The 115,343-nt window shown below is 41.0% G+C and carries 102 protein-coding genes, 1 tRNA gene and 1 riboswitch (2 of these 104 running past the window's edge); of the genes, 45 read left to right on the top strand and 58 right to left on the bottom strand.

Annotated elements, in window-relative coordinates; genetic code table 11:
- The 4 genes in view from LVD17_RS06790 to LVD17_RS06775 are tightly spaced (at most 56 nt apart) and all read left to right on the top strand, a layout consistent with a single transcriptional unit that may run on beyond the window.
- Positions 1–44, top strand: partial view of a DNA recombination protein RmuC gene (locus LVD17_RS06790; RefSeq protein ID WP_233765641.1) — the end only. Its footprint begins 1,261 nt before the window's first position; 44 of the gene's 1,305 nt are visible here — the last part of the coding sequence; its start codon lies off the left edge, out of view; the stop codon is at positions 42–44.
- Between the two features lie 13 nt (positions 45–57).
- Positions 58–432: a co-chaperone GroES gene (locus tag LVD17_RS06785; protein WP_233765639.1), complete on the top strand. Its 375-nt coding sequence runs from the start codon at positions 58–60 to the stop codon at positions 430–432.
- Between the two features lie 5 nt (positions 433–437).
- A complete protein-coding gene (locus tag LVD17_RS06780) occupies positions 438–1,604 on the top strand; it encodes a DKNYY domain-containing protein (RefSeq protein WP_233765637.1) in 1,167 nt (388 codons plus the stop codon).
- A 56-nt stretch (positions 1,605–1,660) separates the two neighbouring features.
- Positions 1,661–1,864 carry a hypothetical protein gene (locus LVD17_RS06775; RefSeq protein WP_233765636.1) on the top strand — a complete coding sequence of 68 codons (204 nt, stop codon included), beginning with the start codon at positions 1,661–1,663 and terminating at the stop codon, positions 1,862–1,864.
- Positions 1,865–1,866: 2 nt separating this feature from the next.
- Here LVD17_RS06775 and hemB read toward each other — a convergent pair whose 3' ends face one another.
- Together hemB and rocD are read right to left on the bottom strand one after the other, a co-directional pair.
- Entirely contained in the window at positions 1,867–2,838 is a 972-nt protein-coding gene (gene hemB, locus LVD17_RS06770) for a porphobilinogen synthase (protein ID WP_233765634.1), read from the bottom strand.
- Between the two features lie 247 nt (positions 2,839–3,085).
- On the bottom strand, positions 3,086–4,333 hold the full coding sequence (gene rocD, locus LVD17_RS06765) for an ornithine--oxo-acid transaminase (RefSeq protein ID WP_233765632.1): 1,248 nt from the start codon (positions 4,331–4,333) through the stop codon (positions 3,086–3,088).
- 307 nt (positions 4,334–4,640) lie between these two features.
- Here rocD and rpmB point away from each other — a divergent pair, with 307 nt between their 5' ends.
- The 8 genes from rpmB (at position 4,641) to LVD17_RS06725 (ending at position 9,545) form a co-directional block, all read left to right on the top strand.
- Positions 4,641–4,880, top strand: coding sequence for a 50S ribosomal protein L28 (rpmB, locus tag LVD17_RS06760; RefSeq protein ID WP_233765630.1), 240 nt, complete (start codon positions 4,641–4,643; stop codon positions 4,878–4,880).
- Between the two features lie 27 nt (positions 4,881–4,907).
- Positions 4,908–5,090 (top strand): 50S ribosomal protein L33, encoded by a 183-nt coding sequence (gene rpmG / locus LVD17_RS06755; protein ID WP_233765628.1) that lies wholly within the window; start codon positions 4,908–4,910, stop codon positions 5,088–5,090.
- A gap of 2 nt (positions 5,091–5,092) precedes the next feature.
- Positions 5,093–5,248 (top strand): DUF4295 domain-containing protein, encoded by a 156-nt coding sequence (locus tag LVD17_RS06750; RefSeq protein ID WP_233765626.1) that lies wholly within the window; start codon positions 5,093–5,095, stop codon positions 5,246–5,248.
- A gap of 135 nt (positions 5,249–5,383) precedes the next feature.
- Positions 5,384–6,346 carry a signal recognition particle-docking protein FtsY gene (gene ftsY, locus LVD17_RS06745; RefSeq protein ID WP_233765624.1) on the top strand — a complete coding sequence of 321 codons (963 nt, stop codon included), beginning with the start codon at positions 5,384–5,386 and terminating at the stop codon, positions 6,344–6,346.
- 196 nt (positions 6,347–6,542) lie between these two features.
- On the top strand, positions 6,543–6,755 hold the full coding sequence (locus tag LVD17_RS06740; protein ID WP_233765622.1) for a hypothetical protein: 213 nt from the start codon (positions 6,543–6,545) through the stop codon (positions 6,753–6,755).
- A 144-nt stretch (positions 6,756–6,899) separates the two neighbouring features.
- Positions 6,900–7,808, top strand: coding sequence for a helix-turn-helix domain-containing protein (locus LVD17_RS06735; RefSeq protein WP_233765620.1), 909 nt, complete (start codon positions 6,900–6,902; stop codon positions 7,806–7,808).
- 110 nt (positions 7,809–7,918) lie between these two features.
- Entirely contained in the window at positions 7,919–8,416 is a 498-nt protein-coding gene (locus LVD17_RS06730) for an SRPBCC family protein (RefSeq protein ID WP_233765618.1), read from the top strand.
- Positions 8,417–8,537: 121 nt separating this feature from the next.
- Positions 8,538–9,545 (top strand): metal-dependent hydrolase, encoded by a 1,008-nt coding sequence (locus tag LVD17_RS06725; protein ID WP_233765617.1) that lies wholly within the window; start codon positions 8,538–8,540, stop codon positions 9,543–9,545.
- On the opposite strand, the gene LVD17_RS06720 is transcribed toward LVD17_RS06725, so the two are convergent.
- Together LVD17_RS06720 and LVD17_RS06715 are read right to left on the bottom strand one after the other, a co-directional pair.
- Complete coding sequence (locus tag LVD17_RS06720; RefSeq protein ID WP_233765616.1) at positions 9,542–10,258, bottom strand: DUF6048 family protein; 717 nt, start codon at positions 10,256–10,258, stop codon at positions 9,542–9,544. The two genes, LVD17_RS06725 and LVD17_RS06720, sit on opposite strands and share 4 nt — an antisense overlap.
- Positions 10,239–10,685, bottom strand: coding sequence for a DUF6452 family protein (locus LVD17_RS06715; protein WP_233765615.1), 447 nt, complete (start codon positions 10,683–10,685; stop codon positions 10,239–10,241). The genes LVD17_RS06720 and LVD17_RS06715 overlap by 20 nt, the downstream gene beginning before the upstream one ends.
- Positions 10,686–10,878: 193 nt before the next feature.
- On the opposite strand from LVD17_RS06715, the gene rimO reads away from it, so the two are divergent.
- The 3 genes from rimO to LVD17_RS06700 are packed head-to-tail and all read left to right on the top strand — an operon-like array spanning position 10,879 to position 14,347.
- Complete coding sequence (gene rimO, locus LVD17_RS06710; RefSeq protein ID WP_233765614.1) at positions 10,879–12,189, top strand: 30S ribosomal protein S12 methylthiotransferase RimO; 1,311 nt, start codon at positions 10,879–10,881, stop codon at positions 12,187–12,189.
- Between the two features lie 36 nt (positions 12,190–12,225).
- Entirely contained in the window at positions 12,226–13,785 is a 1,560-nt protein-coding gene (bshC, locus tag LVD17_RS06705; RefSeq protein ID WP_233765613.1) for a bacillithiol biosynthesis cysteine-adding enzyme BshC, read from the top strand.
- A complete protein-coding gene (locus LVD17_RS06700; RefSeq protein WP_255702565.1) occupies positions 13,778–14,347 on the top strand; it encodes a 5-formyltetrahydrofolate cyclo-ligase in 570 nt (189 codons plus the stop codon). Before bshC ends, LVD17_RS06700 begins: the two co-directional genes overlap by 8 nt.
- On the opposite strand, the gene LVD17_RS06695 is transcribed toward LVD17_RS06700, so the two are convergent.
- The 6 genes from LVD17_RS06695 to LVD17_RS06670 form a co-directional block, all read right to left on the bottom strand.
- Positions 14,348–14,809, bottom strand: coding sequence for a 3-oxoacyl-ACP synthase (locus tag LVD17_RS06695; protein ID WP_233765611.1), 462 nt, complete (start codon positions 14,807–14,809; stop codon positions 14,348–14,350).
- 80 nt (positions 14,810–14,889) lie between these two features.
- The gene (locus LVD17_RS06690) at positions 14,890–16,356 is read right to left on the bottom strand and encodes a glutamate synthase subunit beta (RefSeq protein WP_233765610.1); all 1,467 of its coding nucleotides are present in this window, start codon (positions 16,354–16,356) and stop codon (positions 14,890–14,892) included.
- A gap of 1 nt (position 16,357) precedes the next feature.
- Positions 16,358–20,875 (bottom strand): glutamate synthase large subunit, encoded by a 4,518-nt coding sequence (gltB, locus tag LVD17_RS06685; protein WP_233765609.1) that lies wholly within the window; start codon positions 20,873–20,875, stop codon positions 16,358–16,360.
- Between the two features lie 220 nt (positions 20,876–21,095).
- A complete protein-coding gene (gene mnmC2, locus LVD17_RS06680; protein WP_233765608.1) occupies positions 21,096–21,794 on the bottom strand; it encodes a tRNA (5-methylaminomethyl-2-thiouridine)(34)-methyltransferase MnmC2 in 699 nt (232 codons plus the stop codon).
- Positions 21,794–22,273 carry a 2-C-methyl-D-erythritol 2,4-cyclodiphosphate synthase gene (ispF, locus tag LVD17_RS06675; protein WP_233765607.1) on the bottom strand — a complete coding sequence of 160 codons (480 nt, stop codon included), beginning with the start codon at positions 22,271–22,273 and terminating at the stop codon, positions 21,794–21,796. Before ispF ends, mnmC2 begins: the two co-directional genes overlap by 1 nt.
- A gap of 5 nt (positions 22,274–22,278) precedes the next feature.
- Positions 22,279–23,529: a M16 family metallopeptidase gene (locus LVD17_RS06670; RefSeq protein ID WP_233765606.1), complete on the bottom strand. Its 1,251-nt coding sequence runs from the start codon at positions 23,527–23,529 to the stop codon at positions 22,279–22,281.
- Between the two features lie 80 nt (positions 23,530–23,609).
- Here LVD17_RS06670 and LVD17_RS06665 point away from each other — a divergent pair, with 80 nt between their 5' ends.
- The 3 genes from LVD17_RS06665 (at position 23,610) to ytxJ (ending at position 28,607) form a co-directional block, all read left to right on the top strand.
- Complete coding sequence (locus LVD17_RS06665) at positions 23,610–25,589, top strand: alpha-ketoacid dehydrogenase subunit alpha/beta (RefSeq protein ID WP_233765605.1); 1,980 nt, start codon at positions 23,610–23,612, stop codon at positions 25,587–25,589.
- 129 nt (positions 25,590–25,718) lie between these two features.
- Positions 25,719–28,157 carry a hypothetical protein gene (locus tag LVD17_RS06660; protein WP_233765604.1) on the top strand — a complete coding sequence of 813 codons (2,439 nt, stop codon included), beginning with the start codon at positions 25,719–25,721 and terminating at the stop codon, positions 28,155–28,157.
- Between the two features lie 108 nt (positions 28,158–28,265).
- Positions 28,266–28,607, top strand: a complete 342-nt coding sequence (gene ytxJ / locus LVD17_RS06655; RefSeq protein ID WP_233765603.1) for a bacillithiol system redox-active protein YtxJ — start codon at positions 28,266–28,268, stop codon at positions 28,605–28,607.
- Here ytxJ and LVD17_RS06650 read toward each other — a convergent pair.
- Positions 28,597–29,001 carry an OsmC family protein gene (locus LVD17_RS06650; RefSeq protein WP_233765601.1) on the bottom strand — a complete coding sequence of 135 codons (405 nt, stop codon included), beginning with the start codon at positions 28,999–29,001 and terminating at the stop codon, positions 28,597–28,599. The genes ytxJ and LVD17_RS06650 overlap by 11 nt on opposite strands.
- A gap of 93 nt (positions 29,002–29,094) precedes the next feature.
- On the opposite strand from LVD17_RS06650, the gene LVD17_RS06645 reads away from it, so the two are divergent.
- Together LVD17_RS06645 and lipA are read left to right on the top strand one after the other, a co-directional pair.
- Entirely contained in the window at positions 29,095–29,826 is a 732-nt protein-coding gene (locus LVD17_RS06645; protein WP_233765599.1) for a hypothetical protein, read from the top strand.
- Between the two features lie 62 nt (positions 29,827–29,888).
- The gene (lipA, locus tag LVD17_RS06640) at positions 29,889–30,776 is read left to right on the top strand and encodes a lipoyl synthase (RefSeq protein ID WP_233765597.1); all 888 of its coding nucleotides are present in this window, start codon (positions 29,889–29,891) and stop codon (positions 30,774–30,776) included.
- A 56-nt stretch (positions 30,777–30,832) separates the two neighbouring features.
- Here lipA and LVD17_RS06635 read toward each other — a convergent pair whose 3' ends face one another.
- Complete coding sequence (locus LVD17_RS06635) at positions 30,833–32,353, bottom strand: M28 family peptidase (protein ID WP_233765595.1); 1,521 nt, start codon at positions 32,351–32,353, stop codon at positions 30,833–30,835.
- A gap of 227 nt (positions 32,354–32,580) precedes the next feature.
- Here LVD17_RS06635 and gcvP point away from each other — a divergent pair, with 227 nt between their 5' ends.
- Positions 32,581–35,481: an aminomethyl-transferring glycine dehydrogenase gene (gcvP, locus tag LVD17_RS06630; protein WP_233765594.1), complete on the top strand. Its 2,901-nt coding sequence runs from the start codon at positions 32,581–32,583 to the stop codon at positions 35,479–35,481.
- A gap of 297 nt (positions 35,482–35,778) precedes the next feature.
- Positions 35,779–38,733 (top strand): M4 family metallopeptidase, encoded by a 2,955-nt coding sequence (locus LVD17_RS06625; protein ID WP_233765592.1) that lies wholly within the window; start codon positions 35,779–35,781, stop codon positions 38,731–38,733.
- A gap of 302 nt (positions 38,734–39,035) precedes the next feature.
- On the opposite strand, the gene LVD17_RS06620 is transcribed toward LVD17_RS06625, so the two are convergent.
- Positions 39,036–40,043 (bottom strand): M28 family peptidase, encoded by a 1,008-nt coding sequence (locus tag LVD17_RS06620; protein ID WP_233765590.1) that lies wholly within the window; start codon positions 40,041–40,043, stop codon positions 39,036–39,038.
- A gap of 188 nt (positions 40,044–40,231) precedes the next feature.
- Here LVD17_RS06620 and rimP point away from each other — a divergent pair, with 188 nt between their 5' ends.
- The 4 genes from rimP (at position 40,232) to LVD17_RS06600 (ending at position 45,812) form a co-directional block, all read left to right on the top strand.
- Positions 40,232–40,699 (top strand): ribosome assembly cofactor RimP, encoded by a 468-nt coding sequence (gene rimP, locus LVD17_RS06615; RefSeq protein ID WP_233765589.1) that lies wholly within the window; start codon positions 40,232–40,234, stop codon positions 40,697–40,699.
- A 7-nt stretch (positions 40,700–40,706) separates the two neighbouring features.
- On the top strand, positions 40,707–41,948 hold the full coding sequence (gene nusA, locus LVD17_RS06610) for a transcription termination factor NusA (RefSeq protein WP_233765588.1): 1,242 nt from the start codon (positions 40,707–40,709) through the stop codon (positions 41,946–41,948).
- 39 nt (positions 41,949–41,987) lie between these two features.
- Positions 41,988–44,786 carry a translation initiation factor IF-2 gene (infB, locus tag LVD17_RS06605; protein ID WP_233765587.1) on the top strand — a complete coding sequence of 933 codons (2,799 nt, stop codon included), beginning with the start codon at positions 41,988–41,990 and terminating at the stop codon, positions 44,784–44,786.
- 273 nt (positions 44,787–45,059) lie between these two features.
- Positions 45,060–45,812: a hypothetical protein gene (locus LVD17_RS06600; RefSeq protein ID WP_233765586.1), complete on the top strand. Its 753-nt coding sequence runs from the start codon at positions 45,060–45,062 to the stop codon at positions 45,810–45,812.
- A 99-nt stretch (positions 45,813–45,911) separates the two neighbouring features.
- Here the strand turns inward: LVD17_RS06600 and LVD17_RS06595 are convergent, their stop codons facing one another.
- The 3 genes from LVD17_RS06595 to LVD17_RS06585 all read right to left on the bottom strand — a co-directional run bounded on the left by LVD17_RS06595 (position 45,912) and on the right by LVD17_RS06585 (position 47,944).
- Positions 45,912–46,172 carry a hypothetical protein gene (locus LVD17_RS06595; RefSeq protein WP_233765585.1) on the bottom strand — a complete coding sequence of 87 codons (261 nt, stop codon included), beginning with the start codon at positions 46,170–46,172 and terminating at the stop codon, positions 45,912–45,914.
- Between the two features lie 287 nt (positions 46,173–46,459).
- Positions 46,460–46,535: transfer RNA gene (locus tag LVD17_RS06590), tRNA-His, on the bottom strand.
- Positions 46,536–46,606: 71 nt separating this feature from the next.
- Positions 46,607–47,944 carry a dihydroorotase gene (locus LVD17_RS06585; RefSeq protein WP_233765584.1) on the bottom strand — a complete coding sequence of 446 codons (1,338 nt, stop codon included), beginning with the start codon at positions 47,942–47,944 and terminating at the stop codon, positions 46,607–46,609.
- A gap of 183 nt (positions 47,945–48,127) precedes the next feature.
- Here LVD17_RS06585 and LVD17_RS06580 point away from each other — a divergent pair, with 183 nt between their 5' ends.
- The 3 genes from LVD17_RS06580 to LVD17_RS06570 are packed head-to-tail and all read left to right on the top strand — an operon-like array spanning position 48,128 to position 51,851.
- Positions 48,128–49,438 carry a DEAD/DEAH box helicase gene (locus LVD17_RS06580; protein WP_233765582.1) on the top strand — a complete coding sequence of 437 codons (1,311 nt, stop codon included), beginning with the start codon at positions 48,128–48,130 and terminating at the stop codon, positions 49,436–49,438.
- 54 nt (positions 49,439–49,492) lie between these two features.
- The gene (locus LVD17_RS06575; RefSeq protein ID WP_233765580.1) at positions 49,493–50,884 is read left to right on the top strand and encodes a M28 family peptidase; all 1,392 of its coding nucleotides are present in this window, start codon (positions 49,493–49,495) and stop codon (positions 50,882–50,884) included.
- Entirely contained in the window at positions 50,871–51,851 is a 981-nt protein-coding gene (locus LVD17_RS06570) for an NAD(P)H-dependent flavin oxidoreductase (protein ID WP_233765578.1), read from the top strand. The genes LVD17_RS06575 and LVD17_RS06570 overlap by 14 nt, the downstream gene beginning before the upstream one ends.
- 681 nt (positions 51,852–52,532) lie before the next feature.
- Here the strand turns inward: LVD17_RS06570 and LVD17_RS06565 are convergent.
- The gene (locus tag LVD17_RS06565; protein WP_233765576.1) at positions 52,533–55,667 is read right to left on the bottom strand and encodes a caspase family protein; all 3,135 of its coding nucleotides are present in this window, start codon (positions 55,665–55,667) and stop codon (positions 52,533–52,535) included.
- A 104-nt stretch (positions 55,668–55,771) separates the two neighbouring features.
- Between LVD17_RS06565 and LVD17_RS06560 the strand changes: the two genes are divergently transcribed.
- Positions 55,772–57,046: an NRAMP family divalent metal transporter gene (locus LVD17_RS06560; protein ID WP_233765574.1), complete on the top strand. Its 1,275-nt coding sequence runs from the start codon at positions 55,772–55,774 to the stop codon at positions 57,044–57,046.
- Here the strand turns inward: LVD17_RS06560 and LVD17_RS06555 are convergent.
- The 9 genes from LVD17_RS06555 to LVD17_RS06515 form a co-directional block, all read right to left on the bottom strand.
- Complete coding sequence (locus LVD17_RS06555) at positions 57,043–57,780, bottom strand: DUF6503 family protein (RefSeq protein WP_233765572.1); 738 nt, start codon at positions 57,778–57,780, stop codon at positions 57,043–57,045. The genes LVD17_RS06560 and LVD17_RS06555 overlap by 4 nt on opposite strands.
- Positions 57,781–57,792: 12 nt before the next feature.
- On the bottom strand, positions 57,793–58,953 hold the full coding sequence (locus tag LVD17_RS06550; protein ID WP_233765570.1) for a formimidoylglutamase: 1,161 nt from the start codon (positions 58,951–58,953) through the stop codon (positions 57,793–57,795).
- Between the two features lie 166 nt (positions 58,954–59,119).
- The gene (gene nqrF / locus LVD17_RS06545; RefSeq protein ID WP_233765568.1) at positions 59,120–60,424 is read right to left on the bottom strand and encodes an NADH:ubiquinone reductase (Na(+)-transporting) subunit F; all 1,305 of its coding nucleotides are present in this window, start codon (positions 60,422–60,424) and stop codon (positions 59,120–59,122) included.
- 337 nt (positions 60,425–60,761) lie between these two features.
- The gene (locus LVD17_RS06540) at positions 60,762–61,970 is read right to left on the bottom strand and encodes a homoserine dehydrogenase (RefSeq protein WP_233765567.1); all 1,209 of its coding nucleotides are present in this window, start codon (positions 61,968–61,970) and stop codon (positions 60,762–60,764) included.
- Position 61,971: 1 nt separating this feature from the next.
- Positions 61,972–63,033, bottom strand: a complete 1,062-nt coding sequence (locus LVD17_RS06535; RefSeq protein ID WP_306415990.1) for a homoserine O-acetyltransferase family protein — start codon at positions 63,031–63,033, stop codon at positions 61,972–61,974.
- Complete coding sequence (locus LVD17_RS06530; protein WP_233765566.1) at positions 62,996–64,327, bottom strand: O-acetylhomoserine aminocarboxypropyltransferase/cysteine synthase family protein; 1,332 nt, start codon at positions 64,325–64,327, stop codon at positions 62,996–62,998. Before LVD17_RS06530 ends, LVD17_RS06535 begins: the two co-directional genes overlap by 38 nt.
- 315 nt (positions 64,328–64,642) lie before the next feature.
- Positions 64,643–64,766: riboswitch (SAM riboswitch) on the bottom strand.
- Between the two features lie 100 nt (positions 64,767–64,866).
- Entirely contained in the window at positions 64,867–65,832 is a 966-nt protein-coding gene (locus LVD17_RS06525; protein WP_233765565.1) for a helix-turn-helix transcriptional regulator, read from the bottom strand.
- Complete coding sequence (locus LVD17_RS06520; protein WP_233765563.1) at positions 65,829–66,260, bottom strand: SRPBCC domain-containing protein; 432 nt, start codon at positions 66,258–66,260, stop codon at positions 65,829–65,831. The genes LVD17_RS06525 and LVD17_RS06520 overlap by 4 nt, the downstream gene beginning before the upstream one ends.
- Positions 66,247–67,428 carry a lipoprotein N-acyltransferase Lnb domain-containing protein gene (locus LVD17_RS06515; protein WP_233765562.1) on the bottom strand — a complete coding sequence of 394 codons (1,182 nt, stop codon included), beginning with the start codon at positions 67,426–67,428 and terminating at the stop codon, positions 66,247–66,249. Before LVD17_RS06515 ends, LVD17_RS06520 begins: the two co-directional genes overlap by 14 nt.
- A 193-nt stretch (positions 67,429–67,621) precedes the next feature.
- Here LVD17_RS06515 and LVD17_RS06510 point away from each other — a divergent pair, with 193 nt between their 5' ends.
- Entirely contained in the window at positions 67,622–68,644 is a 1,023-nt protein-coding gene (locus LVD17_RS06510) for an SPASM domain-containing protein (RefSeq protein ID WP_233765560.1), read from the top strand.
- 223 nt (positions 68,645–68,867) lie between these two features.
- Here LVD17_RS06510 and LVD17_RS06505 read toward each other — a convergent pair whose 3' ends face one another.
- From LVD17_RS06505 to LVD17_RS06450, 12 genes are all read right to left on the bottom strand, one after another.
- Positions 68,868–69,668 (bottom strand): inositol monophosphatase family protein, encoded by an 801-nt coding sequence (locus LVD17_RS06505; protein ID WP_233765559.1) that lies wholly within the window; start codon positions 69,666–69,668, stop codon positions 68,868–68,870.
- Positions 69,665–70,441, bottom strand: a complete 777-nt coding sequence (locus LVD17_RS06500; RefSeq protein ID WP_233765557.1) for a hypothetical protein — start codon at positions 70,439–70,441, stop codon at positions 69,665–69,667. The genes LVD17_RS06505 and LVD17_RS06500 overlap by 4 nt, the downstream gene beginning before the upstream one ends.
- Positions 70,428–71,108, bottom strand: a complete 681-nt coding sequence (gene rsmI / locus LVD17_RS06495; protein WP_233765556.1) for a 16S rRNA (cytidine(1402)-2'-O)-methyltransferase — start codon at positions 71,106–71,108, stop codon at positions 70,428–70,430. Before rsmI ends, LVD17_RS06500 begins: the two co-directional genes overlap by 14 nt.
- A gap of 28 nt (positions 71,109–71,136) precedes the next feature.
- Complete coding sequence (locus tag LVD17_RS06490) at positions 71,137–71,367, bottom strand: 4a-hydroxytetrahydrobiopterin dehydratase (RefSeq protein WP_233765555.1); 231 nt, start codon at positions 71,365–71,367, stop codon at positions 71,137–71,139.
- A 94-nt stretch (positions 71,368–71,461) separates the two neighbouring features.
- Entirely contained in the window at positions 71,462–72,184 is a 723-nt protein-coding gene (locus LVD17_RS06485) for a class I SAM-dependent methyltransferase (protein WP_233765554.1), read from the bottom strand.
- Positions 72,185–72,217: 33 nt separating this feature from the next.
- The gene (locus LVD17_RS06480; RefSeq protein ID WP_233765553.1) at positions 72,218–72,481 is read right to left on the bottom strand and encodes a DUF493 family protein; all 264 of its coding nucleotides are present in this window, start codon (positions 72,479–72,481) and stop codon (positions 72,218–72,220) included.
- 105 nt (positions 72,482–72,586) lie between these two features.
- Positions 72,587–74,674, bottom strand: coding sequence for a peptidylprolyl isomerase (locus tag LVD17_RS06475; protein ID WP_233765551.1), 2,088 nt, complete (start codon positions 74,672–74,674; stop codon positions 72,587–72,589).
- Between the two features lie 90 nt (positions 74,675–74,764).
- Complete coding sequence (locus tag LVD17_RS06470; RefSeq protein ID WP_233765549.1) at positions 74,765–76,048, bottom strand: hemolysin family protein; 1,284 nt, start codon at positions 76,046–76,048, stop codon at positions 74,765–74,767.
- 169 nt (positions 76,049–76,217) lie between these two features.
- Positions 76,218–76,745 carry an LPS export ABC transporter periplasmic protein LptC gene (gene lptC, locus LVD17_RS06465; RefSeq protein WP_233765547.1) on the bottom strand — a complete coding sequence of 176 codons (528 nt, stop codon included), beginning with the start codon at positions 76,743–76,745 and terminating at the stop codon, positions 76,218–76,220.
- Between the two features lie 55 nt (positions 76,746–76,800).
- Entirely contained in the window at positions 76,801–78,102 is a 1,302-nt protein-coding gene (locus tag LVD17_RS06460) for a tetratricopeptide repeat protein (protein WP_233765545.1), read from the bottom strand.
- Between the two features lie 15 nt (positions 78,103–78,117).
- The gene (bamG, locus tag LVD17_RS06455; protein ID WP_233765543.1) at positions 78,118–79,386 is read right to left on the bottom strand and encodes a BamG family beta-barrel-assembly machinery protein; all 1,269 of its coding nucleotides are present in this window, start codon (positions 79,384–79,386) and stop codon (positions 78,118–78,120) included.
- The gene (locus LVD17_RS06450) at positions 79,379–80,089 is read right to left on the bottom strand and encodes a type III pantothenate kinase (RefSeq protein ID WP_233765541.1); all 711 of its coding nucleotides are present in this window, start codon (positions 80,087–80,089) and stop codon (positions 79,379–79,381) included. Before LVD17_RS06450 ends, bamG begins: the two co-directional genes overlap by 8 nt.
- Before the next feature lie 79 nt (positions 80,090–80,168).
- On the opposite strand from LVD17_RS06450, the gene LVD17_RS06445 reads away from it, so the two are divergent.
- From LVD17_RS06445 to LVD17_RS06405, 9 genes are all read left to right on the top strand, one after another.
- The gene (locus LVD17_RS06445) at positions 80,169–81,242 is read left to right on the top strand and encodes an anhydro-N-acetylmuramic acid kinase (protein ID WP_233765540.1); all 1,074 of its coding nucleotides are present in this window, start codon (positions 80,169–80,171) and stop codon (positions 81,240–81,242) included.
- Between the two features lie 57 nt (positions 81,243–81,299).
- Complete coding sequence (locus LVD17_RS06440) at positions 81,300–81,983, top strand: DUF4274 domain-containing protein (protein WP_233765538.1); 684 nt, start codon at positions 81,300–81,302, stop codon at positions 81,981–81,983.
- Positions 81,984–82,251: 268 nt separating this feature from the next.
- Positions 82,252–83,763 carry a sodium:proton antiporter gene (locus LVD17_RS06435; RefSeq protein ID WP_233765536.1) on the top strand — a complete coding sequence of 504 codons (1,512 nt, stop codon included), beginning with the start codon at positions 82,252–82,254 and terminating at the stop codon, positions 83,761–83,763.
- Between the two features lie 10 nt (positions 83,764–83,773).
- Entirely contained in the window at positions 83,774–84,112 is a 339-nt protein-coding gene (locus LVD17_RS06430) for an avidin-fold protein (RefSeq protein ID WP_233765534.1), read from the top strand.
- Between the two features lie 212 nt (positions 84,113–84,324).
- Positions 84,325–84,957, top strand: a complete 633-nt coding sequence (locus LVD17_RS06425; RefSeq protein ID WP_233765531.1) for an ABC transporter ATP-binding protein — start codon at positions 84,325–84,327, stop codon at positions 84,955–84,957.
- Positions 84,958–84,959: 2 nt separating this feature from the next.
- Positions 84,960–85,757 carry an ABC transporter permease gene (locus LVD17_RS06420; RefSeq protein WP_233765530.1) on the top strand — a complete coding sequence of 266 codons (798 nt, stop codon included), beginning with the start codon at positions 84,960–84,962 and terminating at the stop codon, positions 85,755–85,757.
- A gap of 128 nt (positions 85,758–85,885) precedes the next feature.
- Positions 85,886–87,226, top strand: coding sequence for a YHYH protein (locus LVD17_RS06415; protein ID WP_233765529.1), 1,341 nt, complete (start codon positions 85,886–85,888; stop codon positions 87,224–87,226).
- 200 nt (positions 87,227–87,426) lie between these two features.
- Complete coding sequence (locus tag LVD17_RS06410) at positions 87,427–87,912, top strand: DUF6702 family protein (RefSeq protein ID WP_233765527.1); 486 nt, start codon at positions 87,427–87,429, stop codon at positions 87,910–87,912.
- Positions 87,913–88,277: 365 nt separating this feature from the next.
- A complete protein-coding gene (locus LVD17_RS06405) occupies positions 88,278–88,865 on the top strand; it encodes a hypothetical protein (RefSeq protein WP_233765526.1) in 588 nt (195 codons plus the stop codon).
- A 5-nt stretch (positions 88,866–88,870) separates the two neighbouring features.
- On the opposite strand, the gene LVD17_RS06400 is transcribed toward LVD17_RS06405, so the two are convergent.
- From LVD17_RS06400 to LVD17_RS06365, 8 genes are all read right to left on the bottom strand, one after another.
- On the bottom strand, positions 88,871–91,417 hold the full coding sequence (locus LVD17_RS06400; protein WP_233765525.1) for a TonB-dependent receptor plug domain-containing protein: 2,547 nt from the start codon (positions 91,415–91,417) through the stop codon (positions 88,871–88,873).
- Between the two features lie 12 nt (positions 91,418–91,429).
- Complete coding sequence (locus LVD17_RS06395; RefSeq protein ID WP_233765524.1) at positions 91,430–92,341, bottom strand: FecR family protein; 912 nt, start codon at positions 92,339–92,341, stop codon at positions 91,430–91,432.
- Positions 92,342–92,395: 54 nt separating this feature from the next.
- Entirely contained in the window at positions 92,396–92,914 is a 519-nt protein-coding gene (locus tag LVD17_RS06390; RefSeq protein WP_233765523.1) for an RNA polymerase sigma factor, read from the bottom strand.
- 107 nt (positions 92,915–93,021) lie between these two features.
- Positions 93,022–94,338: an aspartate kinase gene (locus LVD17_RS06385; protein ID WP_233765521.1), complete on the bottom strand. Its 1,317-nt coding sequence runs from the start codon at positions 94,336–94,338 to the stop codon at positions 93,022–93,024.
- Positions 94,339–94,444: 106 nt separating this feature from the next.
- Positions 94,445–95,356: a DUF4382 domain-containing protein gene (locus LVD17_RS06380; protein WP_233765520.1), complete on the bottom strand. Its 912-nt coding sequence runs from the start codon at positions 95,354–95,356 to the stop codon at positions 94,445–94,447.
- Positions 95,357–95,840: 484 nt separating this feature from the next.
- Entirely contained in the window at positions 95,841–96,758 is a 918-nt protein-coding gene (locus tag LVD17_RS06375) for a DUF4382 domain-containing protein (RefSeq protein ID WP_233765518.1), read from the bottom strand.
- Positions 96,759–96,975: 217 nt separating this feature from the next.
- Complete coding sequence (gene dnaK, locus LVD17_RS06370) at positions 96,976–98,901, bottom strand: molecular chaperone DnaK (RefSeq protein ID WP_233765517.1); 1,926 nt, start codon at positions 98,899–98,901, stop codon at positions 96,976–96,978.
- A gap of 140 nt (positions 98,902–99,041) precedes the next feature.
- Complete coding sequence (locus LVD17_RS06365; RefSeq protein WP_233765516.1) at positions 99,042–99,539, bottom strand: hypothetical protein; 498 nt, start codon at positions 99,537–99,539, stop codon at positions 99,042–99,044.
- A gap of 231 nt (positions 99,540–99,770) precedes the next feature.
- On the opposite strand from LVD17_RS06365, the gene LVD17_RS06360 reads away from it, so the two are divergent.
- Genes LVD17_RS06360 through LVD17_RS06350 form a run of 3 tightly spaced genes read left to right on the top strand, consistent with a single transcriptional unit; the run spans position 99,771 to position 102,351 of the window.
- Positions 99,771–101,351, top strand: coding sequence for a peptide chain release factor 3 (locus LVD17_RS06360; protein WP_233765503.1), 1,581 nt, complete (start codon positions 99,771–99,773; stop codon positions 101,349–101,351).
- Positions 101,352–101,371: 20 nt separating this feature from the next.
- Positions 101,372–102,052, top strand: a complete 681-nt coding sequence (locus tag LVD17_RS06355; protein WP_233765502.1) for an RluA family pseudouridine synthase — start codon at positions 101,372–101,374, stop codon at positions 102,050–102,052.
- Positions 102,052–102,351 carry a DUF6787 family protein gene (locus LVD17_RS06350; protein ID WP_233765501.1) on the top strand — a complete coding sequence of 100 codons (300 nt, stop codon included), beginning with the start codon at positions 102,052–102,054 and terminating at the stop codon, positions 102,349–102,351. Before LVD17_RS06355 ends, LVD17_RS06350 begins: the two co-directional genes overlap by 1 nt.
- A 450-nt stretch (positions 102,352–102,801) precedes the next feature.
- Here LVD17_RS06350 and atpC read toward each other — a convergent pair whose 3' ends face one another.
- The 12 genes from atpC to LVD17_RS06290 all read right to left on the bottom strand — a co-directional run bounded on the left by atpC (position 102,802) and on the right by LVD17_RS06290 (position 114,525).
- The gene (gene atpC, locus LVD17_RS06345) at positions 102,802–103,050 is read right to left on the bottom strand and encodes an ATP synthase F1 subunit epsilon (RefSeq protein WP_233765500.1); all 249 of its coding nucleotides are present in this window, start codon (positions 103,048–103,050) and stop codon (positions 102,802–102,804) included.
- A gap of 80 nt (positions 103,051–103,130) precedes the next feature.
- Positions 103,131–104,639, bottom strand: coding sequence for a F0F1 ATP synthase subunit beta (atpD, locus tag LVD17_RS06340; RefSeq protein ID WP_233765499.1), 1,509 nt, complete (start codon positions 104,637–104,639; stop codon positions 103,131–103,133).
- 129 nt (positions 104,640–104,768) lie between these two features.
- The gene (locus tag LVD17_RS06335; protein ID WP_233765498.1) at positions 104,769–105,983 is read right to left on the bottom strand and encodes a sensor histidine kinase; all 1,215 of its coding nucleotides are present in this window, start codon (positions 105,981–105,983) and stop codon (positions 104,769–104,771) included.
- 135 nt (positions 105,984–106,118) lie between these two features.
- Positions 106,119–107,396 (bottom strand): ABC transporter permease, encoded by a 1,278-nt coding sequence (locus LVD17_RS06330; RefSeq protein ID WP_233765497.1) that lies wholly within the window; start codon positions 107,394–107,396, stop codon positions 106,119–106,121.
- On the bottom strand, positions 107,393–108,304 hold the full coding sequence (locus LVD17_RS06325; RefSeq protein WP_233765496.1) for an ABC transporter ATP-binding protein: 912 nt from the start codon (positions 108,302–108,304) through the stop codon (positions 107,393–107,395). The genes LVD17_RS06330 and LVD17_RS06325 overlap by 4 nt, the downstream gene beginning before the upstream one ends.
- Before the next feature lie 171 nt (positions 108,305–108,475).
- The gene (locus tag LVD17_RS06320; protein ID WP_233765495.1) at positions 108,476–109,369 is read right to left on the bottom strand and encodes a toast rack family protein; all 894 of its coding nucleotides are present in this window, start codon (positions 109,367–109,369) and stop codon (positions 108,476–108,478) included.
- 112 nt (positions 109,370–109,481) lie between these two features.
- Positions 109,482–110,594 carry a molecular chaperone DnaJ gene (gene dnaJ / locus LVD17_RS06315; protein WP_233765494.1) on the bottom strand — a complete coding sequence of 371 codons (1,113 nt, stop codon included), beginning with the start codon at positions 110,592–110,594 and terminating at the stop codon, positions 109,482–109,484.
- 20 nt (positions 110,595–110,614) lie between these two features.
- The gene (locus LVD17_RS06310; protein ID WP_233765493.1) at positions 110,615–111,238 is read right to left on the bottom strand and encodes a nucleotide exchange factor GrpE; all 624 of its coding nucleotides are present in this window, start codon (positions 111,236–111,238) and stop codon (positions 110,615–110,617) included.
- Positions 111,239–111,350: 112 nt separating this feature from the next.
- Positions 111,351–112,343, bottom strand: coding sequence for a GTPase ObgE (gene obgE, locus LVD17_RS06305; protein WP_233765492.1), 993 nt, complete (start codon positions 112,341–112,343; stop codon positions 111,351–111,353).
- 8 nt (positions 112,344–112,351) lie between these two features.
- Positions 112,352–112,936 (bottom strand): adenylate kinase, encoded by a 585-nt coding sequence (locus LVD17_RS06300; protein ID WP_233765491.1) that lies wholly within the window; start codon positions 112,934–112,936, stop codon positions 112,352–112,354.
- Positions 112,937–112,982: 46 nt separating this feature from the next.
- The gene (gene hpt, locus LVD17_RS06295; RefSeq protein ID WP_233765490.1) at positions 112,983–113,510 is read right to left on the bottom strand and encodes a hypoxanthine phosphoribosyltransferase; all 528 of its coding nucleotides are present in this window, start codon (positions 113,508–113,510) and stop codon (positions 112,983–112,985) included.
- An 82-nt stretch (positions 113,511–113,592) separates the two neighbouring features.
- Positions 113,593–114,525 carry a zinc-binding metallopeptidase family protein gene (locus tag LVD17_RS06290; RefSeq protein ID WP_233765489.1) on the bottom strand — a complete coding sequence of 311 codons (933 nt, stop codon included), beginning with the start codon at positions 114,523–114,525 and terminating at the stop codon, positions 113,593–113,595.
- A gap of 112 nt (positions 114,526–114,637) precedes the next feature.
- Between LVD17_RS06290 and upp the strand changes: the two genes are divergently transcribed.
- Together upp and LVD17_RS06280 are read left to right on the top strand one after the other, a co-directional pair.
- Positions 114,638–115,282 carry a uracil phosphoribosyltransferase gene (gene upp, locus LVD17_RS06285; protein WP_233765488.1) on the top strand — a complete coding sequence of 215 codons (645 nt, stop codon included), beginning with the start codon at positions 114,638–114,640 and terminating at the stop codon, positions 115,280–115,282.
- An 8-nt stretch (positions 115,283–115,290) separates the two neighbouring features.
- Positions 115,291–115,343, top strand: partial view of a calcium/sodium antiporter gene (locus tag LVD17_RS06280; RefSeq protein ID WP_233765487.1) — the beginning only. Its footprint extends 901 nt past the window's final position; 53 of the gene's 954 nt are visible here — the first part of the coding sequence; it begins with the start codon at positions 115,291–115,293; its stop codon lies off the right edge, out of view.

The raw sequence follows: 115,343 nt of genomic DNA, 5'->3' as shown, positions 1-115,343 counted from the left end.
TCCTGGATCAAAAACTTATCGACAGGGCAAGTGATTCTGAATAAAGTTCTTAAAAAAATGCAGAAGCTGACAGCGGATAATAAGTGGAAGAAACTGATTGTCGTAGGAGACAGAGTATTGATCAAGCCCAAAAAAGAGGCAGAGAAAACCAATAGTGGTTTATTTTTGCCTCCTGGTGTGCAGGAGAAAGAAAAGATCCAGAGCGGCTATGTGATTAAAACCGGCCCGGGATACCCAATACCCACTACCGAGGAGGACGATCTATGGAAAGGCAAGGAGAGCCAGGTGAGGTATTTGCCGCTGCAGGCAGAAGAGGGTGACCTTGCCATATTTTTACAGAAAGGCGCTGTGGAGATCATGTATGAAAATGAAAGATACTTCATTGTGCCACAGGCTTCCATTCTTATGCTGGAGCGGGAAGAAAACCTGTAATCCCTATGTATTATTTAACTACTTACCCATATCTGTCAGCCATTATATTGGCCCTGGTGGTTAATTTGATTTTTAAAAAAGTGTTTATGCTCAAAAACTCTCCACTTTCATATCTCCTGATTTTTATTTTTTCGGCCATCGGTCAGGCCTGTAGCCCATTTGCAGGGCCGGTTGATAAGGAAAAGTCTGATTCTTATTACTACTCAAAATTGAAAAGAGAGATTCGGTATAGTCCTATGGGGAATTGGTTTGCGCTAGGAAATTCCAAGGTTGATTCTGCCGATGTTTCTTCCTTTGAGGTAATTGACAGGGATTTTGGAAAGGACAAGGATCATATCTTTTATCAAGACCACATTATAGATGGTGAGGTGGACCGGGAAACTTTTAAGGTTAAGGAATTTTTGTGTTTTGATAAAAATGGCGTTTATCTTCCGGTGCGCTACATTGCCGATGATTTAAGAGAGAAGGTGCCAGACGGCCGTTATATGTTTGCAATAGTGGAGGCAAACCCTAAAACCTTTGTCAAATTAGACCAGGATTGGTCAAAGGATGATGCTAGCTACTTTTACAATTATCAAAAGGTCGATGTAGACTATCAAACTTTCGAAGTTATTAATGGGCATTTTGCTAAAGACAAAAACAAAGTTTACCTCCTTAAAAGTTTTTCCATTAGGGAATCTGCCATAGATCCTGCAACAGCTCAAAAAGTGGATGAACGCTACATCGTAGATAAAGACAGCATATACGACTTTCAGCAATACCTTAATGGCGTGGAGGTCGACTCGCTGGTGTCATTCAAGTGTTACGATAGTAATAGCATCAATTTTTTAGGGGAGAATTTCCTGCTGTTTGATGATAAGGTGGTTTATGATGGTGTTGAATTGCCCGGTGTGGATTCACGTTCTTTCAGGGTGGTAAAGAATTATTACAGTAAAGATAAAAACCGGGTATATTGTGGAAACAGAGTTATAGATGGCGCTGACCCGGAGAGTTTCGAGGTATTTGAGCATATGTTTTATTCTAAGGACAAATACAATGTTTATGGAGATGGCATTGTGATCAAAGAAGCTGACGCAGAAACATTTGAACCGGTTAATACAGATAAAAGTGTACTCTACAAGGATAAGAACCATACTTATCAATGGGGCAAGATAACGGATGAAAAAATATAAACAACTTATCCGTGGAGGGTGTTGAGTATTACTGACACTTTATTACTTTCACACTTATGCAAGGACTATCAATTAATGCCATGCGGGTGGGCTGGAAGTATAGGCTCAGAAACTTTGACGAAACCTTTGAGTTTGAAACACTCAAAAAGTTGAACTCTGAGAACTTCCTTCTTAAAGATCTGCATACCCTTGAAAAGTACGAACTCCATGACCTCGTCAAGTTTGGAAGAGGAGGAGATTTCGAGATCAGCGAGTTGTAACCTTATCTCTTGTTTTTAGCAAACTCTTTGGCAAAGTACGTCAGGATAATGTCCGCACCGGCCCTTTTTATGCTGAGCAGACTCTCATTCATGGCAGAAGTTTTATCGAGCCACCCTTTTTCTGCAGCAGCAGCTACCATGGCATATTCACCACTAACATTATAAGCTGCAATAGGAAGTTCGTAGTTGTCCTTTAACAATTTAATTACATCCAGGTAAGCCAATGCTGGTTTCACCATGAGAAAATCAGCCCCTTCTTCCACATCCAGGTCGGCTTCAATCAACGCTTCTCGCTGGTTTGCAGGGTTCATCTGATAGGTCTTTTTGTCACCACTTTTTGGAGCCGAGTCCAATGCATCTCTGAACGGACCATAGAAAGCACTGGCATATTTAGCACTGTACGACATGATGGAAGTTTCGGCAAAACCATTTTCATCCAGGATGTCACGGATATAGCCCACCCGTCCGTCCATCATGTCAGACGGCCCTATGATGTCGATACCAGCCTCGGCCTGGGTGAGTGCCATTTTGCCCAGCACTTCAAGGGTTTCATCATTCAGTATTTTACCATTTTTATCCACAATACCATCGTGCCCGTCAGAGCTGTATGGGTCCATGGCAACATCAGTCATGATGCAAGCCTCTGGAAATCTCTTTTTAACCTCTTTGAGCGCAGTGATGTAGAAGAAACCTGGATCATGGCTCTTGGTAGCCATTTTGTCTTTATGGGCCTCGTTTACTACGGGGAAAATGTCAAATGCAGCAACACCAAGTTTGAGGCATTCTTCAATTTCTTTGAGCATGTGATCAATCCCAAGCCGGTATATGCCAGGCATAGAATTTACCTCTATTTTACCCTTTGGATCCTCCAGTAAAAACAAAGGGAATATCAGGTCGTCAGTAGTAACTTTTGTCTCTTCTACCATGGCTCTGATCACGGCAGATTTACGGTTTCTTCTTGGTCTGATCATCATGTGGCAAATATAGCAAACCTCATCTTTATGCGCGAAGCAGGAAGTCCTCGAATTTGCAATATCCCCCCAGGTGAATATGGGATATTCTCTTTGTAGTATCTGGAGGGGCGAGCTGAAAGTGCCGAAAGCACTACTTGTGCCTGGTTTTGGTGTTATTTTTTGGGTTGGATCTAAATATATGGAGCCAAAAAATAACCCGGTGATTCAAAATCGCCGGGTTATGAAGTTCATGTATTGAGAAATATTGTTATTTCTTAAAATCTGTAATGGTTTTTTCAATGATATCGCAGCATTCGTGCAGTTGCTCTTCAGTCATAACCAGAGGAGGCGCAAACCTGATAATATTTCCGTGAGTAGGTTTTGCCAGCAGGCCATTTTCTTTTAAAGCAACGCAAATATCCCATGCGGTAGAACTTTCAGGGGTGTCGTTGATCACTATTGCGTTAAGAAGTCCTTTGCCCCTAACCAGTTTTACCAGGTCAGAGCCCTCAATAAATTTGTTTATCCTCTCTCTGAAAATAACCCCCAGTCGCTCGGCATTTTCCGCAAGGTTTTCTTCTTGGACTACCTCAAGTGCAGCAATAGCCACCTTAGAGCCAAGAGGATTTCCTCCAAAAGTACTTCCATGCTGTCCTGGTTTGATCACATTCATTACCTCATTGCTGGTGAGTACAGCGGATACAGGGTACACCCCTCCTGAAAGTGCTTTGCCAAGGATCAACATATCAGGTTTAACATTTTCATGATCACATGCCAGTAATTTTCCTGTTCTTGCAATACCGGTCTGGATTTCGTCAGCTATAAACAAGGCTCCGTATTTCTTGCACAAAGCCGCGGCTTCTGAAAGGTATCCTTCATCGGGCACAAACACACCGGCCTCTCCCTGAATGGGTTCCACTAAAAATCCGGCCACATTTTCTTCCTTCAATTGAGCTTCAAGAGCATCAAGGTCGTTGTAAGGCACACGAACAAACCCGGGAGTATACGGCCCGAAATTTTTTCTGGCATCCTCGTCATTTGAGAATGAAATGATAGTAGTTGTTCTTCCGTGGAAGTTATTTTCACATACAATGATCTTTGCTTCGTTTTCAGCAATGCCTCGTTTTTCGTAAGCATACTTCCTGCAGATCTTTATGGCAGTCTCAACTCCTTCTGCACCGGTATTCATGGGCAGAACTTTATCAAATTTAAAATACTCGGTTATAAACTTTTCGTAAACCCCAAGCACATCATTAAAAAACGCCCGTGATGTAAGCGTAAGGGTTTCTGCCTGCTCCTTTAATGTGTTGATGATTTTAGGGTGGCAGTGGCCCTGGTTTACCGCACTGTAAGCGGAAAGAAAGTCGTAGTACTTCTTGCCCTCAACATCCCAGACGAATACCCCTTCTCCTTTAGCTAATACTACCGGAAGAGGGTGGTAATTATGCGCTCCGTGTTTATCCTCGAGTTGTATTGTTTCCTGAGAGGTTAATTTTGATTTTGTGAGTGTTACCATAACAGTATGATTTAATAATTAGAAAATGTACCACTCATCACGGAGAGTAGTCATCCTTTCCTCGTTTTAGAAGGAGAGAAATCATCCTGAACTACAAAAGTAGTAAAATTAAGTGTATATTTGTCAGCCAGTCGGAGGCATATTGCCCTAACTTTTCAGAGTTTACCGATTGTTTGAATTTCATTTCCCGAAATTGAAGCAGATGGGTGTGGATTAAAATATTCAATAGTCTTTTGAATATTAATAATCTTTTTCCGATATTTGCAGACCCAATTGAAAAAGGTACAAATTTTAATTTTTTATAAAGATGTCAAAAGTTTGCCAGATCACCGGAAAGAGGCCTCAAGTAGGAAACAATGTTTCTCACGCAAACAATAAAACCAAAAGGAGATTTAATCCAAATCTTCAGAAGAAGAGATTCTATCTTCCAGAGGAAGATAAGTGGATAACTTTGAAAGTTTCTACTTCAGCTTTAAGGACCATTAACAAGAATGGTATTGCAGCCGTTTTGAAGAAAGCCAGGGCAAACGGCAACACATTAGTTTAGTAATAAAGCATTTAATAATATTTTATCATGGCTAAGAAAGGTAATAGAGTACAAGTGATCATGGAATGTACTGAGCATAAAAATAGCGGTATGCCTGGTACTTCAAGATATATCACTACTAAGAATAGAAAGAACACTACCGAGAGGTTGGAGTTGAAAAAGTATAACCCTATTCTTAAGAAATATACTGTTCACAAAGAAATTAAATAATTATGGCTAAGAAGGTAGTTGCAACCCTCCAGAAGAAAGAAGGTAAAAACTTCGCTAAAGTGATCAGAGCTGTAAAGTCTGAGAAGACTGGTGCTTACACTTTCAAGGAAGAAATGGTTCCTGTTGATCAGGTAAAAGATACTTTAGCTAAAAGCTAAGAGTTTCGTTAAAATATTAAATGATTAGAAAAAGTCCCTTTCTGATAACCTTCAGGAGGGACTTTTTCGTTATCTTCAAATGGAGTATTGCGAAGGTAGCTGTCACTCTTCTTAATCATTAGAATCAATAAGAATATGTCGATCTTTAGTGGGTTATTTTCAAAAGAAAAGAAGGAGTCCCTGGATAAGGGACTGGAAAAAACTAAAGAAAATTTTTTCACCAAACTGGGTAAAGCCGTTGTAGGGAAATCCAAGGTAGATGAAGAGGTACTTGATGAACTTGAAGAAGTGCTTATAACATCTGATGTTGGAGTAAATACCACTATTAAGATCATTGATAGGATTGAAGACCGTGTAGCACGGGATAAATATCTGGGCGTGGAGGAGCTCGATAAGATACTTCGCGAAGAAATAGCAGGCCTTTTAGCAGAGAACAATACTCAGGACCTGAGTGATTTTTCACTTCCGGAGGGTAAAAAGCCCTACGTGATCATGGTCGTTGGTGTAAATGGTGTCGGTAAGACTACGACTATCGGTAAATTATCCGCACAGTTTAAGAAGAAGGGGCATAAAGTGGTTCTTGGAGCAGCTGACACCTTTAGAGCCGCTGCTGTAGATCAGATTAAACTGTGGGGAGAGCGTGTAGGAGTACCTGTAATAGCACGGGGCATGAATACCGACCCTTCAGCAGTGGCCTTTGATGCAGTTAAACAAGGTGTGGAAGACAATGCGGATGTTGTTATTATTGATACGGCCGGAAGGTTACATACCAAAGTTAACCTCATGAACGAGCTTTCCAAGATCAAGAGGGTAATGCAGAAATTTATACCTGATGCCCCACATGAAGTGCTGTTGGTTCTCGATGGCAGCACCGGTCAGAATGCTGCAATTCAGGCCCGGGAATTCACTAAAGCGACCGATGTTACATCTCTGGCTATTACCAAATTAGACGGAACGGCTAAGGGAGGGGTGGTTATTGGCATATCAGATGAATTTAAAATACCTGTGAAGTATATAGGGGTTGGAGAGAAAGTGGATGACCTTCAGGTATTTAATAAGATGGAGTTCGTTGATTCCTTCTTTAAGAAGTCTGTTTAATTACTATTATTTCCTCTTTTCACTTATATTTCCGCAATATGTTATTCCTAATGTGAATTTACAGACCAAATGTACTTCATGCGGAGCGTTCATTTGTTTTAAAGAGAACGTGGCGGATAGGTTTGCATTGGCAAAAAAGCGTGGGGTAAAGATTGGTTTATATTGTACCCAGTGTAATTCTGCCAAAACTTATTCAGTGAACGAGATAAAAGCCATGCAAAATAAATACCGGAGATTTATTGGTGTGTTTATCTTTGTAATTGGTACTGTCTCTGTTTTGTTTATGCTCATAGGTCTGAGTATCAGACTGAATAGTGTACATGCTATTGAGGCACTTGCCGGATTTGTAGCCGTGCCGTATTTGATTTATGAGGGTATAAAATCACATCAGGGACAGTGCGTTAACTAGTTCAACGCTAAGCAGTATGGTTAACAGGTTTGTCTGCTTGTTCGATTTCATCTTTGACTTGAAGGTGGGCAGAATTTTCTGACAGCTTTATATCATTGTCAAGACCGGGAAGATTCACTATTTTCCAACAGGAAACCCTTATAAATGATACTTAAACAGTTGCCTAAAATACACCCTCTTATAATCAGTGAAGACATACCGCATTTTTCTGACCATTGCCTTTATGTGCAGTCTTTTGATAAGGGGTATAGCTATCCCAGGCATACAGCGGGTTTAGGACTCGTGGCGGTGCAGGAGGGTAAAGCCGTTTTTGAAGTTAATGAAGAGTACCTGCACCTGGATAGCGATTCATTTGTATTTCTCAATAAGGGCAGCCAGTTGTCCATTAAGGGAGAAAAAAAAGGAGTTTTTATTATTCTGTACTTCAACAACGTTTTGTCGGAACTTATCACGGATTCTTTATTTCAACGCAATCCAAAGCCAGGTAAAAATATTAAAGATTACCATGACTATTCACTTATTGAGCACGTTCACTATGCGAATGCCTCATTAAAGAATTTCCTGCCCCTACTGATTGATTTGGGGACTAGTTGTGCTTCTTTCCATGCACTGAAAGCCGATATGCTCATCCGAACCATACTTGATAATGTTATTTTGGAAAACTTTGAGGCTATTCAGGTGTCTTCAAAACTGGGAGTAGTTAAAAATTCTACCCGGGTAAGTCTGTATAAACGATTGTCAATGGTCAGGGCTTGGGTTGAGCAAAATCATGCATCCTCTGTTACCGTCGAGAAAATGGCTGATGTCGCTATGTTAAATCCGTACCATTTTTTACGAGTATTCAAAAAGACCTATGGACTGACCCCACACCAATATTTAATCGAGGTACGGTTAGATCAAGCGCAGGTCCTGCTTTCTGCGAGAGGTCAGTCGGTATCTTCTGTTTGCCATGCAGTGGGCTTTGATAGCCTGTCATCTTTTAGCAGGCTTTTTAAGGCCAGGGTTGGTGTTTCACCTAAATTCTATCGTGAAACAAACATTGATACTCCGTAGTGATGGACTATTGTTTAACTGTGGCGTGGCATTAATTATAAATTGTCAATTTTCGATAAATGATCTTTTATACCAAGTGATAGATTTGAGCAAAACAAAAAAGACATATTATGGAAAATCAATGGAGCAAATTTCGACTAAGAGTCAATGTCAAGACGGACGTGGCAGCTACTTATAAAGCCTGGACTTCGCGGGAGGCGTTGGAGGCGTGGTTTCTGAGAAAGGCTGTTTTTAAAGACGCTGAAGGAAACATAAAAGAAGCAAAAGCCCCGATAGTTGAAGGAGACACCTATGAGTGGTATTGGCACGGATACCCTGATAGTGTAGTGGAAAAAGGCAAGGTGTTAAAAGCCAATGGAGAGAATGTTTTTAGTTTTACATTCTCCATGGGGTGCCCAGTTACAATTACGATTTATGAAGAGTCCGGGGAGACTATAGTTGAACTTGTAGAGAGTGACTTACCCACTGATGCAGAAACTGCGCTAAAGTATTTTGTAGGGGACTCTCGCGGCTGGATATTTTACATGGCAAATCTGAAATCTGTTCTTGAAGGAGGGCTTGACCTTCGCAACAGGAAAATGGAGATTACCAATGTAATAACATCCTGAGGGTCACGGTTAATACCTGGGGGCCAGAGATAATTTTGCTTTCAGAAGCAGCCTACTTACGTATCCGTTTTTACAATAGAATTTATCGGGTATCTTAGCCGCTTATCAAGTTTATGCAATTTTGGATTCTGTAACTCAGGTATTACTTGGTGCAGCAGTTGGGGAGGTTGTTGCGGGTAAAAAAGCAGGAAATAAAGCCGTAATGTGGGGAGCCATTTGTGGTACTATTCCTGATTTGGATGTTATTGGCCGCCATTTCCTCTCTACTGTTGAGGCCCTGGACTTTCATCGGGGGATTTCACACTCACTGCTGTTTGCTGTGATTATATCCCCGGTGCTTGGATTTGGCATAAGACGCCTGTACCGGCAAAGTAATGCTACCTGGCGGGACTGGACGATACTGGTATTTCTGAGCCTGTTTACCCATGCACTATTGGACTGTTTTACTACCTGGGGCACTCAGTTGTTCTGGCCGGCAAGTTACCGGGTGGCTTTCAAAAGCGTGTTTGTTATTGATCCGCTTTATACACTGCCACTACTGATAAGCCTGGTATGGCTGGTGTTTTTACCGCAAAATAGCGGCAAGAGAAGAAAGCTGAACCATGCAGGGTTGATACTAAGCTCGGGATATCTTGTAATTACGCTGGTGGCCAAGTATCAGGCCAATCAGGTATTTGAAAATTCGTTTGATGTTCAGGGGATTGAAGTTGAGCGTTACGATAGCAGACCAGCCCCTTTGAATATTGTTTTGTGGACCGTAAATGTGGAAACTGACAAGGGGTATTACATTGGATATTACTCCTTTCTGGATGAGGATCGTAAAATAAAGTATGATTTTTTCCCTGGTAACCACGAACTCCTGGGTGAATATGGAGCATATAAAGAAGTTAAAAAGCTTACTGAGATAACCGAAAACTGGTATACCGTGGAAGTTGCAGATCACGGGATAATCCTTAATGACTTGCGATTCGGACAAAGCAGTGGATGGGAGGCAGGTGAGGGCAATTTTGTCTTCGCGTACCATATTTACCCAACTGTATCCGGTATACAGGTGGATGAGGTGGAAAAAAATTTTAAAGATGGGCGAAAAATGTTGAAGCAATTGTGGAGGCGTATAACGGGGAATTAACGCTGGTTGCTTATTTCATCGGCTGAAGGAAGTTCAATCGTCTGGGCTCCTTTTCTTAAAGGAATCCTAAATATCAGGTAATAATTAAATCCCCAGCTTACAGTTTTGTCAGCTCGTCCGTACCCGGGTATTTCATTGGGAATAAGCTCGTTGCGTTCAAATGTATCTACACCAAACATAAATCTTGCAGTATAGCCCAACCATATAAATTTCCACATTTTTACCTTCATGCCGGTAACCATCTCAAACCAGTCAGCTTTTAGGTCGTTATTGGAAATTTCTGAATTTCCATCTCCAAAAGTATCATTTGTATAGCTGAAGCTGAGGTTGTCAGAAAACGTGGTGGAGGCATACCTTAGCCCGAAGAATAAGGCACTCTGATCAGGATCCCTGTGCAAAAAATTAATGTCTGGTCCGATTTTGAAATAGCTACCTTCTACCTTGTAGGTAGCTGTAGCGTTTTCGAGAGTTCGCTCCATTTGTCCGTACTCGACATTAAGGAAGTAGCGGTAGAAATCTATGTCTGCCTGAAAGTCATACTGCATGTAATCATCCTTGCGGAGTGTTTTTCCAAAGCCAATGAGATCACCGCCAACCCTGATGCCGGTAGGTATAAATCGCCTGCTGGTGGTATCAAGCTGCACCTTTACCTTTTGGGCGTAAGTGAGGGTAGTAATGGTAAGCAGGAAAATACTAATTAAATATCTTAACATCTTCAGTGACTTGTTCCACAAGTATTTTGTTCACTACTTCAATAGACTCGAAATCGCTCCTGGTATAATCTAACTCCGAGAAGACCATTTCTATACCGCAATCCTCAGAGACTAAACGAGTACCAATATTATATTTTAAAATCAATGTGTCAATGCCCAGCTCCGAATCAAAAATAAATGTAGTCTGAACAGTATCAGGCCGGAGAGGAAGCTTAATGTATGATGCATCTGTCTCTTCCAGAAACACACTGTCAGTGCCTGATATAGTGATTTCGTTAATATTTAATGTATCAACCTCATTATTATCACTATTGTAAAACTTTATGTTTACAAAATTGGTTGTTTGGCTATTGCAATCAGGGTCATCAAGACAGCCGGTTAAAACAATGGCTGCTGAGAGAATTAATATCGGTATAACTATTTTCATGAATAGGGCACAAATATAAGTATTGCAACAAGAACTGAAGGTGAAATGATCATAAACTTTAGGTAATCAAAGGCGTGCCATAGTTGATTATCTGAGAGCAGCAGGCCTATGTATTTTTGTGGTACAATACAATTACTTTCGCATTACCATTCACTTTTGCTAATTTTGCAGTCACTTTTAAATATTAAGTAATTTGAAAACCAAGGGAAGAAAGAAGGATAAGGTAAATATAGTAACACTCGGGTGCTCCAAAAATCTGGTAGACTCTGAAGTGATGCTTACCCAACTTCGCGGGAATAAGGTAAATGCCAGTCATGAAGCGGAAAACGATGATGCTAATGTTATTATTGTAAACACCTGTGGCTTCATAGACAATGCTAAGCAGGAATCTATTGATACCATACTGCGATATGCCGATGCCAAAGAGGAAGGATTGATTGATAAGTTGTATGTAACAGGTTGCTTATCACAAAGGTATAAGGATGACCTTGAAAAGGAGATTCCTTTAGTTGATGCTTTCTTTGGTACTATGGAGCTGCCTATGCTCCTGAAGAAATTTAAAGCAGATTATAAGCATGAATTGGTGGGAGAAAGGATACTTACTACCTCCAATCATTATGCTTATGTAAAAATAGCTGAAGGGTGCGACAGACCATGTTCATTCTGTGCAATACCTATCATGCGGGGGAAGCATGTTTCCAAAACTATCGAACAGCTGGTTACCGAAGCTAAAAACCTTGCTAAAAATGGAACTAAGGAATTGTTGTTGATTGCTCAGGATTCAACATATTACGGGCTCGATATCTATGGAAAAAGAAACCTTGCAGATTTGCTCCGTCACTTATCGGATGTTGAAGGCATTGAATGGATCAGGCTGCATTATGCCTTTCCTACGGGTTTCCCTTTGGATGTGCTTGATGTTATGGCAGAGCGTGATAATATCTGCAACTATCTGGATATGCCTTTGCAACATGGCTCAACTCGCATATTAAAACATATGCGTAGAGGCACAACCCGTGAGAAGCAGGAAGAGTTGATACAAACCATAAGAGAAAAGGTGCCGGAAATAGCCCTGAGAACCACTCTAATAGCTGGATATCCGGGAGAAACTCAGGAAGATTTTGACGAAATGCTGGGATTCGTGGAAAGGTCTCGGTTTGACCGGCTCGGTATCTTTACCTATTCGCACGAAGAAAATACCCACGCATATAATTTTACAGACGATGTTCCTCAACAAGTGAAACAAGAAAGGGCAAATGCCGTAATGGAAGTACAGGAAAAGATTTCTTATGAGCTGAATGAGGAGAAAATAGGTAAGACTTTCAAAGTACTTATTGACAGAAAAGAAGGAGGACAGTTCATAGGAAGAACGGAATTCGACTCACCTGAAGTGGATAACGAAGTTATTATTGAGGAACAGTCAAAACATTTAAGGCTGGGAGATTTTGTAAATGTTAAGATCAATGATGCTACAGAATTCGATTTGTATGGTGAAGTCATTTGACCGTTACTGTAAAAAGTGACCTCTTAACTTACCGATATGAACCTGACTAAAGTTGATTACAAGGATACCCATCAATTTTCATCACTATTCCTCGATTATATCCATGGAAAAGATCAGCTTAGGGAATTTTATGGACAGCGGCCGGCAATAGACTCGTTTAAAGAGCAGATTGCAACAAAAAATTTTTCTCCTGAAAGCAGAAAGATCCTTTGTCAGGTTTTGGAGGATCAATATCAGGGTATAGAGCTCTCCGGAGCAACACGCCAGAGTCTGGACTTGCTTACAGACCCCAATACATTCACTATTACCACAGGTCATCAACTCAATATTTTTACAGGTCCGCTTTACTTCATCTACAAAATTGTAACAGTTATTAATATTTGTAAGCAGTTGAAGGCTGTTTATCCTGAAAAAAACTTTGTACCTGTATACTGGATGGCTTCTGAAGATCATGACTTTGATGAGATCAGCTATTTCCGGTTAAACGGCAAGAAACATCATTGGGAAACAGATCAGACCGGTGCTGTAGGGCGGTTTAACCCGGGAGAGTTGAAGGAGATTGTTAATGCAGTTCCAGGAATGCCTGAATTTTTCAGAGAAGCTTACCTAGGACACAAAACCTTGGCAGACGCAGTCCGGTACTATGTGAATGAACTCTTTGGACAATACGGCCTCATTGCCATCGACGGTGACAATCATGCTTTAAAGAAGTTGTTCCAGCCGGTGATTGAGGAGGACATTTTCAGAAATTCAACTAACGAATTGGTTGAAAGTCAGTCGAAAAAGCTTGATGAACTAGGCTACAAAACGCAGATTTACCCACGATCCATTAACTTTTTTTATCTGGAGGATGGGCTGAGAAATCGAATAGTAAAAGAAGAAGGAAAATTTAGGGTTTTGGACTCTGAGTTGGAATTTACAGAGGAGGAAATGAGGGCTCTTATCGATAGTCACCCCGAACGTTTCAGTCCAAATGTGGTTTTGAGGCCAGTTTATGAAGAATGTGTTTTACCAAACCTTGCCTATATAGGAGGCCCTGCAGAGGTGATCTATTGGCTGCAGCTCAAACCTGTTTTTGATCTCCATAAAATAGTATTCCCTATAGTGATGCCCCGAAGCTTTGCTTTGATAATGCCCAAAAATATTTCCGATAAATGGGAAAAGACTCATTTGGCTATAGAAGACTTGTTTTTAGATAAAGATGACCTCTATAAAAAGGCGGTAAAGGAACACTCTTCGCGTGACATTCATCTTAATGGGCAAATGGAGGAAATTCTTTCGCAATTTGAAAAAATAAAGGCCCAGGCAGCAGAAATAGACCCAACTTTAGCCCCTCATGTAGAGGCTCAGCAGGTTAAGACAAAAAGGAAGCTTGAAAATATTGAGAAAAAATTTGTAAGAGCTGAAAAAAGACACCAATCTGACAGGTTGAGACAGGTGGAAGCCGTGCTTGATGAGCTTTTCCCTAATGGTAGCCCCCAGGAGCGAGTAGATAATTTTCTTAATTTTTATCAGTCCGATCCCTCTTTTATTGAGCGATTAATTACTTATTTTGAGCCTTTCGATTACAGGTTCAATGTATTAGTTGATGGTTGATAAAAATACCTTAAGACAAGTGTATCTAGCGAAGAGGCTTACCCTAAGCCCTCCGGAGTATAATAAAAGAAACAGATTGCTTGCTGATAAGTTGATTGAGTACATAGATTTTGTTCAGGTCAGGTTTATGCATATTTTCCTTTCCATGACAGATAAATATGAAGTAGATACTTTCACCATAATAAGGATAGTGCGAGAGCTCAATCCGGATATAAAAATTGCTATCTGTAAAACTTTGCCTAAGGGGGAATTATCACATTACATTCTTAATGACAGAACCCGTATCGAGAAAAACAAATGGGGTATACCTGAACCTGTAGAAGGGGAGGCGGCAGATATAGAAGAGATAGACCTTGTGTTGGTTCCTCTGATTAGTTTTGATAAGCTGGGACATAGAATTGGTTACGGCAAGGGGTTTTATGACAGGTTTTTGAAAAAAGTGCCTCACGCAAAAAAAGTAGGACTTGCACTGACACCACCGCTGGATACCATAGAGTATTCGGATGAAATGGATGTGAAACTGGATGCCTGTGTAAGCCCTTTTGAAATCTACGAATTTTGATTACATCACTTTTTCAATGACGAATTTTCGTCCATTCAACTCAATACTTTCCTGAGCCTTCCTGTCCATTAATAATGTGCCGAGTGGTGATGAAGGCGCTATGGCAAAATAATCATTTCCGTCCAAGGTAATCTTACCCAGACCAATAGAAATATAGAAGTTACCATTATTGGTAAGTACGAGGCTGCCTGTCTGCACGGTGTCATAGCTTTTCCCCGGAATTATCCTGTCAATAATTTCCTTAAGTTTCCTGGCTTCAGACAACTGTACAGCATTATTTTCCATTTCCTGCTGCATCATTTCCCTTCCCGTTTCATATTTATCGCCTGCCGAACTTTTTGTCTCATCGTTGGCTGCCTCCTGCGCGGAATCCATGGCGTCTTTAGCGTTTTTTATTCGCTGGTCCACGAGTTCGTGGCACTTGTCATATAGTTGTTGTTTTAAACCTGTTTGAGGATTCATGTTTATTTGGTATCAATAATTTAAGATACCAAATAAACACAATTACAAGAAATTATTGTTTGCAGAGATCTCTATTTATTTCAATATGACATTACATTTAAAAAAGAGTCATCTTTTGAAGGCAGCCGGCTTTCACCCATGAGGTACTTATCCACAGCAATAGCAGCTTCTCTGCCTTCGGAAATGGCCCATACTACCAATGACTGACCTCTCCTGGCATCACCGGCAGCAAAGATATGTCCTACATTAGTTTGGTAATCTTTTGTATCTGCATTGCCCCGCGGATCTGTATTGATGCCAAAGGCTGTGAGCAATTTGTTTTCAGGAGCAAGAAAACCAATCGCCAGCAAGGCAAGTTGGCACGGTACTTCTCTTTCGGAGCCCGGTACCTCTTTGAAACCCTGTTTTCCGTTGTTATCTATACTCCACTCAATATCTATAAGCCTGGCCTTTTCTAATTGGCCTTGGCTGTTTCCAATAAATTCTTTCGTTAAAATGGCCCACTGTCTCTGGCCCCCTTCTTCGTGAGAAGAAGAGGTGCGCAGAGTCATTGGCCATAATGGCCAGGGGTCGTTTTCTGTTCTATTAGGAAACGGTTTACTTAAAAGTTCAATTTGTGTAACAGACCGGGCTCCCTGACGGTGAGAGGTCCCGATGCAGTCAGATCCTGTATCTCCACCACCAATGACCAACACGTCCTTATCTTTGGCAGAGATTTTCTTGTCGCAGAGCTCGTCACCAGCAACTTCCTTATTCTGCTGAGTGAGAAAATCCATGGCAAAATGTACCCCATCCAGTTCTCGTCCTGGAATAGGCAGGTCTCTCGGAAGAGTGGATCCCGCACAGATTACAACTGCATCATAATTTTCATTAATCTCTTCAGCAGGAATAGTGATACCTACATTGGCATTTACTTCAAACTTGATACCCTCGGCCTTCATAATCTCCAGCCTGCGATCGATCACCCACTTTTCAAGCTTAAAGTCAGGTATACCGTACCTTAGCAATCCACCAATTCGGTTTTCGCGCTCATAGACGGTTACCCAGTGCCCTGCTTTGTTGAGCTGGGCAGCTGCGGCCAGGCCCGCAGGGCCTGAGCCTATGACAGCTACTTTCTTGCCTGTCCGGCTTTTAGGGACATGGGGGGTGATATACCCTAATTCATAAGCCTTCTCGACAATGGTCTTTTCGATATGTTCTATAGCTACTGGAGGCTTATTGATGCCAAGCACGCAGCTGGCCTCACAGGGCGCCGGGCATATTCTGCCCGTGAACTCGGGGAAATTGTTGGTAGAAGAAAGAATTTGTATGGCTTCTTCCCATTGTTCACGGTAAACGGCATCATTAAATTCAGGAATGACATTGCCTAAAGGGCAACCATTATGACAAAACGGTACTCCGCAGTCCATACATCTGGCAGCCTGCTCATTGGTTTTCTTTTCAGGGAATTCATCATAGATCTCCTTGAAATCCTTGATCCGCTCCTGTGGAGGCCTCGATTGAGGCAATTCTCTGTTATATTGTAAAAATCCGTCCTTCTGTCCCATATTAAACTGCTACTTTTATCGAGTCCTTGTTTTTCATTAAAATGGCTTTGTAATCGTTAGGGATGACCTTCACAAACTGCCTGGAGGTCAATGGCCATTGCTTTAAAATATCAGCGGCAACATTACTTTCTGTATATTCTTTATGCTTTTTGAGCATATCTTTTACTTTTTCTTCATCTTCATTGTCAAGGGATTCCAAAGAAACCATCCCTTTGTTGCATAGTTCCTCAAATTGAGCGGTCGGGTCGAAAATATAAGCAATGCCACCACTCATACCCGCGGCGAAATTCTTTCCGGTTGGCCCAAGTATTACTACTCTACCTCCGGTCATATATTCGCAGGCATGGTCACCTACACCCTCAACTACGACCTCCACACCAGAATTTCTGACGCAAAAGCGTTCACCGGCCATACCTCTTATGTAGGCTTCCCCTTTGGTAGCTCCGTAAAAGGCAACGTTCCCGATAATAATATTTTCTTCCGCTTCAAATTTTGACTCCTTATCAGGATAGACGATTAATTTACCTCCACACATACCTTTGCCAAAATAATCGTTGGCCTCTCCTTCAAGCTCAAAAGTAGTGCCCGCAGTAAGGAATGCTCCAAAGCTTTGTCCGGCAGAACCTTTGAAGTTAAAATGTATCGTGTCCTCAGGTAAGCCTTCTCCTTTGTGTTTTTTACTTATTTCGTTGCTGAGCATGGCTCCCACTGAGCGGTTAGTGTTTTTTATGTCAAAGTTCTTAAAGATTTTCCTGCCATTTCCAATTGCCGGGCCTGCCGCATTTATAAGCTTCCAGTCGAGTACCTCATTCAGGTTGTGATCTTGCTCAAGCTGCTTGTAAGTGCCTACATGCTCTCCAATGGGCTCTTTATATAATATAGGTTTAAGATCCAGGTCTTTAAATTTCCAATGGTTAATCTCAGGCCTTATCCTCAAAACCTCCGTTTTCCCGACCATTTCGTCGATGGTTCGGAAGCCGAGCTGAGCCATAACCTGACGCAGGTCTTCGGCCAGAAAATTAAAGAAATTGACGACATGATCAGGGTCACCGGTGAATAGCTTCCTTAATTCAGGATCTTGAGTGGCAATGCCTACCGGACAAGTGTTAAGGTGGCATTTTCGCATCATGATACAGCCCTCTACCACCAGGGCCGCAGTGGATATGCCCCATTCCTCAGCGCCAAGTAAAGTGGCTATAGCCAAATCTTTACCTGTTCTGATCTGCCCGTCTGTCTGAACAACAATTCTGCTTCTCAGGTCATTCTTAACCAAAGTTTGGTGCACTTCAGCTAACCCCAACTCCCAGGGTAGTCCTGCATGGCGTATCGAGCTAAGTGGTGATGCTCCTGTCCCTCCGTCCGCTCCGGATATGAGTACCACATCGGCATTTGCCTTGGATACACCGGCGGCTACTGTACCAACTCCTGCTTCTGAAACCAGCTTCACATTAATGCGGGCCTCTCTGTTGGCATTTTTAAGGTCATAAATAAGTTGAGCCAGATCTTCTATCGAATAAATGTCATGGTGTGGTGGAGGTGAAATCAAGCCTACTCCGGGAGTAGAGTGCCGGACTCTTCCTATCCATTCGTCTACTTTATGGCCAGGAAGCTGTCCACCTTCGCCAGGCTTCGCACCCTGGGCCATTTTTATTTGAAGTTCATCCGCATTCGTAAGATAATAACTGGTAACTCCGAATCTTCCTGACGCTACCTGCTTAATAGCGGATCTTTCCCAATCTCCATTGGCTTTTCTTTCAAACCTCACCTCATCTTCACCGCCTTCTCCACTGTTACTTTTAGCGCCTATACGGTTCATAGCTATAGCCAGAGTGGAGTGGGCTTCATGGGAGATTGAGCCAAATGACATGGCGCCAGTGGCGAATCTCTTAAATATATTTTCTTTTGATTCTACCTCTTCAATAGGTACGGGAGTGGTGCTTTTAAACTCCAGCAGTCCACGAAGAGTGAGGGCGTGTCTGGTCTGGTCATTAATTTTTTCGGCATATTTTTTATAAAGCTCAAAGTTGTTGGTTCGGGTAGAGCGCTGTAACAGATGAATGGTTTCAGGGTTAAGCAAATGCTTCTCACCACGTCTTTTCCATTGATATATCCCGCCGGTTTCAAGCCGCATTCTTGTTTCGTCCAGCTTTCCAAAAGCTGCACTATGTCTTATAAGTACTTCTTTGGCCAAACCATCAAAATTGAGCCCCTCTATACGTGAAATGGTTCCTTTAAAGCATCTATCCACAACTTTTTTGCTGATGCCCAATGCCTCAAAAATTTGAGAAGACTGGTAAGATTGTAAGGTGCTGATTCCCATTTTGGAAAGTACCTTTAGTAATCCATATCCAATTGCCTTTTGATAGTTGACATAGGCCTGGTCCACATCAGTTTCTTTTTCAGGCAGGCCTTTTTGACAGAGCTCTTTTATAGACTCCAATGCCAGGTAAGGGTTTACAGCACTGGCTCCGTAGCCGATTGCAGTAGCAAAATGATGCGTTTCCCTGATGTCACCGGCTTCTAATATTAACCCTGCCTTGGTTCTGATCTTTTTCTCCACAAGGTCATGATGTACTGCACCTACAGCCATAAGGGAAGGTATGGGAGCATGGTTTTTGTCAATATTTCTGTCAGATATGATAATTACTTTTTTCCCGTCAGCAACGGCTTTTTCAGCTGCCATACAGATATTGTCCAGGCCTTCTTCGAGCCGGCCTGGCTTACCATCTGCAATAAATACCGAGTTTATTACCGCATAACTGAACCCAATGTTTTCAAGGTTTTTAAATTTTTGCAGGTCAGAGTTAAGCAAAACAGGCTGGGAAATGTGAATTTGCTTTGTATGCTCCGGCGTTTCCTCCAGAATGTTTAAGCTTTCTCCGACTCGTGTAAAGAGAGACATAACCATTCTCTCGCGAATAGGGTCAATCGGAGGATTACTTACCTGGGCAAAAAGCTGCTTGAAATAATTTGAAATATGCTGGCTTTGATCGGAAAGTACGGCCAGGGGCGTATCAGCTCCCATTGAGCCTACGGGTTCTGTTCCCGAGATAGCCATAGCGCCCAGAACAATTTTTAGCTCTTCTGAGGTGTATCCGAAGGCCTGCTGTTTAAGCAGGAGTTTTTCTTCATCATCGTGAGGTTCTATATTTGTTGGGGTTGGGATAAGCCTGAGCTTAACCCGATGTTCTTTAATCCAGTCTACATAAGGTTTGCGGCTCGTCACCCTGGCCTTTACCTCCTCATCGTATTCCACTTTCTTTTTGGTCAGATCGGCAATAAGCATTTTACCGGGCTGCATTCGCCCTTTGCTTATAATATCGGCTGGTGGTACGGGGAGTGCGCCAGCTTCTGAAGCTACTATGAGCCTGTCATCCCTGGTGATGTAATAGCGGGAAGGTCTTAGACCATTACGGTCTAAAGTAGCACCTATTACATTTCCATCTGTAAATACCAAGGCGGCGGGACCATCCCATGGCTCCATTAGCGAAGCATGATATTTATAAAAGGCTTTTCTTTCAGTGTCCATGAGGGTGTTATCTTCCCACGCTTCAGGAACCAGCATCATCATTACATGCGGTAGAGACCTGCCGCTAAGTACCAACATCTCGACCAGCGAATCAAAGTTGGCAGAGTCGCTATGAGTAGGGTCAGTTACGGGGAGAAGCATTTTCAACTCCTGATCGGTGAACAGATCGGACTTCATCATGGCTTCTTTCGATTTCATTTTGGTCACATTACCACGGATGGTATTGATCTCACCATTATGTGCTATATACCTGAAAGGCTGAGCCAGTTTCCAGTTTGGGAAGGTATTGGTTGAGAATCTTGAATGTACTATAGCCAATGCTGATGTTACGGATACATCCTGTAAATCCAGGTAATATGGCCTGAGTTGTTGAGTGGTAAGCTGGCCTTTATAAACTATTACTTTATGGGAAAGGCTGGCGACATAAAATTCGCTGTTGTTGCCTTTTACATTATGACCTATATAATGTGTGGTGTAGTTTCTTAGTACAAATAGTTTTCTCTCCAGCTGCTCTCCGGTTAAGCCTTCCTTATGCCTGACAAAGACCTGTTCAATTACAGGTTCTACTTTTTTCGATCCGGCGCCGGGTATGCTACGATCTACAGGTACAGGTCTGTATCCAAGAATTTCCAGCCCAAGAATATCAGTGTGACGTTCCAGCACTTCACGACAGTCTTCACGGACAGCTTTTCGGGAAGGAAAAAATATCATGCCCACACCATATGAACCAGGGGCAGGAATATTAAACCCAAGTTCACTACATTTTACCTCAAGGTATTCATGTGGGATTTGAATTAAAATACCAGCACCATCACCTGTATCAGGGTCACATCCGGTTCCTCCCCGGTGTTCCATGTTTTCAAGCATGTTAATGGCATCCTGAACGATCCTGTAATCCTTAGTGCCATTGATGTTTGCGATACATCCGATTCCACATGAGTCATGTTCAAGCTCGGGGGTATACAACCCACGCTTTAGTTGATTCTTCATTAGCATAAATTGGTTTGAAAAGTTCTTTCAGGTAGGGCACAATACCAGAATTGAAATCAATATAATGAAAAATGTTTAATGTAATGAAGAATTAACTATGAAATATGGCAATTTTAGAGTCTTATTATTGTGATATTTTTAACAATTTCCGGCTTTTCATTGAAAATACAGAAATAGGAATCGTTTGCAGAAGCTGATCCAACGAAAAATTAAAATTTTATTATTTGGTGGCGCGTACCATTTCCTTCTTACCAGGAGGGCCTTTCAGAGTTTCAACTTTTAAATAAAGCGACTGTAGGTCTCTTTTTAACTGACCTTTAGCGCAATAAGTAACAAAAACGCCCAGAGGTTCCATAGATTGGGCTATAAGAGACAAGATCTTTAAGTCCCAAAGTTCTGCTTGTTTATTAGGAGCAAAGGCATCAAAGTAAATAACATCAAAGGTGCTAACAGGTATTTCATGTTCTTCGAGCTTACTCTGTATCTTGTGAAGAGTAAAAAAGGGGTGGATGGCAATGTCATTATGCCATGGGGCATTGTGAATGGCCTCAAACCATGACCTGGCCTCGGGTGCCTCGAGATAGCTAGTGTAGTTAAGTTGTTTGACCAAATCATAATCAACAGGGAAAGCTTCAATAGACGTAAAATGGATATGGACCTGGTATTTAATGGCAAACTCGGCAGTTAACAATGCATTTAATCCTGTACCAAGCCCTACCTCAAAAATATGGATAGCTTTAAGTCCCTGACTCATTCGGTGTTTTAACCCCATTTCAATGAAAACATGCCGGGACTCTTGTACGGCTCCGTGAAAGGAGTGATAGGTCTCATTGAGTTTAGGAACATACAAAGAATGGGATCCATCATCAGTGGTAATGAGCCTTATTTTGTTCTCATTATTTTCGGCTTCCATTGCCATCAGACTTTGGTAATAAGTACTGTGGCAAAAGCAGCTACTCCTTCTTCCTTCCCTACAAATCCAAGTTTTTCAGTGGTTGTAGCTTTTATGGAAAGATCTTCCTCGTCAATTTCCATAACAGCACCCAGGCATTTTTTCATTTCCGGAATGTAAGGATTGACCTTTGGTTGCTGAAGACATATAGTTGAATCAATGTTTCCAACTTCCCATCCTTTGTTACGGATCAGTTGTATCACCTCTTTAAGAAGGATTTTGCTGTCTATGCCCTTAAATTTCGGGTCGGTATCTGAAAAGTGAAATCCGATATCACGCATATTGGCAGCCCCCAATAGGGCATCACAGATAACATGGATGAGTACATCTGCATCTGAGTGTCCAACTGCTCCTTTAATATGCGCTATTTTAATACCTCCCAACCAAAATTCTGATCCTTCCTTTAGTTGGTGAACGTCATATCCAAACCCAGTCCTTATTTTCATGCGCTTTATATCTTTTCTTTTTGCTTTGATTTATAATGAAGTACAGAGCAGTTTGTAGATGCAAGTATTTCCTTTGCTCTTTTATTAATTTGCTCCACACTGACTTGTTGGATTTTCAAAGTTTCTTCATTCACCAGACTGGTATCACCAGAGAGAGTAGCTATGGCAAGGTTCATGGCCCTGTTCAAGACCTCAACCTCAGACATCACGTGGCTGGCTTCCGCCTGGTTTTTGACTTTTTCAAGCTCTTTTTCCGTAGTGCCGGAAGCTACGAATTCGTCTATAATAGCTTGGACTTCCTCTTCCGCCCTTTCAATATTAATGCCCGAAGAGACTTTTCCATTTATAATGAGAAGACCAGGATCGAGTGAGCCAGTAATAGATGCACCAATTGAACTGAAAATCTCATTTTCTTTAACCAGTCTTTCATAAAGGCGCGATGATGATCCTCTGCCAAGAATGTCGCTGATAAGGTCAGCAGTGTGGTAGCCGTCCTCAAACTTGCCTGGAATGTGAAATGCCATATGAAGGGCATCGGTGGGAACTTCAGCTATAATTTCCATAAAGCGCTTTTCCTGTTGCAGTGGCTCCCGGGGTAAGTCTCTTCTGTAATCGTAACCCCGCGGAATAGGGCCAAACCATTTTTCAGATAAGCGCTTCACCTCGTCAAAATCTACTTTTCCGGCAACAACCAGAATAGCTTGGTTAGGTACATAGTGCTTGTTGAAGAAAGCCTTAACATCATCCATTGTGGCATTTTCAATATGGCTTATCTCTTTTCCGATAGTAGGCCACCGGTAGGGATGCTTTTTGTATACCAAAGGCCTGAATTTCAACCATAAATCGCCATAGGGCTGGTTAAGGTATCGCTGTTTAAACTCTTCAATAACTACTTTGCGTTGAACCTCCAGTACTCTAGGCTCAAAGGACAGGCTCAGCATGCGGTCCGATTCCAGCCAAAACCCTGTTTCCAGATTTTGGGCAGGCAATGTCATATAATAGTTAGTGATATCAGTACTTGTAAAGGCGTTATTTTCACCACCGGCAAGCTGCAGCGCTTCGTCATAGTTTGCGATATTTTGAGAGCCTCCGAACATAAGGTGCTCAAAGAGATGAGCAAATCCGGTTTTCTCAGGATGTTCGTCTCTCGAGCCCACATCATAGAGAATGTTTAAAACAGCTACCTGAACAGCGGGGTCTTCATGAACAATAACCCTTAGGCCATTTTCGAGTGTAAAGCTTTTGAATTCTATCATTGTGCAAGACAAAAATAAAAATATCGCATCATTTTGCAGATATTACCAATGCTTTAATTTTGTTGACTAAATTTTAAAATATGCACTTTGACAGGAAGAATTATTCTGATAAAATTTTAAAAGAGCTTTATGAAGCTTTATTGAGGCCTCGAATGATAGAAGAAAAGATGCTGATCCTTCTCAGACAGGGCAAAATTAGCAAATGGTTTTCGGGAATTGGACAGGAAGCCATTTCGATAGGCGCTGCCAAAGCTCTTGCAAATGATGAATACATTCTCCCTATGCACCGTAACCTGGGCGTTTTTACTTCAAGAGATGTTCCATATAACCGTCTTTTTGCCCAGTTTCAAGGGAAGCTGTCCGGATTTACCAATGGCCGGGATCGCTCTTTTCATTTTGGAACCAATGATTATCATATCGTAGGAATGATCTCTCATTTAGGCCCGCAACTGGCGGTTGCTGATGGCATTGCCCTGGCAAACCAACTTACAAAACAGAAAAAAGCAACCTTGGTTTTTACCGGAGATGGAGGGGCGAGTGAAGGCGATTTTCATGAGGCACTTAACGTAGCCGCTGTTTGGGACCTGCCTGTTATTTTTGTTATAGAAAATAATGGATACGGATTGTCGACACCCAGCAACGAGCAGTTCAGGTTTAAGAGCTTTATAGATAAAGGGCCAGGGTATGGCATTGATGCCGTAAAGGTTGATGGCAATAATGTGTTAGAGGTTTATGATACCATCAAACAATTAGCTGAGAATTTACGAAGAAATCCCCATCCCGTAATTGTAGAAGCTATGACCTTTAGAATGAGAGGACATGAGGAGGCCTCCGGAACAAAATATGTTCCTAAAGAATTGATGGATAAGTGGGCCAAGAAAGACCCTCTTGATAATTATGAGCAGTATCTCCTCAAAGAAAAGGTGATCACTGAAGCTGACATCAAAAAGTACAGGAAAGCCATACAAAAAAATATCGATAGCGGGCTGGAAATGGCTTACGCCGAAGATACTCCGGTGGCCACTACTGAGCGGGAGCTTTCAGACATGTATGCCCCTTTCACCCAGGAAGTAATACTACCATTAGCTGAGGCAAAAAGCACAAAGCGATATGTTGATGCTATTTCTGATGGCCTCAGGCAGAGTCTGGAGAAATATCCTGAGCTGATTGTTATGGGGCAGGATATAGCTGAATATGGAGGTGTATTTAAAATAACAGAGGGTTTTGTAGACACATTTGGAAAGGAAAGAATCCGGAATACACCGCTATGCGAGTCCGCTATAATAGGCATTGGCCTGGGTATGTCCATTAAAAAGCAAAAATCTGTTGTAGAGATGCAGTTTGCTGATTTTGTTACTTGCGGCTTTAACCAAATTGTTAATAATCTTGCTAAATCGCATTACCGCTGGGGGCAGAATGCTGATGTTGTGGTGCGCATGCCTACTGGTGCCGGTGTTGCTGCAGGGCCTTTTCACAGCCAGTCTAATGAAGCCTGGTTTTTCCATACTCCGGGACTGAAAATAGTTTACCCTTCAAACCCGGCAGATGCCAAGGGCTTGCTATGTGCCGCTATTGAAGACCCTAACCCCGTTATCTACTTTGAGCATAAGCTTTTGTACAGGTCTCTTAGCGAAGATATTCATGATGACTACTATACAATTGAAATTGGTAAGGCCAATCTGGTAGAGGAGGGTACGGACCTTTCTATCATTACCTATGGTATGGGCGTACACTGGGCAAAAGAGGTAATGCAAACTTTGCCTGAGCTTTCTGCTGATATTCTGGATCTGAGGTCGCTATTGCCATGGGATAAAGCAGCGGTAGAGGCTACTGTAAAGAAAACCAACCGTGTGCTAATCTTGCATGAGGACTGCATGACCGGAGGAATTGGTGGTGAAATTAGTGCATGGATAAGTGAAAATTGTTTCCGTTATCTTGATGCCCCTGTTTTAAGAGAAGCTAGCTTAGATACGGCAGTTCCGTTTTCTCCGACCCTCGAACAAAATTTTTTACCAAAGGGCAGGCTAAAGCAAAAAATTAAGGATTTGGTGGAATTTTAATTAAATTAGTGCGTTTTAAAGGCTGGCTAATTTATTTTTTAACAGATTTCGCCTGATTTGAGTATCCTGAGTCAATTTTCAACTTTCAATTTTAGCACTGGTTTCCGGCTTCTGCTTGCTGGTACATTGATGATATTTATCATTAGTGTAAATGCTCCTGAAGCCCGGGCTCAGGAAAAATCCCGCTATGAGAAGATGCAGGAAAAGCGGAATAAGAGCAATCGCCGCCTGAAACGAAGAGGAGATAAAGGGAAATCAAATAGAGGAAAGCTTAGAGCCACCAAGTTTAAGGTTCGCTCAAAGCAGGGAGAGAGAGCTTTTAGAGGAGACATCACTGGCAGGAAATTCCAGACAAAGAGATCCACCCGACCTAAATGGGGAGCTCGAATAGCCAAACCAAATCCGTATGCTGGTAGAAAAAGAACCAGTGAGGCCAGCAGGGCCAAAGCGTCAAAACAAACCCCAAGGTACTCTTCAAGAGAACGGGAAAAAGCCTGGAAAGGTCGTGCAGGACGAGCCAGTACAGGCTCTATACGTACCACCTTTACGGGGAAACGGTCTTATCAGCAGGTCAAAGGTTCGGGACGCTCCATTACACGTGATCCTGAAAGACCCAGGAGGGTGACCAGGGTAACTCCAAGATCTTCTTCCGGTGCATACCGGGTAAGAAAAAGAGCAAAGCCATATGCAATTAGAGAAAGATCTAAGTGGGAAAAAGCCTTCCAGGGAGATATTACAGGGCGAAGGTTCCGGAGCAAGCGGACTACAGACAGACCGGTTATTCAAAAACCCAGAGATGTTAAATATTCCAGCAAGGGTAGAAGAGGGGATAAAGCTTATCGCGGTCAGATACAGGCAGGCTATAAATCTATAAGCCGTACCAAGGAAAAAGCATGGAAGAAAGATATATCCGGCAATAAACTTAGAATAAGAACTTCAGGACAGCCAAAATTCAATGATTCTCATTTTCAGACCTATCCCAAAGGTAAGAGACGGGGAGACAAAGCTTTTAGGGGGAAACTAAAGGGAGGTGGCTATAAATCTGTAAGCTCAAGAAAGGAGAGAGCAGGAAGGAGATCACCGTCTTCAAGACCTCCAGGGGAGGGAACTCAACGGGCCTGGAAGTTTCAGGGTAACATCAAATCCGGTAAGCCGCTAAAAGGAGGGGGAAGCATTAGTGGTAAGAGATGGAACAACAATGGCAGAGCGGTGCAAGGCCGAGGCCCAAAAGAACAGGATAACCGCACCGCAAGGTTTCAGGGCAATATAAAAGGAGGAAAACCTCTGAAGGGTGGTGGTAGCATCAGTGGAAAGCGCTGGAATAACAACGGCAGGTCGATACAGGGGAGGGGCCCGAGAGAGCAGGATAATCGCGTAGCTAAATTTCAGGGTAATATCAAAGGAGGGAAACCACTAAAAGGCGGAGGTAGTATAAGTGGCAGGAGATGGAATAATAGAGGAAGAGCAATTCAGGGCAGAGGGCCAAGGGAGCAAGATAACCGTGTAGCAAGGTTTCAGGGCAATATCAAAGGAGGCAAGCCTCTTAAAGGTGGAGGCAGTATAAGCAGGGTAGGCTGGAACAATAAGGGCAAGGCCGTTCAAGGTAGAGGCCCAAGGGAGCAGGATAATCGTGTTGCCAGGTTCCAGGGTAATATCAAGCGGGGAAGACCTCTAAAAGGAGGAGGCAGCATCAGCGGGAAAGGATGGAATAATAAAGGTAAGGCCATACAAGGTCGCGGCCCAAGGGACCAGGATAACCGCGTAGCTAAATTTCAGGGTAATATTAAGGGAGGCAAGCCCCTTAAAGGTGGAGGCAGTATAAGCAGGGCCGGGTGGAACAATAAAGAAAAGCCCGTACAGGGCAGAGAGCCAAGGACCCAAGACAATCGAATTGCGAGATTTCAGGGCAATATGAAGGCCGACAAAGGTGATAAAGCAAAAGAAGCATCAAAAAGAGCTGCACGACGTACGGGTAATATAAGGAAATACATGTTGCTCAGGGGACCGGATGATGACCATAAATATCGTGGTAATATAAAACAGTTCCATTATAAAAAGAATCCTAACTCGGCTGAAGAAGCCTTGAAGATTAAACCACCTGATGAAATCTATTTTAGAAAAAAGCCCTATCAGGGTAATATAAAAGTTACTTCAAAAAGAAAACAGAGCAAGTCTGCAGCTGAAGAAGCTTTGGCTACCAAGCCTCCGGGTAAGGGCACTGCCAGGGGTATGGAGTATCAGGGGCGCTTGAAAATGCCAAACTATAAGAAAAACCCGAAAGGCGCTGAAGAAGCCCTCAAGGGTATTGGTCCTTCCCGTGCATCGATACAGGCGGGCAATTATCAGGGAAACATCAAAATGCGCAAAAAAAGAGTTGAAGACAGGCATCCTGACTTTAAATACCTAAGCAGCAAATCAAACGGCAAAGCTGAGAAAGACAAGGCGTTTAGCTTTAAACTGTTATGGGCAAAATTCTTCAAGAAAAATGAAAATCAGCCTGATAACCTGAAGCAGAAGGAAAGAAAACCTCGTTATGATAAAAGGGAGGAGGACATTTGGTATGATTAATTTTTGTAATGAAGAAACTTTTGCAAGCCCATTTGCTTTATAGAGAATAAAGTTTGCAAGGTAAAATAAGAACCCATTATCAGGGTTATACTTAGAATTAAGTTATATATGAATTGGATACAATTGAACAGCAGTGACGATCTTGAAAGGATCAAAGAAGAGTCTCGTGTGAATCCTGTTATGATATTTAAGCACAGTACCCGCTGTTCCATCAGCGATATGGCACTAAATCGACTTGAAAGATCATGGTCGGATCAGGATATGGCCAATGTTAAACCTTACTACCTCGACCTTATCAGAAATAGAAACGTTTCCAATGAAGTAGCCGAGGTTTTTGACGTAAGGCATGAATCACCTCAAGTGCTTATTATCAAGAATGGTGAAGTTGTCTATAATGATTCCCATATGGGGATTAACTACAATGCAATTAAAGATCTTGCTAAAAGTTAAAAGTGACATTTTGCCTGATGCTTTCCGAGAGGCTAAGGGCTACGGGGCATGTTAATGCAGCGCGTTTAAGCTTTTCCTTTTGAATATCAGTAGCATTTAAATTGTCTATGCTGAAGTCAACTTTGATTTCAGCAATTTTTCTGGGGTTAGCACCCATTACCTTGGTAACATTGGCCCTGAGGCCGGTAAGATCTACGCCTTCCCTGCTTGCAGTTATTCCCATGAGCGTCATCATACAACTGCTCAAAGCCGAACTTACCAGGTCAGTGGGCGAAAATGCTTCACCTTTGCCGTTATTATCAACAGGTGCATCAGTTATAATTTTATTATTTGATTTTAAATGTACGGCAGTTGTGCGTAGGTCTCCCAGATATTCGGTGGTCATCGAGTGCATAATTGTGTTCGGTTTTAAACTATAATTTAGTAATTTGCGTTACAGCATATAATCGCTAAATTTAAAGAATCTTTTATTCCCAATTATTTTAATATGCGCAAAAAAGCGTACTTCTTTTTACTCTTTTTTCTTCCTTTACTCAGTTCAGCACAGGATCATGATGTGGAAAGCTATGATAAGGAATTTGTGTGGGGGATCAATAAAAATACCGCTGGTGGATTGATCGGTGGCTTTATGATACGCAGTTCGAAGCGCATTGGCGATAAGCTATACCAGAGTCTTGGCATTGAGGTAGTGAATGTAAAGCATCCCCTGGAGGTAAGGCGAAACTCAAATATTACAGGCAATCTTTTTATATATGGCAAAACAAATTATCTCTATGCCATAAGAGCGCAATATGGCAGGGAATTAATCTTATTCAGAAAGGCTCCTCAACAAGGAGTTGAACTAAAGTTAATAACCGCTATCGGTCCTTCTATAGGAATTGTAGCCCCTTATTATATTGACTATGATGCTGACGGTCGAAACAACCCTTCAGTATCTTCACGCAAAGAGCAATACGATCCGTACAAGCATAATGCTGACTTTATATTAGGTACGGGACACATTCTACAAGGCATTCAGGAATCTAAAATTCAACTGGGAGCCAATGTTAAAGCGGCGTTAAGTTTTGAATTGGGAACTTCCAAAACCAGTGTGACAGGTTTCGAGGCAGGATTTTTACTGGATGCATATACTAAGGAAGTCCCCCTCATAGAAACCGCTGATAATAAAGCTATATTTCCCACAGCTTTCATTACCCTGTTCTACGGAAAGCGTAGATAATCGACTTTAGTTTGTGGTAATGAAATCGTTAATTCATAATTTTGTGGCTAAACATAGATGCTATGATAGAACTTCCGGTAATTTCAGAAGGAGAAGAAAAGAAAAAGCGTAAGCCAGATTGGTTAAGGGTAAAACTGCCAATAGGTAAGGAGTATGCTAAGGTTAGAAAGCTGGTTGATAACCATAAGCTCCACACTATCTGTGAGAGTGGGAATTGTCCTAATATGGGTGAATGCTGGGGAGCGGGTACTGCCACATTTATGATACTCGGCAATGTTTGCACACGAAGCTGTACTTTCTGTGCTGTTGCCACCGGTCGTCCGCCAGAGTATGATACCGAAGAACCAAAAAGGGTTGCTGAAGCTATCAAACTCATGGGGGTAAAACACGCTGTTATAACTTCCGTGAATCGGGATGAACTTAAGGATCGGGGTGCTGAAATTTGGTATCAGACTGTAATCGAAACCAAAAAGCTAAGTCCGGAAACCACTATAGAAACGCTCATTCCTGATGTCAAAGGCAATTGGGATGCTCTTTACCGCATGATTGAAGGAGGACAAGAGGTTGTGTCGCACAACGTTGAAACCGTAGAACGTTTATATCGTAGAGTTAGGCCTCAGGCGAAGTATCATAGAAGTCTTGAACAAATAAAATTGACAAATGAAGCCGGCAAACGTACCAAGTCAGGCATAATGTTGGGTGTAGGTGAAACCACAGATGAAGTACATAAAGCTATGGATGACCTTGCAGAACACGGGTTGCACATTCTAACACTAGGGCAATATTTGCAGCCGACTAAAAGGCACCTTGAAGTTGCTGAATTTATCCACCCGGATCAGTTTGACGCCTATCGTGAAGAAGGATTGAAGAGAGGTTTGAAATATGTTGAGTCCGGTCCGTTGGTTAGATCTTCCTATCATGCAGAACGTCACGTAAACGTTCCTATATAAAAAATAAAGATGTTCTCAACTTAGCAAATTAGTAAGTTGAGAACATTTTCACTTCTTTAGTCTTTCTTCAGATTTTGATTTTGTAATTTGTCTACTACCGGCCTTTCACTACGGTTGGCCAATACCCATGCGGTGTAATAAACCAGCTTGGATCTTTTTGTTAACATCTCAAAGTTTATCTTATCTATGGTGTCTGAAGGTTGATGATAATCCTCGTGCACACCGTTAAAATAGAAAATGATAGGCACATTGTTTTTTGCAAAATTCCAGTGATCAGAACGGTAGTAAATACGATCAGGATGATTCTCGTCATTATAAGTGTAGTCCAAATCGAACTGAGTATAAGTTTCGTTTACCTTTTCGCTGATTTCATGGAGCTCTGTAGATAGACGATTGGAACCCACAAGATAAACATAATTAGGGTTATCCTTATGTTCAGGGTCTATGCGGCCGATCATATCAATGTTTAAATCAACAATTGTGTTTTCTAGCGGGAACACGGGATGAGCGGCATAGTACGCGGAGCCTAGAAGACCTTTCTCCTCTCCGGTTACCAACATGAACAACATGCTTCTCCTGGGGCCATTGCCCTCTTCTTTTGCTTTCACAAACGCTTCAGCTAACTCCATTACGGCGGAAGTACCAGATCCATCATCGTCTGCCCCGTTGTTGATCTTGTCTCCCTGACGCCCTATATGGTCATAGTGAGCCGTTATTACGACCAACTCATCTTTTTTATCCGTCCCCTCCAGATATCCCAACACATTTTCAGTGTTGACCATTTCAGTTTTTTGTTCAGTTTTGAAAGCGGCTTTTGAGGTTTTTACTTTCTTTAGCTTATCAGGGTTTTCAGCTATTTCTTTAAGCTTTGACAAAGGGGTGTTAAAAATATCGTTTATTACGGTGGGGGATACAAAGAACACACCCGAACCCATGCCATCGTTCTTTGGTTTTTCAAGGGTCAAACTACCTCCTGATAACCAGCCTTTAAATTGACTGGCCAATCCGGCAAACTCTTCATCAGTAGTAGCGCTGGCTATAAATACGGTTGTGGCGCCGTTTTTGGTAGCCGCTTCTATTGCTCCCTGAGATGCCTGTATGTTATTAACCAATACCAATACTGCCTTATCTTTTACATCTACCTGTTCGTAGTCTGAAGGAGTGCCGTTACCTGCAAACACAATTTCAGTGCTAACCTCTTTTCCCGTGTCGGCTGATCCGTAGAACACCACCTGTTTAAAGTTGTCATACCTGTTGTTTTTTACCTTCACATATATTTCACCCGGAGTGTTTTTATAAAGCTCTACAGGCTGGTAATAGCTCATTTTTTCTCCCTCTTTAACTGGTGGTTGCAGCCCTATTTCTTCAAAGTGATCACGTATGAAGGCGGCAGCCATTTTTTGACCTCTTTCGCCCGTTTCACGGCCTTCAAGCGCATCTGAGGCGAGTATAGAAAGATAATCGTAGAGGTCATCTTTGGTAATTGTCTCGGCATATTTTTGAGCTTTTGTGTCCGTCTGAGCATTCACACTCAGAAAGGCACAAGCCATGAATATACCTGGTAGAATCTTTTTCATAAGTATGTAAAAAATTTATGTTTATACATCTTCAAAAATAATCAAAATGTATACCGCAGAAGCCATTACATTTAAATTTGTTATGAGCGGTAAAGTATAGCTGCTAACGATTGCAATCACCCGTTTTAATTGTTTGCTACATCAGCTTTTGTCCTAAATATATCCTACATTTGTACCCCCAAACTGGGGCTGTTAGAACATACTTAAAGGAACTTATTTTACCATTCATGAAACTAAATGTCAATAACTTGGAGCGGTTTGACACTCGGCATAACGGGCCGGATGAGCAGCAGATTCAGGAGATGTTAAAAGCTATAAATGCGGGATCTCTGGATGAGCTAATTGATCAAACTATTCCGAAGTCGATTCAGCTAAAAAAAGAGCTTAATTTACCTGTTGCCAAAACAGAGTACAAGTTTCTTAATGATTTTAAAAAACTGGCGCAAAAGAATAAGATATTCAGGTCTTATATTGGCACAGGATACTACAATTGTGTAGTTCCGGGAGTTATTTTAAGAAATATAATGGAGAATCCCGGATGGTACACAGCCTATACACCATACCAGGCGGAGATTGCACAGGGCAGGTTAGAGGCTTTGATTAATTTCCAGACGATGGTGATTGACCTTACCGGTATGGAAATAGCCAATGCCTCACTATTGGATGAAGGTACGGCGGCCGCAGAGGCGATGGCGATGCTCGCTGGTGCAAGAAAGAGCGGCAAAAAGAATGCTTCCAGGTTCTTTGTTGATCAAAATACATTTCCTCAAACTATTGATGTCTTAAAAACACGGTCGTTACCAATAGGTATTGACCTTGTAATAGGTGACCTTGATAAAGTAGATCTTACAGACCCCGAACTTTATGGCATTCTGGTTCAGAATCCAAATAATGATGGCTCTATCCGTGACTATTCCGATTTTATAGCAAAAGCCAAGGAAAATGACGTATATGTTGCCATGGCAGCAGATTTGATGAGCTTACTTCTCGTTAAGTCTCCGGGAGAGATGGGGGCTGATGTAGTAGTCGGTACCAGTCAGCGTTTTGGGGTGCCCATGGGCTATGGTGGGCCTCACGCAGCTTTCTTTGCTACCCAGGATGCCTTTAAAAGGCAAATACCAGGAAGAATTATAGGGGCATCACTCGATGCACAGGGTAACAGCGGCTATCGAATGGCGCTACAAACCAGGGAACAGCACATCAGAAGAGAAAAAGCAACATCTAACATCTGTACAGCACAGGTGCTCTTAGCTGTAATGTCCGGTATGTTTGCTGTTTACCATGGACCGAAGGGACTCAAGAATATTGCAGGTAGAATTCACGGACTTGCCCAGTTATTGGACAAAGGCCTGGATAGCCTGGGATACAAGCAAATGAATGAAAACTATTTTGATACATTAAAGATCAATGTAGGGGATACGTCAAAACTCAGGGAGCTTGCCCTCCGGAAAGAAATGAACTTCAGGTACTTCGAAGATGGATCTGTAGGTATATCACTTGACGAAACAACAAGAGTACGTGATATAGCAGATATACTGGAAGTCTTTGCCGGAGCTACCTCGAAAACATTATCTTTTGATCTTGAGAAAGAAGGAGAAAACCTTGAAATTAAATGGTCTTCGGGGCTGCAAAGACAATCTGAATATCTGACGCACCCTATTTTCAACATTCACCACTCAGAGCATGAAATGTTGAGGTATATTAAGAAATTAGAAAATAAAGACCTTTCGCTGGTACACTCAATGATCTCGCTGGGTTCATGCACCATGAAACTGAATGCAACTTCAGAGATGATCCCTGTTACCTGGCCGGAGTTTGGGAGCATACACCCGTTTGCCCCTGAAGATCAGGCAGGCGGGTATCATGAGATGTTCAAAGACCTTAGCAATTGGCTGAGCGAAATCACAGGCTTTGCGGCGGTATCTTTACAGCCTAATAGTGGTGCCCAGGGCGAATATGCAGGTCTTATGGTGATAAGGGCATACCATGAAAGCAGAGGAGAGACACACCGCGATGTAACCCTGATACCTTCATCAGCACATGGTACTAATCCCGCCAGTGCTGTAATGGCCGGCATGAAGGTGGTTATAGTAAAGTGTGATGAAAAAGGAAATATTGACGTAGATGATCTTAGGGCAAAGGCTCAGGAAAATAAGGATAATCTATCGGCTCTTATGGTTACTTACCCTTCTACTCATGGGGTATTTGAAGAGAGCATTATAGAAATATGCGACATCATACACCAAAATGGTGGCCAGGTGTATATGGATGGAGCAAACATGAATGCCCAGGTAGGATTGACCAGTCCGGCTAATATTGGAGCAGATGTTTGTCACCTGAACCTGCACAAAACCTTCTGTATACCACACGGTGGAGGCGGACCGGGTATGGGTCCAATAGGTGTCGCAGAGCAATTAGTACCATTCCTTCCCGGTAATCCCCTGGTAAAAACAGGAGGTGACAATGCCATAACAGCTGTTTCAGCAGCTCCCTGGGGAAGTGCAAGCATCCTGACAATATCATACGCTTATATAGCTATGATGGGGAGAATGGGCCTTAAATCTGCAACGCAGTTGGCTATTCTCAATGCCAACTATATAAAGGAAAGACTGACTGAGCATTACCCTGTATTGTACATTGGTAAAAATGGCAGGTGTGCACATGAGATGATTGTGGATTGTCGTGGTTTCAAAAAAGCTGGCATAGAGGTTGAAGATATTGCCAAGCGTTTGATGGATTATGGTTTCCATGCGCCTACAGTTTCCTTCCCTGTTGCAGGCACACTTATGATTGAGCCTACCGAAAGTGAAGCAAAAGAAGAGCTGGATCGTTTTTGCGAAGCAATGATTGAAATCAGGAAGGAAATTAAGGAAGTAGAAGATGGTATTGCGGACCGCGAGAATAATGTATTGAAAAACGCCCCCCATACTGCATCTGTGATTATAAATGATGATTGGGACAGACCTTATAGCCGTGAAAAGGCTGCTTATCCTTTAAATTACATCAGAGATGATAAATTCTGGCCTGCAGTGGGAAGGGTTGACAATGCCTATGGTGACAGAAATCTGGTTTGCAGTTGCCTTCCTCTGGAAGAATATGAAAATGATACAGAGGCTGTTGAGGCTTAGGAGTGAGAGAATAAAAAAATGTAAAAGAGGGGTTCCTGATTCAGGAACCCCTCTTTTGTTTTTTGCAACAGGAATAGGTTTAAAATATTGTGTGAAGCAAAAAAAATTTAGAACATCATGTACTATCTGACTCTTATGCCGAATTAATCAGTGCCCGATAGCAAATTAATTACTTAATAGGGCGTTTTGTCAGGAGTTTTTTTATGTAAGTTTTGGGGTGTAACTGAATTGAAAAGCCAAATAATATTTTGGATATTTGGTTGGAAATAAAATTTTTCAACCTAAACCAACTTTATTATGTTCAACAATTACCGCTGGCGGTACATGGTATCGCTATTCCTCATGGCTTCTGCATGCAGTGTCTATGCACAGGATGGAAAGCCTCACAAACCAATTAAAAAGGGAATCGACAAGCAAGTCCGGTTTGAAGCAAACCAAGCCCGTATGTCTGAAATTGATCAGATATTCAAGACACATCTTAATACTCGAGATCAGGATGAGTTGAGATTTAAGCAGGCTATGGTAGATAAACTGGGCTTTGAGCACACCCGGTATCAGCAATTCTATAAAGGTATTAAAGTAGAATTTGGAACTTATATCATACATTCAAAAGATGGTATAGTGAGCTCAATGAATGGAGACTTCAAGGAAGTTAAGGACCTAAGTATTTCTCCTTCACTTTCTAATGATGCAGCTTTGAACAGGGCAATGAAACATGTAGGGGCTACTGAGTACTTGTGGCAGGATAGTCAGAACGCAAGGGTGATTGACTACAATAAGCCCACAGGAGAACTGGTGATTCTGGATAACAGATTGGCTTATAAGTTTGATGTTTATGCCACCAAGCCATTGTACCGGGCGGATGTTTACATAGATGCTCATTCTGGGGAGTTCATTCTTGAAAATAAGAAGATCCATCATGCCAATACTCCTGCAACAGGAACAAGCCTTTACAACGGTTCTGTTTCATTCACAGCTGATAGCTATTCAGGGGGCTACCGTTTGCGGCAGACTGCCGATGGCGGAGGTATCCAGACCTATGATCTGAATAATGGAACAAACTACAATAATGCGTCAGATGTGACCAGTAGTACAACTAATTTTACTGGTAATGCCACCGGTGTGCAGGCACATTATGGCGCGGAACAAACATATAAGTACTTCTTCCAGACACATAACAGAAACTCTTATAATGGAAACGGAGCCGTTATCAGGTCCTATGTGAGCTATTCAACCAACTATGTTAATGCATTTTGGGATGGTAGCAGAATGACGTACGGTGATGGCGACGGTGTTAACTACGGTCCGTTGGTCTCCTTGGACATTTGCGGGCACGAGGTAACCCACGGTGTTACAGAGTACACTTCAAATCTTGTGTATAGCTATGAGTCCGGCGCTATGAATGAGTCTCTTTCTGACATTTTTGGTGAGTCGATCGAAAGCTTTGCTTCTGGAAGCAATGACTGGTTGATGGGAGATGATATTGGTGCAGGAGGTAGCGGTGGAGCTATTCGCTCATTGAGCAATCCCAATGCCTTCAGCGATCCTGATACTTACAAGGGATCGTACTGGTACAGTGGTTCCGGAGATAACGGAGGTGTGCATACAAATAGTGGTGTTATGAACCATTGGTTCTATATCCTATCTGTAGGTAAGTCTGGTACTAATGACAATGGTGACGCATATAGTGTGACAGGAATCGGGATGGCGAAAGCTCAGCAAATTGCTTATAGAATGAATGCTGTTTATTTTACATCCAATTCTGACTATGCTGATGCCAGAGAATATGGAATACAGGCTGCGGAAGACCTGTATGGTGCTGATTCTCCGGAAGCTATAGCTACACAAAACGCCTGGTATGCGGTCGGGCTAGGTGATGAATACGGTGACGGCACACCTCCCACATGTGCCACTGGTACTGTTACGCTGACCCTGGTTCTTGATAACTACCCCGAAGAAACCAGCTGGACCCTGGAAAATAGCTCAGGTACGGTTATAGCATCTGGAGGAACTTATGGGTCTCTGCCAGACGGTTCTACAGTGACAGAGACATTCAACCTGGCTGCTGGAGAGTATACTTTTACAATAAATGACACCTATGGTGATGGTATTTGCTGTTCTTATGGCAATGGCTCTTATACGCTTACTGATAATGGTAGCGGGGAAACATTGGCCAGTGGTGGAAGCTTTGGGTCTTCAGATGATGCTGACATATGTGTTGACGGTGGAGGAAGTGATACTCAGGCACCTACTGCTCCGGGGGCACTCGCAGCTTCAGGAATAACCAGCACAAGCGCAACCTTAAGCTGGACTGCTTCTACTGATAATGTTGGTGTAACAGGATATGATATTTACCTGGGAGGATCTTTGGTAAATTCAACCTCTGGCACGTCGTATAATCTGACAGGTCTAACAGCCTCAACCTCATATACAGCTTCTGTACGTGCGAAAGATGCTGCCGGTAATACTTCGAGTCCCAGCACTGTTTCATTCACTACGGATGAAGATGGGACACCAGTTGAATACTGCGCTTCGCAAGGTAACAATGTGAATTATGAATGGATAGACCTTGTTAATATAGGCTCTATAAACAATGTTACCGGTAAAAATGGCGGATATGGTGACTTTACTAATCTTAGCACCAATCTGACGCGCGGTAACAGCTATCCTATAAATTTCAGTGCTGGCTTCGGAAGTGGAAGTTATACTGAGTATTGGTCAATTTGGGTTGACTTTAATCAGGATGGTGATTTTGGTGATTCGGGTGAACAAGTCGTTACCGGATCATCCAGTAGTAGCGGAACGTTATCAGGAACAGTCGCTGTTCCTTCTTCGGCAGCTCTTGGTTCTACAAGAATGCGGGTTTCTATGAGGTACAACTCCGCACCATCTTCTTGTGGAAGCTATACTTATGGAGAGGTTGAGGATTACACTGTAAACATTACCAGCTCTTATTCCGGAGTAGCTGCCCTTGGAGGTAACAGCAATGGCGAACCTCTTGGCAATGAAGTGGCTAAACCATATTTTGTGGCACACCCTAATCCTGCCAGCGAGATGGTTGAAATAGCAATCTCTGAGGATGCAAGAGGGTACGACTTAAAGATGATGACTCTCAACGGTGTTGTAGTTAAGGAGATTGAATCTACCGAAGCCAATGTGAGAATCAACATGGCAAATCTGCCTCAGGGAGTCTATATTCTTTCGATGAAAACAGCAAGAGAGGTAATAAATACCAAAATTATTAAAGAGTAATTGGTTTTTTATAATTAACGGAAAGGGGGAGCATTGATATGCTCCCTTTTTCTTTTACTCGTTTCCATATGATTGCTCCTTTTTTTGAGTTTGAAAAAACTCTTTTTCATAAAAGGCTTAATATTAAATGATGTGACAAATATCGAGTTTTCAGAAGTTTAATATAGGAATCAATATGCCAGACCTTCCCGGATGTTTATATTATAACCATTATTACGTTGAGATAAGTAACAAACACTAATATTATTAAAGAGTAATTTAATTAAATACTTATTCAGGACTAGTCAAAAGAAAAACATAATCTACTCGTGATAGATAACAGCCACGGTTGTCTGTCCTACGGCTTCTAAAGTTTCCTTGCTGATAATGTCCATGTCATCCTTGTGAGAGTGATGAAAATCCCCAAAATATCCATTTACCGGGTCAAAATGCACAATATCAACCATAGGGATCTTAGCGTATTCATTCACAAATACATGGTCATCTGTGATACCTCCGGGCTGTTTCCTAATGAAGTAGTTGGAGAAACCAAGCTTTTCAGCTCTGCTCCATATTTTTTCCACTATTGATCTCGCATAATACAAGGACGTTTCTTCCATAGGAAATTGTGCATTCTTCGCGCCTACCATATCGAAAAGTATTCCATAATAGGCAGAGTAACCTTTATCGTGCTTGTTTTTTGACCAGTGTTGAGAGCCCAGACACCACCAGCTGTCCAGGCCGGCGGGAGGTTCGGTATTCTGTCCATTGTGTAGTTCTCCCCAATCCTCACCATCAAAAAGTATAATATCCACACCAACATCGGGAGGGTTATTCTTGCTCAGTACACGGGCCACTTCCAGCAATACACCCACCCCGCTTGCTCCATCATTTGCCCCGGCTATAGGTTCATTCGGACGCTGCAGATCCTTATCTGCAAAAGGTCTGGAATCCCAATGAGCGGCCAGTAAGATCCTCTTGCTTTTCTCCGGGAAAAACGAGGCTATTATGTTTCTCAGGTTTAGGGTATGATTATCAAAGGTTGTTGCCTCAAAGTCTTGTGTCTGGACTTTAGCTCCATATGCCTTAAACCTCTCTATAAAATATTCGCCTGCCTGTTTATGGGCTGGAGTATTTGGTACTCGGGGCCCAAACCCGATCTGATGTTTAACAAAATAATAGGCAGAATCAGGATTGAAATTGGGGACCTGAACAGTCTTTTCCTCTTCCATTGGGGTTTCTTTTTTCTTGTCACTATTACAGGCAAATAAACCCATCGCAAAGGTAAATAAGAGGCTCAGACTATATTTGGGCATGTTTTTTATAATCATTAATAATTCACTTTTTATATAATGGGGCTAAAATAATGATATAATTTCTTAACAACGGAAAAGCTTTGTCATTAGTTTGTTTAAGAGATAGTTTGTAAAGCAAATAAATTGCTGTAAATTTGCATTTGAAAATAGAAAATTAGTTCTGAGGGGACATAAGTCCCCTCTTTTTATATTCTTTTTTCACTATGGATTTGAAGGAACAAGTAACAAAAATTGCGGAAGATAATTTGTCTGACGAGAATCATTTTCTTGTGGACGTGGTTATTTCTTCTTCGAAAGGACCTAAAAAGATATTGGTTTTGTTAGATGGAGATCAGGGCGTAACTATTGATGATTGCGCAGACCTAAGCAGAGCCATTGGAAATGAACTGGAAGAAAAAGGTTTGATCGAGGAGGCCTTTCGGTTAGAAGTTTCTTCTCCGGGTGTTGATTATCCCCTACAATCAATCAGGCAATACAAGAAGAATATTGATAGAAGTGTGAAGGTAATCCCAAAGGAGGGGAAAGATGTCAAAGGTATTTTGAGGTCTGCTGATGAAACCAAGATAGTGGTTGATCAGGAAGTGAAAAAAGGGAAAAAAACAGAATATAAGGAGGTAGAGATACCAATGTCGGAAATTAACAAAACTATAGTTCAGATTTCATTTAAATAAAAGAAAAATGGATACCGCTGTATTAATTGAGTCGTTTGCAGATTTTGCAAAGCAGAAAAACATAGATAGACCTACGATGATTCGTATCCTGGAGGATGTTTTCAGGACTATGATCAGAAAGAAGTTTGAAACAGATGAGAACTTTGATATAATTATTAATGCTGATAAGGGTGACTTGGAAATCTGGCGATTCAGAGAAATTGTGGATGATGACTCTGAGGATATTTGGGATCATGACAAGATTAGTTTAAGTGAGGCTCGAAAAATTGAGCCTGATTTCGAAATAGGAGAGGAAGTAGCGGAAGAAATTACCTTAATTGATTTTGGGCGAAGGGCAGTTATGACGGCCAGGCAAACTCTTATCCAAAAGGTAAAGGACCTTGAAAAAGATATCCTGTTCCAAAAGTATAAGGATCTTGTTGGAGAGATTATTTCTGGCGAGGTATATCAGATTTTAAGTAGAGAGGTATTGTTGATCGATGCGGAGGGAAATGAAATCTCCATTCCTAAAAATGAACAAATACCAAAGGACAGATTTAGAAAGGGGGATCAGGTGCGTGCCATTGTAGATCGTGTTGAGATGATCAACGGAAACCCTAAAATTATACTTTCAAGAACAAGCCCGGTATTCCTGGAAAGACTTTTTGAAAGTGAGGTTCCTGAGGTGTATGACGGTCTGATCACAATTAAGAAAGTAGTTAGAGAACCAGGGGAAAGAGCAAAGGTAGCTGTTGAATCTTACGATGACCGAATAGATCCTGTAGGAGCATGCGTGGGAATGAAAGGGTCAAGAATTCACAGTATTGTGCGTGAATTACAAAATGAGAACATTGATGTGATCAACTATACAGAAAATCTTGATCTGTATATCACAAGAGCATTGAGCCCGGCTAAGATCACCAGTATCAAAATTAACGAAGAAGAGAAGCGTGTGTCAGTTTATTTAAAGCCGGATCAGGTTTCTTTGGCCATTGGTAAAGGAGGTCAGAATATTAAGCTTGCAAGTAAACTTGTAGGTCTGGAAATAGATGTGTTCAGAGAGCTTGGAGATTTTGAAGAAGAAGATGTGGATCTGGACGAATTCGTAGATGAAATTGAAGATTGGGTTCTTGATGAACTCAAACGCGTAGGGTTGGATACTGCAAAAAGTGTATTGGCATTAACCAACGAAGAACTTGGCAGAAGAACCGATTTGGAAGAAGAGACCATAGAAAATGTGAAGAAAGTTCTTAAGCAAGAGTTCGAATAACAAATTTTTTATAATCACAAAAAAAAGGGATATTTGAGTATGTCAGAAGAAAAAACCATGAGGCTTAGTCAAGTCGCTAGAAAGCTTAATGTAGGTAGAACTACAATTATAGATTTTCTTGCCGACAAGGGCTTTGAAGTAGATACCAGCCCCAATTCTAAGGTGACAGGTGAGCAATTTGCCATGTTATCTAAGGAGTTTGCTGCGTCTGCTTCTGAGAAAGAGGAGGCTTCCGGGCTGACTATCGGGACTAAGCATAATGAACATGTGGTTATTGACAGTGAAAGCGATACGTCGAAAAAATCGGACGACGAAGAAAATATACTTATAAAGAACCTTTCTGCTGGCAAAAATCCTGAAACAAAAGCAGAGAAGAAAGAGGAACCGGCTGAAGAGAAGAAGCCAGAAAAGATTGAGCACGAAAAGCCTAAATTACAAGGTATCAAAGTCGTGGGTAAAATTGATCTGGATAAGAAGAAAGAGGAGCCTAAGAAGGAAGAGCCCAAAAAAGAGGAGCCTAAGAAAGAGGAACCCAAAAAAGAAGAACCTAAAGCTGAAGAACCTAAAAAAGAGGAGCCTAAGAAGGAGGAACCCGTGAAGGTTTCAGAACCTGAGGTCACTAAAGAAAAACGGGAAGAGAAACCCAAAGAGGTGGAGAAACAACCTGTCACAAAGAGCGAGCAAAAAGAAGAGCCTAAAGCTGAGCCTGAAAGATCACAGGTTATAGAAGCCAAGGCGGATAAGTTAAAAGGACTTAAAGTAGTAGGCAAGATTGAATTGCCTGTCGAAAAAGATAAAAAGAAGGATAAGCCTGTTGCTTCCTCTGATGACAGAAAAGAGCAAAAGAAGAAGAAAAGGCCAAGAAAGAGGATCCCCAGACAAGATACTCAGGATCGTGGTAAACCCAGAAGAGCGCGAGCCGAGAAAGAGGAGCCGTCAGATAAGGAGATCCAGGATAAAATCAAAGCCACGCTTGCCAAGCTAAGTGGTACTAAAAAGAAAAGCTCAGGCTCCAAATACAGAAGAGAGAAAAGGTCTGCCATAGCTGAGGCGAAGGAAGAGCAGATGCTCCAGGAAGAACAGGAATCAAAAACATTAAAGGTAACGGAGTTTATCTCTGCAAATGACCTGGCTTCTTTGATGAATGTTTCTGTAAATGACGTTATATCAACATGTATGAGCCTGGGAATGTTCGTATCCATCAATCAACGACTGGATGCGGAATCAATCACGGTTATTGCAGATGAATTTGGTTTTAATGTAGAATTTACATCAACTGATGATGAAGTGGAGGTGGCCGTTGATGAAGACTCAGAAGAAGATCTGGAACCTCGTGCGCCCATTGTTACTATCATGGGACACGTTGACCACGGCAAGACTTCATTGCTTGACTTTATCAGAAGCTCCAAAGTAACAGCAGGTGAAGCAGGTGGTATTACCCAGCACATTGGTGCTTACGATGTAATGACTTCCAGCGGACAAAAAATTGCGTTTTTAGATACTCCTGGTCACGAAGCTTTTACTGCAATGCGTGCCCGTGGTGCTAAAGTTACGGATATAGTTATCATTGTAGTGGCAGCGGACGATGATGTAATGCCACAAACAAAAGAAGCTATAAATCACGCTCAGGTGGCTGGTGTACCAATTGTTATTGCTATCAATAAAGTGGATAAGCCCAATGCAAACCCTGACAAAATCAAGGAAGCATTATCCAATATTAATATTCTTGTTGAAGATTGGGGAGGTAAATACCAGTGTCAGGAGATTTCTGCAAAAACAGGCCAGGGAGTTGATGAATTGCTTGAAAAAGTACTACTTGAAGCTGAGCTACTTGAACTGAAAGCTAACCCTAATAAAAATGCTGTAGGTACTGTTATTGAAGCTTCTTTGGATAAAGGACGTGGTTATGTGGCAACATTGCTGGTGCAGAGTGGAGTGATGAAGGTCGGGGATGTAATCCTTGCCGGAGCATATCATGGCAGAGTTAAGGCAATGTTTGATCATACCGGTAAAAAAATGGATAAGGTTGGCCCTTCCACTCCGGTGCTAATGTTAGGTCTGGATGGTGCCCCTCAGGCAGGTGATAAATTCAATGTCATGGAAAGTGACAGGGAAGCAAGAGAGATTGCAGCAAAGCGCGAACAGATACTTAGAGAACAGAGCATTAGAACTAAGAAACATATTACCCTCGACGAAATCGGACGACGACTGGCAATAGGATCGTTTAAAGAATTGAATGTTATCGTGAAAGGTGACGTGGATGGTTCGGTTGAAGCACTTTCCGATTCATTATTGAAGTTGAGCACCGAAGAAATTCAGGTGAATATCATACACAAAGGTGTAGGACAGATCTCTGAATCTGATGTATTGCTGGCCTCTGCTTCTGATGCGGTAATCGTTGGTTTCCAGGTTAGGCCATCTGCTTCAGCCCGTAGACTGGCAGAAAATGAAGAAATTGAAATCAGGCTTTACTCAGTGATCTATGATGCTATCAATGATGTTAAAGATGCCATGGAAGGTATGCTTGACCCTGAAGTTGAGGAGGTGATTGTAGGTAACGTGGAAGTCAGAGACGTATTTAAAATATCCAAAGTGGGTACCGTAGCAGGATGTATGGTTACAGAAGGCTACATCAAGAGAAATAACCCTATTCGATTGATTCGTGATGGTATCGTGGTTTATTCCGGTGAAATGGGGCAGTTGAAGCGCTTTAAAGATGATGTGGGAGAGGTCAAGAACGGATATGAATGCGGTATCAGCATAAAGAATTTTAATGACATCAAAGAAGGTGATGTGATTGAAAGTTACGAAGAGAGAGAAACGAAAAGAACCTTATAATATTTTATACATGGCAATAAAAAAAGGGTCCTAAAGCCCTTTTTTTATTGCGAGAAGTTTTATTTTTAATAATAGCTATAAATAATATTATTATAAAAGCTATTTTTGTTCTTATAATTGAGGAGATATTTCAACACACTCTCGTTATTGTATATTATTTGTTCTTTTTTTCCTCAAAGAATATTAAAATTGGAGAGTTATTTTTAAATTGTCCTTTAAATAAATTTTATTTGTTTAACATAACCTTACAATACCTTTAAAAAACAATAGGCCATGGAAGAAACCCCGATACAATCTTTTGATACCTGGAATACGTGGGCGCAGTATCTTGCTTACGGTTTGACGGGCTTAGCAGTTCTTATTTTATTGGGCCACCTTATCAAACTAGCAGCTACAAGCGATTCTAAAACCAAGTACGACTACATTAACCGGAGTGAGATAAATATTCTAATGGTTTGCAGTGTGCTGGTTATTATCGCAGGAGGTCTCTATGCCAACTCTTTTATCGCTGAGTTGGGGGTATTGTGGCTGTTCGTGAGAGTATTCGTTACAATCTCTATGGGCTTGATCATAGGTGTAATCATACAGAACTTACTTAAGTTCTACTATCCTTTCTATATTGAGAAGCGTTTGAAGAAGCTGAGATATAAACCAAGGATATCTCCTAAGACTGGTAAACCTATGAAACTGTTGAGTGAAGAGGAAGAAGATGTTTATCTGGATGAGGGAATGCAAGCAGAAGAGGAAATTTACTCAATTGATTATGACGTTTGGGTAGATGAAGAAACAGGATACACTAAAATTGAAAAATATGCAGGACACCTTCATGCTTTGCAATGCCCTGAGTGTAACTACCAGACATTTAGAGTTTCGCGAGAGGAGATACTAAAAGCTCCATCTTCAACGGAAGAAGGTGAATTAATGAAGCACTTTGAGTGTGGTTATTGTGGTTACAAGGCGAAAAAGAACTATAAAATTGCCATGCTGCATGATACTGCACAGTCTGAAGAAACGGCAACCGTTTAAATTTAGAAAGAATATTAACTGCAAGGCTGTCCTAATGGGGCGGCCTTTTTTGTTGTGTGAAGGTGTGGGGTTGGGGTTGAATTTATATTGGAGAGCAGGCTACAGGCACATTAAATCTCCGGGAAGCTTGATCTGATCAGAATAGAATTTCATACGGGTATGATTCTTTTCAAGAGGTTGAACTTTCTCAATAAGGTCGTGTTTGTGGTTATAAAAAACTTCTACGTAAAAATTGTTGAGGAGATAAAGGTTGATCTTATAGCCATAGTACCGGATAGAAACAATGAAGCTCCCCTCTAAAAACAATGTTTTAAGTTGGTCCTTTAGCTCTAATGAGTTGAATTTATGCGATGGAATCATCTTCCGAACATAGCCAATATATGGATAATAAAAAAGATAATGCTGTTGAAAATATGTATGCAGCCCGGAACAAATAAGAATTTCCGGGGATACAGTGACATTTTCGAATCCCGTGTTTGACGAACACGCGTTAATTACAAGCATTAATAGGCGTGGGGTACTGGTTTCACGTGTTTTAAGCTTATTTTCTAACGATTTGACATTTGATCCTCCTTAAATCCAGGGGTAGCCAGAGAGGGCAAACAAAAAAGCCTTTCTTTTTTTAAGAAAGGCTTTTAAACTTTAGAGGGTGGAAGATGGGACTCGAACCCACGACCTCCTGAACCACAATCAGGCGTTCTAACCAACTGAACTACAACCACCATTTTCCCTATTGGGAGTGCAAATGTAGATAGTAGTTATGAATTTACAAATATTTATAGAAATAAAAATTTTTATCTTTCAAACAGTAGTCTTTTACCCTTAATACTTTCATCGAACCTGCCGTGTTTGTATGCAAGATGCCCCGATACAAAGGTATGGGTAATGGAAGACTTGAAAGTTTGACCTTCAAAAGGAGACCATCCACATTTCGCAATAATATTACTTTTCTCTACTGTCCAGGGCAGATTTGTGTTAACTATGGCAATATCCGCATAATAACCTTCGCGAAGAAAACCTCTTTTTTCTATATTAAACAGAATAGCCGGATTATGACACATCTTTTCAACGACCTGCTCAAGAGTAATTTTTCCCCGGTGATAAAACTCCAGCATAGCCGGTAAACTATGCTGGATTAATGGTCCTCCTGAGGGTGCTTTAAAGTATGCATTTTTCTTTTCTTCCAAAGTATGAGGAGCGTGGTCTGTTGCCACAACGTCAATGCGCCCGTCAATTACAGCCTTAAGGATGGCCTCCTGGTCAGTTTTCGTTTTTACGGCAGGATTCCATTTAATAAATGTTCCTTTTTGTGCATAGTCCGTATCATTAAACCACATATGATGCACACAAGCTTCTGCAGTTATCTTCTTGTCTTTAAGAGGTATAGTATTGTCAAAAAGAGACAATTCCTTAGCTGTTGAAATGTGTAGAATATGAAGTTGGCTGCCATATTTTTTGGCCAATGCTACGGCCATAGATGAAGACTTGTAACAGGCTTCTTCACTACGTATCAACGGGTGACAATGGATGGGAACATCCTCTCCATACTTTTCTCTGTATATTTCAGTATTTTTTCTGATTGTAGCCTCGTCTTCGCAATGTGTTGCTATCAGCATGTCTACTTTCGAGAAAATATTTTCCAGTGTCTTTTCATTATCCACCAGCATATTACCTGTGGATGAGCCCATAAATACTTTTACGCCGCAGACTTTGTTGACAGGTGTTTTTAGAACCTCATCAATGTTGTCATTGCTGGCTCCCATAAAGAAAGAATAGTTGGCCAGAGAAGTGTTTTTACCTATCTCATATTTTTCTTCAAGCAGCTCTTGTGTGAGGGCATTAGGTACGGTATTTGGCATTTCCATAAAGGATGTTACACCACCTGCAACGGCGGCACGCGCCTCGGTGTATATGTTTGCTTTATGGGTAAGGCCAGGTTCTCTGAAGTGTACCTGATCGTCTATCACGCCAGGTAAAACATACGCGCCTTTCGCATCAATGATCTGGTCCGCCTCGGTGCCACTTATCTCACCGGCAATCTTGTGTATAAATTCTCCTTTGATAAGAATATCAGAAGAAAAGATCTTACCTTCATTGATTATTTGGGCATTTGTAATTAATATCGATTTCATGCGCGTCTGTTTGTTTTCAATGGATTGTGCCTTGATGTTGAGAAATGTAACAAACAAGCTATAAAATTATTTGTAACTCGCATGTTTGCTATATTTTTATATCCGAAATGTTAGCTCACCCTAACATTATAATTTACAAATTACAGGCTTTCGCAATCAAGCAGCAAATAAACTTTGTGTTTTATGGGTAAGGAAATAGAGACATTTGAAGATTTTAAATTAAACCGACAGCTTTTAAATGCGATTGAAGAGCTAGGCTTTACAGAACCTACCCCAATTCAAAAAAGTGCGATACCCCTGGTGCTGGCCGGACATGATGTAATGGGGATTGCCCAAACCGGTACGGGAAAAACTGCGGCATTTGTGCTTCCCATTCTTATGAAAATAAAGTACGCTCAGGGGGCAGATCCACGTGCACTCATTCTGGCTCCAACCAGGGAGCTGGTTTTGCAAATAGAGGAAAATATCAGGATGTATTCTACTTACCTTGATATTCGCTATACTACTTTATATGGTGGTGTAGGAGCGAAGACTCAGATTGAGGCGGTCCAGCAGGGCGTAGATATTGTTTTGGCAACGCCTGGCAGGTTTATGGATGTTTACCTTAAAGGGGAACTCAATACAAAATTTATTAAGACTTTCGTGCTTGATGAGGCTGACAAAATGATGGATATGGGCTTTATGCCTCAGATTAGAAAAATATTGGAAGTCATTCCTGTAAAACGGCAAAACTTGCTTTTTTCAGCCACTATGGCGGACAGGGTTTTGAAACTTTCTGAAGAGTTTCTGGAATTTCCGGAGATTGTTGAAGTAGCGCCGCAAGCCACCACTACGGATACTGTTGAGCAGCAGCTTTACCAGGTGCCTAACATGAGAACTAAAATAAATTTTCTAGAGTATCTGCTAAGGAAAGAGGAATTTAAAAGAGTGCTGGTCTTTACAAGAACCAAGTCCACTGCTGATAATGTGTTTAAATATCTGGATAGAAAAGGTCTGGGGCCCGTGCGGGTTATCCATTCCAATAAAGGGCAAAACAGCCGGATCAATGCTATAAACGAGTTTAAAGAGGGTGAATTAAAGGTATTGGTTTCTACCGATGTTTCAGCGCGGGGGATTGATGTCAGCATGGTTTCTCATGTTATTAATTTTGATGTGCCGATTATCTATGAAGACTATGTGCATAGAATAGGCCGAACCGGAAGGGCAAGAAATGAGGGAGTAGCCCTGACGTTCGCCAATAAGGCAGAAATGCTTCACATTGGAAAAATACAGGAGTTGATAAGAGCGGAGATACCTCAAAAGCCACTTCCCGAAGAGATTGAAGTTACAGAGACACCCCGTCAGGAAAAAATCGACATTGAGATGGATATAGATGTCTTTAAAAGGCGGGAAAATCCTGATTTTAAGGGGGCATTTCACGAGAAGAAGAAACACTATAGCCAAAGACCAAACAAGAAGTCGGGTACAAAAGGGAAAAAATCACGCAGAAAATAAGCATTACAAACGCAACGTTATTTTTGATAAAATTTGATAAAAGAAATACTACTTATGAAAAAATTGCACTCATTGTATCTTTTTGCAGTTATAATTTCATTCCCATTTAATGCTCTTTGTCAATCTGACGAAGATATGCTGAAAATTATCTTCGATGAGACCCTGAAGAATGGCCATTCGTATGAGATGCTTGACTATCTGAGCAATGAAATTGGCGGCCGCCTTAGCGGATCACCTGAAGCTGCAGCGGCGGTAGAGTGGAGCCGTCAGGAAATGATAAAGTTAGGGTTTGATACAGTGTTTTTACAGGAGGTAATGGTGCCTCATTGGGTAAGGGGGAAAAAAGAAATTGTCAGAATTGTTAATTCAGACAGAATGGGGACAATTGATCTTGCAGCTTGCGCTTTAGGTAATTCAGTAGGCACGGGAGATCAGGGCTTAGCAGCAAATATTATCGAAGTAGATGGTATTGAATCGCTTAAAAAGCTTGATAAGAAGAAAATTGAGGGGAAAATCGTGTTTTTTAACAGACGAATGGATCCAACCCGTGTAAACACTTTTGCTGCCTATGGTGAAGCTGTGGATCAGCGGGTATACGGAGCTTCCGAAGCGGCTGCTTTAGGCGCCGTGGCGGTTGTGGTGAGGTCGATGGCATCCAATGATGACGACATACCTCATACAGGAACCTTGATATATAAAGAGGGTGTAAAGCAGATTCCTGCATTTGCTTTAAGCACTAATTCAGCCAATTTACTTAGTAAAAGCCTGAAGGCTCAACAGGGATTAAAGCTTTATTTAGAAGCACACTGTAAGATGTTGCCCGATGTGCTTTCATATAATGTAGTGGGAGAAATAAAAGGTTCAGCCAAACCAAATGAGTATATTATAGTCGGTGGACATTTGGATTCATGGGATTTGGGTGATGGAGCCCATGATGACGGTGCGGGGTGTGTTCAATCCATTGAAGCTGTTCGTGTTTTGAAAAATGTAGGATACAAACCCTACCACTCTATAAGAGCGGTGATGTTTATGAATGAAGAGAATGGTCTAAGGGGAGGTGTCAGGTATGCCGAATTAGCGAAGCAAAATAATGAGAAGCACCTAGTAGCTATTGAGTCTGATCGTGGAGGCTTTACACCTAAAGGTTTTACTCTGACTGGAAGTGAAACAGCACGGGCTAAACTAATTAGCTGGAAGCCATTATTTGAGCCATACGGGATATACGATTTTAACAAACCCGGAGGTGGGGCTGATATAAGCCCTTTAGAAGAACAGGGGACGGCGCTGATAGGCTTTCTGCCAGATTCTCAGCGTTACTTTAACCTTCATCATACTACGGCAGATACTTTTGATAAGATAGATAAAAGAGAGCTTGAGCTCGGGGCAGCCAGTATGGCAGCGTTGGTTTATTTAATTGATAAATACGGAATAGATGGAAAGAATTGATACGGAGCTAACCCGGATGCTTAACATAAAGTATCCTGTTATAATGGCTCCAATGTTTTTAGTTTCCAATGCCGCGATGACAGTTGAGGCTGTAAGGGCAGGGATTACTGGTGCCATTCCGGCACTTAATTATCGCACAGATCGTGAATTCAGGGCGGCACTTGCTGAAATAAAGAAGGCAGTGGGCGGACCATTTGGCATAAACCTGATTGTGAATAAGTCCAATTACAGGCTCGAAGAACAGCTTAGGACATGTGTGGATTATGAGGTGGATTTTATTATCACATCATTAGGTAGTCCACGAAAGGTAATAGAAGCCTGTAGTAAAAAGGGTATTAAGGTTTTCTGTGATGTTACCGAAGAGCAATATGCCAGAAAGGTAGAAGAGCTTGGAGCCGATGCGTTAATAGCTGTTAACTCCGGAGCGGGAGGGCATGCAGGGCCTATGCCGGCCAGCAAGCTTATTCCCCTTTTGAAGGCAAACTGTAAAATACCCGTAATATCTGCGGGAGGTGTAGCTACAGGATCTGAGTTGCGTGACGTGCTGACCCTTGGAGCGTGTGGAGTGTCTATGGGCAGCCCTTTTATCGCTTCTGATGAAGCGGAAGTATCGCAGGAGTATAAACAGGCTGTAGTGGATTATGGAGCTGATGATATAGTAATGACTAACAGGTTATCAGGGACACCATGTACAATAATAAATACTCCATATGTTCAGAAAATAGGAACAAGGCAAAATTGGCTAGAGTCGCTGCTAAACAGAAATAAAACTCTTAAGAAATATGCTAAGATGCTTACTTTCTACAAAGGGATGAAATCCCTGGAGAAAGCAGCTTTTAGCGCTACGTATAAGACGCTTTGGTGTGCGGGACCTTCAATTGAGCATGTGCATGCCATTCGTCCTGTAAAAGAGATTGTGGGTACGCTCATTGATGAATATAGCAAACAATCTGAGGAAGTTTCCTGAATGCTAATTTTAACTGAACAAACGAAAAGGGAGCAATGCTCCCTTTTCTGGTTTACAGGTCAAGCATGATCAGTTGATCAGTTGATCCTTGGGGTTTAGGTTGAAGAAGAATATACAGCTTGCGATATTCTTTCAACTGCGCAATATCTAAAATTTAATTCTAAAAATAAAATATTTTCCCATACTAAACTTACGTCACAAACTATAGTGCAAAACATTATTTTATGATGAATATTAAGAAAACAAATGTGTTGAGACTTTTATGTTTTTAAGCATAATTTTAACGGAAGATTGATAATTTAATAAAATATTACGCTCACGAACGATGATGTAAACCAAAAACAATTCCCGCTTTTTTACCTTAATGGCTGTAGCAGGTATAAGCGCAAAGGTAACTGCCTCAGACCGTGAAAAGTGGTAACCACAATAGGTGTTTGACCAAGTACATTATCTCACCATTTAAAGACATATTTTCGGAAAAATATTACATGAAAAATTGATACTATTTTTCGTTTTCAAATATTATTTCTCATATGTGTGTTTCGACATATTTTCCAAGGTCAATAAATGAAAGTTCGTATTTTATTAGACCTAATTTGAGACCCTGATTGAAGAGCTATATATAAAGACGGGTATGGGTGTGAAAGGAACACTAAATAATTTGTAGCATGCTATGGCATTCTATTTTTGGTCTTCCATATGTTCCTTGTATAAGAGGGTAATGGGGAAGTCATTGCCATGTACGAAGCCGGTAGGATACTGGGCCTGGCCACCATATTTGTCGCTTAGTTCAGGAACTCTCTCTTCCATAAATATCTTGAGTTCATTGACAGTAATTTTGTTATCACCAGAGTCAGCTTTGCCATCAAGGCCTTCCAGCAGGGCATAAGTGAATACGCCATGTTCAAGTACTTCGAATTCAGAGGCAAACTGCTGTGTTCCACTGGATGCGATCATTACCACGCCAGATGACCTGGCCAACTGAACAATAGCCTTCTCTTCAGACGCCGCAGCCCTCACATTTATTGATTTTACGGCTCCTCCGGAATGACAGGCATCCATTAATATTAGCTGCTTTTGAGACTTTACCTTTGAGAGGTGATTTTTTAAATCAGTTGCTGATATTCCCTTTTCCTTGAGTTGAGCAGGGTCGCCATATAGCTTGGTAATATCGGTCGGCACCAGGTAATACTCATTATCGCTATCCATGTCAAGGGTACCGTGTCCCGCATAATAAAAAACGAATACATCTTCCGGTTGCGCCTGAGAAATGATTGATTCAAAGCCTTTAATAATATTTTCTTTAGTGGCTTCAGTGTCGTAAATCTCCGTTTTTCTTATTGATTTAAACATTTTGCTGCTATTCTCAATTATTTTTTTTGTAAATGCCTTGGCATCAGGTTGCGCGTAGTTGAGATTATAGCTCGCATTTTTATACTTATTAATACCCACAGACAGCATGTACAAACTGGAGGTGGCTATTATTTCTCCGTTATATTCAACTTTCAGGTAGTCAGGACGGGATTCGATCTTTTGGAAGTTCTTAACGATTACTTTAAAGTCATTTCGTCCGTTTACGAGGTTTACTTTATATTTTTTAGCTACCCTTTGTTCTTCACCTATAGATTCTAGCTGGTCATCAATAATGATGAGCTTTTCATTTTGATAAATATTAACCTCTTTTATACCACCGCCGCCATCGTAGATATCAACATCAAGCTCCAGTGATTTACTTTGGGTTAGATATTTACCATCCTCATAATCTAACTGCTTTTCTTTGCCCAATGTAAGGGCATTTGTATTAAAAAATGCTGCCGACGGTCTGTTTAGCTTGGTTAGGTCGAAAATTCGCTCCCCATCTTCGAGTAATATTTCTACAACACGCCGGGCTTGCCTGATACTCTTGTTTAAGGTCTCCGGCCGGTAGAGTATATCAAAATATTGTTCTGCAGTGTAAAAGTCAGCCAACTTGTGGATGCCCTGGTTAATGTGCCACCCAAAATATTCCGCCCCGGATGAGCTACAGCTAAAATAACCTTCAGGAGTCCAGCAAATCCATTCTCCATCATCAGAAACAAAAAAATGAGCAAACGGACTAACTGTCTCACCGAGCGTGCCATATATATCTTCAATGTCTTTCCAGGTTTTGTCACCTCTGTTTTTCAGGTGACTGATCACATCCTTCCAAGCCTTTGAAGATGATAAATAAGTTAATGAATCAACCTCAAGAGCTGAGAAGTACTGTCCCCAAACAGGATCCGTAAAAACTTCTCTCATACTTGGAGCCTCTCCTTTCTCTGCCAGTTTCCAGAGCTTAATGGTCTGGTCCTCGCTTCCTGAAGCCATATACCTGCCATCCCGACTTACTGTAACGGATCTTATGCCTCCGCTATGACCAAGGAACTCCTTTATCATTTGTCCCTCACGACCGTACATTTTTAAGGAAAAGTCACTACCAACTATAATGTTCCCCTCAGGTGTAACCTGAAAATCAAGTATACGGCCATCCTCATATTCATTATTTTGAATTATACCACCACGATTAACTTCAAGTGTATAAACACCGGTTTGTCTTACATCTTTCTTTGCATTGGCCAAAAAGCCTTCAGATGGCTTGTCAGGATTACTTTTTAATGTGAATGAGTTGAAATCGAATGCAAATGGATAGATGGGCTTATCGGTTCCCTTTGGTTGCTCGCGGGAAATAAATAATTCCATACCACTACCAAAAGTAAGTCCCCAGATTGTGCCTCCTTTCCCCTTAATAGTTTGCTGTATTCTGCCATTTATAGGATTCCATATTTGAATTATATTATTGTTTCCTCCTGCAGAGGCTACGATGTAATTTCCACTGACAGAGGCAGGTGAGAAATCCGCACTGAAAACTGTATTGTCATGACCATAGAACTCGGTCCATTTATTACCCTCTGGCACGGAATAACTGGCTCCATGCCCTGCAGCATCCATAGCAACCAGAATTTTAGAATCATGTGAAAAAGTAATGGCGTTGATAATGTTGTCAGACTTATCGAATTCCTTTACAAAGGAACCATCAGCCCTCCACAATACCAATTCTTTTTCCAGGCTGCTGGAAGCAATATAGCTGCCGTCCGGAGAAATGTTGATTTTGTTTACTATACCTTTATGTTTTTTCAACTCGGTTAATGGAAACTTTTTGATACCATCATCAAGCCCTTTCAGGTCATAGAGTAGTACATTTTTGCTATCTGAAGCCACTGCCAGAGCTTGAGTTTTATTGTTGAAAGCTAAACCGGTTATCCTTTTACCTATCTCAATGGTGGCAACTGTTCTCAGGCGTTCGGAACTATCGGCTTTCCAGATTCTAATTGTTCCATCGTCGCTTCCACTTGCCAGGTATTTTCCATCACCCGTAAAATCAAGGCTATTGATTACATTAGTATGACCTATAGCAGCAGATACCTGCTTGCCTTTTTCAAGATCGATGATAATAATGTAATTTTCTTTTTCCGTGTTGACAGGATAGCCGCCCACCGCAAGGGTTTTTCCGTCAGGAGAAATCGCAGACGCATACAGCATACCTTCAGGGCCGTTCCCTATTTCGCTTTCGAACTTGTTGATCAGCTCGGCAGTCCTTGAATTCCAAACGCGTATTGTTTTATCTTCAGATACTGAAATTACTTTTTCACCATCGGGTGAGAACAAGATGTTATATATCTTTCCGGAATGCCCCTGCGCATTAATGACTATCCGCGGGACGCCGGTTTGAGCGATAGCTTCAGCCACGGTAAGGATCAGTATAGCTGCCAGGAATGTTTGTCTGACAAGTACATTCATAAATATGTAATTTAATGCATGGTTGGCCCAGCCTAACAAGTAAAAGTAGTTAAATTTTAGTACTTTAAAAAGATGAACCGTAACCTACAAGATGCATGTCCCGAATGACATCAGCGAAATCACGATTGCTTAGTATTTTATTTTGGTCTGTAATATCAGCGGCTTTTATAGGGCCGGGGACGTTAACTACAGCTTCATCCGCAGGTGCATTGTTTGGATTCCAACTGATATGGGCGCTGGTTTTTGCTACTATAGCCTGTATTGTGCTTCAGGAGATGGCGGCCAGAATTACTATTACTTCAGGCCAGGAGATAGGACAGGCCATGAAGCAGGTAAGCGGAAGTTCTCAACCATTTGTTTACTTTGTCACTTTTGGAGTTATACTGGGGTGTGCTGCATATGAGGCTGGCAATATCCTTGGTGCTATTGAGGGCATACGGCTGATCGCAAATGTAAATAAGCTATTTTTAACAATATTGATAGGCCTAATATGCGGCATCTTGCTGTGGTGGGGCACAGTGAGAATAATAGCCAGTACGTTGGGAGTGGTCGTGGCAGTCATGGGTGTAGCATTTATATGTGTAGCTATTAAAGCAGATGTCGATAATGCGGCCATGGCTAAGGGGTTGGTTCCTTATATCCCCAATCGATCCGAATGGCTTGTTTTAGGGCTAATAGGCACTACAATTGTACCTTATAATCTCTTTTTAGGCTCAGGGCTAAGCAAAGGGCAAAGTGTTGGGCAGATGCGGTTCGGACTTACCATATCAATTCTTCTCGGAGGTCTGGTATCGGTTGCGATACTTATCGCAGGTACCCAGGTCAATGGTGACCTGTCTTTTCATAACCTTGCGTTGGTAATGGGAGAGAAGCTAGGAGCCTGGGCTAAAGTAATGTTGGCTTTTGGTCTATTTGCTGCTGGCTTTACTTCTTCGATTACAGCTCCTTTGGCTGCCGGTGTATTAGCAAGAAGCATTATGCCTGATAACAGAAATAGGGTTTATAAAGCGGCATGGATGGCAGTATTATTAACAGGTTTGATCTTTGGCGTGGCAGAGATAAAGCCTATTCCTATCATTATTGCAGCCCAGGCCATGAATGGAATGATTTTGCCCTTAGCAGTATTGCTTCTGATTATTCAGGCCAACCATATAAAATTAATGAAAGGTCATATAAACAGTGTTGGATTAAATATACTGGCATTTTTTATATTAGACTTCGTGCTGATCATCGGGATAAATAATATTTTCAAAGCAACGTACAATGCCTTGGATATACAACTGTCGAATGATCTATCACATCTGTGGATCATGCAGTTGATCGCTTCACCGGTAATACTTTATGCCCTTTTAAAGGTCATTAAGCTACGACGGCACTAAAGTTTATTGACCCTAACACTTTCTAATTCAACTCTTGATAGTTCTTCAAGCTGACCGGTTGTAAACGCAATGCCCAACTTCTCCAGTTCTGCAGGTACATCTGGTTTTGGCTTATAGTTGATGTAATCTACAAATCGAATGCCTTCCACGATTCGTTCATTATAAGCTTCTCTGAACCGAAAACCACCTCCGTCAGTATAGTATTGATATGCCAGATAGTCTATTTTGTGGTCAGATTTATTGATCCAGTAAATAAACCGGTCTTCAAAATCCTTTCCTCCGCCATTTTTATCAAAAGTGACCTTTATTTTGTGGTACTCCTTCCCTTTGATCTCTTCAAACCCCAAATAAGTTTTGTTCACCGCCGGGTCGTTGAGCCCTTTAGGGAGAAATGCAAAATATATTACTGAATTAACAGAATTTGAATATTTAACAGCCATAGAATCCGGAATATCTGTTTTCTCTCCATTGATTTCCCTGTAGAACCCATCATTAGAAAGTACGTCTCTGTACAAGTCCGAGGAATCTTTGAACAAGCGAACATATTCATATTTACCGTCCGTCATTTTGGCTCCATATTCTTTTCCTCTGAAGGTAAACTCTATTTCAACCCCGTTGTAATTGCTGCCACCCGCCTGTTCAATCGTTTTATCAACTATAAGGCTGGCATCTTCCTTTGTTGGAGTGCAGTTAATAAAAAACAGGCCAATAGCCAAAAGAATCAAATTTTTCATAGTTGTAATCTCTTAAATAAGTTTAGCGTGTGTATTGATATATCTTTCTGGCAGCTCTCCTTTGGTGGCTGCCTGATAATCCGAATACGAACATGGAATAATACAGTTACGGGCATACTTCTCCTTTCCATGAGGGTAGGGTACCTCCATCCACCATTTTTCACTTAGTTTACTTTTATAAAAGCTTAGGGTTTCCGGCTCTGAGGGCATCGAAACTACAAATTTGAGATAGTCATTATTCTTGAAATTTTGATCATTTTTACGATGGTAGTACCCTTCTATGAAGTACCAGATCATAGTTGCTACTACAGAGGCTGTTTTTTTCAGGTCATCGTCATGTTCAGGGTTGTACTCATAAAAACCGGCAGAGCTTAGTTTTTCATTCAGGCCGGCATACCAGCAGATCTGACAAGCCTCTTCGCCAGTAAGGCCAAATGGCTGAGCATTGGCAGTACCCGGTGCATCACTTGACTTGATAGAGGTTATATCAAAAGACAGCATATCGGCATTCCGTATGATGGGTTCCATCTCTTTGATGTTCGACCTCAGATGCCCAATACGGTAAGCTTCAAAATAAAGCTTTTCCAGGATATTAATTGCGTTCTGGTCAATTAGATAGCTTTGATAGGCCAGGTGGCTATAGTTAAAAAGGTAGTTAGGTTCGTGCAATAGTATTTTATGAATATGCTGCAAATGAGGAGGTTGGCTTACTCCTTCCTCCATGTCAAGGAATGCATCTACATTAAGCAGACTAATTAATTTGTCCATACCCTCATAAGCCTGAAACTGACCATAGTCCAGGTCATGCGAGCCCCCGACGATCAGGGGCAGCACGTTGTTTTCTATTAAAATCTGGCAGACTTCTTTAATACGTCCATAGGTTTCGTCAAGATCAACTCCGTTGCGGAGCGTGCCCATATCGATAATTTTATATGCACCATATCCCTTTTTGAGATTATAAAGTTTTTTTCTTATTTCCAGGGCTGCAGATGCAGTGCCTTTGTTTACTACAGTACCCCGCTCTTCATTTATTCCAATGATAGCTATGTCTGCGTCCCGGTAATCAGGCATACGTTCCGAATTGACTTTGATGTTTTTATAGAAACTGTTAGAATGTCTGATATGTGAAAAATGCTCTTCGTCCAGCGGGGAGAAAAATATTTTAAGGTCCATAGGGTCTGTATATTTTAAATAAAAATACGCTTTTGCAGCTATAATAAAAAAAGGCAGATTGAGATTTTAGATTAAGTGTTCAATCCTGAAAATGGGATGTGTTAAGAACTGAAATAAAAAAGCCCTAAAGATATTCTTTAGGGCTTTATGCATTTTTTAGTTCGGTTTAACCTCCAAAATCGTCAAACCTGATGTTTTCAGGGGGAATTCCCATTTCGTCTAGCATCTTTAATACTGCTGCGTTCATCAAAGGAGGTCCGCATAAGTAATATTCTACTTCTTCAGGCTCCGGATGCTCTTTCAGGTAATTGTCATAAAGTGCCTGGTGGATAAATCCAAGATACCCATCAGCCTCTCTGTCATCGAGGCTCTTCTTTACTTTCCAGTTATCCGTATCAAGTGGTTCTGAAAGTGCTATGTTGAACTGGAAGTTTGGAAATTCATCTTCAATCTTCCTGAAGTGATTGGTGTAGAAAAGCTCTTTTTTAGAACGCCCACCATACCAGTAAGAAACTTTTCTGTCGGTTTTCATGGTATGGAAAAGGTGGAAGATCTGAGCTCTCAGAGGAGCCATACCTGCTCCACCACCGATGTATATCATTTCGCGATCTGTGTAGTTGATTGCAAACTCTCCATAAGGACCAGAAATGGTTACTTTATCTCCCGGCTTTCTTGAGAACACATAAGATGAACATATTCCAGGATTTACATCCATAAATTTACCAGCGTCTCTATCCCATGGTGGAGTAGCAATCCTGATATTCAACATTACGATGTTTCCTTCCGCAGGGTGGTTGGCCATGGAGTAAGCTCTGAAGATCTCTTCATCATTTTTCATTACAAGATCCCACATCTTGAAATTGTCCCAGTCTTTTTTAAATACATCTTCAGGGTGTCCCAGCTCAGGTTTGGGAGTAATGTCCATGTCAGAGAATTTCACTTCAATAACAGGTACGTCGATTTGTACATATCCACCTGCTTCAAATTCCAAAGTCTCACCTTCAGGGAGTTTCATAACGAATTCTTTAATAAAGGTAGAAACGTTATAGTTGGATACTACTTCACAATCCCACTTCTTGATACCAAAAATCTCTTCCGGTATCCTGATTTGCATATCTTGTTTTACTTTTACCTGACAAGACAATCTCACATTTTCCTTCTGCTCACTTCTGCTCAGGTGACCAACTTCTGTCGGCAATACGTCCCCTCCACCATCTTCTACTACACATTTGCACATGGCACAAGTACCACCACCACCACAGGCAGAAGGCAAGAATATCTTCTGAGCAGACAAGGTGGAAAGCAACGTTGAACCGGCCGTGGTAACAATAGGGTTATCCGAGTCACCATTAATAGTGATTTTGACAGGTCCCGACTGCACCAGTTTCGACTGTGCGAAAAGCAATATAAAAACCAGTATGAGGATGATTATTGTAAATGCTACAATAGATGTTAGAATAACTGTACTCATTGAAATTGAATAGTTTCTTCAATAAAATTTAGACCCTTGAAAAGGGACTACAAATATATTTAGGAAATGTTTAAAACTATAATCTATAGGATTAAATTTTGGTTCAATTTAACACTGATGGAAATCATTATTTTTTACCAGGAATATGAAATGAACAGGAGTTTTGACAAATGCAGGTATACTTTTATCTGCAAAACCTTCCTGCTTCAGGTTCGCCCATGCCAGGTGTTTTGAATAAAGTGGGAAATAAACACTTCTTTTATAATCAATAAGATTGTAATTACCCCACTTGATGTTTAAAAAAACTCCACAGGTTGCTTATCCTTAACATGTTTATCTAGCTGGCATACGAATAGGTCAGGTTGGGTATTTCAATCTCTGCCTGTTTGCCGGAGGTGAAAACCGCATTAACTCCATTGGCGTTTGCCAAAAGCTCTTGCAAGGCCTTAAGGTCTATTTTGCCAATGATATATCCGTAATCCGATCCAACATAGCTTTCCGAAATGCTGGTAAACACATTTTTATCAATATCCTCAATATTGTTAAAGCTTAAATATACTTCTACGGATAGAGAGCTACCGGAGGTGAAGTCGGCTGACTTGTATCGGTAGGTGTACCCCTGAGTGAGTGCTATTACATCGGATAGTACTGCCAGGCCTGTTGGCAAACTGCCGGCACCTTTTCCGATCAATGTCTGATCACTGGCATATTTCCCGTTGATCAATACACAGTTAAACTCGTTTTCCACATGGTACAAAGGATTTTGCTCATCAATAAAATGTGGCGCAACCAGGGTTGAGAGTACTTTACCGTCAAAATGGCCTTTCGCCAGGAGCTTTATTTTTAGGTTCCGCTCCTTTGCAAAAGCAATATCCTTTTCTGTAATGCTTTGTATTCCCCAGTTGAATATATTTTCGGGATGTTGTCGTATACCGAATGCATGCTGAAGTATGATGCTCAATTTGAATTTAGGGTCGAAACCACCAACATCCAGTGTTGGGTCAGTTTCTGCAAAACCGTTTGCCTGAGCTTCGCCAAGTGCTTCTTCGTATGATTTTCCTTCCTGAAAAAGTTTGGTGAGTATATAGTTAGAAGATCCGTTGAAAATACCTTTGATCTCTTCGATACGTTCAGAGGCATAATAGTCTTCCAGATTACGAATTATGGGTATACTACCGCAAACAGCACCTTCATAGAGTAGAGGTGTTTTATATTCCTCCTGTAGTGCAATGAGCTCATCAAGGTTTTCAGCAACCATCTTTTTATTAGCCGAAACCACAGCTTTGCCTTTTTTTAAAGCAGCCCTTACAATTTCAAGTGCTGCTTTGGGGTCGTCAATGAGCTCTACAATTATATTTATATCTTTATTACCCAGTACTTCAGCAGCATCATAAGTAATTTTCTCAGCTTCTATGCTTCTTTCCTTTTCCTTGTTTTTAACACATACTTTAACTATTTCGGCATCGGCATTATTTTCCGATAGAGTTTTATATAATCCCTGTCCTACACATCCGAAACCAAAAAGACCTATTTTATATTTACTCATTTTACTTTTTATTTAATAGTGCTTGAATTTGTTTTGTAATGGCTTTTGCCTCGATAAGAAAGCCATCATGTCCGTAAAGAGAATCTATAAGGCCAAATTCAGCGTCCTTGATATTTTTGGCGATAAATTTTTGTTCGGCGTATGGAAATAGTATGTCTGTCCTTATCCCCAATACCAATGTTTTTGCCTTAATAGATTTGAGTGCATGCCGCACAGATTTTTTTCCTCTTCCTATATTATGGCTGTCCATAGCTTTGCTCAGGTACCAATAGGAAAGTACAGTGAACCGATCGCTTAACTTCTGCCCCTGGTAATACTGATAACTACTGGCTTTGAAATCATCAACCTTATCCTCAAAGTCTGTCTGAGTCTTCCTGTAGGTATTTTGATTTCTGTATGACAGCATGGCTATGGCTCGTGCAGCCTGAAGTCCTTTTTCTCCGGCACCTTCATAGTTATATCGGTATGTAGGATCGGCCTCAATGGCCATTCTCTGAGCAGTATTGAAGGCTATACCCCACGCAGAGTGCCGGGCATTGGTTGCTATTACACATATGGATTCAAATAAATCCACATCAGAGGATGCCCACTCAAGTAGCTGCTGTCCTCCCATGGAACCTCCTATTCCCAGAAGAATTTTGCTTATGCCAAGGTGTTCTTGCAAGACCCTGTGCGCATTTACCATATCCTTCACAGTGATCAAAGGAAAGTTAGGGCCGTATTTTTCGCCAGTTTTGGGGTCGATACTATCAGGGCCTGTAGTGCCATAGCAGGAACCCAGTATATTGGCGCATACAATAAAATGCTTATCCGGGTTGATTATACATCCCTTTCCAACTACTCCAGGCCACCATTCCACAGGATCAGCATTGGCAGTAAGCGCGTGAAATACCCAAACAACATTGTCCCTTTCCGGGGATAATGAGCCATGGGTGGTATAGCTTATCTCAAGTTCAGGGAGTGTGTTGCCACACTCCAAACTGAACTCTTGATTAAATTTGAGGGATTTCAAATTATCTTGCTGATCAGGCTTCGGCTGATACTGCGGTGTTAATTTTGTCAAAGGCATTTTTTAAGTCTTCTTTTATGTCATCTATATGTTCTATTCCCAGTGATATTCTAAGGAGATTAGGCAATACACCCGAGGCACGTTGTTCCTCATCACTAAGTTGTTGGTGAGTAGTAGCTGATGGTTGTATAATCAGCGTTTTGGCGTCACCAACATTAGCCAAATGGCTTACCAGTTTTAAGTTATCGACAAAGGCGGTTGCCTCTTCTTTACCTCCTTTAATCACAAAGGTGAGCACTCCGCCAAAACCATTATTCAGATATTTTTTTGCTAAGGAATGATAGCTGCTACTTTGTAAGCCAGGATAATTTACAGACTCGACCTGCGGATGATTCTCCAACCATTGTGCAAGCTCAAGGGCATTGTCAGCGGTTCGTTGCACCCTAAGAGATAAGGTTTCAAGGCCTTGTAAGAGCAAGAAGGAGTTAAATGGACTTAACGCCGGGCCAAAATCACGCAGGCCTTCTACCCGGGCTCTGATGGCAAAGGCAATATTTGGCAATCCCAATGGATTATTGAAACCGAAAGTCTCCCAGAAATTGAGTCCATGGTATCCTTCAGAGGGTTCTGTAAACTGAGGGAACTTACCATTGCCCCAATTATAATTTCCGCTATCAATAATTACACCCCCGATAGAGGTACCATGTCCACCGATCCATTTAGTGGCAGATGCGGTTACAATGGCGGCGCCATGCTCTACAGGTCGGAACAAATAACCTGCCGCGCCAAAGGTGTTATCAACGATTAAAGGAATATCATATTTTTTTGCAAGTGTCGCAATGGCATCGAAGTCAGGGATGTTAAAGCCCGGATTACCAATAGTTTCCAGGTAGATTGCTTTGGTTTTATCATCAATCAATTTTTCAAGATGCTCCACCTGATCACTTTCAGCAAAACGGGCCTCTATACCGATTCGCTTAAAGGCCACCTTGAACTGGTTGTAGGACCCTCCATACAGGTATGGTGATGAAACAAAATTGTCACCAACCGTAAGTATATTATTTAATGCTATAAATTGTGCAGCCTGCCCAGAACCAACTGCCAGAGCGGCAACTCCACCTTCAAGTGCAGCAATACGCTTCTCAAATACATCCGTAGTAGGGTTCATGATACGGGTATATATATTTCCAAACTCTTTTAATGCAAACAGGTTAGCACCATGTTCGGAGTTTTTAAAAGTGTAAGAGGTAGTTTGATATAAAGGTACAGCCCGTGAGCGTGTAGACGCCTCAACATCTTCGTATCCGGCATGTAGCTGTAGAGTTTCAAATTTTAATGACTTAGACATAATTATATTGTTTTCAATGTTATAGATCTTGAGAAAATTTAGGGGAGCTGCGCTGAGAGGATTGGTTCCTTTTGCCAAAATCAGACCAGTGCCGGATATAATGAATCAATGATATATAAGATTCCCTATCCCGGTTTATCTCAGGGCAGGTGTTGTTGTTTTGTGAAAGGCGGCAAGCCTACTAACAACAACAGCAGCAACAGCACATGTCGCTGCTAAATAAGGAAATAATGTAATTGGTCAGCGATTTGATTGATCGTTGAAAAACCGCTAGAAGACCTGTTTGATGTTGGATTGATCTTTTCATTTTTCATCAATTTATATTCTCCCGAATCCGCCACCTGACGGACATTCCTGGGATCAGGATGTAGCACCTTGGTTTGGTTACCAGGTTGCTAGCGTTTCTCAGAGCCTGTCTCTCCACGCTTCTTTATAAATCGATTTCTCAAGAGAGAGTATCGAATTGATCTTACAAACGTAGTGAGCGTTTGCAACGTTTCCAAATCATTTTCCGAAATTTTTATCTAAACAGGTTAGTTTCAGGCAATTTTACTTCCATAATGGTGCTCAAAAGTTTCTTTGGCCAGCTTTTGAACATCCTCTTTTAAGGTGTCAGGGCTAATGATAGATACTTCAGAACCAAACATCAACAACCATCGGGACAAGCCTCTGAAGCTTGATGTCATGAATTTAAGCTCAACACCATCGTTTACTTCTTTTTCTTCTGCAAGTCCGAAATAGTACTTCTGTTCTCCAAGGTGGCGGGAGACTCTTTTGGATACAATTATCCTTGATTCCCGCAGATCCGTTCCTCGCATAAATGTTTTGAGGTATTCCTGGTAAGATTGATGCTTGCCCGGGTCGTAATGCTCATCTAGCACACGAAGCTTTGTAATTCTGTCAGTACGGAAGTCCCTGAGATCTTGCCGCATTCTGCAAAAGCCAATCATGTGCCAGTGTGATCCGTAGTAGCAGAGCCCCAGCGGTTCGGCTTGTCGGGTGTTATACTGACCGTTATAATTGGAAAAATACTCAAAGGAAAGCACTTTCTTATGTGCCAGAGCCGATTGAATATCCGCCAGAAAGTGATCAGGAAATTGCTCAGCAGTTATGTTAGGCCTTTGCAGAACCTCAATGTTTTGCTCCAGATTTTCGAGGTAGTCCTTTTCCTGCATTTTAAGCACTGCCTTTATTTTGTACATCGCTTCCTCGAAATGTTGCTGAATGGATTTGTCAGTATGTTTTTCTGCCAGCTTAGATGCCATCAGTATTGCCCCTGCCTCTTCTTTGGTAAAGCTCACCGGGGGCAGATTATAACCTTCCATGAGGAAGTAGCCTTTGCCTGCTTCCGCTCCGATGGGTACCCCTGCTTCTTCCAAAGCCCGAATATCCCGGTACACCGTCCTTAGGCTTATTTCGAACCGATCTGCAATGTGCTGAGCAGTAACTACTTTCTTACTTTGTAGCTGAATGAGAATAGCCGATAATCTGTCTATACGGTTCATTTTTCGGCAAGGTCCTTTATTTTATTATTCATCGCCATAAAGCCGGCCCGTGTTTTTGTGTCAATACTTTTCCATAACAGAGGCACAAGTATGCCACTAAAATCTTCCCGCTGTATAAAGATACACTTATCATCAGTGATTGCCTCTATTTCAAAAACATGATGTCCGTCAAAAAGTCCGCGCATAAACAGGCTTCCCAGCCATCCAAACTGTTTTGCTTTTTTTAAGAGTGTAACCTGCGGCTTGAAAACCATCGGTTTGGATCCGGCCGGTTGTAGTGTAACTCTGAGGCGTTCTCTAATTTTTGGTTTGCCTATAATACTTATAATGAAAGGATTCCAGTCCGGATAAAGGTTAAAATCCATTAGTATATTCCAGACTTTCTCGGGTGATGCTGCTATTTCTATTGATGTTTTAAGCTGTTTCATTCCTAGAAAGATATCTTTGAATATAATAAGCTCTTAAACTAATTAGCATAACAAAAGGGATAAGGGCATAATGCAACTGTTGAGGGAGAAATGCCCAACTTATAAGGAGGAGAATACTTAGTATCCATATAACATTGAAATACCTCTTTAGAAATAAGGGTCTTTTGCGAATTATCAGTAAAAGTGCAACTGGAAAATGCAATGGAATAGCCCACAAAAGGTTAAGATTACCTGCTGCTGCACGATGATCTGTCGCCAGCCATAAGAGCAGCAGTAGCCAACCTATAAGGCCGGTGACTGAAAACAGTATTGCATCGAAACCAGCATATAATTTACCCTTCCTAAAGCCAAAATAGGTAACCATGCTCCCTATAACCAACAGTATGATGAATAAGGTGAATGGTGTAACCACTGAGGCCTGATCTTCTTCAAGTGTTGAATCATACGTAACGATAGTTTTTTTCACAAGTGGTACTCTTTTACCAGCGCGAACAATGGTGGCCTGGTTGAAGCCTTTTTCGATATAGTCAGGTAGAAACATATATTCGTATGGTGCAGCAACCTTATCCATAGGCAGGCCGAGACAGATGTCTATACCCAGATCTCCCCAAGGTTGTTGTTTCAGGTAAAGATCGGTAAGTCCCCGGATGGTATAGTTGGTGTTTATATAGGAGCCGTCAAATTGTACACTATCTCCAAACGCCATTACCAGAGCATCCCTTACCCTGGTGGCACAATTATCATAGAAATAATCGTACAGGTAGTATTGGTTTTCAGGAAGGGCATTCCACTGAAGAAAGTCAAAAAGTTCTTGCTTTTGTTGGTGCGAGAGGTTCAGCACCTGTTCATGGATATAACGGTTATAGTAAATGTAGTAATCCCTGAAATTGCGGTACTCTGTTACACCTAGCTTATAGTTCAGATGACCGCGGGCAAAATTGAGATAAAAATTGGGTTGATCGAAATCAAAAACTCCATAATTGTATAATATGTCGTAGCCTTTTCGCGGGTCCTTTACCCTGATAGCACTGTGTCCAAACGCAGAGTACAACTCACCTTGATATGGACCACAGGTGAGGATGTGAATGTCCGCTTTTTCTGAAAGCTTAAGGTTTTGAGAGTTACTGATTAAAGGGAAGAGTATAAATAATAACCAGATATTTTTCATTTTGTGGCGTATGTCATCAATTGGCACTAAGTTAACTCAGATATCCTGTTTTATATTGTGAATATACTACGAAAGAAACAAGTGAGGGTTAAGGATATATAATTTTATTGATTTTAACGACGAGGAAAATCATTTAAAAGTTAGAACGATAATCTAAAAACCCATTGATTTACTTTTGCCTATCTTTAACCCTATGAACAGAAGTGTCACCGACGGTCTTAATTTTGCATCTAAACTTACCCCTAAAAGGGTATGGAACGCTGGTCGTGTGGTATTTAGTTATCTATATTCCAGGCTTACGGGGAATCCGGGAATTGCCGGTTTACCTATCAGTATTTCATTTGAACCTACTACCTCATGTAATCTGCGATGTCCCGAATGCCCGAGTGGCCTCAGGTCGTTTAGCCGACCAACAGGTATGCTTCAGGAAAAGCTCTTTAAAAAGACAATGGATGAGCTGGAGGGAACCTTGATGTATTTGCTGTTTTATTTTCAGGGAGAGCCTTTTTTGCATACAAGATTCCTGGATATGGTTAAGTATGCGTCAAAGAAAAAAATTTATACTGCAACATCAACCAATGCGCATTATCTTTCTGATGAAGTGGCCAGGAAAACCGTTGAATCAGGGCTGGACAGACTAATTATTTCTATTGACGGAACTACGCAGGAAACCTACCAGGCATATAGGGTAGGAGGTAAGCTTGAAAAGGTAATAGAAGGCACGAAAAACATTATCAGGTGGAAGAGAGCACTTAAGTCCCGAACGCCACATATAGTTTTCCAGTTTTTGGTAGTTAAGCCGAACGAGCACCAGATAGAGGAGGTAAAAGCACTGGCCAAAAATTTGGGGGTAAATGAAGTTGGGTTGAAGACGGCCCAGATATATAACTATGAGCATGGCTCTGAACTTATTCCCTCAATAGACAAATATTCGAGGTATAAAAGGAAAACGGATGGCTCTTATGCTATAAAGAGTAAGCTATTAAATCATTGCTGGAAAATGTGGCACTCATGTGTTATCACATGGGATGGAAAAGTAGTGCCTTGTTGCTTTGATAAAGATGCATATCATGAAATGGGACAATTGCAAACCACGGGTTTTTCCGAGCTCTGGAATAGCCGTGCTTACAATACTTTCAGACAAACATTGATCAGGTCCAGAAGCAAAATTGAAATGTGCCGGAATTGTACCGAAGGTACAAAAGTATGGGCTTAGTGATTTTTGGCTTTCTTAAGATTGTTTACAGGCGAATCGCATCCACAGTTTTTAGAACATCCCGAATCAGCCTTGGTTTGCTTGTAAACTATGTTACTCAAATAACCAAGGGCTGCTAAAAATAATATGATTATAATGGCTTCCTGCATACTGCTAAGATTAACGGCAAAGTTACCGATTTCGTTCTTGCTTACCCAAATTAAACCGCATCTGTTAATTTGGGTTAAGATTCTACATGCCAGTGATTGGTTATCACCTGTAGCATATCCTGATGCGGATGGCCTGAGGCAATAATTTCACCTCCAAAAAGAAAATCCTCACCACCTTTGAAATCCGTAACCTTACCACCCGCTTCCTGTACTATGATAATGCCTGCGGCAACATCCCACGGCTTAAGGTTATACTCAAAAAAACCTTCAAAGCGACCACATGCTGTATAGGCAAGATCGACAGCGGCACTTCCAAGTCGTCTGAGACCATGTGTTTTTTGCATAAAACTATTCAGAATATCAAGGTATCGGGACATTTGACCGAAATCGTAGTAAGGAAAGCCAGTGGCAATAAGACTTTGCCCTAGCTCTGTTACTTCTGATATCCGGATTTGTTCGTCATTGCAATAGGCCTTACCATCCTTGATCGCATAGAAGCACTCGTCTTTATTAATTTCGTAGATAATACCCAGTACAATTTTATCATATTGCATAAGGGCAAGGCTTATGGCAAATACAGGGAGACCATGAGTGAAGTTAGTAGTTCCATCAAGAGGATCAATGATCCAGTTAAATTCTTCCTTTCTGTTTGAAGCTGTGCCTTCCTCTGTAATAAAACCAGCTTCAGGGAGTATATTCCTGCATCCCTCTACAAGTTTTTCTTCTGCTTGCTTGTCTACATATGATACAAGGTCATTAAACCCCTTATGCTCTATGTCTGATTTTTTGAAATTCCTGCTCTCCGCCCTTATGAATTGACCGACTTCGAGAGTTAATTTTTTTGAAGATTCCAGTATTTGTTTTAGATCGCTCATTTGCTTACTTCCTTTTTAACAAGACTATACAATATCAGTAGTATTGAGACCCAAACCGCAGTTTTCCCAATATATTCGCCACTTCCTGATATTTGCTTGGCGGCACGGACTTTCTCATCTAGAAGATCGGGTTGTATTATAGCAACAGTTTCATTGCTTGACAATGTAGGGATAACAATGATTGCAATCGCAAGGATAAGTAATGGCCAGCGTATGTTTCCATGAGTTGGAGCCTTGTCTTTGAGCAGTGCATTAAATAATGTTATATTACTAAGTAGCACCCATAAGCTGACACCCATAAATCCGGTGTGTACATTCCATGAAATAAAAGCCGCCTGGCTGCTAAATACACTGCCGGGCATAAATCTGGAGAATTGAGGATGCGCCTGATAAAGTAAAAACTCTATGGCGAGCCAGTAAATAGGGATGGTATAAAATCCCAGTCTGTTTTTGGCGTATTTGTCAGTAAAGTTGAAAACAATAAATGAACAAGAGATTGCTGAGCTATAGATCAATGGAAGCAGCCACTGCGTAAATGTCTCGTTGGTAAAGGTGCTGTTCCATATTAAAAATACTGCCAGTAAGCTGATAAATACCATCATCACTGCCCTTATTTTGGACGATGACTCTTTTTGATGATAATGAAATAAAGCAAAAAGAGGCGCCAGTCCGATAAAAGCCAGAAAAGATAGTGCCGGTGCAATTTTGGATAGTCCCAGTAGGGTAATTGCAGAAATAGTGAACAGAATGTCTCTAAGGTTATTTTTTTCCATCGACCACAATAACAATTTCGCCTTTAACAGCGCCTTTTTCGAAATATTCTTTCAATTCAAGTAGTGTGCCGTTTGCAGTCTCTTCATGGAGCTTGGTGAGCTCTCTTGAAACCGAAGCCTGCCTGTCAGAACCAAGGTGCTCAGCCAGCTGATCCAGGGCTTTTACAAGGCGATGAGGTGATTCATATAAAATTATAGTACGCTCTTCGGCAGACAGGGCCTCCAGCCTGGTTTTCCTTCCTTTTTTGTGAGGGAGAAACCCTTCAAATACAAATTTGTCTGATGGCAGCCCCGACTTTACTAACGCCGGCACAAAAGCGGTGGCTCCCGGAAGGCACTCCAGCTTTATGCCTGCTTTGAGACACTCTCTTACCAATAAAAAGCCAGGATCGGAAATAGATGGAGTTCCCGCATCAGTAATAAGCGCCATTTTTTCTCCTTTATTAAACCTGTCTACAAGTTGGGCTACGGCCTTATGCTCATTAAAGATATGATAGCTCTGCAGTGGACGGGCTATTTCATATCTTTTTAATAATTTACCCGAAGTGCGTGTGTCCTCGGCCAGGATCGTATCTACACCTTTAAGGATATTAATGGCTCTTATAGTAATATCTTCAAGATTGCCTATTGGTGTCGGGACCAGGTATAGCTGTGTTTCTTGTTCCAACGTATGATAATTTATACCTTTTTAAATGTCAGGCTAATTTATCAATTTCTTTGGCCAATTGATGATCTTTTTCTGTCACTTTATCACCGGCATCGTGCGTGTTAAGCTCAAAGCTGACCTTATTATACACATTTGACCAATTGGGGTGATGATTTAATTTTTCTGCAACAATGGCTACCTTTGTCATAAACCCAAAGGCTTCCTTAAAGTCTTTGAATTCAAATGTTTTCTTTAGTGTATTGTTCTCTTCTTTCCACATAGCTAATTAACTTTTTGACTTTATTAACAATCAAAGATCACATCAAGTTAACTCTTAATTTGGACATGTGTTTGAAAACACAGTGGTTAAGGGGTTAGTTTTTCTGAGCAGAAATAATATACTGGAATTCCAGGCTGTTTTTATCTGTTTCAATTGAGCTAAATCCAGCTTCAGTTAACTCTTTAATTACCTGCGGGCTTGTTACTTTCATGCTTTCCTGCGGGCCTACCGGCATTTGACCTAACTTATAATCTACAATAACTATACGTCCGTTTTTTTTCAGTCCTTGTTTAATTTTTTTAAGGTAGTCTACCCTGTCTGAAAGAAAATGATAAGTATTAACCAGAATGGCCATATGAGTCTCTTCTTTTAGCAATAAAGGATCGTTTTCCCGGGATAGGCGGGTTTCCACCCTTTCATCAGGAATAATATGCTGTAATTCTGGCTTTCTGTCTTCTATGTAGTTTAAAAATCTCTCATCAATATCAATAGCAATAACACGCGCTCCTTGCTCTGCCAACCTGAATGTAAAGTAGCCTGTGCCCGCCCCAATATCAGCTATAACTTTGCCCTTTACATCTCCAAGTTTATCTATGATCAGGGCAGGGTTTTGCCATTCACTTCTTTCCGGGTCTTCATAAACCTCAACCAGATTTTGAAAATTGCTGATATCAAATGAAGAGTCTTCGTTGACATTTGCAGCTACTGTTGAAGTGGAGTCCTTCAAAGCTTCTGCCTTGACATTACTTTTACTTTCCCTCTCAGGCTTGCAGGAAAATAAAATGCAAAGTGCGATAAAAAGAATTAAGCTTTTCAATGTGAAGGGATAGTCAGGTGTATAGTATTTGATTTACAAGGCAATGATTCCTTCAACCTTGTTTGCCTCAAGGTAATATTCAATTACCTTATCGCTGGATTGTACCATTACCTCGGCCGTTACACTGATGTAGTTTCCGTTACTTGATGATTTTTCTTTAGTATTATGGTTACTAAAGAGATTTCTAACTTCATCAGCTTTGCCTTTAGGCACTATAAATTTGAAAGTATAAAGAGAGGGCCAGTCGTATTCCTTATCCAGCTTTTCTTTAAATGAGTTGATTGAGCTATCTTCCATAATTCCGTTCCTCTTAGTCTCTTCGCTTGCGGTATTCCACTTGCTCTAAAATAACAAAAGCGGGGATGAAAGTTCCCCGCTTTTGAAGTAATCTCTTAAAAGAAATTAATAAAATTTATATCTCTGATCTTCAATCTCAGCGTATTCTTTAATAGCCTCGGTGATACCAAAACTGGTTCGGTTTCTCACGTTTTGTTGAAGTTGGTTTTTGTAAGCAGAGTAGTCAGCCACTTCCGGAGCATTCGTTTTGTTCTGCATTTCAATGATCAGCACACCATTTTCTGATGAGAACGGTTCAGTTTTCTGACCTGCATCCAGAGAGAATGCCCTTCCTACAGCCTTAGGGTCATAGCCTACATTTGGAAGAGAGTTTACGTTCAGCTTAAGGTCGCTCGAAGAGTAAACATTCGCATCTGCACCGTATTTAGAAGCCATTTCCTCCAATGAACCTGAAAGTTCCTTTAACTTGTTGATAATTTGCTCACCTTTTAGCTGGTTTTTAACACGAGCCGTAACTTCTGTCTTTACATTTTCCAGAGGTTGGTATCCTTTTTCTGTTTCATCAGTCATCACTGCCACTGTATATTGATCGTCTAACTCGAATACCTCAGACACATCTCCTTTAGAGGCATCTCTGAACAACCATTGAATAACCTGACGTGCTTCACCCAAAACGCCAATCCTTCGGTCATTTTTCTTAAGCTTGTCAGCTGTCATCACATTCAGAGTATCTTCTTTTGCCAATTGTGTAAACGATTCAAGGTCTTCACTGTTTGACGAGAACAGGTCTGCTTTCCTAAATGCTTCATTTCTTGTTTCGTCGCTGGCTATGATGTTTCTTTCTATAGTAGCTACCTTATATGCAGTATTTGTTTTAGGCTCATCAACCCTGATAATGTGGTAACCAAATTCTGTTTTTACCAGGTTGTTTAGCAAGCCGGCCTCGTTGGCATTGAACACAGCATTCTCAAACTCTTCTACCATTCTTCCCGATTGGAACCATCCGAGGTCACCACCTCTTGATGCAGTAGCATCAGTTCCGTGCTCTCTTGCCATAGCTTCAAAGCTGGCGCCGCCTTTAATTTCATCAAGTATCTTTTGAGCTTCTTCCTTAGCCTCGTCATCCTCTCCTTTAATAAGAATGTGACTAGCCTTTGCATAAGAGATAGTATCTTGAAAAATTTCAGATATTTTGTATAACACATAGCCGTTTGAAGTCATGTATGGTCCTCTAACATCTCCCTTACTCAGGTTACCGGCGTTGGCCTTCAGTTGAGCGGGAAGTGTTCCAATGTGATATTTATCAAAGAACGTTAATGCATCCGTATTGGCACCTGCATATACGGAATCTCGCTCGGTTGTGGCAAACTCCTTTTTAAGTTCCGACATCTCTTCTTTTACGTATGCGGTGTCAGCCTTTGAAGGAATAATGGGGAACGTTACATATTTCAGGCTTCTTGTATGCTCTACTTTATACTCCTCTTTATGCTTATTATAGTAATCTTTCAGCTGGCTTTCTGTAACGCTGACAGCAGAATCCCCGATAGCATAGAAAGGCACATATAAATATTTAACCTCAGCTACATCGTTTTGAGCATTGTATTCTCTTTGGGCCTCCGCAGAAGTTATATAACCTGTGCTAAGCAATAAGTTTTCATACTTTAGTCTTTCCCTGGCTGGTTTCAGGTTACTCTTGATCATGAACCAGTAGTTCTGATAAACTGGAGCCTGATTTTCATAGTTATTCAGGAAGTTCAGAAATAATTGTCTGTCAAACTCACCAGTTTCTGGGTTTGTAAAAAAACCTTTCACACTAGGGTCCTGGTTTTTGCCCTGCATCATATCCCAAACTTCGTTGCTGGTTACTTCAACGCCTACTTCATCATATTGCTTATTGAAGGCATACTTGGTCACCAACAGTTCCCATGCCTGCTGTCTGATGGTTGGTCTTTCACTTTCTGAAGGCTGCCTGTTATATTGAAGTTGGTAAAAGCCTTCACGCTCCTGGACAAAATTCTGGAATTCCTGTAACGAAATATCTTCTCCTGCGATTTCTCCTACCTGATTGTCATTGTTAAAAAGTCCTGATCCGCTTCCTAGAAGATCAGCCAGAATAAAGGCGAAAATGGCTACGGCTACGAAAGCCACCACTACCTTGCCCATCTTATTTCTTAGAGTGTTGATTAATGCCATGTCTTATATATACTCAAATTGCTTAGGTTCAAAGAGGCGCAAATTTAAACAGTATCCGACTAAAAACAAATTACCTGTCAAATTGCCGCTTTATTTATTTTCTTTTGTATTGTTTTTTAGCGTAAGTTTTACAATGTCGATACGTATATCGTTGGTTGATTGGATCGTAAATGAAAAAGGAGGCAGGGAAATAGTGTCTCCCGGCTCAGGCAGATCCTCTGTTACTGACAAAATAAGCCCGCCCAGTGTTTCATAGTCTCCGGTTGGCAGATCCCATTCATATTTATCGTTCAGATAGTCTATTTCATGTCTGGCGCTAAGCAGGTAGTTATGCTCATCCAGTTTTTGCTCTACCCAGTCTTCCACATCATGCTCGTCCTGGATTTCTCCAAATATTTCTTCTATAATATCTTCAATACTTACCACTCCTGATGTACCACCGTATTCATCCACAACCAAAGCCAGACTCTTGCGTTCACTGATAAACTGAATCATAAGTTCATTGGCCAGCATTGTTTCGGGTACAATTATTATAGGGGTGAGAATATCCTGTATGGTTTTTGGTTTTTTAAAGAGCTCCAGGGAATGACAGTAGCCAATTACGTCATCAATAGACTCTTTATATACAATGATTTTTGAGTGCCCGCTCTCAATAAAGGCCTGTTTCAAGTCTTCTATCTTATCTTCAATATCCACTGCCACAATTTCAGTTCTGGGAATCATACATTCCCGTATCCGGATGGTTTTAAATTCAAGGGCATTATTGAATATTTTTGTGTCAACCTCAACGTTGGTTTCTTCATCCGACATCAGGGTGTTTTTAATATAATTGTTGAGATCTGTCAGCCCAAAGGCAGGCCGGTCTTCGGAATATTGGTAACCAATAACTTTGGTGATGATCAGCTTTGACGCTGAAACTACGGCCCATACCACCGGTCCCATTAATTTATATATTAAGAACATTGGGATGGCCAGAATGGACAGCATCCAGTTCGGGTTAATAAGGAAGATGCTTTTGGGTAAAAACTCTGCTGTAAGAAGCACAACAAGTGTAGACAGCACTGTTTGTATAATTAATACCGAAACCTCATTGTATAAAGCTGCCGGAAGGGATTCTCTTATAATAGGGTCTAAAAGCTTGGCCATAAAAACACCGTAAATAACCAGCGCAATCGTATTGCCTATCAGAGTTGTTCCAATAAATCTGGAGGGATTATTGATGAAGGAAGCTAAAATTTTACCTGTTCGAAAACCTTTTTTCTTCTGAAGCTCTATATGAAGACGATCTGCGGAGACAAAAGCTATTTCTATTCCGGAAAAGAATGCCGAAAAAAGCAGGGTAAGTAAAATCGGAGGAAGCAGCGTCAGATCCATCAATTGGAAGGTTTTTCTTTATCCTTCATTATTTTATATAAAAATAGGAGACTTATACATAACATAAAAATCCAATAGGAATATGCCAGCCCTACAGTCATTAATTGATGAATGCCAATGACAAATAATCCTACACATGCGGAAAAAATAAGTGTCGGTACTAATTTATTCATTCTTCCAGGTAAAATACACCTTCAGGTTTTGTTATTTCATAAGATGAGAAATCCTGCTTGGCAACCAGGCCATGACCGTATAGTATCTGATCCGGTAAAGTTATAGTTACAAATTCATCCGTATACATTTGTTCCTTGTCTGGCTTCCAGAATAGTTCCTCGGTCTTCAACTCCTGGTTGTTTTCAATACTTTTAATAACGACATCTCCCCGGCCCCGGTATTTGTCCTCTTCTTTAAAGTAGTAGGCTTCATTGGCTTTTAGTGTGGAGGTTTTTTTACCGGTCTCATCATAAAATTCCATGTAAAGTCCTTCAGGAAATTCCATATCCCCATTAGCATATTCCCAAAGTTTCTTGGTTTCCAGTTTTACTTTGACTGTTGCAGATTCGCTATAGTAGAGATCAAGGTTTTCTGCTTCCTGCAAGGGGCCTGTATATGGTTCTGACACAGCAGCTTTTTCGTCCAGGCTTTCGCAGGAGATGAAAAATAGTAGAGGTAGCAGAAGTAAATATAGTTTTGTCATTAACCAAAAAAGGCCACAGGGATAACCCTATGGCCCTTGTTTATTTTAACTCTTCTTAGTCCCGGCTTCTGATCGTAGTCGTTTCATTGATCCAGCAATCTACAGTTATCTGATTACCCTTGGTATAATTGTAGGTAAAAATTTCTTCTGTTGAAGGAAATTGCTCCTTGGCTGATTGCATGGCTCTTGTATTTCCAGCTTTTTGGAACATATCGTAAGCAACCAGGAAAACGGCTCTATCTTTTACAATATCCTTCTCGCCTTTACATGTGTTGAAGCTGTTGAAATACAAGTTACCAATTGCAGAATAAGCATCCTTACTTGTAGGGTCAACTGAAAGTGCCTTTCTGTACATTTCACGAGCGGCAGCCCCACCTTTAATGGCACCCATTTGGATATACATTTCGGCTTTTTGGGTGGGATCTTCCGTTAGGGCAAGTGCCATTTCGAAGTAGCTAACAGCCTTTTGCGTGTCACCACTGGCTTTGAATTTAAGGCCAAGGTTTTTAGCCAGACCATAGCTGGGCTCTTTTTCCTGGATAACTCTACCTGCCTCTAACCAGAGTGGGTCATCAGTACACTTACCGTTAAGCATGAAAGCAAAGATCTTTTTAGCCAATTTAAGATCATCAGGATTTTCTTTGAATTTTGGCGCAAGGTTTTCTCTAACGAAATCACAGTCAACATCAATCACACTTACCAATAGCCCGTCGATTGTACCTCTATAGTCAGTAAGTTTATCCACGTATTTACCGCCTTTCTGGATTTGATTGTCTACGGTCTCCATGATCTTGTCATACCTGTTAAGTATTTCATTATCAGATAAGTTGTCAAGATATTTTTTGTTATATACTACTACACTCATATAAGGTACGTGCATATAGTAATCAACATTTTCTCCTCCTAATTCGTATGCCTGGTCGAAAAGTTTAAGCACATTAGCCAGTTCGCCTTTCTTCTTTACATTGTAGCGGTAAGCTGAATAGGCTTTTCTGGCCATTACATCGGCTTTTTCGTCACAATATTGTATTCTCATATCATAGATCAACATGAGGGAATCGATGTAGATATCTTTCTGTGCTTCATCTTTAGTCTCCTCAATTAAGCCTTTGTATATTTTTTCTCCGTTGATATAAATAGATGTATTTAAGTTAGGAGCGTTTTGAAGCAACCATTGGTGAGGTCCTTTGGCCGCTTTAAAGTTATCATTCCTTAATGCATCTGTATATAGTACATTTTTTTCTTCAGCTTTAGCCTTATCTTCAGGCCAGTTCCAACCTTCGCATTGCGCCTGAGCGAAGTAAGGCAGTACGATTGCTGCTAACAATAAGATGCGCTTCATCATTTTACTTTTCATAACTTATTTAATTACTTAATCATATTTTCTTTTAATAAACCACTGGTCGTTGAAGTTGAAACCCAGGTAAACCTTAAAGTAATCTTCACTGATCAGGTTGTCCTGGACGTCACCTCGCTGCCCATATTTAAAAGCCATATCAAGACTTGAGAAACGACCGACTGGTAAAGACCAGCCAAAATTAATGCCAAAGTCTTTAACCTGATTGCCGTTAATGGTATATGGGGTCTCTTCATAGCCAAATCCGAGCCTGTAAGTTACCCTTTTGAGATATGAAGTAACAGATCCGTAGTCAGGAGTAAACTCTCCTCCAAGGGTTATTTTCAATGAGTTTTTAAGGTTGTCGCTATTTTCACCATTGAAATCTTTATAATCAGACCATTGCTGCATTTTCACGTCAACACCGGCCATCCACTTGAATCCGTTGCTAAGAGATATTCCTGCCCCGATAGCCTGAGGTATTGTGATGCCCCCACGGATGGTGTCATTCTTGGCATTTAAAATAGGTCTGTTAACCTGCTCAAGCCCAAAGCTTTGGGCTCTTTTGGTTTTCACATCTGCGTTGAAATCATAGGTTAGGCCTGCCTTAAGCTTTATTTTATTGTTGAAGATAGAATCCTGATTGAAGGCCAGACCTGCGGAGAAAAGAAAATCAGATGCAGAAAACAATTCTTTATTTACTGCTGAATACGCGGCGAGATTTTCATCCACGAGAATATCTGAATACTTAGTTTCAATAGAGCTGAAGAGGTACGTTGCCTTAACTCCAACAAAAACCCTTTTATTTAGTGCTACTCCATTAGACCAGTAAAACTGATTGAATCCACCGGAGCCCTCTTCTGTGAACTGCACTTCGGTATCTGTGCCCGGTACAACATCCGTGTAGCTGAACTTATAGTCTACATTGCTATAGGGCATAAGACCCAATGATGTAGTCCATATTCCTGGTTTTACAGGAAATGCCATAGCCAGAAAGTTCAAATTTCCGCCGGAGTTTGTTTCTGAAGTGGTGCTGTTCTCAAGAGTTCTTCTTTCACCAATGAAGCCGGCAGTGAAGATAGTTAGCGAGTTGTAGGGAAGAAGTGCCGGGTTAACATTGTTAAGGTGCCAATAGCTACCGTTGCTGATCCCCAAGCCACCCATGCCCTGGTTATGAGCGAGACTCATATCATATATATCCCCCAGGCCTCTGGATGTAAATGGTGAATTGGCAGCCTGCCCCCACACACTGACAGTGGTGACTGTCAATGCTACTCCTAACAAAACACTTTTAATTTTATACATTATAAAGTAAAATCCTGTTTAAACCCCTGAGAACCAATTCCGGGGCTACAAATATGCTAGCTTTCAGTTTGTTTTCAAAGAATTTGGCGTCTCCACCGCAGATAATAATCTGCAAATGTCCGAATTTGTCACTATACATCCGAATAATTTCTTGTATTTCCGCAATTGCACCATTAACCACACCGCTTAGTATTGATTCTTTAGTCGACTGACCCACAAGCGGAACGTCTTTTTCAAACTCTATCAACGGCAGATTGGCGGTAAAATTATGCAATGCTCTAAAGCGTAGTGATATTCCCGGAGAAATTCCCCCGCCATGATAGGTACTTTTGTTGTCGATGATGTCATAGGTGAAACAAGTGCCTGTATCTATGACAAGACAATTCGTATCAGGGAAAATTCCCTGCGCACCTGCAACGGCAGCAATTCTGTCCAGACCCAGAGTTTGAGGGGTCTTATAATTAATTTTAAATGGCAGTGGCAGATCCGGACTCAATATAGTGACCGCAACATCGTTCAGCCTGGATTGAATATCTTCAATGCTCTGGTTGACAGAACTTACAATAACATGTTCAGGATTAAAATCCGTAATAATTTTATCAATCTCCACCTGGTCAGTCAACCGGATGACCTCGACGAGTTCGTTCTCTTTAAATAATCCTGCTTTGGTAAATGTATTACCAAAATCGAGAGCTAAGTTCATTTTTTAATTTCGAAAGTGATAAAATTCTTGGGAGATTAGCTATTTTTCAATGTGGTGGTTAAGGTTGAGTATCAAAATTATGAAAAATAAGGAGAAGTATAAAGCAATTGGGCTAATGTCAGGAACATCATTGGATGGTCTGGATTTGGCTTTTTGTGAATTTGAAATTGAGGATGGGCTATGGTCCTATCAAATTCATGGAACAGAAACCCGTAGTTACCCGGAAGAGTTGTATAACTTTTTGAAAACCGCTGTTGAATTTTCCGGTCTTGAACTAACAAAGCTTGATGTAGAATTGGGCCAATGGATGGGAAAAGTGGTGAAGTCATTCATAGACAGTAACCAATTTGAGGTTGATTTCATTGCGTCTCATGGACATACAGTTTTCCATCAACCAGAATCAGGAATAACCATGCAGATCGGAAATGGTAATTCTATTGCCGCTATTAGCCAATTACCAGTAGTATATGATTTTCGCTCGCTTGATGTGGCCCTTGGCGGGCAGGGTGCGCCCTTGGTCCCTATTGGTGATGCATTGCTTTTTCACGGTTATGATTATTGTCTGAACCTAGGTGGAATTGCCAATATCTCATTCCACAAAGACGGGCGACGTTTGGCGTACGACATTTGTCCGTGCAATATGGCTCTTAACTATATTGCAAATAAAAAGGGACATAATTATGACAAGGGAGGTGCAATAGCACGAGAAGGAAAGTTATTGCCAGGTTTGCTTGAAGTTCTTGATAATCTTGCGTTCTATAAGCAGCCATATCCGAAATCGTTGGGGTATGAATGGGTAAGTGAAAATGTCTTAAACGTAATCAACGGTTGCCCCGACTCTCTGGCAGATATTATGAGAACCCTGGCGGAGCATATAGCAAATCAAATTGCCCAGGCTCTAATGAAAGAGGAGAGTGGACAAAAATTATTGGTTACAGGTGGTGGTGCATTCAACCATTTTCTTATAGAATTGCTTCGGGAACGTTTAAAAGAAAAGGTTGAAGTCTGCATCCCTGACGATACTACAATTAATTTTAAAGAGGCGTTGATATTTGCTTTTTTAGGAGTATTGAGAATAAGAGGGGAAGTAAATTGCCTGAGTAGTGTCACCGGGTCGTCTCAGGATAGTTGCGGAGGAGTTTTGACACATTAGCAAACCTCTGTGTTGAGGTTCCTTAATTATGAAGTTTACTATAGATCAATAATGTATATGAATAATTTTTCACCTGAAACTAACTTATGGTTCGACAATATTAGAAAACATTTAAAGAGCCGGATAAAGAGCTTCAACAATTTAAAACCGGAGGTGAAAAGTAAATACAGGGATATTAGAGATTATTTTATTTGGACCGAGGAGAAACAGCAGATGTTCGGTTATCCGGGTCCAATTGAATGTGATATTGATAGAATATGGGCTGAAACAAATCGTAAAGTAAAAAAAGAACTTGGAGGGAAAAGCGAAGCCGCAAATATTGCGGCACGGATTCTCCGCGATGAATTCAGTATAGATATCACACAGGAGGTTATGCGGCATTCGCAGCCATGTTATGTTTTACATGATCAGCTCAATGAGATTGACTGGGACATTGAAGAGGAGCGTGATTTCAGTACAGTTGTCAAACTTATAAAAAATAAAAATTTGGACCGTGGTAGTGCTCTTCAGATATATTGGGAGCTGTCTCCTGAATATTACACCCAGTTTGCAGCAGAAGGCAATATAAAATATGATTACCAGAAAAAGGTATTCAGGTTGATCAGGCATATTGAAAAGCGCCTTCTGGCTAATGACCTACTTACCAACCTGATTCCTTACAAGCCAATGCCGGAAAATAGGCGCGCGGAAGTGAAAACTGTATGGCAGATTCCCGAGGAGTTGAAAAAGCCTAATTTTTAGGCCTTTCCTGATTTGCTTTTTGATATTATTCTTCACATTAAGTCGACATTATCTCAGGAATGAGAAACATTATAGCAAAGCATCAATTTCAGCCTTATTTTGAAACAATTCAGACAACCATCCGTAAATTTTAACTTCTTATTAACCGTCGGAGATATTAGAAATTGATTGATATTCTATACCTTTGGGCGCGGAGAAGAGGTTGAGAGTGATAAATTTACCGCAATAAACCTTGTAGGAATTAGTTTTTATTTAAAGAAAAGTCTTGGTGAGAAAAGCGCTTTACAACATTTTATTGATCTTCATTTTTTCTTTTACTATTTCCCCATTACTTGGCGCTTCAAGCACAACCTTATCAACAGAGAATGTTGAAGGAAAGGAAGTTGTGGCCCAGGATCACCAGCAACATGGAGATAATCAGCAGGAACATACTGAAGAAGAGGCCCATCATGCCCCTCCCGGATGGACAGTCATCCCTTTTGTTGTCCTTCTGTTAATGATCGCCACCGGTCCTCTTTTCTATGAGCACTTCTGGCATAAAAATTATCCTAAAGTGGCGGTAGCTCTTGCAGCTATGGTTGTATTATATTATTTGTTCGTTCTCCATAACACACATGGCCCTGTTCATGCTTTGGCCGAATATGTGCAGTTTATTGCGCTTCTGGCCTCCCTTTACATAGCTTCGGGGGGCATCATGATCGATATTGATAAGAAATCTACTCCTATAGCTAATGTGATATTGCTTCTGGTAGGTGCTGTTATCTCAAACCTGGTAGGAACTACCGGAGCATCTATGCTTTTGATAAGGCCATTCATAAGATTAAATAAAACCCGGATAAAAGCCTATCATATTATTTTCTTCATTTTTATAGTGAGCAACGTCGGAGGTTCTTTAACTCCAATTGGTGATCCACCTCTGTTCCTTGGCTTTTTAAAAGGAGTTCCATTCTTTTGGACGTTGGAGCATAACCTCTTTCCCTGGATATTTGCGCTGATACTTCTTCTGGTTACTTTTTATGTTTTTGATAAGCGAAATAAGGCTAATTATGGACTTTCAGATGAAGAAATCACATATACCAATAAAATTAAACTGATCGGGCTCAGGAATTTCTTCTGGCTAGCTGTTGTGATAGGCTCAGTTTTTCTGGACCCTAACGTACTTGACTGGGTACCTGCTATTGAATATGACGGGCAAAAGTTCTCATTCTTAAGAGAGATAATCATGTTTTCAGTGGCATTTTGCTCATTCAAATTTGCTAATAAAAATGCCATTGCTGGCAATGAATTCAGCTTTGAGCCAATACGTGAGGTAGCATTTATCTTCATTGGTATTTTCGGTACCATGATGCCGGCTTTAGAGTTGGTTGGAGGTTTTGCTGCTTCTCCTGAAGGCTCTAAGCTCATTAGTCACAATACTCTTTACTGGGGTACAGGTATGCTTTCAGGTTTTCTTGATAATGCGCCCACTTATATTAACTTCCTCACTGCCGCACTAGCCTCTCAGGGTGCCAGTATAAACAATATTACTGATGTTATTGCTTTTGCAAGGGGTGGTACCTTCTTCGATAGCGTTCTTGACCTTAAAGCTATTTCTATTGCCGCTGTATTTTTCGGAGCATTAACCTATATTGGTAATGGACCAAATTTTATGGTAAAGTCTATTGCGGAGCAAATAGGTATTAAAATGCCATCTTTCTTTGGCTACATTATCAGGTTCTCAATACCTTTCCTACTACCACTTCTTCTTTTGGTTTGGTTGGTGTTTTTTGCGTTTGTTTAAAAAACGTCGAATGATTGACTATAATGACAGGAAGTTCAAACCGGTAATCAATTCTGAAAATGGTGAAGTTGACAGTGAAATGATTTTTCACTACAGGCAGACAGGCAACATTGTAACGTGCCGATATTCAGGCAGTAATATTACGGAGGGACATTTAATAGCACTTGTTGATGAGCAGGGCGTGTTGAATATGAGATACCATCAGATTAACAACAAGGGTGAAATAATGACGGGTACATGCAAATCAACACCTGAAGTGATGCATAATGGTAAAATCCGCCTTCATGAAAACTGGCAATGGACGTCCGGAGACATGAGCAAAGGATTATCCCTTTTGGAAGAGCTATAAATCCTTAAAAATTTTAAAACAGGTATTACCCGATCCGGGTCAACTTCACTTTTGATTAGGCATAATATCGGAGCAGACCGATTGGCCTATACTTCTTCTTCCTTTATCTTTTGCTTATAACCAAGCCGGCAAAGACTTCTTAAATAGGAATAACGTCAGGTTTTAGTTAAAATACATGAACAATTGTTCAACAAGTGTATTTACCATAATATATGAATGTCATTGAATTACAGAATATCGTTGTAAAGTTTAATTCAAAGAACGTTTTTAATGGATTCAGCCTTGATATCCAAAAAGGTGAAAAAGTAAGGATAAAAGGGAAGTCAGGTGCAGGAAAAACAACCCTATTTAAACTGATACTGGGCTTTTTGCCACCGGATAAAGGTGGGGTATATTTTGATGGTCAAAAACTCGATGGAGGTGCTGCATGGAAAGCCCGAAAATCGATGGCATATGTTAGTCAGGATATGAATATTGGGGAAGGGCAGGTAAAAGATTTTTTTGAAGAAATATTTTCTTATGATACTAACAGAGATCTGAAGGTTGACAGAGAAGATATCATGAAATTATTCAGGGAATTTTCCCTGAATGAGGAATTATATGAAGGACAGATACCGGAGCTTTCAGGCGGTGAAAAACAGCGGTTAGCTATTATTGTATCTATTCTCCTGGCCAGACCTGTTTATTTGCTTGACGAGATTACATCGGCACTGGATGAAGCATTGAAAGAAAAAGTTGCTCAATATTTTTTAGGGTTAAAAGGGAAGACGATTCTTATCGTTTCACATGACTGGGTTTGGGAAAGAAATGATGTTAGATTGATTGACCTTGATCAATTAAATTAATTATGGAAGGTTCTCAGGATATATCAACTCTGGCATTGGTCTTAGCTTACTTATTGTTGCTTATACCCGTGCTGTTGGCTTATTATTTTAAAATCCGGATTGTGAAAAAATTAATTGTCTCAGCCATACGAATGACCGGGCAATTGTTTGTGGTGGGTATTGTTCTTATATATTTTTTCGAGCTGGATAATAATTGGCTCAATGCCGCTTGGGTTATTGGTATGATTGTGTTCGCAGCAGTATCCACGGTCAATAATAGTGAATTAAATTACAGAATATTTTTGCCCCCTATTTTTCTGGCATTTCTGATATCCACCAGCCTTGTTCTATGGTTTTTTAATGCGGTTTTGGTAGATCTCGATAATATCTTTGATGCCAGGTATCTGATCGTCATTGGTGGTATGCTTTTGGGAAATTCGTTGAAAGGAGATATTATCGGCATCTCTAAATTTTATGAAGATCTTAAAAAAGATGAAAAGAGATACCTGTATCATTTGGCGGTGGGAGCAAGCCAGCGCGAAGCAATTGTCCCTTTTTTCAGAGATAGTATGGGAGCTGCCCTAAAACCTTTTATTGCCAGTATGGCAACCATGGGTCTTGTGTTTTTACCTGGCATGATGACTGGCCAGATTATAGGGGGTGAAGACCCCGCCACCGCCATTAAGTATCAAATTGCTATTATGCTGGCCGTTTTCGTTGCTACTACTTTGAGTGTATCTTTAACTATTTTTATTACTTACCACCGGGCTTTTGATAGCTGTGGTATTTTGAAAAAAACGATTTTCAGAAAGAATAGATAACCATCTTAAAACCTCCAGGATTTTTGAACCTGGGAGGTTTTTAATCCTTCAAAAAAAAATTAAGTGAGGGGGTGGTATTAATGACAGGTTGCCTGTCTTACCATTACCGTTAACTTAATTTTTTACACATGAAAATACTATTAGCTGAAAAATTTTTGCGCCTGGCCTGTGCCGGGGCTTTCGTGTTCTCTCTATCTGGCTGTGGAGGTGATGATGACCCAACCACGACTATTGATGACCAAACTTATGAGGTATCCGTAAATGGTGCTACAACTGCATCGGAAAACGACCCGGGTACCGGATTCAAAATATCGTTAGATAAAGCAAATCAGACAGGCAGCAGTGTTAGTATTAAGTATACGCTGACAGGCACGGCAACTTCTGACAGTGATTATACGGCAACTTCCGGCACGGCCACCATTGCAGACGGCGATTCCGAGATTACTGTAGATATTCCTTTAATTGATGATGCGGATGTGGAAGGTGACGAAACTATCATTGTTACTTTATCAAATAGCGGTTTTGATAGTAATATGTCGTTGTCTTCATCTTCAACCCTAACTATAACAATAACCGACAATGATACAGATGGTGGAGGAGATACCTGCTCAAACGACAATTCTACTGACCAGGACGACCGTGGTTGTACCGAAACACCGGTAGCGAACCAGTATGATGATAATACGGTCAATTTTTCTGGCAACAGAGAGGTGGTGACTAATGGAATACCCACTCATGATTTCAGAAATCAAATTCCTGAAATAGTTTCTTCGCTGGATAATAGTACCAAAACTTACGAGTTTGACAATACACCAGTGAAAGCAGCGAGTGCAACAAACATCGCCGGTAATGATGGAAGGCCACAATGGAAATTCGGTGTAGCCAAAAACGGAGTGGCTATTGATCCTGCACCGGCGGAACCCTTTATATTTGAAAATCCAAATACCGGAGAGTACAATTGGGATTGGGTGATGGAACCTAACAACAATATGAATGAAGTCGGACTGGATTGTGCAATCGCACATGTGCAGCCTGATGGATTGTATCACTATCACGGCAACATGGGTATTTATGCAGAGCAACTGTCTGCGGGAATTAGCGCAGGAACAATACCTGCAAGCCCGGTACAAATAGGCTGGGCAGCAGATGGCTTCCCCATTCTTTACATGTATGGGCCGAATGCTTCAGGTACTGCTGTAGTTGAACTCACTTCCAGCTATCAGTTGAAATCAGGGGACAGGCCTGGTGACGGGATGACTGAACCTTGCGGTGAATACAATGGAAAATATACCAATGATTATAAATATGTAAACGGAGCGGGAGACCTTGATGAATGCAATGGGATCGGCAGAAGTGTAACGTTGGCCACCGGAACGTACGATTATTTCTATGTGATTACAGAGGAATTTCCGGTTATTTCAAGATGCCTTGTTGGTACACCTAATTCATCATTTAAGATAGGGCCATGATCAATAAAGGGTCTGTGTGGAGTGGCATTAATTGCGACCTCACCGCTTTGTTTACAGTAGGTACAAAGGTAAAACACTTTTTCATGTGTTGGTGATAACGGGGGTAAGCGTTTCGCCTTTTGCGCTTAACCCCCGGTTTTCACACATCAGTCCCGATTTTTTGAATCATTGATATTTATAAAAATGGAGTTTAACTGATTATGAAATACTTACTATCAATATTGTTTGTTTTGTTTAGTTGTGTTGGATATGGCCATGATATTAGAATGGCCATATTTGAAATTTCAGAAGACAATAAAAACTATACACTGGACATAAGCTTTGACAAAAAAGATCTGGAAAGGTCGCTGATTACGGCTTATCCAGAACTGCTTACAGTTAAGGATAATATGACCAGGGAAAGCTATATAAAGGATTACCTTGAAAGTAATTTTCAATTGGCTATTAATAATAAATGTATCGCTCCCAATATAGAAGCGGTAACATATGAGGATGAATATGTCAGAATTCACGCCACACTTCCCATTAAATGGCAAAGCGTTGAAACAATCAATGTATTTAACACTTGTCTTTTGGACTATAATGAAGGACACTCAAACATTATCAAGGTCAGGTTAAATAAACGGACCAGAACTTTTCGCTTGTCAGCAGAAAGAATAACCACCGTTGTGGATTATCGGGAGTAAATACTACTCCTCCCACACCTGCTGGTGTTAGATCTGATAAATTTCCATTGATAGAATATCCCGGAGACTTATTCTGAGGTTAATAACCTATAGTGATAAGTGACTTCACCAGTCATGTAAAGCGCACCTCTCAACCTCATGACCAGAGGTGATTCTTCACCAACAGAAGAAAGCTTTGCGGTTAATGCAGACAACCATTTCTCTTATCTCGTCGTCATCGTCTTGGGAATCAGTAAATTGTACTACTGTTTGGTAGCTTTTGCCCCCGAATAAAGGTAGAAGCTGGCGGCCACGATTATTTTTTTAAAGGTGGTATAAGATACGTAAGGACAACTGTTTTAATAATGAAACGAACACCAGTTTATATGAAAAATTTTCTGTTTTTGAATTACGCTGAAATTAAAGGTTATAGATTTAATTTGGTTACCAACAATCAGCCCGTCAATCTAAAAGCATTTGTAAGCCCTGAACACCATCAGGAAGAGAACCTGATATTTGCCAATTATAGAGGTAAAATGATAGGAGCCTTGAGGTTCAAGACGGCCGTTTTGCCTTCCAATATTTTTATACAGGCGGATGAATCTGACCTTGGCGTTGAAAGATCAAAGGAGTCGATTGTTGTTGATCTGCTAATTTTAAATGGTGATGGGCTTCACAATGATATTATAATAGCCGGGCTTTTAATCACGCTACAGAAGTATGCCAGGAAAAATGGATATGATTATTGTGTAGGCTGTTCTCACGGAGATCTTTCCGAAATGATACGGCCAAATAAATTCATTAGCCGCGAGCCGTTTATGGAATGCACCAACAGCTCCGCCCATGTGATTGTCAATTCCGACAAACCTTTCCTACTTGACTTTCAGAGACCCTTTATAAACTTTGGCTTTGTTACCATCAGGAAGTCTAAGACAAACCAGGGCAACGTCAGACAGCTTGAAAATGCAGCCTGATCGCATCACCACCGAATATTTAGCATAATGTTAGGGGCAAACCCAATGGCGTATTGCTGCTCCAGAGAAGTATTTGGGCCGAAAGTAAGGTAATTTTCTGCAACAAAATTTTCCCTGTCGTAAGCATTAAGCAGCGAAAGGCCAATTGAGCCATTCCACGATTTGACCCTCTTAGGAAATTTATATACAACCGCGAGGTCTAGTTGGTGTTGAACAGGAAATCTTCCTTCATTTTTTTGAGCAGTTACCGGTTGGTCAGGCTGCTGATTACCACCTTCTCCCGGAACAGGGAAAAAAGTATTGTTGGTATAAAAAGGAACACCTGATTGATATTGCCAGCCTATGGAGAAGCTCCAGTTTTTGTATGGCAGTGTGGCATTTATATTTAGCGTATGCGGTTGGTCATAATAAGTTTCAAAAGAAAGAAGGTTCAGATCCTGAAAGTACATATCAGTGTAAGCATAACTGTAGCTGATCCACGTATCTAACTTATTCCACTTTTTCTTTAATAGCACATCCACGCCATAAACTTCAAGATCTCCTATGGCAGATCGGTCAGGATCCGTGGGTCTCTTGTCTGATTTGAGAGTAGATAAATCAAATATATTCTTATGATAGAACTCGAAATCCAGCACGAAATTTCCCGGCCTCCAGATAGAGCCAAGCATCCATTGCGTACTTTTAATTACGGGTCTCTCATTGGAGGCCAATTCCCATGTTAAATTTTCAATTTTGCTGTCTTCAAAGTCGAAATAGACATATTGGGTAATGTATTGGCTATACAGACCATAACTTGATTTAACAGAAAAGTTGTTTTTCAATTTCCAGTTTAAAAACAATCTTGGCTCCACCCTGAAGTATTCCAGTGGAGTGTAGTAGTTATTTCTAATACCACTATTTACAGTTAGTTTCCTAAAAAGAGTAGTTTGATGATTGATAAAGAATGAGTGCAGGTAGGCTTCATTATGTGTATCGATGGATACTTCAGGACGGTTGGGCCTGTTGGAGTAAACAAAACCATCGATAGCATGCCGGTTCACCTGATAACCCAGGTTAAGGTTGCTGTTTCTTTCCTGATTCAGCAGTATATTTCCTTCTGCATTTACATAAAAATCCTTTATACGCTGCTCAAATAAGTTTGGAATATATGCAGGGTTGTTTGCCGGGTTTTGCGTTATTAGTAATCTCACCTCATAGTCTGAGTATGTGGCGGATACGGTGGTATTAAACTTTGGGCTCCAATACTGTGACCAATCGGTGTTTACCCCATTATTTTTTAATGAGTTATCAAGACCTTGTACTGAGTTACGCGTTTTGTTTAATACACTTCCCTCCTGTAAATTGTCAATAGCCAGAAAACTCATGGATATATTACCTTCTTTCAACTTATAGTTAGAACTGAAATTCAGATCATAAAAAGTGAAACTGCTGTTAAGTACTTCCATGTCTATATTTTCTTCCGCACGGTTCATAATGGAATTTTGTAAGGCAAGCTCATTAAGTGCTTCAAGTTTAGGTGATTGCCATTCTCCATTATAGGTAGACCTGACTGATCCGGAAACTCCAAGTTTTTTGCTCACGGGTACTTCAAAAAAGGCAGAGCCATAGTAAGTGTTGATGCCCACACCAAATCGCGCAGAGTCTGGTACGGATTTGCGGCTTTCCAACTTTATAGCCCCTCCAACCCTGCCACCAAGATCCGGGCCATAACCGCTTCTGTATACCTCTACCTGGTCGACGGCAATTGGGTTGTAAGGAGAGATAGTACCAAAGTAGTGACCTTTATGGTAGATAGGAATATTGTCAAAAAGCACCAGTGTCTGATCCGTAGTGCTTCCCCGTGTATGCAGATTGCCCGCTTTTCCATTCGGGGAAGATATCCCTGGCAGGGTTTTAATAGCCAGTAATATATCACCGTCTGTTTCGCCGGGAAGCAAAGAAAGGTCATTAGTATTAATAATAAAGCTGTGGTCTTCATTGGAAAAGTCAATCCCGGAAGTGATATAGCTGGTAATTACTATTTCCCGGAGTGTGGTTTCTCCAAAGGTCAGCTCTACCCTTGGGCATTTATCACCTAGCAAGCTTCCGGCGGTTATTTTCTTAGTGTCAAAACCAAAGTATTGAATACTGACTGTGTCCTGAAAAGTTAGCTTTCCGTCAAATTTTGCATAACCATTTTCATCGGATATAATGTTGGTCAGGTTATTGTTCAATATGATCTGCGCACCCTCCATAGGCATAGCAGTTCCGCTGTTCACTATTTGGGCACAAAAGTGATGGGAGGCTAGGGTTATCAGATAGGCGCCTTTGCCGGCTTCGCTGAAAGCCAGTCCGGTTTGATTTGAAATGTCTGCCAACTGCTCTTTAAGAGATGCATCTGCTTCAAAGGAAACCTGAAGCCTTTCTGCCAGGTCATCGGCATAGGAAAATGTTACGCTATGCTTTTTCTCCAGTTGACCAATAGCGGTTTTTAGGGATACACTGCTGTGTTGGCAGATTGCTTTCAGAGCTACTGAAAATAGGAAAAAGAGTAGTACATATTTTTTAGCCATAGAAATTGAAAATTACTGCAAAGTAACAGTATTTCCATTTTTCTCATAGCTAATGTTCATCGGATTACATACAGCTTTCAACGCAAGATCAACATCTTGTAATGAATAACTGCCTGTAAATGTCCTTGTTATATCTATTTCATCAGCTTTGATCCGGATGTCAAACTGTGCCTCCATTGTAGTGAAAACGGCAGATAGTGGGGCGCTATCAAACCTTGTTATAGTTTGTGACCAATTATGGTTTTGAAATTCGAAACCTCTTAATCCTCGTCCTCTTACTCTTGCTCCTCGTCCTCGGATAAGGGTTATTGTGCTATCGCTTGCATTAACTTTAACCTTACCATCGTAGCACATCACTGATGCAAAATCTTCAAAACTTTTGACCTCAAAGGCAGTTCCCAATACCTCTGCAGTTCCCAACTTGAAGTGGACCTTAAATGGGGCGCCGTCTTTATGCATTACATCAAAATGGCTGGTTCCTTTAAGGTGTATTTCTCTCGTCTCTTCCCAGGTATCTTTATTATATGACAGTTGTGATGAGGCACCCAGATGTATAACCGATCCGTCAGGTAAAGTGATTTCTTCCATCTCTGCAACCCCGGTTTCATAAGTAACAACAGAATTGCCGGAAACAATAAAATAAGTTAACGCGGTTGCCAGTAGCAGGAGTACGGCAGCCATTCTAAATACATTGGTCTGATACCAGTTAATAGTTTTTGCAGGGGTTTTGGTCTTTTTATTCTTTAACCTGTCATAGCTTGCTGCAATATCTAACTCTGGCAGCTTCCAGCTGTCTACTTCATTAAGTATAGCCTTGTACTTTTGGAAATCCGGGTCAGCACTAAGCTTATGCAGCTCATCATCGCCTAATTCATTATTAATTAAGCGGAGTAATTTTTCTTTATCGTATCCGGAATTGCTCATACACTTATAAAACAGGTATAAACGATATTATACCACCCCCTCATGATATTATTTTTAAATTTTTCTGTTTTTTAATATGTCAACCTGCTCCTTAAGCTTATCCATGGCTTTGTACATCTTTTTATGTACTGCACTAAGGCTTACCCCTTGTATATCAGCTATTTCCTGGAAAGACATTTTGTCAACACGACTCATGAGAAATACCTCTCGCTGAGATGCCGGCAGATCAGATATGGCCTTTTCAAGTAATTGCTTAAATTCCTTTTCCTCCAAAATATACTCGGGGTTTTGGTGGTTTTCCTTGTGCTTATAGTCCTTGGCAAAGGATAATACTACCTTATTGTGTTCAACTTCATTTAAGAACATGCGATTGGCAATTGTAAACAGAAAGGCCTTGGCCTTCTCCAAAACTACCTTTTTACAGTTCTCCCAAAGCTTTATAAAAGCTTCGTGCATAAGATCTTCAGCCTTATCTATATCACCGCAACGATAATAAAGGAAGTTTCTTAACTTATTAGCATTAGAACGGTAAATATTTTGATAGTTGCTTTCACGGCAAATTGAATCACTCACTTAAATACATGTTATAACCAGTAGATTTCAAAGTTGCAAATTTTTATCAATTGTTAAAGCTGCCCAGGCGGTTTTCATAACCACCTGAGGCAGCCTGCGAGATATTGCTATTCAAAAAGCCCCTTGTTTAATGCCTTTAATATTTCAGAAGTATACCCTGAATCTATAAGCATAGATATATTATTTTTACTTCCTCCATAAGAAACCATTCTTACGGGAATATCCGAAACAGAAGTGAATATTCTTTTTAAAACTCCTTTTTTTGCGGATACCATACTACCCACTATGCAGATAATGGTTTGGTTTTGGTCTATCTCTACTACACCAAAATGATTTAACTCCTCAACAATCTGATCAAGGAATCTTGGCTGATCAATAGTAACTGATACCGCAACCTCTGAAGTCGTGATCATGTCAATTGAAGTTTTGTACTTCTCAAAAATTTCAAATATCCTTCTCAGGAAACCATGAGCCAGTAGCATTCTGGTCGATTTTATTTTAATAGCAGTTATACCTCCTTTTGCGGCTATGGCTTTTACATCAACATCCCCACTGATATTGCTGATGACAGTACCAGGTGCTTCGTGGTCTATAGTGCTCTTTAACCTTACGGGAATACCGTACTTTTGGGCAGGTAATATTGAGGAAGGATGCAATATTTTCGCTCCGAAGTATGCCAACTCAGCTGCCTCATCAAATGTCAGCTCACGAATGGGAAAAGTATTTTCTACTATTCGCGGATCATTGTTGTGCATGCCATCAATATCGGTCCAGATCTGTACTTCATCGGCATGAATAGCGGCGCCTATAATCGAAGCTGTATAGTCACTTCCTCCACGCTGTAGGTTATCTGTCTTACCTTCATGGTTTCTGCAAATAAAGCCCTGAGTGATATAAAGTTCACCTGGGCTATCGGATAATATCTTCTTTAGCTTTTTCGATATCTCTTCAATTTCAGGTTCACCGTCCTGATCAATGGTCATGAAATCCAGTGCTGGCAAGAGTATATTCGAAATACCAGACTCCAGCAGGTATTGATGAAACAGGTTGGTGGATAATATTTCGCCATAAGCTAGTATAGTCTTATTGTTTCCCTGGTTGAAATCAGGGATAAGCGCTAACGCATTTATTTCGGCAAAGTATTTTTCGATGATCTCTACACCTTTTTGTTTGCCTTCAACTGTGCTAAACAGACCTTCGATAAAATCCTTATAATGTTTCTTTAAGCTTGCTACCTTAGATTTGGCCTCATCCTGCTTTCGCGATAATAACAATTCTCCGATCTCTACCAGTGAATTGGTAGTGCCGGAAACCGCGGATAATACAACGATTTTCGATTCCTTATCAGCCGTGATAAGGCCAGACACTTTGTGCATGCGCTCTGGCATGCCTACTGAAGTTCCTCCAAATTTGTAGATAAACATTATTTATAGATTTTAAAATTAGCCGGTAAATTTAAAACTGATATTCAATAAAAAAGCCCCAAACGGGGCTTTTTTATTGTTTTTTCAAAAAACAGACTTCTTACTGCTAATTTAATAAATCAAGCCCCAGATCGAGCTCCAATTTAGCGCCGGCTTCAAGGGTCACATCTTCATAAAACCCGATCAATTCAACAAATTCACCATTTTCATCATAAGCGGCAAAATAGAGGTCATAGGTACCCGAATTTATAAAGGCCAGTGTGAAATCACCATCAACCACTACACTACTGGTTACAGCATTGGCAAACCTCACTTCACCTTCTTCCGGCTCGTCCATTTCAGACTCTACGAAAGTGTCATTTTCATAAGCAAAGGCTATAACTTTATCATACCCGGCACTATCCAGGCTGTCTATGTTAAAGTGCCCGTTGATCATCGCAGCATCCTGATTGGCAACCAGTCTAATAGTGGGTTTTAATATGAAATTACCACTGTTACCTGCCTTTACCACAGCCTTACGTACGTCAAAATCCAGTGTAATACCTACTACACCACCTTCGGGAATAGTAAACTCTCCTTTAGCTTTATAACCTGACTGAGCGCCACTTGGTACAAAAAGTGGCTCTTTGCTTCCGTCAATATATTCGATGTATGAACCTTCGTTTTGAAGCTGATCGTCCACTTTCTTTTTAATATTTAATATAAGTCGTACTTCGCTGTACGTTCCGGCATCCATCTCGTTTTCTGTTAGTAGGAAAGCCTCACCGTTTTGATAGCTGAGCAGGTCTATTGAAACTGGTTCTTCAAACTCTTCAATGGTTTCCCATCCTTCCGGGCCGTTGGCTTCCACTCTGTTCACTGATATTACTACTGCCGATACGTTGGCGTCGTCAATAGGAGCATCTGTGATATAGATACTTGCCTTTCCTTTTCCATTGGTGGTACTATCATCATCGTTGCAGGCAGTAAATACCAATGCAGATAAAAATACCACACTTAACATTCTAAGCATTTTCATAGTTTTAGTTTGTTGGGTTTGTATCAAATTAAACGTTTAAACAAGTAAGTTGATTTCCCTAAACCTACGAATGTTGTTCTGCTACAGATAAATGGATGTATAAATCGATGAAATGTAAGTGTCTGAATAATAGATTTTTAGCTTAAAATATCATCTTAATCAGCACCAGGCTTTAAACCTGTGGAGTAAATGAATTGGAAAGTAAAGCAAGTAATGTGCGACTTTCCATTGAAAATCAGTAAACCGAGCATATTGTTTATATTATGCAAGTTTGCCTACCGCTTTTGCCGATTGCCATTAACAACTGTCAGTCTGCAAACAGGTGAAAATTTAGGGCCTCACCAGAAAACATTCAGCTTGATCCCTTGATCCTCCAAAATGGGTTTTCCGGCTATGCGCTATTAGTTGGTACGAACAATACATACAATAAAAAAGCTACCTGTAAAAGGTAGCTTCTAAAATTGATTAATGGCCAATTGGCAGTTTAAAGAAGTTCGTTCAGTTTGATTGAAATGTTAGCTTTAGTCTGTGCCCCTACTTTAACATTGCTATAGCTGCCCAAAAGGTTTAAAAACTCTCCCTGTTCATCAAACATGGCAAAATATACATCGTAAGTTCCTGTATTGAGGTAGGCCAGGGTGAATTCCTGGTTCTGATCCACCATACTGCTGGAAATGGCATTGGCAAACCTTACATTGCCCTGTGTTGGTGCGTCCATTTCACTTTCGCTAAATGCGCCATTCTGATATACAAAAGCCACAACACGGTTGAAAGCTTCCGTTCCGGATAATTTTCCTTCAATAGTACCGGCATCCCCATTGGCGACTAATCGTATCGCAGGTTTCAGCAAGTATTTATCTTCTTTGCCTGCGGCAACCAGCGCCTTGCGAACATCAAAATCCAGAGTAATTGAAGCACTTCCGTTTTCAGGTACTGTAAAACCTCCAATGGCTTTGTATCCGGTCTGTTCACCACCTGGAGTATAGAGCACTTTTTTGCTTCCGTCTTTAAATTGGATATATGATCCCTGAGCATCTGTGGTTCCTCCGTTTTCCTGAATGTTCAGGTTGAGGCGCACCTCGGTATAGGTACCGGCGGCAATTTGTTCTTCGGTTAGTAAAAACGATTCACCGTTTTGATAACTCAAAAGATCAATGGAAACAGGCTCATCAAAGTTACTTAAGTTGATCCATCCTTCCGGACCTTTGGCTTCCACACCTGTTATAGATATAAAGACTGCAGATATCTCCTGATTATCAACAGGAGCATCAGTCAGGTAAATGCTTGCTTTCCCTGTCCCTTCTGCTTCCCGGGTATTTACCGGCTCCTCGTCGTCTTCATTACACGCAGTGAATATCAATAATGATAATAACACTGCAGCCCACGCATTTAATACTTTCATAGCTTCTGATTAGTTGTAAATGTTGTATTCAAAAATTAATTACCCTCAGAGAACGAGTGTATATGAGGAATATGTATGAGACAAACCATGAAGCCGGTTATTGGCAGGTGAAATGCGGTATGCATCGTTGAGTACCGGAATTTGGGAAACCCGGTACCTTGAAACAAAAAAGAGGCTGCCGAACCGGCAGCCTCTTCACCTTAATTAAATGAGCAGATTACTTTTTATTATTGTCATCTACTTCTTCAAATTCTACATCAGATACATCACTGTCTGATCCGGCTTCGGCCTGACCTCCAGCTTCAGCTCCTGCAGCACCACCAGCCTGGTCAGCACCAGAGGCAGCGTACATTTCCTGAGCTGCCCCTTCCCAGGCTTTGTTAAGGCTTTCCATAGCTTTGTCTATGGCAGCTACATCCTGAGACTGATGTGCTTTCTTCAACTCCTCAAGGGCCTCGTTGATCTTGGTCTTGTTACCCTCAGAAAGTTTTTCACCATACTCTTTCAACTGCTTTTCAGTCTGGAAGATAAGTGAATCGGCAGAGTTGATCTTGTCAATCTTCTCTTTCGCATTTTTATCAGCTTCAGCATTAGCCTGAGCTTCCTGCTTCATTTTTTCGATTTCTTCATCAGTTAAACCTGAAGAAGCCTCGATTCTGATCTTTTGCTCTTTCCCTGTACCTTTATCCTTGGCAGAAACGTTCATGATACCGTTGGCATCAATATCGAATGTTACTTCAATTTGAGGTACTCCTCTTGGAGCAGGTGGAATTCCATCAAGGTGGAACCTTCCGATCGTTCTGTTATCTTTGGCCATTGATCGCTCACCTTGCAATACGTGGATCTCCACGGAAGGCTGGTTATCAGCAGCAGTTGAGAACACTTCAGATTTCTTTGAAGGAATTGTAGTGTTGGACTCAATTAATTTTGTGAAGACACCACCCATAGTTTCAATACCCAAAGAAAGTGGAGTAACGTCAAGTAGAAGTACATCTTTAACTTCTCCTGTAAGTACACCGCCCTGGATTGCAGCACCTATAGCCACTACTTCGTCAGGGTTTACACCTTTTGAAGGTTTTCTTCCGAAGAATTTTTCAACTTCTTCCTGAATCTTAGGGATTCTTGTAGAACCTCCCACCAGGATCACTTCATCGATGTCAGAAGCACTAAGTCCGGCATCTTTAAGAGCAGTCTTGCAAGGATCCATCGACCTTCTAACCAGGTCATCAGAAAGTTGCTCAAATTTTGCTCTTGTAAGTTTTCTTACCAAGTGTTTAGGCACGCCATCTACAGGCATGATGTATGGTAAGTTGATTTCAGTTTCAGTAGAGCTTGATAGCTCTATTTTAGCTTTCTCAGCAGCTTCTTTCAACCTTTGAAGAGCCATAGGATCTTTTCTAAGATCTACGTTCTCATCATTCTTAAATTCATCTGCAAGCCAGTTGATAATTACCTGGTCAAAATCATCACCTCCCAGGTGAACATCACCGTTGGTAGATTTTACTTCAAATACTCCGTCTCCAAGCTCAAGGATTGAGATATCAAATGTACCACCACCAAGGTCATACACTGCGATTTTCATATCCTTATCTTTTTTATCAAGACCATAAGCCAAAGCCGCAGCTGTAGGCTCGTTAATGATCCTTTTTACTTCAAGCCCGGCAATCTGACCAGCTTCTTTAGTAGCATGACGCTCTGCATCGTTGAAATAAGCCGGTACGGTAATTACCGCTTCCTTAATTTCAGTGCCCAGATAGTCCTCAGCCGTAGACTTCATTTTCTGAAGGATCATAGCTGATATCTCCTGAGGTGTATAATGTCTGTCTCCGATTTTAACCCTTACGGTATCATTGTTACCTTTTTCAAGAGTATACGAAACGGTCTTACGCTCCTCACTTACCTCACTGTACTTTTTACCCATAAACCTCTTTACGGAGCTGATAGTATTGTGAGGATTGGTTATAGCTTGCCTTTTCGCAGGATCTCCCACCTTTCGCTCGCCTTTTCCATCTTCGAGAAAAGCGACAATCGAAGGCGTTGTTCGTCTACCTTCGCTATTTGGGATTACCACAGGCTCATTCCCCTCCATCACGGCAACACAAGAGTTGGTTGTTCCTAAGTCAATTCCAATAATTTTTCCCATGATAAATTCTTATTTATTAATATTCAGTTTCAAAAGATTTTCTTCGTTATCAATAGTTTATCAATGGTTATGCCAAATGGATTAATGTGACAGATTGGCAGGAAAGGCAATTTGGTGAATTGGAAAAATGATTCGCACATTTACTCCTTTTCTTTTAAGTAAGTAAAATGTTTAAGTATTTTTATGAGGTCTTCTACTTTTATAAAGCTCAACCCTTGCTGCTTGATATACTTTTTCATGGGCTCCTTTAAGTTTCCGAAAAAAGAGTACACTTCTTTTTTAGTACGTATGCCCCTGTTGGAGATAACTCCGCGATATAAGCGATTAATTAGAGTAGCCTTATTACTCTTTGGTGATAAAAGGTATCGTTCCTGAACAGGTAATGTGTTGCTCTGAATTTTATTGTGAGAAGTAGAAAAAATGTCATCTATTTCTTTGAATTCCCTGGATAATAAAGCTATATAAGGACTTTCATATTGCACTTCTATAAATTGCTTACGGGCATACCCTCCTTCTGATGAAGCAATATGCAAAGAATAAAATTTTCTTGTCGTTTTTAATTTTTTGTCATAAAAGGAAAAAGAGGCCACATTTAAAGGAGTGAGAGTAATAATTTGATTGTTATTTCTAATCAACAAAATATTTTCGTTAAAGAAAGGATCAAAAGCTATTTCATTTTCAGTGGCTGTTCCATCCCTTAATTCTATAATACCCGGCCGCCAGTCATGTTTGTGTTTTTTTGAGAATGCGAATAATTAAAACTAAGGAGTAAGATGAAAATAAATAGAAAACGTGTATGCATAAAGTTTTTCGAACTTATTAATTCATAATTAAAACTGTAAATTTGCACCTTATTTTCAGATTAACCTATGGCATTGAAAGAAGAAATTGCAAAGAGAAGGACATTTGGAATCATCAGTCACCCGGATGCAGGAAAAACTACACTGACAGAAAAGCTCCTGCTTTTTGGCGGTGCGATACAAACTGCCGGGGCTGTAAAATCGAATAAGATAAAAATGCATGCCCGCTCTGACTGGATGGAGATAGAGAAACAAAGAGGTATATCAGTGGCCACCTCCGTCATGGGGTTTAATTATAATGGGAAGAAAATAAACCTGCTGGATACCCCTGGTCACCAGGATTTTGCTGAGGACACCTACCGTACGCTCACAGCTGTAGATAGTGTGATCATGGTGATAGATTGTGTTAAAGGTGTGGAGATTCAGACCGAGAAGCTAATGGAAGTATGTCGCATGCGGAAAACGCCGGTGATATGCTTTATTAATAAACTAGACAGAGAAGGCCGTGATCCATACGATCTGCTTGATGAAATTGAAGAGAAGCTGAATATTAAAGTCAGACCTTTAAGCTGGCCCATAAGTATGGGTAAGACATTCAAAGGTGTTTATAGCCTGTATAATAAAACCCTGCACCTTTTCCAACCTAGCAAAACCAAAGTCGAAAAGGATGGAGAAACCATTGAGGATATTAATGACCCGGTTATTGACAAGGAAGTGGGTGAAAGCTATGCCAACCAGCTCCGCGAAGATGTAGAGCTAATTGAAGGGGTGTATCCTGAGTTTGATGTTAATGAATATCTGGCGGGAAATGTTGCTCCCGTATTTTTTGGAAGTGCAGTTAACAATTTTGGAGTAAAGGAGCTTTTGGATTGCTTTATTGAGCTGGCTCCGGCCCCATTATCGAGAGAGACAGAAGAAAGGATTATTGCGCCTGACGAAAACAAATTTTCAGGATTTATCTTCAAGATACATGCAAATATGGATCCTAATCACAGAAACAGGATCGCTTTTATACGTGTGTGCGCCGGAAAGTTTGAAAGAGGTGCTAATTATTACCATGTGCGTTCCGATAAAAAGATCCGTTTTTCTAATGTCACAGCTTTTATGGCTCAGGAGAAGGAACTGGTGGATGAAGCCTGGCCAGGAGATATTGTTGGCCTGTATGACACCGGTAACTTAAAAATAGGAGATACCATTACTGAGGGTGAAAAAGGAATCTATAAAGGTATACCCAGCTTCTCACCTGAGATATTCAAAGAAGTGGTAAACAAAGATGCTATGAAGACCAAGCAATTGGAGAAAGGCCTCAACCAGTTGATGGAAGAAGGTGTGGCCCAATTGTTCTCTTATCAGCTTGGCTCAAGAAAAGTAGTAGGTACTGTTGGTGCACTTCAGTTTGAGGTAATCCAGCATCGTTTAAAGCATGAGTACGGAGCTTCGTGCGATTTCATGCCCATGAACCTGTATAAGGCCTGTTGGATAAGTAGCAATGACAAGAAGAAGCTTAATGCCTTTGTAGATTCAAAATATAGACATATAGCTAAGGATAAAGATGGTAAACTTGTCTTTATGGCAGAGTCGCGTGCATGGCTTACCATGGTACAGGATAATTTCCCTGACATAGAGTTTCACTTTACATCAGAGTTTTAAACAAATTAGCCCACAGTTGCATGCTTACAAAAAAGGACATTTTATATGAAGACAATCACCTGCTGATAGTTAATAAACCGGCAGGACTGCTCGTTCAGGGAGATAAAACAGGTGATGTAACCCTGGCAGAAGAGGGCAAGGCTTATATAAAAAAGGAGTATAATAAACCGGGCGCTGTTTTTCTTGGCGTCGTCCACCGGCTCGATCGTCCGGTAAGTGGGGCTGTAGTGATGGCGCGTACTTCCAAGGCACTCGAAAGAATGAACACGGCTTTCAAGGAGCGCGAAATTGAAAAGACTTACTGGGCTATAACGACACACCGCCCGCCTAATACTCAAGGGGAGCTGGTTCATTGGTTGAAGAAGAATACGAAAATTAACAAGGCCGTGGCTTCAAACAAACAGGTGAGTGGCTCACAGAAGGCTATATTGAATTATAAATTAATTGGTCGTATTGCTGAATATTACTTACTTGAGGTCAAGCTTATGACAGGACGTCCGCATCAGATCCGGGTACAATTGGCAAAAATCGGTTGTACTATTATGGGAGATGTAAAGTATGGCGCAGACAAGCCTGCCAAAGATGGTAACATTTATTTACATTCCCGGTCTGTGTCTTTTGAACACCCTGTTAAAAAGGAAAGGATGACTTTTACAGCTCCGGTGCCTAATGACCAGATCTGGAAACTATTTGATAGCTAATGAAGAAACCCGGCTGGTTAGATAAGTTAGAAAAACGATGGAAGGTAACGACAGTCCAGGCGATTGTTATTTTGATTGTTTTTGCCTGCACGGGCTTTACGGTTTTGTTTTTAAAAGAGCCTATCTTGTCCCTGATTGCTGACGAGGAAGACCGGAACTGGGTGTTTACCGTATGTTACTACCTGCTGATCCTGCCCGTTTACAATATTATTTTATTGATTTACGGTTTTCTTTTCGGGCAGTTCAATTTTTTCTGGGAGTTTGAAAAGCGTATGTTCCAAAGAATATTTAGGAGGTAACTAGGCTGTCGATTCACCAACCTGTAAAATAGTCGCACTTATCATCTTCCGGTATTTCGGACAAGGTAAGGTATACCAATTATCAAAGTAATTTTCAGGATAGTAATACGAGGAGCGATGGATGGCTTCGCCAGTGGTTTAGGGGAAGTCAGGCATAGGTAGCCGTCAGCCGTTCTGCAGCAAGCCGAACTTCTAAGAAGACACTAACATCTGACATTTCGAAGGTGAGTCCGATATGCACCTCTGTTAATAGTGGGTCTGCAAAAGCCGTTGACTACCAGGATAAAATAGCAATAGGCGAGGGTTGCTGATTTCAGTGGTAACTTCATGTTGCAAGCTTTATTTCCAGTCTGCATAATCCACTTTCTAAAAGTAAGGAGGTAAAAGAAAAAGGCTGCTTAAAAGCATGTTAACTTTTAAAGCAGCCTTCAAAAATTTTATATCTGAAACTTACTCTCCAACCAATCCGTCGGCCAGTAAGACAATTTTATTGTTCAGCACCTCTACAACACCACCTGATATTTCTACCTGATGTTTCCCATCCTTATTTTGGTAAATTACCACACCTTCGCCTAAGCTGCTTACCAAAGGAGCATGGTCATTTAATACCTGAAATGAGCCGTCAACACCCGGAAAAGTAACAGCACTTACTTCTCCTCCATATACTTTTTTAGCTGGTGTAACTATTTCTAAAAACATATGACAAAATTTGGTTTAGTGACCTGCGGGGCAGGTCTAATAGAAAAGTGTGAGGCTGTTTACCTCACACTTACCAGAATTTATTTTTTAGTTTCAGCAAGCATTTTCTCACCTTTCTTAATAGCATCTTCTATTGAACCTACCAGGTTAAATGCCATTTCAGGAAGGTGGTCAAGTTCTCCATCCATAATCATGTTGAAGCCTTTGATAGTATCTTTGATGTCAACAAGAACACCAGGGATACCTGTAAATTGTTCGGCAACGTGGAATGGCTGAGAAAGGAATCTTTGTACCCTTCTTGCTCTGTGTACAACTTCTTTATCCTCATCAGAAAGTTCGTCCATACCAAGGATGGCGATGATATCCTGAAGCTCTTTATATCTTTGAAGAATCTCTTTTACTCTTTGCGCACAACCATAGTGCTCATCACCAAGTACATCTGCACTCAAAATTCTTGAAGTAGAATCCAAAGGATCCACTGCAGGGTAAATACCAAGCTCAGAGATCTTTCTTGAAAGTACAGTAGTAGCATCAAGGTGGGCGAAAGTAGTAGCAGGAGCAGGGTCAGTCAAGTCATCCGCAGGTACGTAAACGGCCTGTACAGATGTAATTGATCCCTTTTTAGTTGAAGTAATCCTTTCCTGCATGGCACCCATTTCGGTAGCCAGTGTAGGCTGATAACCCACGGCAGAAGGCATACGACCAAGAAGGGCTGATACCTCAGAACCTGCCTGTGTGAAACGGAAAATGTTATCAACGAAGAAAAGGATATCTTTTCCTTGTCCTTCTCCATCACCATCACGGAAGTATTCTGCAAGGGTAAGACCAGACAAAGCCACGCGTGCACGAGCACCTGGAGGCTCATTCATCTGACCGAATACGAATGTTGCTTTTGATTCTTTAAGTTTATCCTGATCAACCAGGCTAAGATCCCATCCACCTTCTTCCATAGATTTGGTGAAAGCCTCGCCATATGTAACAATACCAGACTCGATCATCTCACGAAGAAGGTCATTACCTTCGCGGGTTCTTTCACCCACACCGGCAAATACTGACAGACCGGAATATGCTTTTGCAATGTTGTTGATCAGCTCCTGGATAAGTACGGTTTTACCTACACCGGCACCACCAAAAAGACCAATTTTACCACCTTTTGAGTAAGGTTCGATAAGGTCAATTACTTTAATACCAGTGTAAAGTACCTCGGTTGAAGTAGATAGATCTTCAAATTTAGGAGCTGGCCTGTGTATCGGTAGACTTGTTTTTCCGGAAGGTTGCGAAATACCATCAATGGCTTCACCAATTACGTTGAATAGTCGGCCCTTGATATCATCACCGGTAGGCATGTTGATAGGGGCTCCGGTGTCAGTAACTTCCATTCCTCTAACCAAACCTTCGGTACTTTCCATGGAGATAGTTCTTACTCTGTCTTCTCCAAGGTGCTGCTGGCATTCCAATACCACCTTTTGTCCGTTTGCTTTGGTTACCTCTAATGAATCAAGGATATTAGGTAATTTAGCACCCTCAGCATCAAAGCTAACGTCTACTACGGGGCCGATTACCTGGGTAATTTTACCAATATTTGCCATCTTTTGTTATTTTATAGAAATGATTTAGTGCCTCGATAATTTCAGTCCGCAAAACTACGTGTAAATTATCCATAAAGCAAAACCAAGGTATGATTTTTAAGTCTAAAAGTTGATCTAATGGCTTTTGATTCAGGTGTGTAATATTATTCGGAATGTTGTGCCCTGATTTTCCTCCGAAGACTTAACAAAAATCTTACCCTGATGGTAAATTTCTATGATCCTTTTGGCCAATGTTAAACCCAGTCCCCAGCCTCTCTTTTTTGTTGTAAATCCCGGACTGAAGACCTGCCTTATTTTAGATTTCGGAATACCTTTTCCGGTATCCGTGATATCTACGAATACGCGATGGTCGCTACCTTTCAAAATGTAAATATTAATTGAACCGGATCCGCTCATGGCGTCAACAGCATTCTTGCAGAGGTTTTCGATTACCCATTCGAAAAGCGGAGGGTTGATCATTGCCGTGATTTGCGGCGTTAGAGAGTCCACCGTCATGTTAACTTTTGGGGAGATCCTTGGCTTCAGGTAATCAATGATATTTTTGATTAAGACTTCTACATTTTCCTCGGAAAGCACCGGAGTAGAGCCAATGTTGGAAAACCGCTCCGTAATTACCTGCAACTTTTTAATGTCCTTGTCCAGCTCGTCAAACAGATTTTTATCCTCTATCTGTGCCTGATCCTTAAAATATTCCACCCAGGCCATTAATGATGAAATGGGTGTCCCAAGCTGGTGGGCAGTTTCTTTGGCCAGCCCTACCCAAACACGATTTTGTTCTGCAGCCTTAGAGTAGTTGAATATTAAATAAACAATAAATGCAAATAATGAGATTACCGATAGCTGAATGTACGGATAGTATATCAACTGGGTGAGCAGAAATGAGTTTTTATAGTAGACATGCTGGACTTCGTATAACTCATTGGTATTGGGATCTTTTAACCTCACTTCAATCGGATCGTATGTGTTCCTCATTTCCTCAAGCTCTTCATATAACTGCTGATTCATTTGAACCTGAGAGGCAGAGGAATCAATTTCAATGTTACGGTGTCCGGTAATTTCTCCGTTTTCAGTAATAAGAATAGTGGGAATAGAATTGTTTTCAAACAATATCTGATCGGTAATAAAGTAGACATTATTATCAAGGCTTTCGTTAGCAGTATGTTCCAGCGCCTTGGCAAAAAGCTCTATCTGCTTACGTTCTCTTTCCTTCAACTGGTCAACAAGCCTGTCGGTATAATAAATAGAGGCAACACTAATAAACACGGACACTACTAAAACAATCCATTTGATCTTGGATTTATTGTAATAGATATCGATACCTGTTGCTTTACTTGTTTTCGCCATAGATGACCTTAAAGTTGATCAAAATAAAATAAAAAAACCGGATAATAAACATTATCCGGTAACGACATTGCCGTCTTTGCCGTTGTTTCGAATGCTGGTTTTCGGATTATAACACCTCGGGAACCTGCAGTCTTACTAATTCTTCATCATAAACCACTTTGCCAGGGTTTTATAATTCACCTTAACACCGTGCATAAGTATGCCAACCCGGTAAATTCTGCCGGCAAGCCATGTGGTAAATACAAATCCAAGTACCAGTAACACCATGGACAGTGCCAGTTCCCAGGCAGGCACACCAAACCCTATGCGGCCCATCATAGCAATAGGAGAGGTGAAAGGAATTATGGACAGCCAGAAACTAACGTTGCCGTCGGGATTGTTAACGATACTTCCCATACCAATTATCCCGGCGATCAAGGGGATCATGATCGGAAACATAAATTGCTGGGCCTCTGAGGGAGAATCAACTGCAGAGCCGGCTGCAGCAAACAATGCACCATAAAGCAGATAACCCCCGATAAAATAGAAAATAAAGGTAAGTATAATCTTCGTAAACGGGATATTGGCAAGCAAGCGGACAAACTTTTCTGATGTTTCCACATCAGCTCCCTGAATAGTAGCTTCCTGGGGTATTTCCATACCTAAAAGCCCAAGTACGATGGTGGAAAGTACCGCTATAAGTACAACCCATATGAGTACCTGAAAGAGGCCTACGGAAGCTACTCCAAGTATCTTTCCTAGCATCAACTGGAATGGTTTGACCGTAGAAATTATTACTTCTACAATCTTACTGCTTTTTTCTTCTATAACGCCTTGCATTACCTGACCTCCATAGGCAAACATAAAGATGTAGATGAGGAACCCTGTAAAGTACCCTATACCAAATGATATTCCTGCATCACTTTCTTTTTCCTCACCTTCACTAATGTTTACTGAACGCAGGTCTATTTTGGTTTTCAGCTTGGCAAGTACCTCTTTGTCGATATTGTAAATCTGGAGTTTACTGTCTTTGATAACATCCTCAATCTCATTTTCAATATCTCCTATTGTAGAAAAATTGGGGTTGCTTTTGGTATAAAGCACCAATCCCTCAGGTGTTTCAATATTGAAATCGGGGATATATAATAAACCATAATCATCGGATTCTGAAAGGGTAGTTTTGGCAGCTTCCAAATCCCCTGAGGCCTTAATAAACTTGTATTTTTCAGTGTTTTCGAAGTCGAATGAGCCCTGCTCATCCAAAACATGGATCACCTGAGCGCTGGCATTTTCAGATTCCTTTTTCATTACATAGCCTATACCTCCTATTAATGCCGGAAATATCAGGGGAACCAGAATAGTCGCGATCAGAAAAGATTTTTTCTTGACCCTGCTCAAAAACTCTCTTTGTATTATTAATAATGTCTTGTTCATTTGGCACCTCCTACTTTAGAAATGAATATTTCACTGATACTTGGAATTTTCTCAACAAACGAATGTACTTCAGTTATGGTCAGCAGACTCTTGAGTAATTCATTAGGGCTTGTTTCCTCAGTCATTTTTACCGTACTCTGATAGAAATTATCATGTAATGGATTATTGGCCAATACTGAAAACCGGTCAGGTAGTGATCCGTTAAGTGATCCCTGATGCTCGACTATATATGTGTTTGACCGGTAGGAGTGTTTAATGTCTTTTTTAGAGCCTTCGAGAATCAGCTTTGAGTTATTTATCAGTGCAATATGGTCACAAAGCTCTTCAACTGACTCCATCCGGTGAGTTGAGAATATAATGGTGCTACCCTTTTCCCGAAGCTCAAAAATTTCATCTTTTATCAGATTGGCGTTGACAGGATCAAAGCCTGAAAACGGTTCATCCAGTATAATAAGTCTGGGTTCATGTAGCACTGTTGATATAAATTGTATCTTTTGTGCCATACCCTTTGAGAGATCCTCTACCTTCTTGTCCCACCATTCGTAAATTCCCAGTTTTTTAGTCCAGGCTTTACTCCTCATAATAGACTCCTTTCTGGAGAGGTTTCTGAGTTGACCCAGGTATACAAGTTGCTCGCCAACTTTCATTTTTTTGTACAGGCCTCTTTCTTCAGGCAAATAGCCAATAATCGAGATGTGGTCAGGGTTGAGCTTTTCCCCATCGATGAGTATCTCCCCTTCGTCGGCATCTATGATCTGATTGATAATTCGGATCATTGTGGTTTTTCCGGCGCCATTAGGCCCCAAAAGCCCAAAAATGCTCTGTGAGGGAATACTCAGGCTTACATTATCAAGAGCAGTATGATTGGAATACCGCTTTGTAATATTTTTTGCAATAAGTGCTTCCAAAATATTTAAGGTTTAGTTTCTGTTTCAGGATCAATGCATTACACAACGAATATATTCATAGTGGACAGGAATCCAATGACCAATCTATTACAAATTTGAAGGGAATAATAGCAAACTATAGGGAGCGGTTATATAATCTGCTAAGAAATAAAATAAAGGAGATGAAAGATTTTATTTCTTTTCTTTAAAAACAATACTACCCATGCTTACATCAAGGTTAAATGATAAGAGGTTGTCAGCGTCTTCTTTATAGGCATCATTTACAAAGGTATTGTCCGAAAGTTTCTTGAAAGATTTGGTGAGTTTCACTTTACAAAGCCAGGAATCATTTACGGTTACTATTACGGGGATCTCATCTTCCGGAAGCATTATCATCAGATTACCGGCGCCAACACTTCCTTTTATTTCGCTTCTTACCTGTGGCTTATCGCTGAAATCAAGCAGAAGGTTACCAAAGCCTATATCAGCTACGACATGCTTGGATCTGGAGAGGTTAAGTTTCTTTACATTTACGGAGCCAAGGTCAACCTTTACATAAAAGGTGTCCATTACTACCTGATTATTTTTGCCGGATAAGTATCCAATATTAATGTCAGCACTTCCCGTATGTATTTTTAGCTTTCCTATAGAAAGACCGGAAAGATCAATATCGGCTTCACCGATTCCATACTTGAGATTCAGATTGTAATTTTTATTATCGGTGAGGTAGACTTTCCATAGTTTTTTGGCGGATTCGTTAGATGAACCGAACATGCGGTAGGAGATTGATTGACTTAAGCCCTCTGATTTATCATCTTCAAGAGCCAGCTTTATCGTACAGGTCTTGTTTTTGATGGATTTATCAAAAGAGTGAGAGTAATTATCGTAGTCCTGATCGCTATATACGTTAAGGAGTTCAGTGCTTTGGCTGGGTTTTAGCAAACACGACCCGCTGTTGACACTGAAATGAAGGTCAACACGTTCCACCGCCTTATTGTCCTCCACTGAGAACTGTTTTTTTATTTGTGAAAATGAAAGGGTAGTACTGATGATCCCTGCACCCAGTAAAAAAATTCTTCTCCGCATAGTGTGAGTAAATACGGTATTTGTTTTTGTTGAGTTACAAGACATTAGAAAATTATCAACAAAAAAAGCGACAAACAGTAAATTTGTCGCTTTCCTTCTATTTCATCTTATTTTATTCAAAAAACTCTCTCATTTTTCCGAAAATACTCTTTTCACTTTTCCCTGGATTGGGGTGAAAATTAGTAGAATCACGCATGCTTTCAAGCTTTGCTTTTTCATCAGAAGAAAGATGTTTCGGAGTCCACACATTAACGTGAATGAGCTGATCACCCTTTCCATACCCATTAAGGTCTTTAATACCTTTACCTCTGAGCCTGAGTATTTTTCCGCTTTGCGTACCTGGATCTATTTTAATACGTGCTTTACCTGAGATGGTAGGTACTTCTACCGACGTGCCCAATGCAGCGTCGATAAAACTAACGTAAAGATCATAAACTACATTGTTACCTTCTCTGATCAATTGATCATCCTCTTTCTCCTCCACTACAATCAGAAGGTCACCTGCCAGGCCTCCGCCCGGAGCTTCGTTACCCTTGCCTGACATGGAAAGCTGTATTCCATCGCTTACTCCACCAGGTATCTTTACGCTGATAACTTCTTCTTTGGGTACCAGCCCTGAACTATCAACACCGGGAGGCCTGTGATCTATGATCTGTCCTGATCCGTTACAGGTCGGACATGTACTGGTAGATACCATCTGGCCCAGCATAGTGTTTACGGCCTTTCGTATCTGGCCACTTCCATGACAGGTAGAGCAATTTTTAAAAGTAACTCCATCGGCCCTAACCAGTCGGTTTACCTTGATCTTCTTCTCAACGCCTTCGGCAATTTCCTCCAGAGTAAGTTTAAGTTTAATGCGAAGGTTTGACCCCCTTCTTTGCCTTCTGCGGCCACCACCGCCACCAAAGAAGCTTTCAAACGGACTGCCTCCTCCTCCAAAGATATCCCCGAACTGAGAGAAAATGTCGTCCATGTTCATGCCACCGCCGAAGCCGCCGCCATTCATGCCTGCATGTCCGAACTGATCATATCTTTGTCGTTTCTCAGGGTTACTTAGTATCTCATAGGCTTCTGCGGCTTCCTTAAATTTGTCCTCAGCCTCGGCATCATCCGGGTTCTTGTCCGGGTGATACTTAATAGCCACTTTTCTGTAAGCCTTTTTGATCTCTTCCTGAGAAGCAGATTTATCCACTCCTAAAATCTCGTAAAAATCTCTTTTCGCCATAAACTTGAATTTTCTCGCTCTTAGTTTCCGATAACTACTTTGGCGTATCTTATAACTTTGTCTTTTAACATGTAGCCTTTCTCCACAACATCAACCACTTTACCCTTCAGGCTCTTTTTGGGTGCGGGTATTTGAGTAATGGCTTCGTGGTATTCCGAATCGAAATCCATGCCCTCTTTACCCTCCATTGCTTTCAGGCCTTTTTGCTCTAAAACTTTCTTAAATTTATTATGTATGAGTTGTACGCCTTCTTTAACGGCGTTAAGGTCAGTGCTTTTGTCCTCAAATGATTTTTCTGCTCTTTCGAAATCGTCGATTACAGGTATCAAAGCAGCCATCAGATCTTCATTGGCTGTTTGTACCATGTCCAGCTTTTCTTTGGCTGTTCTTCTTCTGAAGTTTTCAAATTCAGAGTAAAGGCGTAGGTATTTGTCTTTGCTCTCTGCCAATTCGTCTTTCAGACGCTCCACTTCATCTTTTGCATTGACTTCCTCCTTCTCCCTTTCTTCAGATTTACTTTCGACTTCTTCCTTTATTTCATCAACATTTTCAGGCTTTTCGCCCATTTCGGCAGCATTTGCGTCCGCTTTTGTTGATTCTTTGGTATCTTTCACTTCGTTTTCTTCTATATTCTCCTTGTTCATAGCTAGTTATATACCTTTACCTTATACATTATTCAAATTGTTTGACAATTACTCTGCCAAAACACAAAATTATGTCAAAATGACATCCTGTTGAAGGAGTATTGAGGATTAGTTACTTATTCAAAAACTTCCAAAGGAGGTCTTTTAATTCCAAAAGCCCGGTTTGTGTAACGGATGAGATAAAAACGTGAGGAAGCTCTTCAGGCAATTCCTGCTTCATTTCTTTGATCAGTTCCTCATCCAGAAGGTCTGATTTGGAAATAGCCAGTATCCTATCCTTATCCAGCAGTTCCGGGTTATATTTTTTTAACTCCCCAAGGAGTATCTGATATTCTTTGTTGATGTCTTCGGCGTCAGTTGGTATTAAGAAAAGGAGGATGGAGTTGCGTTCAATATGGCGCAGGAACCTGATGCCCAGACCTTTTCCTTCCGCTGCACCTTCAATGATACCAGGTATGTCAGCCATGACAAACGATTTGTAATCCCTGTAGCTTACCACACCCAGGTTAGGGGTTAATGTGGTAAAAGGATAATCGGCTATCTCAGGCTTGGCTGCTGATAGTACTGAGAGCAAAGTTGATTTTCCTGCATTTGGAAAGCCTACCAAGCCAACATCTGCCAGAAGTTTAAGTTCCAGTACTATCCACTCTTCTTTTCCTGTCTCACCTGGTTGCGCGAATCGGGGGGTTTGGTTTATAGCTGTTTTAAAGTTTTCGTTACCTAAACCTCCTCGACCTCCTTCGGTGAGGATAACCTCCTCACCGTCTTCAGTGATCTCGAACAGCTTTTTGCCACTTTCAAAATCTTTGGCAACAGTACCTAAAGGTACTTCCAGAATTATATCTTCTCCTTGCGCACCGCTGCGGCGCCCACCTTCCCCGGGCTTGCCGTTACCAGCGATAACATGTTTCTGGTACTTGAGATGTAGTAGTGTCCATAGCTGGGAATTGCCTTTAAGGATGATATGACCGCCCCGGCCGCCATTGCCACCATCCGGACCACCCTTTGGAACGTGTTTTTCCCGCCTGAAATGGACAGAGCCAGCGCCTCCAGCTCCTGATCTCGAGCAGAACTTTACGTAATCAATAAAGTTAGATGAAGACACTTGCTTGTTTACTTTTCTATTTTGAGGGAGTCAATAACACCACAGATATTATTGAAGATATCATCAATAGATCCCACACCATGTATGGCGTTAAATTTATTCTGATTCTTGTAATATTGAGAAACTGGCAGAGTCTCTTTTAAGTAGACTTGAATTCGGTTGTCAATTTTTTCTTCATTCTGATCATCAACCCTTCCTGAGATTTTGCCTCTTTCCAACAGTCTTTTTTTCAGCTCTTCAAAAGGAACTTCCAGTGAGATCATACCTGATATGGGATTTCCCTTACTATTTAGCAGCTTATCCAATGCCTCTGCCTGGTGGATGGTACGAGGGAAGCCGTCAAATATAAAGCCATTGGCTCCTGCACTGCTTTTGATCTTATCATCAACCATACCTATTACTACTTCGTCCGGTACGAGAAAACCATCGTCCATGTATTTTTGAGCACTTTTCCCCAACTCAGTACCTTCGTTGAGGTGTTTTCTGAATAAATCTCCGGTAGAGATATGCTCAAGATTATATCTACTGATGAGCTTCTCACTTTGCGTGCCTTTTCCGGCTCCGGGAGGGCCAAATAATACGATATTTAACATCACAAGTTTTTTTAAAAGGGTTTAAAGATAATGGAAAATTAGGGGATTACTCCTTGAGTTGGTAAATGTCTTTTAAATTTCTCCCCAATCCATCATAATCCAGGCCATAACCTACTACAAATTTTTCAGGAATGTCAAAGCCTATGTATTTCAGCTTTTCTCCTGATACATTTGTTTTTGGCTTTTGCAGAAGCGTCACCACTTCGATAGAACTTGCCCCAAGGGACCTGAATTCCTCTAGTATTTTTGCTATTGTTCGGCCGGTGTCAATAATATCTTCAATGATGATTACATCTTTATTAAAAATGTTTTCATTCAGGCCGATAAGTTGCTTGACGTTGCCGCTGCTTTCCATTTCTTCATAAGAAGCAACTTTAACAAATGATATCTCGCAGGGAATATTAACTTCTTTCATAAGATCAGCGGCGAACATAAAAGACCCGTTTAAAATAGCAACAAACAGGGGTTTTTTGTCTTTGTAATCACTATTGATCCTGACTGCCAAAGCCTGGATTTTAGCTGTGATCTCTTCGCTACTGATAAATTTTACAAACTCTTTGTCTTTGACTACCATAAGTAAAATAAAAATGCCTTCTGTAGAACAAAAGGCATGCAAATATAGAAATTATATTGGAATCGGAACCTAAAAAGGAAAATCAAAGATTCTCCATGAGGGCTTTGTAAAGCTGAAGCATACATATAATATCATACTTATGCACTTTTTCCTGCGGAGAGTGTACATTTTCTTCCGGAGCACCTATAAAGCACCAGTCAAACGGGTAAGGAGAGATTTGCAGTTCACGTCCATCACTGGAGCCACTTGCTTCGACCTCCAGCTGATAGGGTATTTCCGAATCATTTGCAATTTCAATGATGCGCCTTATGTAAGACTTTCTGGGTATATTCCTGTCACGCATGGAGATGACCACACCCTCTCCAGGGTACACACCATCCGTTACCCACGTAATGTCAGAGATTAGCCCTTGGGTTACTTGCCACTTTTCATAAATAAACCTTACTAATAAAGGTATGGATCCTCCTCCGTGCTCCTCCCAGCAGCTAAATACCAATACGCCATTTTTCAGTGTTTCAGCAAGTTTCAGCAGGTTGTATACTCCGAGACGGTTATCAAGGTAGCAGCTGGTTATCTCAGTATCAGTTTCTTCAAATTCGCATTTGAAAACAAGATCGGTGCCCCGGTCAATGGCACGACCAAATTTGTAGAAAAGTTGATGGTCTTTATTTACTTCAAGTTCACATTCTATCAGTCCAAGGCTATCTTCACCTACGAGTTTGTATCCGCTATGCACTTCCGGGCCACCTATTGCCACCAGCTGATTTTGGTAGCGAACCGTAAACCCTATAGAATCCATGTGTGCAAACGCAGCGGTTTTTGGTGTACCGAATTTTAAAATAACACAGTCCTGTAGTTCCGGTCCATGAAAAACTTCCGGTTGGCAAACCCAATTACCTCTTTTGCGATTTACGTAATCGAGAATAAAGTCTTTCATTTTCGATTCATTCCCTGATGTCGCATGTATTTGACATAGTTGTTTCAACAAATTGATGTCAGATAAATGTGGCTTCATTAATATTGCTATTAAAAGATTGGAATCTATTGTTATTTTTTAATTTTCGTTAAATTTAGATTTAAAATTAACTTAGGCCTAATTTTTTTCTAATCCTGCTTCTTTATTTTTAATGTTAAAAGTACTCAATCAGTCCAATTCGGTAGCCAATCATTTCTTGTATGAAATGAGGCACATAGAAACTCAGAAAGACCGCGCAAAATTCAGAAACAACCTTAGAAGGTTGGGCGTCGTCATGGCATACGAAATATCGAAGGCATTATCCTATACAAAGGCAGTCGTTGAGACGCCTCTTGATACCATGGAGGTGGACTTGCTTGCCGAACAGCCAGTTTTGATCTCCATATTAAGAGCTGCTCTGCCATTTTCAGATGGCTTTACAGAAGTGTTTGATCAGGCAGACGTTGGGTTTGTGGGGGCTTATCGCATGGAAGAAGGTGCAGAGATAGCTGTCAATTTTGAGTATATGGCTTCCCCCGCAGTGGAGGGCAGGGTAGTTATAGTTGTTGACCCCATGCTTGCTACAGGTAAGTCAATAATAGAATCGATAGATCATTTACTTAACAATGGTAAGCCGGGTCATATTCATATAGCTGCTGCTGTTGCCGCGCCGGAAGGAATTGACTATATTTCAAAGATGTTGAAGGTTGAACATACCATATGGGCCGGTGCTCTGGATGAGAAGCTTAACAATAAGTCCTACATCGTGCCAGGACTTGGTGATGCCGGAGATTTGTGTTTCGGACCGAAATTATAAATTAACACATGTTGCTAAATATACTAATGTTAGTTGTGGGCCTTTTTGTCCTCATCATTGG

Origin of the sequence: Fulvivirga ulvae, from assembly GCF_021389975.1 — a bacterium.
In the GTDB taxonomy this organism is placed as follows: Bacteria; Bacteroidota; Bacteroidia; order Cytophagales; family Cyclobacteriaceae; genus Fulvivirga; species Fulvivirga ulvae.
The sequence above is the reverse complement of the archived record's forward strand: the minus strand, read 5'-3'. Positions and strand labels throughout refer to the sequence as shown.

What these genes read in the sequence shown, in the direction of transcription:
- LVD17_RS06785 (WP_233765639.1), top strand. Translation starts at nt 58, where the DNA reads ATGCAGAAGCTGACAGCGGATAATAAGTGGAAGAAACTGATTGTCGTA.
- LVD17_RS06780 (WP_233765637.1), top strand. Translation starts at nt 438, where the DNA reads ATGTATTATTTAACTACTTACCCATATCTGTCAGCCATTATATTGGCC.
- LVD17_RS06775 (WP_233765636.1), top strand. Translation starts at nt 1,661, where the DNA reads ATGCAAGGACTATCAATTAATGCCATGCGGGTGGGCTGGAAGTATAGG.
- hemB (WP_233765634.1), bottom strand. Translation starts at nt 2,838, where the DNA reads ATGATGATCAGACCAAGAAGAAACCGTAAATCTGCCGTGATCAGAGCC.
- rocD (WP_233765632.1), bottom strand. Translation starts at nt 4,333, where the DNA reads ATGGTAACACTCACAAAATCAAAATTAACCTCTCAGGAAACAATACAA.
- rpmB (WP_233765630.1), top strand. Translation starts at nt 4,641, where the DNA reads ATGTCAAAAGTTTGCCAGATCACCGGAAAGAGGCCTCAAGTAGGAAAC.
- rpmG (WP_233765628.1), top strand. Translation starts at nt 4,908, where the DNA reads ATGGCTAAGAAAGGTAATAGAGTACAAGTGATCATGGAATGTACTGAG.
- LVD17_RS06750 (WP_233765626.1), top strand. Translation starts at nt 5,093, where the DNA reads ATGGCTAAGAAGGTAGTTGCAACCCTCCAGAAGAAAGAAGGTAAAAAC.
- ftsY (WP_233765624.1), top strand. Translation starts at nt 5,384, where the DNA reads ATGTCGATCTTTAGTGGGTTATTTTCAAAAGAAAAGAAGGAGTCCCTG.
- LVD17_RS06735 (WP_233765620.1), top strand. Translation starts at nt 6,900, where the DNA reads ATGATACTTAAACAGTTGCCTAAAATACACCCTCTTATAATCAGTGAA.
- LVD17_RS06730 (WP_233765618.1), top strand. Translation starts at nt 7,919, where the DNA reads ATGGAAAATCAATGGAGCAAATTTCGACTAAGAGTCAATGTCAAGACG.
- LVD17_RS06720 (WP_233765616.1), bottom strand. Translation starts at nt 10,258, where the DNA reads ATGTTAAGATATTTAATTAGTATTTTCCTGCTTACCATTACTACCCTC.
- LVD17_RS06715 (WP_233765615.1), bottom strand. Translation starts at nt 10,685, where the DNA reads ATGAAAATAGTTATACCGATATTAATTCTCTCAGCAGCCATTGTTTTA.
- bshC (WP_233765613.1), top strand. Translation starts at nt 12,226, where the DNA reads ATGAACCTGACTAAAGTTGATTACAAGGATACCCATCAATTTTCATCA.
- LVD17_RS06700 (WP_255702565.1), top strand. Translation starts at nt 13,778, where the DNA reads ATGGTTGATAAAAATACCTTAAGACAAGTGTATCTAGCGAAGAGGCTT.
- LVD17_RS06695 (WP_233765611.1), bottom strand. Translation starts at nt 14,809, where the DNA reads ATGAATCCTCAAACAGGTTTAAAACAACAACTATATGACAAGTGCCAC.
- LVD17_RS06690 (WP_233765610.1), bottom strand. Translation starts at nt 16,356, where the DNA reads ATGGGACAGAAGGACGGATTTTTACAATATAACAGAGAATTGCCTCAA.
- gltB (WP_233765609.1), bottom strand. Translation starts at nt 20,875, where the DNA reads ATGAAGAATCAACTAAAGCGTGGGTTGTATACCCCCGAGCTTGAACAT.
- mnmC2 (WP_233765608.1), bottom strand. Translation starts at nt 21,794, where the DNA reads ATGGCAATGGAAGCCGAAAATAATGAGAACAAAATAAGGCTCATTACC.
- ispF (WP_233765607.1), bottom strand. Translation starts at nt 22,273, where the DNA reads ATGAAAATAAGGACTGGGTTTGGATATGACGTTCACCAACTAAAGGAA.
- LVD17_RS06670 (WP_233765606.1), bottom strand. Translation starts at nt 23,529, where the DNA reads ATGATAGAATTCAAAAGCTTTACACTCGAAAATGGCCTAAGGGTTATT.
- LVD17_RS06665 (WP_233765605.1), top strand. Translation starts at nt 23,610, where the DNA reads ATGCACTTTGACAGGAAGAATTATTCTGATAAAATTTTAAAAGAGCTT.
- LVD17_RS06660 (WP_233765604.1), top strand. Translation starts at nt 25,719, where the DNA reads ATGATATTTATCATTAGTGTAAATGCTCCTGAAGCCCGGGCTCAGGAA.
- ytxJ (WP_233765603.1), top strand. Translation starts at nt 28,266, where the DNA reads ATGAATTGGATACAATTGAACAGCAGTGACGATCTTGAAAGGATCAAA.
- LVD17_RS06650 (WP_233765601.1), bottom strand. Translation starts at nt 29,001, where the DNA reads ATGCACTCGATGACCACCGAATATCTGGGAGACCTACGCACAACTGCC.
- LVD17_RS06645 (WP_233765599.1), top strand. Translation starts at nt 29,095, where the DNA reads ATGCGCAAAAAAGCGTACTTCTTTTTACTCTTTTTTCTTCCTTTACTC.
- lipA (WP_233765597.1), top strand. Translation starts at nt 29,889, where the DNA reads ATGATAGAACTTCCGGTAATTTCAGAAGGAGAAGAAAAGAAAAAGCGT.
- LVD17_RS06635 (WP_233765595.1), bottom strand. Translation starts at nt 32,353, where the DNA reads ATGAAAAAGATTCTACCAGGTATATTCATGGCTTGTGCCTTTCTGAGT.
- gcvP (WP_233765594.1), top strand. Translation starts at nt 32,581, where the DNA reads ATGAAACTAAATGTCAATAACTTGGAGCGGTTTGACACTCGGCATAAC.
- LVD17_RS06625 (WP_233765592.1), top strand. Translation starts at nt 35,779, where the DNA reads ATGTTCAACAATTACCGCTGGCGGTACATGGTATCGCTATTCCTCATG.
- LVD17_RS06620 (WP_233765590.1), bottom strand. Translation starts at nt 40,043, where the DNA reads ATGATTATAAAAAACATGCCCAAATATAGTCTGAGCCTCTTATTTACC.
- rimP (WP_233765589.1), top strand. Translation starts at nt 40,232, where the DNA reads ATGGATTTGAAGGAACAAGTAACAAAAATTGCGGAAGATAATTTGTCT.
- nusA (WP_233765588.1), top strand. Translation starts at nt 40,707, where the DNA reads ATGGATACCGCTGTATTAATTGAGTCGTTTGCAGATTTTGCAAAGCAG.
- infB (WP_233765587.1), top strand. Translation starts at nt 41,988, where the DNA reads ATGTCAGAAGAAAAAACCATGAGGCTTAGTCAAGTCGCTAGAAAGCTT.
- LVD17_RS06600 (WP_233765586.1), top strand. Translation starts at nt 45,060, where the DNA reads ATGGAAGAAACCCCGATACAATCTTTTGATACCTGGAATACGTGGGCG.
- LVD17_RS06595 (WP_233765585.1), bottom strand. Translation starts at nt 46,172, where the DNA reads ATGATTCCATCGCATAAATTCAACTCATTAGAGCTAAAGGACCAACTT.
- LVD17_RS06585 (WP_233765584.1), bottom strand. Translation starts at nt 47,944, where the DNA reads ATGAAATCGATATTAATTACAAATGCCCAAATAATCAATGAAGGTAAG.
- LVD17_RS06580 (WP_233765582.1), top strand. Translation starts at nt 48,128, where the DNA reads ATGGGTAAGGAAATAGAGACATTTGAAGATTTTAAATTAAACCGACAG.
- LVD17_RS06575 (WP_233765580.1), top strand. Translation starts at nt 49,493, where the DNA reads ATGAAAAAATTGCACTCATTGTATCTTTTTGCAGTTATAATTTCATTC.
- LVD17_RS06570 (WP_233765578.1), top strand. Translation starts at nt 50,871, where the DNA reads ATGGAAAGAATTGATACGGAGCTAACCCGGATGCTTAACATAAAGTAT.
- LVD17_RS06565 (WP_233765576.1), bottom strand. Translation starts at nt 55,667, where the DNA reads ATGAATGTACTTGTCAGACAAACATTCCTGGCAGCTATACTGATCCTT.
- LVD17_RS06560 (WP_233765574.1), top strand. Translation starts at nt 55,772, where the DNA reads ATGACATCAGCGAAATCACGATTGCTTAGTATTTTATTTTGGTCTGTA.
- LVD17_RS06555 (WP_233765572.1), bottom strand. Translation starts at nt 57,780, where the DNA reads ATGAAAAATTTGATTCTTTTGGCTATTGGCCTGTTTTTTATTAACTGC.
- LVD17_RS06550 (WP_233765570.1), bottom strand. Translation starts at nt 58,953, where the DNA reads ATGGACCTTAAAATATTTTTCTCCCCGCTGGACGAAGAGCATTTTTCA.
- nqrF (WP_233765568.1), bottom strand. Translation starts at nt 60,424, where the DNA reads ATGAGTACAGTTATTCTAACATCTATTGTAGCATTTACAATAATCATC.
- LVD17_RS06540 (WP_233765567.1), bottom strand. Translation starts at nt 61,970, where the DNA reads ATGAGTAAATATAAAATAGGTCTTTTTGGTTTCGGATGTGTAGGACAG.
- LVD17_RS06530 (WP_233765566.1), bottom strand. Translation starts at nt 64,327, where the DNA reads ATGTCTAAGTCATTAAAATTTGAAACTCTACAGCTACATGCCGGATAC.
- LVD17_RS06525 (WP_233765565.1), bottom strand. Translation starts at nt 65,832, where the DNA reads ATGAACCGTATAGACAGATTATCGGCTATTCTCATTCAGCTACAAAGT.
- LVD17_RS06520 (WP_233765563.1), bottom strand. Translation starts at nt 66,260, where the DNA reads ATGAAACAGCTTAAAACATCAATAGAAATAGCAGCATCACCCGAGAAA.
- LVD17_RS06515 (WP_233765562.1), bottom strand. Translation starts at nt 67,428, where the DNA reads ATGAAAAATATCTGGTTATTATTTATACTCTTCCCTTTAATCAGTAAC.
- LVD17_RS06510 (WP_233765560.1), top strand. Translation starts at nt 67,622, where the DNA reads ATGAACAGAAGTGTCACCGACGGTCTTAATTTTGCATCTAAACTTACC.
- LVD17_RS06505 (WP_233765559.1), bottom strand. Translation starts at nt 69,668, where the DNA reads ATGAGCGATCTAAAACAAATACTGGAATCTTCAAAAAAATTAACTCTC.
- LVD17_RS06500 (WP_233765557.1), bottom strand. Translation starts at nt 70,441, where the DNA reads ATGGAAAAAAATAACCTTAGAGACATTCTGTTCACTATTTCTGCAATT.
- LVD17_RS06490 (WP_233765555.1), bottom strand. Translation starts at nt 71,367, where the DNA reads ATGTGGAAAGAAGAGAACAATACACTAAAGAAAACATTTGAATTCAAA.
- LVD17_RS06480 (WP_233765553.1), bottom strand. Translation starts at nt 72,481, where the DNA reads ATGGAAGATAGCTCAATCAACTCATTTAAAGAAAAGCTGGATAAGGAA.
- LVD17_RS06475 (WP_233765551.1), bottom strand. Translation starts at nt 74,674, where the DNA reads ATGGCATTAATCAACACTCTAAGAAATAAGATGGGCAAGGTAGTGGTG.
- LVD17_RS06470 (WP_233765549.1), bottom strand. Translation starts at nt 76,048, where the DNA reads ATGGATCTGACGCTGCTTCCTCCGATTTTACTTACCCTGCTTTTTTCG.
- lptC (WP_233765547.1), bottom strand. Translation starts at nt 76,745, where the DNA reads ATGACAAAACTATATTTACTTCTGCTACCTCTACTATTTTTCATCTCC.
- LVD17_RS06460 (WP_233765545.1), bottom strand. Translation starts at nt 78,102, where the DNA reads ATGAAAAGTAAAATGATGAAGCGCATCTTATTGTTAGCAGCAATCGTA.
- bamG (WP_233765543.1), bottom strand. Translation starts at nt 79,386, where the DNA reads ATGTATAAAATTAAAAGTGTTTTGTTAGGAGTAGCATTGACAGTCACC.
- LVD17_RS06450 (WP_233765541.1), bottom strand. Translation starts at nt 80,089, where the DNA reads ATGAACTTAGCTCTCGATTTTGGTAATACATTTACCAAAGCAGGATTA.
- LVD17_RS06445 (WP_233765540.1), top strand. Translation starts at nt 80,169, where the DNA reads ATGAAAAATAAGGAGAAGTATAAAGCAATTGGGCTAATGTCAGGAACA.
- LVD17_RS06440 (WP_233765538.1), top strand. Translation starts at nt 81,300, where the DNA reads ATGAATAATTTTTCACCTGAAACTAACTTATGGTTCGACAATATTAGA.
- LVD17_RS06430 (WP_233765534.1), top strand. Translation starts at nt 83,774, where the DNA reads ATGATTGACTATAATGACAGGAAGTTCAAACCGGTAATCAATTCTGAA.
- LVD17_RS06425 (WP_233765531.1), top strand. Translation starts at nt 84,325, where the DNA reads ATGAATGTCATTGAATTACAGAATATCGTTGTAAAGTTTAATTCAAAG.
- LVD17_RS06420 (WP_233765530.1), top strand. Translation starts at nt 84,960, where the DNA reads ATGGAAGGTTCTCAGGATATATCAACTCTGGCATTGGTCTTAGCTTAC.
- LVD17_RS06415 (WP_233765529.1), top strand. Translation starts at nt 85,886, where the DNA reads ATGAAAATACTATTAGCTGAAAAATTTTTGCGCCTGGCCTGTGCCGGG.
- LVD17_RS06410 (WP_233765527.1), top strand. Translation starts at nt 87,427, where the DNA reads ATGAAATACTTACTATCAATATTGTTTGTTTTGTTTAGTTGTGTTGGA.
- LVD17_RS06405 (WP_233765526.1), top strand. Translation starts at nt 88,278, where the DNA reads ATGAAAAATTTTCTGTTTTTGAATTACGCTGAAATTAAAGGTTATAGA.
- LVD17_RS06400 (WP_233765525.1), bottom strand. Translation starts at nt 91,417, where the DNA reads ATGGCTAAAAAATATGTACTACTCTTTTTCCTATTTTCAGTAGCTCTG.
- LVD17_RS06395 (WP_233765524.1), bottom strand. Translation starts at nt 92,341, where the DNA reads ATGAGCAATTCCGGATACGATAAAGAAAAATTACTCCGCTTAATTAAT.
- LVD17_RS06385 (WP_233765521.1), bottom strand. Translation starts at nt 94,338, where the DNA reads ATGTTTATCTACAAATTTGGAGGAACTTCAGTAGGCATGCCAGAGCGC.
- LVD17_RS06380 (WP_233765520.1), bottom strand. Translation starts at nt 95,356, where the DNA reads ATGAAAATGCTTAGAATGTTAAGTGTGGTATTTTTATCTGCATTGGTA.
- LVD17_RS06375 (WP_233765518.1), bottom strand. Translation starts at nt 96,758, where the DNA reads ATGAAAGTATTAAATGCGTGGGCTGCAGTGTTATTATCATTATTGATA.
- dnaK (WP_233765517.1), bottom strand. Translation starts at nt 98,901, where the DNA reads ATGGGAAAAATTATTGGAATTGACTTAGGAACAACCAACTCTTGTGTT.
- LVD17_RS06360 (WP_233765503.1), top strand. Translation starts at nt 99,771, where the DNA reads ATGGCATTGAAAGAAGAAATTGCAAAGAGAAGGACATTTGGAATCATC.
- LVD17_RS06355 (WP_233765502.1), top strand. Translation starts at nt 101,372, where the DNA reads ATGCTTACAAAAAAGGACATTTTATATGAAGACAATCACCTGCTGATA.
- LVD17_RS06350 (WP_233765501.1), top strand. Translation starts at nt 102,052, where the DNA reads ATGAAGAAACCCGGCTGGTTAGATAAGTTAGAAAAACGATGGAAGGTA.
- atpC (WP_233765500.1), bottom strand. Translation starts at nt 103,050, where the DNA reads ATGTTTTTAGAAATAGTTACACCAGCTAAAAAAGTATATGGAGGAGAA.
- atpD (WP_233765499.1), bottom strand. Translation starts at nt 104,639, where the DNA reads ATGGCAAATATTGGTAAAATTACCCAGGTAATCGGCCCCGTAGTAGAC.
- LVD17_RS06335 (WP_233765498.1), bottom strand. Translation starts at nt 105,983, where the DNA reads ATGGCGAAAACAAGTAAAGCAACAGGTATCGATATCTATTACAATAAA.
- LVD17_RS06330 (WP_233765497.1), bottom strand. Translation starts at nt 107,396, where the DNA reads ATGAACAAGACATTATTAATAATACAAAGAGAGTTTTTGAGCAGGGTC.
- LVD17_RS06320 (WP_233765495.1), bottom strand. Translation starts at nt 109,369, where the DNA reads ATGCGGAGAAGAATTTTTTTACTGGGTGCAGGGATCATCAGTACTACC.
- dnaJ (WP_233765494.1), bottom strand. Translation starts at nt 110,594, where the DNA reads ATGGCGAAAAGAGATTTTTACGAGATTTTAGGAGTGGATAAATCTGCT.
- LVD17_RS06310 (WP_233765493.1), bottom strand. Translation starts at nt 111,238, where the DNA reads ATGAACAAGGAGAATATAGAAGAAAACGAAGTGAAAGATACCAAAGAA.
- LVD17_RS06300 (WP_233765491.1), bottom strand. Translation starts at nt 112,936, where the DNA reads ATGTTAAATATCGTATTATTTGGCCCTCCCGGAGCCGGAAAAGGCACG.
- hpt (WP_233765490.1), bottom strand. Translation starts at nt 113,510, where the DNA reads ATGGTAGTCAAAGACAAAGAGTTTGTAAAATTTATCAGTAGCGAAGAG.
- LVD17_RS06290 (WP_233765489.1), bottom strand. Translation starts at nt 114,525, where the DNA reads ATGAAGCCACATTTATCTGACATCAATTTGTTGAAACAACTATGTCAA.
- upp (WP_233765488.1), top strand. Translation starts at nt 114,638, where the DNA reads ATGTTAAAAGTACTCAATCAGTCCAATTCGGTAGCCAATCATTTCTTG.